Raw genomic sequence first — 115,343 nt, forward strand, 5'->3', positions numbered from 1 at the left:
TAACTTTCTTATTTTTAACGACAGTTTTACAGCATCTGCTGTCCATCCGCCGGTTCCATATGCATATGACGATAAGCCTGCACCGTGACGCATCGTCCGCGTGGGGTGCGGCTGAGAAAACCGATCTGCATCAGATACGGCTCATAAACATCTTCCAGGGTAATCGCTTCTTCGCCGATCGTTGCAGCCAGCGTATCCAGCCCAACCGGGCCTCCCCCGTAATTGAGCATGATGCTTTTGAGCATCCGCCGATCCACATTATCCAGCCCAAGCTCGTCAATCTCAAGCGCGCGCAGCGCCATATCCGCACTTGCCTTATCTATTGTGCCCGTGCCACGCACCTGCGCAAAATCGCGCACACGGCGCAGCAGACGGTTGGCGATACGCGGTGTACCGCGGCTGCGGCGCGCAATCTCAAAGGCGCCCTCATGCCCGCACGGCACATTTAGGATGCCTGCCGAACGCTCTACAATCTGACAAAGCTCCTCCGACGAATACAGCTCCAAACGAAGCATAACACCGAAACGGTCACGTAAAGGACTGGTCATCTGTCCCGCTCGTGTGGTCGCACCGATAAGCGTAAACCGCGGCAGGTCGATGCGAATCGAGCGGGCCGACGGCCCCTTGCCAATGATAATATCAAGCGCGTAATCCTCCATCGCGGGATAGAGAATTTCTTCCACCGCTCGGTCGAGGCGATGAATCTCATCGATAAACAAAATATCATTTTCCGAGAGATTTGTCAATAAAGCCGCCAAATCTCCCGCTTTTTCGATTGCCGGACCACTGGTAACGCGAATATTGACGCCCATCTCGCTGGCAATAATGCCTGCCAGCGTCGTCTTGCCGAGACCCGGCGGACCATATAGCAGTGTATGGTCGAGCGATTCCCCACGCATCTTCGCCGCTTCAATATATACGCTTAAGTTTTCCTTCGCCTTGGTCTGGCCGACATAGTCCGCCATGGTTTTCGGGCGCAGCGAATTTTCGGTCTCATCCTCGGATAGCTGCCGCGTGGAAATAATTCGCTCGTCGTCCACCATCCCGCCGGAAAATTCTATACTCAAAGGAACACTCCCTTACTGTTTGACCAGCTTTTTCAGGCACTGACGGATGATTTCCTCCGCCGGCATCTGCGCGGTATCCAGCCCTTCCATCGCGCGAAGTGCCTCCGCCTGGCTGTATCCAAGCACCATCAGCGCCGCTACCGCCTCCTGCGTATGATTAACCCCGCCGGAAGTGGCTGCCGCAGCCGCCGGAGAAGCCGCCGATGCGGTTTCCAGCTGCTCTTTACTCATTTTATCCCGCAGCTCAAGCACAATACGCTGCGCAATCTTCTTACCGATACCAGGAGCCTGCATCAGCATCTTTTCGTCTCCGGTGATGATGGATAGCGCAAGCCTGTCCGGCGGCGCGACCGACAAAATGGACAGTGCTGCTTTCGGGCCGACACCGGATACACCGATCATCATTTTAAAGCACGATTGCTCCTCTTCATCGATAAAGCCATATAATTCAAAAATATCCTCACGTACATTCAAATAGGTGAGCAGACGCGCATGCGCGCCGATCTTCAGCTTGCCAATCGTGTTCTGCGACGCATGGCAGGCATAGCCCACACCCCCGCAGTCAATCACAGCAAGTCCCTGTTCGAGCACAGTAACCGTGCCATCTACATAATAAAACATTTACAGCAAACCCTCATATCGCATTGCCTGTCTGGAATGACCGTGACAAATGGCCAGCGCAAGCGCATCGGCCGCGTCGTCCGGCCGCGGCAGCTTGGTCAGATGCAGGATGCTTTTGGTCATCTCCATCATCTGCTTTTTTTCCGCATTACCATAACCGACCACTGCCATTTTCACCTGATTCGGCGTATAAGAAACCGGATGAAGGCCTTTTTGCGCCAGTGCAAGCAGGATCACTCCGCGCGCCTGCGCAACCTGAATACCGGTCGTGATGTTTTTGGAAAAGAACAGTTCCTCTATGGCGACTTCATCCGGATGAAAGGTGTCTACCAGCGTCCCGATATCATCGTATATCTCACACAGACGCAGATGCATCGGCATGCCGGGTTTAGTTGTCGCCGCGCCATACTGCACGGGCGTAAATTTCATATTGTTAAACCGAACCACGCCGTAACCGATGGTGCCGTACCCCGGATCAATGCCAAGAATCGTCATAAACCCAAACCTCTGCTTTGTAACTAGAGTATTTTACCATGAAACTGTGCAATATGCAACCCGATTTACCAAGCGCAGCATTCTCTCTGCAGAGCATGGTTTATCTTTCATCCAAGCCACCCCACGCCAGCAGATCCTCAATCGAATCTCGAGCACTTTCGATTGTCTGGAACATCTCTGATGAAATCATGTTTCCCGCTTCACCGGACAATGCACGCAGCGCGCGGTCAAAGCAGTCCGGTGTGTCCTGATATTTGCGCAGATACAAATCACAGCGCATGGCCGCGTGCACCAGCTGCGCACCAATCGGTACGGCAACCGGCTCCTGCGTCATAGGATAGCCTGACCCGTCATAATTCTTATGATGCCAGCGAATAACATCCGCACAGGTTTTCACAAACGGATGCGGCTTTTCACTTTCCAGCAAGGCACAGCCCATTTCCGTATGCCGCATATATGCCGTACGCCCTGGCTCCGGTTGCTCTGCCCCCAGAGCAATGACATCATCCGGAACTCCAATAAGGCCAATATCGCAGATCCGTGCAGCTTGCTTGACATATGCTGCCTGCAATTCCGTCAGACTGCCACTTGGATGCTGCAAACGCCATGCAGCCGCCAATCGCTCTGTCAAGCTCGGAACCGCTGGGCTGGGTGTCGCCCGAATACCGGTGCGGTATGCACATAGTGCAGAAATTTTTTTGCACCAACCATCAACCAACTGCGCTGCTTGTTCGGCAGATAACCGCTCCGGCAAACCATCCAGCAAGGAGATGTCCGCTTGGGCCGGAAGCTGCTCTTTTTCAGACACCTCTGTCGCAACCGTATCACGCTGATCCAAAATCGTCCCATTCTCCGGCCAGGACGAACGCACGATACTGCATACCCGCTCCTGCACAGAATGTGGGTCGACCGGTTTCACCAGAAAATCCACCGCACCATGTTCCACGCCGTTCATCACATTGTCTCGACTTGCATCTGATGTAATCAGAATAATGGGCAGCTGTGTTGTCAACGCATTGGTTTGCAGACGATGCAGCAGCGTAAATCCCGCACCCCGACGCCCCAGACAAATATCCACCAGAGCCGCGCAAATCCGCTCGGCATTCTTTTGAATAAAGGAAAGCGCCTGATTGGCCTCCTGACAGCATTCCACGCGAAAAATGCCCTTGAATATTTCGTTTAAAATGGCCAAATCCAGCTCTGAGTCATCTACAATCAACAATGTATCTCGTATCATATGCTTTCCTCCCAACGGTCATCCCATCAATCCGCCAAGACGGCATCCATCTGCCGCAACAGTTCGGACAGTTTTTCGCTTTCCACCTCGGCCTCCCGAAGCAGCCCTTCCAGCTTGCGCATGTGCTTGAAGCCGGAGGTACGGTACTCTACCAAAATCGCCTGTACGCACTCTGCCAGATTCTCTGCGGACAGGTTTGCCGCAGTCCCTTTCAGCGTATGTACCAGCATATAAAAGGTCTCGTCATCCTCCTGCTGCAGCGCCGTGCGGATTTCTCCAAAACGAAGCGCGTCCGGCAGACGACGAACAAACTTCAAAAACAAAGCCGTATTGCCCATAAAGCGACCTATAGCCTTTTGGGTATCAATGCCGGCCTCATCCAATTTTTTCAGAAAAACAGTTTGATCCATGATATTGCTTCTCCCTCGCAGTGAATTTATCCATGAAGCAGGAATCGGTTTTATTATACCGCAGAAAGGCAAAACGGGCAAGCCGCACAGGAAAATGCGGTAAAATTCTTCAGCCAGCCATTCTGATTTTCCTATTGAAGAATTGACAAATGCATGTCGGTGTCCCATACTGGCAATGGAGCATAAACCGGAAGGAGAAAATAGATGAGGCACCACAAAACAAAGCATCGTACCACGCTGCACAATTTATGGCTAAATGTCGTTTTTTTACTGTTTTTCGCCATTTTAACCATCTTCAGTCTGTATATGATGCGCGAAAAGCTGCTGCAAAACGCCCAGCAGTTCGGCACTTCCTTAACCCAAAACTACGCCGCCGAAGAGCAAAATCACATTGACACCTATAGCGCCATGATGAAGCTCGGAACACAGTATCTCGACCAGATGACCGAAAACAACGCCAGCGAACAGCAAATCCAAACATGGATTGAAAACTTTTTCCGCAAAATGCCGCAGGTGCTTGCAGACAACTCTGTGGACTTATATGCGGTTGTCGAAGGACACATCGTTGCCGCCAACCCATGGGAGGGCGATGCGTCTTATGATTTTCGTCAGACAGACTGGTACCGTATGGCAATGGAGGCAAACGGCGAAGTAGTCTTTACCCCCGCCTATCTGGATGTCATCACAGGAAAACAGGTCATCACCATTGCACAGAAAGCGCACAATTCCGATAATATGCTGCTGTTTGATGTATTCCCGGAAAATTTCCACACAACCGATGATATGCAGTCCCTGCCGGAGGGCAGTTCCTACTATTTGTGCGACCAGACAGGTACGCTTTTGTATGCGCACGAAACCGCTGCACATGAGGATACGCAGCTGCAGCCGTATGTGGACAGTCTGGTTCAGCGCATTAAAGAAGGCTCGCTCGATCCATATGACGCCAGCATCATAGGGCCGGACGGTAATCCATGCGGCGTCTATTACTATCAGATGAGCAACGGCTGGATCACCGTTTTGACCATCCCGTTCCGCACGGTACTGCGTGAGTTAACCGGGATTTACCGTCTTTTCCTGCTGCTCTCTTCCCTGTTTTTGATTGCCGCCTCGTTGCTTTCTATCCGTGATTATCGCTTGAACCGCAAGATACGTCGCACGGATGATACCGTCCGCGCACTCGGTAATCTGTATTATGCAATCTACCGCGTCAATTATAAAACAGGAATGTACGAGGCCATAAAATGCGCAAGCGATACCCGCCGGCAAATCAGCACAACGGGCCGCTATGCTGATTTATTGCAAACGATACAGAATGTCGTTGCACGCAGCACCTACGAAGAATTTGTCGACAGCTTTTCTCTGGAGAATATCCAACAGTTGGTACATGACCAAGTGACGGAATTTGGCGGAGATTATCTGCGCCGCTTTGAAAATGGGGAGCGCTGGGTCAATGTCAGCATTCTGTTTGACAAAGCATTTGCACAAGACGAAGTCGTACTTGCATTTCGTGAAGTCAACCGTGAAAAGACACAGCAGCTCGAACAGCTGGAGCTGCTGCAAAACGCACTGGAATCCTCCCACCGGAGCGAGGCAGATAAAAACGCATTTTTCAGCAACATGTCGCACGATATGCGCACACCGCTCAACGCCATTATCGGCCTATCCGAACTGGCGCAGCGAGATCTCAATGACCAAGACAAGCTGAAAACGCTGCTGGACAAAATTCTGTTTTCCGGTCAGCAATTACTACACCTTGTCAACGATGTTCTGGAAATCTCCCGCATGGAGCAAGGCCATATCTCCCTTGACTATCATCCAATCGACCTGCGGCAGTGTGTTGAAGACTGCGTGGAAATCTTCCGTCACCAAGCCAAAAAGGAGGAAAAGAACCTCTCGCTTGCATGTGATTTGCGCCACAGCATGGTATTAGGCGACGCTTCGCGCATCAGCCAAATTTTAAATAATCTGCTGTCCAACGCCTTCAAGTACAGTGAACCCGGGGCATCCATCACCGTCCGGCTGAACGAAAACAATTCCGACAAGCACAGCAGCTATGAGCTTTCGGTACAGGATACCGGCATCGGAATGTCCGAAGAGTTCCTCCAGCATGTTTTCGAGCCTTATGCGCGGGAAACCCGTTTCAGCGCGCGCTCTGTAGTCGGCACCGGATTGGGCATGGCGATTGTCCACAGCTTAGTTAAGCGTATGGACGGCGAAATCCGTGTTTCCAGCGAATTAGGGCATGGCAGCACCTTCACAGTCACACTGCCGTTGCAGACTGTCACGGAGTCGGAGACCTCCGCCAGCATGAAGCCGGCTGAATCACCCACGCAAAACGAATCATCCGCATTCGATCTGCGCGGAAAAAAGCTGCTGATTGCCGAAGACAACGAGATCAACATGGAAATCGCAACCGAAATCCTGTCAATGCACGAAGTACAGGTTGTGCAGGCGTGGGACGGTCAACAGGCCGTGGAGATTTTTTCCGCATCGCAGCTGCACGAATTTGACGCCATTTTGATGGATATGCAAATGCCGAATATGGACGGCTGTCAGGCAGCGCACACAATCCGCACGTTGGACCGTGCAGATGCAGCGACCATTCCCATCATCGCTGTCACCGCCAATGCCTTTCCGGAAGATATTGCGAAAACGCAGGCTGCCGGTATGAATGCCCATATTGTCAAGCCCATTGACTTTACGGTTTTGTGTCAACTACTGCAAGCCCTGACCTGAAACCTTGCGTTCTGCAATCAAAAAGGGACGGTAAAACCCGTCCCTTTTTCATGTCAGTTTTTCTGATTGCGAATGCGTTCCGCTGCAAGCAAAATCCCTACTTTTCCTGAAGAGTAGGTCAAGCCACCCTGCATGTAACACACATACGGTTCGCGCATGGGCGCATCCGCAGACAGTTCGATTGACGCACCCTGCACAAACGCACCTGCCGCCATAATAACCGGATCGTCATATCCCGGCATTGCCCACGGTTCCGGCGTAACAAACGAATCGACCGGTGCGCCGGCTTGAATGCCTTCACAAAAGCGGCACAGCGGCTCGGGACTTCCAAACGCAATCGTCTGAATAATATCATACCGCGGCTCCTCCGCCTTGGGACTGACATCATAACCCAGCAGCTCCATTACCTTGGCGCAGAAAATTGCAGTCTTGAGCGCCTGTGCCGTCGTATGCGGTGCCATGAACAGACCCTGATACAGCAGGCGGTTCTGGCCCATGGTACAGCCGCATTCACCGCCGATGCCCGGTGCGGTCAGTTTATAAGAAGCATTTTCCACCAGATCCGCACGTCCTGCAATATAGCCGCCTGTCGGCGCCAAACCACCGCCCGGATTTTTGATGAGCGAACCCGCGATTAGGTCTGCCCCGACCTGCGTCGGCTCAATATCCTCCACGAACTCGCCATAACAGTTATCCACCATAATTGCAGCATCCGGATTGACCTGACGCACGGTTTTACAGATTTCTCCGATTTCTGCACAGGACAGCGTTTTTCGCACAGCATAACCACGGCTGCGCTGGATAAATACCAGTTTCACACTCTGGTCCTGTGCCGCCTGCGTGATGGCTGGCAAGTCAGGCATACCGTTTACCAAGTCCACCTGCTTATAGCCAATCCCATAATTTTTCATGCTGCCGCAGTAATCTCCCGTGATGGTATTCTGCAGCGTATCATACGCCGGACCGGTCACAGAAAGCACTGTATCCCCCGCCTTCACCGCGGAGAACATTGCACAGGACAGCGCATGTGTGCCGTTGACAAAACCAATGCGCACCAACGCCGCTTCCGTGCCGAAAATATCTGCGTAGATACGGTCAAGCGTATCCCGACCATGGTCGTCATAGCCATAACCGGTTGTGCCCGCGAACAGGTTGTCGGACACACGGTTTTTCGCAAACGCTGCAAGCACTTTTTCCGTATTTCGGTCGCACACCTCTTCAATCCGCGCAAAATACGGCATGATTTCGCGCTCGGCCTGTTGACCGAGCGCGCGAATTTCTTCCGATATTTGTAACTTATTCATCATCCTGTGTATTTTCTCCCAATAGCTTTTGACCGTTCGGCAACACAAACAGCGTTTCCTCCGGCTGTTCGGTTTTCAGATTACTCACCACGACCTGGCGCACCAGAGTTTCACTCTGATAAAAAGCAGCCTTTTTCAGCAAGCCGGAGGCTGCGGAAACATAGTATACGCAGCGGTATCCTTCCTGCTCAAACTGGACCATAATGCACGGCTCATTATCGATATCCTGCCGGCCTGCGCTGGATAGAACCACGCCTTCATCCAGCACATCTTCATAAGTGGGCAGCATCGCCGCAGAGTCATCCGAAAACTCGCCCCATGTCCCCTTGTAAAAGGTGGTGCTGCCGTTCTCCCACGTATATGCAGTATCTCCTGCACGCAGCAACGTGCTTTGCACCGCTCCCGCTTCGGTCAACCAATCGGTACGAACCAGATTATCCCGCATGTACTGATGACAGCGAAGCGTAGACGAGCCGCCGGTATAATACAGCGTATTCTCGATAACACAGCTGTACGCCTCCGGCCGTGTCAAGGAAGCGATGACCTTTTGCGCGTTATCCGGTCCAATGGTAACGTCTGCCACGCTTTGCGCCGTCAGCAACTGACTGCCGGAACTGACGGTCGGCGTATTCTCCGCGCCGCTTTGCAGCACAATACCGGTGTCCTTTCGATGCAGCACACCGGATGAGAGCACATAGCTTAAGAACAGCAGTCCTACCAACACCGCCGCACCGATTGCCGCAACCATTGGCGTCGACAGGTTTTTATACGGCTTCATGGTGCAAACGGAGCCGGCCCATCCGACCGCAAGCCGAAATAATGTTCAATTGCCTGCAAAATACGTGCAGAAGTCTTACCGTCGCCATACGGATTGACTGCATGCGCCATCGCTGCATATGCATCCGGATCGTCAAACAACTCGCGCGCCAAACGGACAATATTCGCCTGCTCTACACCTGCCAACTTAACCGTTCCCGCCTCAATAGCCTCCGGACGTTCGGTTTCACGGCGCAGCACAAGCACCGGTTTACCCAAGCTGGGCGCCTCTTCCTGCAAGCCGCCCGAATCGGTCATAATCAGATAGCAGCGCGCCATCAGATTGTGCATCTCATCCACCGCCAGCGGATGAATCAGATGCACGCGCTCGTTTCCGCCTAAAAACTTTTCCGCCGTCTCACGCACATACGGGCTGAGGTGCACCGGATATACAAAGTGTACATCCGGATACGCTGCCGACAGTTCCGCAATCGCACGGCAAATGTTTTCCATCGGCTCGCCATAGTTCTCACGACGATGCGCGGTAACGAGAACCACACGGTTATTTTTAAAATCCAGCGTTTTAAGCTGTTCATCACGGAACACAAAATCAGGCTGAACGGTGATATGAATCGCATCAACCACCGTATTACCGACCACGCTCACGCCCTCCGTAATGGCTTCACGTGCAAGATTGTCTCGGTTGCGCGGCGTCGGCGCAAAGTGCAGCGTTGCAATCTGGCCGGTCAGCTTGCGATTCATCTCTTCCGGAAACGGAGAATATTTGTCATATGTGCGCAAGCCAGCCTCCACATGGCCCACCGGGATTTTGTGATAAAACGCAGCAAGCGCACCGGCAAACGTCGTGGACGTATCGCCATGTACGAGCACGATATCCGGCTTGGCCTGCTCCAGCACCTCATCCAAGCCATGCAGACTCTTTTCCGTAATCAGCGCCAGCGTCTGACGCGGCTGCATGATATTCAGGTCATAATCCGGCTTGATATGAAAAATGTCCAGCACCTGATCGAGCATCTCACGATGCTGCGCCGTTACACATACGATAGACTCGGTATTCTCATTCTGCTCCAGCGCATGCACCAGCGGTGCCATTTTAATGGCCTCCGGCCGTGTGCCGAATACCGTCATCACCTTAATCTTGCTCATATTCCTTATCCTCCGGTACCGTATTTTCTACCTCTGTCGACTGCGCAGTCTGGTTTAAGTCTTGTTCTTCGTGCGGTATCTCCTCATGCTCGGTCGGGTGCTTTGCCCAATGCTCCGCCCCATAAATGATGCAGGCACCAACCAGAATTGCCGCCAGCACCGCCAGCAGCAGAACAATCGCCTTCACCTCGCCCGACGAGGTTAACACCACCGCTGTCAAACCAAGGGTTGCGCTGATGGCGTACAAAATCGCAACCGCTTGTTTCTGGTTAAACCCCATATCGATCAGTTTATGATGCACGTGTCCGCGATCCGGGCTCATCGGACTGCGCCCTGCCGCCACACGACGGATAATCGCGTTAGCTGTATCGAAAATCGGCAGACCAAGAATCAAAAACGGCACCGCGAATGAAATGACCGCATAAAATTTGAACAACCCCATAATGGATACCGTGGCCAGCATGTATCCTAAAAATGTCGATCCGGTATCCCCCATAAAAATCTTGGCGGGGTTGAGATTATACGGCATAAAACCGATACACGCGCCTGCCAATGCTGCCATTGTCACCGCAATAGTCATATTGCCGGTCAAAAGCGCAACTGCCAGCATGGTAATCGCTGCGATCGAGGATACACCAACCGCAAGGCCGTCCAGTCCGTCGATCAGATTCACCGCGTTGGTAATACCGACAATCCAGATGATGGTGATCGGAATCGCCAGAATTCCCAAATGAAAATACGGCGTATCCGAAAAAGGATTTAAATTGGTAAACAGCTTGATCTGCAAATCACCAACACAAACCGGGATAGCAGCGGCCACAATCTGCACCACAAACTTCAGTTTCGCACCCAGTGCCAGCACATCGTCAAAAATGCCCAGCGCGACAATTATAGATGCGCCCAGCAGCACACAGAGCATGGTCTGGTCCAATTCTCCAAAAATCAGGATGGAAGCCAGAAACCCGCCGAATATTGCCAGACCGCCCAAACGAGGAATCGGCTCCTTGTGCATACGGCGGTTGTCCTTCGGCACATCAATCGCCCCCACCTTATGGGCGAACTGCTTGACAGGTGGCGTGAAAAAATACGACAATACACCTGCAACAACAAATGCAGCCAAAATCACACCACTTACAATATATTCAGGCATTATTTTTTCCCCTTAAAGACGGTATTCAACGTCCTACAAAGCCAACCTTCCGGTAAACCTTGCTCAGCGTCTTGCGCGCCAAATAAGACGCTTTCTGCGCGCCCTCAGTATAGACCTGCTCCAAATAATCCTTGTTGCGCAGCAGATCCTCTGTCTTTTCACGGATGGGACGCAGCAGCTCTACCACCGCTTCGCCAACTGCTGGCTTGAATTCGCCATAACCCTTGCCTGCAAATTCCGCTTCCACTTCTGCAATGGACTTGCCGGTCGCTACGGCATAAATCTGAATCAGATTGGACACGCCCGGCTTTCCGACCGGATCCATCACGATGCGGGAATCCGAATCGGTAACCGCGCGCTTGAACTTGCGCATGATGTCCTCCGGCTTATCCATCAGCAGAATAAATCCGTTGGAATTTTCATCCGACTTACTCATTTTTTTCTCCGGATCGGACAGGCTCATGATCTTCGCGCCCTCTCCCGCCTTGGGATAGCGGCCTTCTGGAATCGTGAAGGTGTCCGGGAACAAACCGTTAAAACGATTTGCGATGTTTCGGCAAATCTCAATATGCTGGCTCTGATCCACGCCAACCGGAACCAGATTGGTCTGGTACAGCAGAATATCTGCCGCCATCAGCACCGGATAAGTGAACAGTCCAACATTCACATTATCCGCATGCTTTGCGGATTTATCCTTAAACTGCGTCATGCGGGATGCTTCCCCGAACATGGTAAAGCAGTTGAGCACCCAAGCCAGCTCTGCATGAGCCGGGACATGGCTCTGGATAAACAAAATGCTCTTTTCCGGGTCCAAACCACAGGCAATGTACTGCGCCAGAACTTCCAGCGTTGCGCGGCGCAAAGCTGCCGGATCCTGTCGGACCGTAATCGCGTGCATATCAACCACACAATAAATGCAGTTATAATCCTCCTGCAAAAGCGGAAAATTGCGAATTGCGCCAAGATAATTGCCCAATGTCAGCTTACCGGAGGGCTGCACACCGGAAAAAATTGTTTGCTTCTGGTTTTCGCTCATAGCTATGACTTCCCTTACTCAATGGATTGTGATTCTTTGGTACGAAGCAAACCACCCCATACTTATCAGTAATCATACCATATTTCCCGTTTTCTTGCAACGAATTTTATTGTTTTCCCCTTCGGTTTGTCTTTTACTCCCGACTCCTTTGAGGGACTGGCATTGGGCTTTTTCTGTATATTTTTCTGTTTAGCATGGTAAAATTTCCAGATAGCGATTGTGTTTTTTGCAAAAACGTGGTACAGTAACTTCACTACAACAAGGAGGACATCTTTTATGCAATTCACTTTTGCCCATAATAACTATAATGTACGCGATCTCGATCGTTCACTCGCTTTTTATAAGGAAGCGCTTGGCTTGAACGAAGTCCGCCGCATCAACGCGGACGATGGCAGCTATGTCATTGTTTATCTCAGCGACGGTGTTTCCAAGCACCAGCTTGAACTGACTTGGCTGCGGGATTGGGAACGTCCCTACAATTTGGGCGACAACGAATTCCATCTGGCTTTTGTTGTGGATGATTATCCCGCCGCGTACCGCAAACATCAGGAGATGGGCTGCATCTGTTTTGAAAACCCGGCAATGGGAATTTATTTTATTTCCGATCCGGACGGCTATTGGCTGGAAATCGTTCCCGGCAAATGATATGCTCCTGCGGCGTGAACATAAGGAAAACAAGGAGGTCGCCGTCATGCTGGCGGCCTCTTATTTTGCCATAAGCGCCCGGCGCTATACTTTTTGAATCCCTCTTAATATGCGCGAAAGGAATGAATGTACCTTTGAACCCATATCTGGATTTATTTTTGACCTTTGCCCGCATCGGCGTCTGCACCTTTGGCGGCGGCTATGCCATGCTGCCGATTTTACAGCTTGAAGTGGTGGAAAAACGCGCATGGACAACCGAAGATGAGCTGATGGATTATTATGCAATCGGCCAGTGCACCCCCGGCGTCATTGCCGTCAATACCGCCACTTTCATCGGCTATAAGCGGCGCGGCATTTTGGGTGCCATCTGCGCTACTGCCGGAGTGGTATTCCCCTCTCTGGTCATTATCATCATCATTGCCGCGTTCATTCAGCAATTCGCCCACTTGCAGATTGTGCAAAACGCTTTTTCCGGTGTGCGCATTGCAGTATGTGCGCTGGTCGTACAATCCGTTTGGAAATTGGCAAAGAAAAGCGTTGTGGACATGCCGACAGCGCTGATTCTTCTGATTACCTTTGCTGCGGTTGCCTTTTTCGGCGTTTCTCCCGTGATTATGGTCGTCTTTTCCGGTGCTGCGGGCATTCTACTCGGACTTCTTCGGAGGCGGCGCGCATGATTTTTTTACAGCTTTTTTGGGAGTTTTTCAAAACCGGTCTTTTTTCCATCGGCGGCGGCTTGGCTACCCTTCCGTTTCTTCAGGATATTGCACAGAATTACCCTTGGTTCACCTCCAGCGACCTGCTGGATATGATTGCGGTTTCCGAGTCCACCCCCGGCCCTATGGGCGTCAACTCCGCCACCTACGCCGGTTTTCGGGCTGCTGGTATCCTCGGCTCGTTGACTGCAACCTTCTCACTGGTTCTGCCATCGGTCATTGTCATTGTCCTCATAGCCCGTGCACTGACCCGATTCCGTGATTCTTCTTTGGTGCAGGATGGCTTTTACGGTTTACGCCCCGCCTCTGCCGGCCTGATTTTCGGCGCCATGCTCGAAGTCTTTGCCTCTTCCCTGTTTCACACAGAACTGTGGAACGGACTATCCAGCATTGTGTCCGTGCTCAATGTCCCGGCTATCACTTTTTTTATCGTCTTATCGTTTGCGATTTGGAAATTCTCTAAAATCCATCCCATCGTTTTCATTGGTGTGGGCGCGCTTTTTGGTATATTGTTTGATTTTTAAAAAATATGCGGCAGGAACCGATAGGCTCCTGCCGCGTTTTCTTTTCTCTCTTTTCTACCGTGCCAAATAGTCTTCCACTACATCCCGAAAATGTACAGCCGCAACGCCATTTTCTTGCAGAAAGGCCGCCAGCACAGTTGTTTCTTCTAAAGAAGATGCAATATCCTCAAGACTGTCAATTTGTTCCTTCTCCCCTATGACAGCGATTCCATATTGCTCTCTGTCATCTGACTTACCCTTTGTTACCACATAGCGAACCACTTTTATCACCCCCTGTTTTACTTTCCGCATAGTTTTCGATCCGCTTGCCCATCTTTCCTATATCTTCATTTCCACCATGATGCTTTTTTATCTGCAAGCACCATGCCCCCTTTGGATCGTCTTTCTCATTCATTTTACGCGCAAACGCTTCATGTATTTGTCGAATCCGGCCGAACAAAAGATAAAATAATTACCGCAGACGACTTGACATCTGCGGTAATTGATTATTCTGCCAAAGTTTGTTCGATCAAATTGCATGCATCCTCAATACAGCCGTCACAGGAACGGCGTACTCTGCCGTCCGTGACGCCCTTAAGCTCCCGGCACAGATAGGTTTCGTTCTTCTCCTTAAAAGCCATTGCCAGCGCCTTTGTCGTCTTATAAGTTTGGCCCTTGGTCGCGCCCGGATACTCTGTCCCCTTGCTGCCTCGCAAACCAGCCAGCATAAATGCTGCCGACAAGGCGCCGCAAACTTCCATCAATCCCATACCTAAACCGAATCCTTCCGCAACTCGATATGCGGTTTCCTCATCCAAACCAAACTGGTCGCAATACGCACAAGCCACAGCCTGCGCACAGTTATAACCTTGCTCATGCAGGCGCTGTGCCCGCTCCGCCCGTTCTGTCATAAAACAAATTTCCTTTCGTTCTTTTAGTATTCTACTTGTGTGAAATAGTACATAATCGCATTATACTGTGCACGCGCCTCCGCCTGCCAGTCTTCCTCGCTGTCAATGAATTTCTGATCTTCCTCATTGTCAATGAAACAGAATTCACTTGTCACCGCCGGAATAAACAGGGACGCTGCAATGCGATTGGTATAATAATAGTCTCCGTTACTGCCTTCCTTGAACACAACCTGTCGAATGGGAATTCCTAAGGTATCGTATTCCTCCAGCAACGCTTCACCCAGAATTTTGCTTGGGCCTCCGGTTTTATCCGCAATCTGTGCAAGTACCTCCGCACCGCGTGCCGTCGTATTGGCTGCGTTATGATGGATACTGAAGAACAGATCTGCAGACACCGCATTTTGCTCCATCACAGTGCCGCGCAACGATAGTGAGCTGCCGTCTTCCATCGTATCACGTACCATAATCACGTTGACGCCGGCATCCTCCAAATAGGATTGCAGATATTGCGCCACATACAGATTCACGTGTTTTTCATCCAGCGACATATCTGCATTATGCGCACCGATATCACTTCCACCATGTCCTGCATCCAGAATAACCGTCATTTTCCCATCCAAATGCGAGGTGCGAGGCGGTTCTACCGGGTCCTCCGGTTCGCCCTGACTGGCGTCGTAATCCCCGATTCGCGTCAAATAATCCGCACTGCAATATCTCCCGGTGCCTGCACTGGTATCCATCAGATGTGCCCAGCCCTTTTCCATGCTGTCCACTACGATTTCATCACCGTTTTGCAAACGTCCCACGATACTGTAGCTCGTACCCGGGCCGGAACGGACTGACAAGGACGAATCCACCTTCACTCGATAAACGCCTGTCACAAACGGTTCTTCCGGCTCCTCCGGCTCTTCCGGTTCCGCGTCGTCTCCGTAATCCTTTATCCGGGTCAAATAGTCCGCACTGCAATACCCGCTGGTATTTTTGATATGCGCCCAACCGTTTTTCATTTCATCTACAATGATCTGTGCTCCGTTGGACAACTGGCCGACAACCCCATAGCTTGTCCCCGGACCGGAGCGAATCGACAGCGTCGAATCCACTTTCACCTGATAAATCCCCGTTACAAACGGCTCATCCGGTTTTTCCGGTTCCGGCTCCGGCTCCGGTTCTGGCTGAGGCGCCGACGGCGTTTTAATCTGAACGGTCTGTGTTGTACTTTCATAGGCGGCAGTAAAGCCAATAGCGGAGGATACATCTGCAATTTTATAATAGTTATTGCCGTTGATGTTGTATCCCTTGATGGAAACCCCACTGCCATCCAACAGCACTTTTGACGTGGACTCCTGCACCCGCAGGGAGGTCGTTGATGCCACTGTCATTTCCCCGCCGACAACCGTATAGGCCTGCCCAGAAATCAGGTTGACCGCATTCTTGGCACTGTCCCACGTAACATTAAACGATATAGTTGTGCCGTTAAGCAAATAAGCCAAATCCCGCAGCTTAAAATAATTATATCCGTCAATATTATACGCCTGCGGATTGACTGCTTCGCCATTCACCTGCACATGATGCGTGGAAGGCACAATTTTTAACGTGCTTGCCCGTGCTACCGGCAAATCCGTCTCTGTCGATGCCTGCTCCTCTGGCTGCACCTCCGACGAAAGCATTATCTCAGTTTCATCTGCAAGCGCCGTCTGCGGCAGTTCCGCCGCTCCTGCACCTGAAATCGATATGTAAATGGCCGCGCACAGTAACGCGATAATTCGCTTGAAACGCATGTGAAACCTCCGTGCCGTCCCGTGTGAATATGTGCTTATATAGAATGTATTTTATCACGAAACCGCCCGAAATTCAATGCTATCTGTCGGAAAGCGGGGCATTTGTAATATTACAAATGCCCCGCTTATGTTACAGTATTGCATCATTTACAGCATTGCCGCGCCAATTAATCCGGCATCATTGCCAAGAGAAGCACACACAATCTCCGTATTGCACTTATCGCTGCGGAAGGTCTGCGGCGTTGTCAAACGGCGCAGCGGCTCAAGCAGTTTTTCACCGTAACCGGCCAAACCGCCGCCCAAAACCAGACATTCCGGCTGGAAGATATTGATATAGCTTGCCAGTCCGCTCGAAAGGTTTTCACAATAATCATCAAACAATTCACGAGCCAACAAATCTCCCGCGTCCACAGCATCGCAAATCATCTTGGCGTCCAGATGCCCCGCGCTTTTGCTCAGCAGACTTTCGCGCCCCTCAGCCAATGCCCGTTCTGCAAACTTGACAAAGGCCGATGCCGACGCATATGCTTCCAGACAGCCCTTTCGTCCGCAGTTACACGGCTCACCGTCACGCTGAATGACAATATGCCCCATCTCACCCGCAATACCGTTGCAGCCGGTATAGAGCTTGCCGTCAATGATAATGCCGCCGCCAACACCAGTGCCCAGCGTCACCATCAGCATGTTGCGCGCATTCTTCGCTGCGCCTGCCGTCGCTTCACCCAAAGCCGCACAGTTTGCATCGTTATCCAGCTGTACCGCACAGCTAAATTCCGGCTGAAAAGCGTCGGCAAAGCAAACGTTGTTCATGCCAAGATTCGTACCAAATTTCAGCGTGCAGGTCTCCTTGTCAAACGAACCGGGCACACCGATTCCGATACTTGTCACCTGACTTGCCGCAATGCCACGCTCTCCACACAAAGCCAACGCAAGCAGCTTCATATCCGCACACAAGCCTGCGGCATCTCCCGTTCTCGTGGGCGTACTCTGCTTTGCCAGCAGCGTGCCATCCTCTTCGCACAATGCAGCTTTGACCGATGTTCCACCCAGATCAATACCAATCCGCATATAACTTTCGTCCCTTCTTCCGTTTATTCAAATAAATGCAGCCCGCGGCCGCGGAAATACGAATCCAACCGCTCCCGACTGCTATTGACCACCAACTCCTCCGGAAACCCGATATCTTCCAGCATAGCCAGTGCATTATCCACGCAGCCGACACGATACTCGATATGCGAATCGCTGTCCACAACGATTGGCACCTCGTATTTTTTGCACAACCGAGCAATTTCCGTACAGTTTTCCCGGCTTCCCTTGCGAATAGCGAACGAATTGCTGTTAATCTCCACCAGCTTATCGTACTGATTACAGCGAGAGATAATGTATTCCTTATCAAAATCATACTTGGCATTGCCCGGATGCCCCAGCGCATTGACCCGCTTGTCCTGCAGAACCGCTTCCAGTGCTTCGGTATGCGCCGCTTTGGTTGACGGTTCAAAACAACATTCATGGAATGACGCCAACGCAAACTCAATCGGTTTCAGACTTCCCGCCTGCATATGATCCAGCTCTCCGCCCGGACAGATATTGAATTCGATACCGCGAATCACGGTCACGCCCTCGATTTGACGCGGCAGAATATCCAGATTGGAAAAATGCCACTCATGCGGCGCATCTCCCATGTCCGGTCCGTGATCAGTAATGCCGATAGCAATCAACCCGCGGCTTTTTGCACCGCGCGCCATTTCATAAACCGTGGAGTAAGCATGTGTACTTGCGATTGTGTGAGTGTGCAGGTCTGCTACGATTTGCATAAACTTGTATGCTCCTTTATGATATGCTTGTTTCTACAACAGATATGTATTCGGAAGCCGCGCATGCGCTTACACCAAAAGCCCAGCGTCGCTGGGCTTTGATAAAATCACTGTTCACCAATCGGGCCGGAATACGTGTCTGATATCTGAATTTTAATTGCCGTACTGCTTGAGCATACGCTCCTGCAATTCTTTAGCTGCATTAAAGCCCATCTTCTTCTGGCGGTCGTTCATGGCAGCCACCTCAATAATAACAGCCAGATTTCGACCAGGCTTGACCGGAATGGTCATGCTGGGCACGGCAATATCCAAAATAGAAGTAGTTTGTCCATCCAGACCGAGACGGTCGTACTGCTTGCCTTCTTCCCAAGGCTCCAGATTGATGACAAGCTCGACCTTTTCAGTCATCTTAATGGCGCCAACACCGAAAATGCGGCGCACGTCCACAATGCCGATACCGCGCAGTTCAATAAAATGGCGAATCACTTCTGGCGCGGTACCGACCAGCGTCTTATCCGACACACGCTTGATTTCCACCGCGTCATCGGCTATCAGGCGGTGTCCACGCTTGACCAACTCAATTGCCGTTTCTGACTTACCGACGCCGGAATCACCCAACAGCAACACGCCTTCGCCGTAAATCTCAATCAAAACGCCGTGCAGCGTTACACGCGGCGCAAGGTTGACCTTGAGTGACGCAATGATGGCGCTCATAATGGTCGAAGTAAACTCATTGGTGCGCAAAATCGGTACGCCGCATTTCTGCGCCGCTTCCATGCATTCCGGAAACACATCAATATTACGCGAAATAATCAGCACCGGAATTCCGGTGGAAAACAAACGCTCAAAGCAAGCGCGCCGGGCATCCGGCTCCATCCGCTCCACATAGCTTGACTCCACCTTACCCATAATCTGGATGCGGTTGGGATCAAAATAATCGAAAAAGCCCGCCAGCTGCAAGCCGGGACGGTTGACGTCGTCCTTTGTGATTTCGGTCTTTTCAAAGCCTTCCGGACCGTAAACCACCTCAAAATTAAATTCCTGAATGAGATCCCCCAGACTGACGCCAAACTCTTTTAACTGCATAAACCATACTCCCTTCCACAATGGCAGGTGATAAGATGATTGTATTATACCCCCTTTTCCCCCACTTTTCAACGGTTTCCGTCGGGACTGCGCCAAAACTTGAAAAAGCATTTTTTTTGTAAAAAATAACTTGCATTTTACTATTTGTTGTGGTATTATAATATCCGTTATGCAATGCACAAGAGAAGGAGGTGCAGGAAAATGGCAAAGTGCGATATTTGCGGCAAGGGCGTGACCTTTGGCATTCAGGTTTCCCACTCTCATCGTCGCTCCAACCGTACCTGGAAGCCGAACGTTCGTCGTGTAAAGGCTCTGGTGGACGGTACTCCCCGCCATATCAACGTGTGTACTCGGTGCCTCCGCTCCGGCAAGGTAACCCGCGCGATCTGATTTGCAGACGCGATACCGTTGAAACTGTCAAAGCGCTCTGCTTGCAGAGCGCTTTTCTATTGCCCATTTGCTTTGAGAAGGTGATTTTCCCATGAAAAAGGCTTTCCGCCCCGCCTTTGCGGTGACAATTCCCGTGCTTTGCGGCTATCTGTTTATCGGCTTTGCCTTCGGCGTCATGCTGCGCGACATCGGCTATACCTCCCCTTGGGCTTTTCTGACCAGTCTGATGGTCTATGCCGGGTCGGGCCAGTATTTACTGGTTTCCCTGCTTGCCGCGAATGCATCGCTGGTCACAGTCGCGTTCATGACGCTGCTGCTCAACTGCCGGCATATCTTTTACGGCCTGTCCTTTCTCGAAACCTTCCATCAAATGGGACATGCCAAATGGTACATGATTTTTTCTTTGACCGACGAAACCTATTCCCTGCTGTGCTCACTTAAGACACCGGAAAATGTTGATCCCAATGCAATGCGTCTATGGATTGCCATGCTTGACCACAGCTACTGGATTTTCGGCTCAGTTATCGGCGCGATTATCGGCGGCGTACTGCCGTTCGACTCCACTGGCATCGATTTTGCCATGACCTCGCTGTTCACCGTGATCTTCATCGAGCAATGGATGAGCACCAAGCAGCACATCCCCGCCTTCCTCGGACTGGGTGCCGCTGCCATTTCTCTCGCGCTGCTTGGGCCGGATAACTTCATTCTGCCCGCGATGCTGGCTATCTGTGTCATGCTGGTTGCACTGCGCGGCCGCCTTGCAAAGGAGGTGGCACAATGACGCCCACAAGAGCACTCACCATGATTCTGGTTGCAGCTGCGTGCACCTTTGCCACCCGCGTTGCTCCGTTTTTGCTGTTCAACGGCAAAAAGCCCATTCTGCCGATTGTACGCTATCTGGGCGAGGCGCTGCCGCCCGCAGTCATCGCGTTGCTCGTAGTCTACTGCGTCAAAAATGTAAACTGGCTTGCCGCACCGTACGGTGCTCCCGAGCTGCTGTGCATCGCTGTGACTGCTGCGCTGCATGTGTGGAAACGCAACAACCTGCTCTCCATCGGCGTGGGAACAGTATTGTACATGTATCTTATCCAAAACGTATTCATCTGATTGCTTTTCCGCGCTGTGAAAAACAGCGCGGTTTTTTTATTTTCTCATCCCGCTATCTGTGGTACAATAAAATCCAGTCAGGAAAAGGAGCATCACCATGGAAACCATTACGCAAATTCTGGCCCGCGAACTCGGGCAAAAGGAAGAATATGTCGAAAATATTGTCAAGCTGCTCGACGACGGCAACACCGTTCCGTTCATTGCGCGTTACCGCAAAGAAATGCACGGCACAATGGATGACCAGACCATCCGACAGTTGGCCGACCGATTGGCCTATCTGCGGGGATTGGACGCACGCCGTGACGAAGTGCGCGAAGCGATCGAAGCACAGGGCAAGCTGACAGACGAGCTTTCCACTGCCATCGCTGCCGCGCAGACGCTTGCCGCACTGGACGACCTGTACCGTCCCTATCGCCCCAAACGGCGTACCCGCGCGTCTATGGCCCGTGAAAAAGGGCTTGCGCCTCTGGCAGAAGCGCTTCTCGCCGCGCGCGGCCCGTCTGCCACGGCGGAAGAACTCGCGCAGCCGTATATCGACGCAGAAAAGGGCGTGGAAAATGCTGAAGCTGCCCTTGCAGGCGCAGGTGATATTATTGCAGAAGATTTATCTGATGATGCATCGCTTCGCGGCCGTCTGCGCGCATTGCTGCACCGCACCGGTATCATCCGAACCACAGGCTGCGACGAGAACGACACAGTCTACACCATGTACCACGACTTTTCCGAGCCGGTGCGTAAGCTGCAAAGCCATCGTGTACTCGCCATCAACCGTGGCGAGAAAGAAGGCAAGCTCAAGGTCACGCTCGAAGCAGACGAAACCGAAGCGCTTGCCGCAATCATCCGCGCAGCGGTGCATCCGAAAAATCCATATGCCACGCTGTTGCGTGAAGTCTGCGCCGACAGCTGGAAGCGACTGCTGTTTCCCTCGCTGGAGCGCGAGCTGCGCAGTGAGTTGACGGACGCGGCCGACGAGCAGGCTATTCACACCTTTGCACTCAATCTGCGGCCGCTGCTCATGCAGCCGCCCGTGCGCGGCCGAGTGACACTGGGCTTCGACCCGGGCTACCGCAACGGCTGTAAGCTGGCCGTTGTGAACGAGACCGGTAAGGTGCTTGACACAGCGGTCATTTACCCCACCCCGCCGCTCAAAAAGACCGAGGACAGCAAGCGTACGCTGCGCCGTCTGTGTGACCGGTACAAAATCACCTGCATCGCCATCGGCAATGGCACCGCCTCCAAAGAGAGTGAAATTTTTATTTCCGATTTCATCCGCGAATACGGCGGCGGCATCGATTATATGGTCGTTTCCGAAGCCGGCGCGTCGGTTTACTCGGCCTCCCCGCTCGGCGCAGAAGAGTTTCCGGATTTTGACGTCAACCTGCGCTCTGCCGTATCCATCGCGCGCCGCTTGCAGGACCCGCTTGCCGAGCTGGTAAAAATCGACCCGAAATCCATTGGTGTGGGACAATATCAGCATGATATGCCGCAGGGACGACTGAGCGACGCGCTCGACGGCGTGGTCGAGGACTGCGTCAACGCTGTCGGTGTGGACCTGAACACCGCGTCTCCCGCCCTGCTGCGCCGTGTTGCAGGCATCAGCCCGACCGTTTCCAAAAACATCACGGCTTTCCGCGAACAGAACGGCAGTTTCCAGAACCGCAAGCAGTTGCTCAAAGTCAAAGGGCTTGGTCCCAAGGCGTTTGAGCAATGCGCGGGATTTCTGCGTGTACCGGATGGCGCCGACCTGCTCGACCGCACCGGTGTGCACCCGGAAGCCTATGAAGCCGCCCGCACATTACTGACCCTGTGCGGCTACACGACGGAGGATGCCGCACAAGGCAGGATTGGCGAGTTAAATGACCGCGTCAAACAGCTCGGCATAACCGATGCTGCTGCTCGATGTGGTGTAGGCGTGCCGACGCTGACCGACATTATCGGAGAGCTGCAAAAGCCCGGCCGCGACCCGCGTGACGAGCTGCCACCTCCGCTGTTACGCTCGGATGTGCTGGACATCGCAGACCTCAAACCCGGCATGAAGCTCAAGGGCACGGTGCGCAATGTTGCGGATTTCGGCGCGTTTGTGGATATCGGTGTACATCAGGACGGATTGGTGCATATCTCACAGCTTTGCAACCGGTTTGTCAAGCACCCGTCCGAGGTGGTCACTGTCGGGGACGTGGTCGATGTAGCCGTTCTTTCGGCTGACCCCAAAACGCATCGCATCGCACTAACCATGAAGATATAGCACCACAGCAAAAGGGAGCGCCCTATTGGGCACTCCCTTTTATTATTCTACCACTCACTATCCTACCAATGCATTCCAAGCGTCATGACATCCATTACAGTTGCCATCACAATTACCATAAACCAGCATGCAAACGGGTAAACCCATTGAGCGCCTCTCTCTTTCTGCGGTTTCAGCCGCGGACAGGCTCGCAACAGCAGTTTTGCCAGCACAAAGCCAATTGCCGCACCTGCGGTATTCAAGATGAGGTCGTCAACCGAGGTTACGCCACCTGCCACAAGCTGAATCAGCTCAATGCTGAGCGATAATCCAGCTGCAAACAGGATGGTGTGCCTTGCTCTGTCAAAATATTGCCAGAACAGTGGCAGCACAAGGCCCAGCGGTACAAACAAAATGATATTACCAAAGATATTCAATGTGATATCTGCACCATGATGATGCGTTATGGCATGCTCAATCACACCGATGATATCTGAGAATGGAATAAGTTCCAATTTAGGTTCCGGCAATCTCCCCATCAGCAGTTGATAAAGCGACGGACCTGTCACCAGTCCCACGCCCAGCAGGTAAACCATCAGCAGCAGAACACCGCATAAGTCTCGCCGTCTCATCCGGCTGCCTCCGTTACCATACCGCTGGAGGTAACATCATCCTTTGCCGCTTCCAGGGCGTCCGCTCGATACTTTTCCACTATGTCCTCCGGCCAATCTCCTTCGGCATAGGTCAACCAGTACCAATTCTCTGCGTCTCCATGTTTTACGCAAGCTACAATATGCACGCTATCCATATGCTCATCCAACAGGAAACCGTTGACAGCGACTTCATTGGTGTCGTACAGATTCATCGCATCGCGATTGACCGCATTTTGTAACAGTGCCGCGATATCGGTCGGGTCCGTGACTTTCACGCTTTTCCATACCATATCTCCGTTTGCATTCTGCATGCTATATTGCAGCTCAATTTGCTTGACGTTATCCGTCGACAACGGCATTGGCTTGATGCCCGCGAGCTTTTCAATCAGCGCAAGCGTCTCTTTATCCTCCGCCGTCACATAGGCATCACCCTCCAGCATCTTAGCACCATCTGCATCCAGTTGGAAAATCTCCAATCGAAGCACAGGCAAACCGTTCTCCGTTCGCATGAGTGACTCTTTCTGCAGCGTAGTCAGAACCTGACGAATGCCGGCCCAGTCGTTCAGCGTAGAAGCAACTCCATAGCCGCTCTCACTTGTGTAAATATCCAGACTGTATTGGTTCTCCGCATTCTGCTGTTCCAAATCCACTTGGAACAGCGGCCATGTAGCGCGTCTGTATTCCTCAGAGCTATAAATCTGATTACATAGCGCATTGACCTCCTCGTCATCCGGCAGAAGGAAAAAGCGCATCGCTGTTCGACCGCTGAGCCAGAACCGCAGCGTCAAACCACGATAATTGCCTTCTTCATGGAGTGCGTCGCGGTTGACCTTCGTTCCCATTTCAGCCAGCTGATAAACTGCATCAATGTTGTCCGGACTAGTCAGTTTCTCTTCCGCACTGCCGTTGATGCTCACAGCTTGAATACTGTCACGGTCCGGCAGCCAGCTGTCATAACCGGTGACATCGAATTTCATGCACAGCATAGCCGCAAACAAAACCACCAGTATGGCCACAAGGTGTACCGGCTTTGCGAAAATGGCATGGAAGTCAAAGGCGTAAATCATTTCCACAATCCAGTGGAACAGCACCGTGCCAAGCACAAGCCCGACCCAGAACCAGAAGTCTCCTGCAATCATGCCGAAGGCCAGACCGAATGCCGCACCCATGATGAGACACATATACACCTTGATTGGCAGCTTGGCTGGGGTAAACGCCAGCGCCACACCTGTTCTCTCGCTTTTGCGGATGCGGAACAGATACCAGCCGAGCACCGTAACGGCAACCGCTGCGACCAAATACACCAATAACAATCCGAGAGCTGAAGTGCGCTCTATATAATTCACATTCACGCTGCTCATACGCCCATAATACAGGCCGTCGAGCAAAAAGAACTGCACCAGCGGCGACAGCTGAAGCGTCGCCTGCACATTAGCCGACTCCATTGTGAAGCTTTCATAAAATTTGTTGCACAAACCGCTGTACAGCATGCGCACCAGTAAGGGAGACAACATTACCCACGCAAGTAACAGCAGCGTGATCACCGTATTACCGCATACTACTGTTGTCAGCACGGTCAGCGAATACAGCAGCAGAAATACAATCAAATGGCACAGCACCGCGCCGCCGATGACACCCCAATCAACCGCTGCCCCAAAGCCCATGGCATAGGTGCAGGCCAGCGTGATGACCAGCATCACCACATAGGTCGAAACGGCAAAAATCAGGCCGGTCAAATAGTTATTGACAAACAGCCGCGTGCGGGAAATCGGCAGGCTGTGATAAAAGTCCACCTTCTGCCGCGTATGCAGATAAGCAAACATTGCAATGCCGCACACAATCGCCATGACGACAAAGGCTGTTTTCACAAAAGGATTGCCTCCGCCCAGCAAAGAGGTCACCGTTGAAAGCGCACGCTGCCAACCTTGGTCAACCAATTCCGGAAACTGCTTGAGTTGATGCGCACGGGTTTCCAACGCGCGCTGCATGGTCATCAGGACCGGCAGCAGCAGCGAGAAAAAGAATCCTACGCCGCCCAGCACAAAGCCCCACAAATTCCGGCGCAGGCTGTCGCCCAGCAGCCCCTTAGAAGAGAAGCTTTTTGATGTCATAGCCGGCCACCTCCGTTTCGTTGATAAAGATTTCCTCCAGCGTCAGCGGCAGCAGCTCGCAGAAGGTAGGATTCATTGCATTCACCTTTGCCAGCAGCTCTTCCCGACTGCCACGCGCGGTCAGCGTGTACAGTGAACCGCGCTGTTCCAAACGCAGTACGTCAATGCCCTGCCATGCATCCGCAGGCAATGCTTCTGTGAAAATACACTGCATCTTAAACATATCCAGCTTCATCTCGTCCAAATCGCGCGAAAACAGGATGCCGCCGCGGTGCAGCAAGCCAACATGATCGCAAATATCCTCCAACTCGCGCAGATTATGCGACGCGATGACCGGCGTTAGGCCACGGCTTTCTACGTCCTCTGCAAACAGGCTTTTAACTGTCTGACGCACCACCGGGTCCAGCCCATCAAACGTCTCGTCACAAAACAGGTAATCCGTACCCGCACAAATGCCGCAAATCACCGATACCTGTTTTTTCATTCCCTTGGAAAAGGTACGGATTTTGCGTTTTTCATCCAGACCAAACCCCTGCATCAGCTTGCGGTAGCGTTCCTCATTAAAATGCCGGTAAAAGCGTTTATAGTAATCCTTCATCTCAGCCGGCGTGCAGTTAGAGAAAAAGAACTGCTCATCTGAAATAAAGAAAAACCGTTCTTTCAGCGCTGTATTTTCAAATATATCCGTACCATCGATGCGTACCGCACCTTCGTCCGGCTTCAGAATGCCTGCCAGCATACGTAAAAACGTCGACTTTCCTGCTCCGTTTGAGCCGATCAACCCGTAAACCGAACCGTCCCGCACATCTGCACACACATGATCGACCGCAGTGATGTTATCAAATCGTTTGGTTGCATTTTCCGCTGTAATCATGCTGTTCCATCTCCTTTCTGCTCAACCCATTCGCGTATCTGCTCCTCCTTTGCGCCAAGTGCACGCGCCTGATCCGCCAGCGCATGTACCTGCGCTCCGATTTCCTCCAGACGCCGTTGGCATAACGCTGCCGTGTCATCCGAAATAAAATTTCCGCGCCCCTTGGCCGCATAGATGACCCCGCGCCGCTCCAGTTCGGCATATGCGCGCTGAATGGTGTTTGGATTGATGGAAAGCTCCATGGCCAATTGCCTGACACTGGGCAGCTGGCTGCCGGCCGGCAGTGCGCCCCGCAGTGCAAGCGTCTCCACGCCATCGACAATTTGTTCATAGATTGGCCGCGCATCCCGATAATCAATCTTAATCACACCCGCGCCTCCTTTCCTCCATGTGTTCTAACTGTATTATGTGTGTTAGTACAGTTACAGTATAATCAACTGCACGTTTTCTGTCAATGGCTTTTTTTTCTTCCCTGTGTTATAATGGATGCAAATTGGTTTAGGAGGCCGTTATGGTACATTTAGGAAATGACTGGGACAAAATACTGGCGGATGAATTTCAGCAGGATTATTACAAGCGTATCCGCTACTGGCTGAAAAAAGAATATGCGGAGCAGACCATTTATCCTCCTATGAATGATATTTTTAACGCACTGCGCTACACTGCGTATGCGGATGTAAAGGCGGTTCTGCTCGGACAGGACCCATATCACGGACCCGGACAGGCGCACGGTTTATGCTTCTCCGTTCAGCCCGGCGTAACGCCACCCCCCAGCCTGCAAAACATATTCAAAGAACTCAAAAGTGATCTCGGGATTGACCCACCCCAAAACGGCACGCTGACACCATGGGCAAAGCACGGTGTACTGCTGCTCAACACAACGCTGACAGTACGACGCGGACAAGCTAACAGCCACAAAAATATCGGCTGGACTACGTTTACCGATCACATCATCCAAAAGCTGAATGATCGCGAAAAGCCGATCGTATTCCTTCTTTGGGGCGGCAACGCGCGATCGAAGAAGAAACTCATTACTGCACCGCAGCACCTTGTGCTGGAATGCGCACATCCCTCTCCCCTTTCCGCATACAACGGCTTTTTTGGCTGCCATCATTTTTCCAAATGCAATGCGTTTCTGGAGCAGAACGGCATTCCGCCAATTGACTGGGATTTGCGACATACGGCACCCGAAGAATAATATGCGTCATTCAGAGCCATGCAACATAAAAACCCGACTGCACAACCGGCAGTCGGGTTTTTTATCAACTATAAACTATATCAATGTGTTTTTTCACTAAGTAAACTGTATACCGCCGCTAATTCCATCGGCCGATAGTAATAATACCCTTGAATCATATCGCAGCCTGTATCACGAATGATGGTATTTTGATCCGTTCTCTCTACACCTTCCATACATACCTTTTTCCCAAATTGATGGCATGCATAGACAATACTGCTGATAAAATGCATTTTCTGATCAGACTCGGTGATCTCCTCCAACAGAGAGCGATCCAACTTGATAATGCTGGACGGATATTGAAGCAACATCCGCAGCGAGGAATAACCGCTTCCGAAATCATCCAGTGCAATCCGCATCCCCATCTTGCCACAGGCCTCCACAAAATGTTCCAGCATTTCCGGCTGCTCATCCAGGCAGCTTTCAGTCAATTCCGTGACCAGATGTGAACCATCCAACTGATACTTCTCCAATGTTTTCTGCATAAAGCTCACCAGTTCCGTATCGGAAAGCTGGTGTAAGCTGACGTTAAAGGTGAGATAGAATTCCGGATTATACGCAATCATCTGTATACAGTTTCGTGCTGCCTGCTCAAAAACCCAACGGCCGGCAATATGAATCATATTATCCTTTTCCAAAATTGGGATAAAGACGGCTGGCGAAACATCCTTCCCCTTAAATGTCCACCGCAGCAAGGTCTCACCGCCAATGACGCTGCCATCCTTTGCCGATACCACCGGCTGCACCACAACCCGAAAGTTTTTCATATTATTCAGAACATCCTGTTCAAGCGCCAGCGCCATATTAGACATTTGCTGAATGCGCTTGATGCTTTCGATGGAATATTCCATAAACGGTTGATCGGTCTCCTGCTTGGCAATTCGAATCAACGCAACCAGATTTTCTACCATATCTTCCGGCGTTAAATCTTCACAAGGATACTCCATCAGCGCAAAAGAACACACATTCCGGATTGCGATTCCCATGGACTCATAGCAATCCTCTATGATATCACGAATCTGCTCCACCACCGCTTGGTTTCCTTCTACACACAGCGGATTGACCACCGCCATGCAGCGCATGCCTTCTAAACGATGGAACGTCATTTTCCACGACAGTGTTTCCGTCAGTCGGTTGGCAATATTCTTTATCAGTCTGTCGGCATATGCGCGTCCCTTTGTGCTGTTGATCTCCGTGATACTGTTCAAACTGAAGCCAACGATCTGCGTTTTTTGTCCTGTTTTACGCAATTCATTCAGATGACCAAACGCAGCAGTTTCGCGTGGAAAGTTTGTAATAGGATCAATTACAAAATCATCATCCTGGTGCGAGACACGCCCGGAAAAGAACAAGGGTGTACGCTTATCTTCACTCCATTTCATGATGCCATAGCACTGAATCCATTTGATGTTGCCATGCACATCACGCACCTGATATCTCAGGTCATGCGAAGTGCGCTTTTCCCGCAGCATAGCGGAAATATCCTGCCAGAAAATATCCTGAAACTCCGGTGTGCTAATCCGCTGTGACCATGCCCGGAACAAACCGGAAACAACATTGTTTTCAAAGCCGAAATCATCCCGCATGTTGTCAGAGATATAAAACAAATCCTGCTGCATATCGCCAAAATAAAAATAACTTGACGAATTCTGCTTCGCAATGGATTCAAATACCATCTCCATATCATAATAGGTGTTTTCCAGAAATCTTTGAAACTGACTTTTTGGCTGCTCCATCTTTTCCATATCTTTGGATAGGCCATGGCTTTGCTCCGCATCATGCGCTACGATCTGCCATGCGTAATAATTTCTTTTGTTCTCATACATCATGCGGTCTGCCTTAGCAATCAACTCATCAAATTGCAGCGGCTGCTGGTCCGACCACGTATAACCAATCGCAATATGGTATTCATCCTTACGAATCAGCCGTCTTAATTGCCGCACCTTATCATCGAATTCGTCTTGGCTGCACTGTGGGCACAACACAACAAATTCGTCGCCGCCGGTGCGATAAATTAAGTCGGTGTCCAACGATTCATGAATCAACTCATAACAATGCTGAATCATTTGGTCACCTTTCGCGTGCCCAAACATATCATTTATCTTTTTCAGTCCGGTAATATCGCAATAGATGACACCAGCCGGAGGCACTGAGGACTGCTGATTGAACTCAATGAGCGCATTTCGATTAAAAGCACCGGTTAATGGGTCATGAAGCCCTAGCTCGCGCAAATGCGCAATCAGTTCCCGCCCCTTCAACAAAGAAAGTACAAAGTAGCCGATCACTTCCAACATTGGTTTAAGCACCGACATCATACGTACATCCGGCTCGTCCACGCCGACAAAACCAATGATCTTGCCATCCCGGTTAATTGGCCCCGCAGCAAACGACGAGATACCCAACGACTTAAAGAACGCATATGCGGCAGGACATTGCTTTCCAAGCTGCTCCACATCATCAATAACAATGACTTTTTTCTCTTCCAGTATCGGAAACAAGCATTGGATACTGTCCACGGATTCATTCTGCAAAATATTCTTTTGCGGCACTACCCCTTCTGCACACCATTCATAAGTATTGCACATTCTGTCGGAATGATTCCATTCGAAAATATAGACCCGGTCACACAACATTTTCTCGCCCATATAAGCTAAAATATTGTTTAACGCTACATCAGGGCTGGTCGTTGCAAACACCCGCTGCAAACACCCGTTGAGGATTTCAACGGCGCGTGCGGGCAAGGAACCAATCTGTTCCGTTTTATCCAAACCCATATCAAATGCAATTTGTATCCGATATTTCTTCCCATCTTGACAAACTACGCTGTCCTTTATCAGGAAATTCCGGTTCATTATGGGATTTTTATGGGTCCTTGTGTGAAATTTTCCCGGCTCAAGTTTCCCTTTGTTGCAAAAAGAGCACTGTGAATCATTCCCCTGAAGAACATCATAGCATTTCTTCCCCACATATTCTTCATGCGACTGAAATCCCAATGCATTGCGCAAGCTTGCATTCATATACACCAATGTATCGGTTTCGAGATCAGAAACATACACCATTTCGCCCAGTTCTTCAAAGAACTCCCACGGAAAAGCCATGTGCAACCTTCTCTCTCTTTTTCACAGATTATTTTTATAACCTTAATAGCACCATTATCATATCACAAATTTATAAATTTGTCGCCATCTTATCTCATATTTGCGAAATTATTCTATGTTCGGCTGTGTTAATTCATAATATTCCGCATAGATTTGCTCAAACGCCTCTGCCGTATGCAAACCTTCCTCCAGCACCGCATGATAGATGGAATCACAATGCTCCTCCAGCATTTGCATTACTCTGGGACAAATTTTCCCCGCACGACACATTTGCCTGAGAATATTCATCACTTCATGCAGCGGAAAAGCCTGCTTATAGCTTCTTTCCTCCGACAATGCGCTGACGATATCGCCTACCGCCACAATGCGCTGCGGCAATGTCAACTCCACCCCGCTGATGCCGCGCGGATAGCCTGAACCATCCAGCGTTTCATGATGCCGAATGGCAATCTGCAAAATTTCATCACTGACGTATCCTTTCAGAATATCCTCAGTAATCATGACATGGGATTTCATAATCTCCCACATACGTCCATCCAACTTACCAGGAGATTCCAGAATCTCAATTGGAATAGCAATTTTGCCCAAATCATGCAGCATCGCACCAATATGAATTTCGTTTTTTACCTTTTGCTCTAATCCAAAGCAATCCGCCAGCATATCACTTGCCCGAACCATCATAGAACAATGTAATGCTGTATAGTGGCTCCGGAAGTCCATCGAACAAACCAGTGTGCGCAGCAATGCTTCCTTTTCCTCACCGGAAAGCACCTGACGCTTGATTCGCTCCAGCAAACGGCTGTGTATTGCATCCATATCACGCATCATGGAAAACTCTGCGCTCTCCAGCATTAATCCCGTTGGAAATAACCTGCGCGACAGATTCTGGAAATAGGAACTAACCTTATCCATATCTTTCCGCCCGTTATTGACGAAAAACAAATCGGTCGCATCCACAATACGCAGGCACTTAACCACCCATTTTAATTTCTGATCGATGTGGGCATTCTCAATTTCCGCATCAGTGGAATGATGGTAACGAACGACCGACGCATATTGCGAAAACGGGAAAAAGGTTTTAAGAAACAAAAATCCATAGATTGCATGCGAATAATCCTGATCGTTTTCCAGCTGTACCAAATTCCAAGTATCCGTTTTACGGAAATTTCCGATATCATGAAACAGCACTGTCCAAACAATCTGACCGATTTCTTCCTCTGAAAAGCGTCCATCCTGTTCCAAAAGCCGCATAACACCGTAAGCGACTCTTTCGCCATGTCCCACCAGCAAGTCATTGACACGATTCAAGGAGCGAATGATTATTTCATATAAATCTTCATTGGGTAACTCTATCATGAGGTCATTTCCTTTGCGTTTCCAGGTATTCATCAAACAAATTTGAAATACGGCGGCAAGGCTGTTTTGACTTCCTTGCCGCCGTTGTCACTGGAATCATCTTACAATGTTTCCCGCTCTTACTTCTGTTCTGTGGGCTGTTCCTCCACAACCTCCGGCTTAGCCGCCGGGGATGGATTCAACATCTGCTCCCAAATTCGGTTAACTTCTTCCATGCAGTTGAAATAAATGGTCGAAAGCTGAGCAGACGGAATGCCAAGCACTTCCGCATCTTCGGTGATTTTCTTCCAATCAGCCTTTTCATAGCTGATGACCAGATCCAGCAGCAGGCCGCCCTGTCCTTCATGATGGAGCAAAGCATTTCTCAATTCATCCACCATCGGGATATCTGCAATAATCTCTTCCATCGGCGCATCAATCAAATACTCCAATGTCGAGAACATACCCAGCAGATATGCCTCAGAGCGCGTCAGCACAGGTTTCTTAACATATTTTTGCAGTTCGCTTGCAAAACTTGCTCGCATAAAGGATATCTTGATAAACTCCTCGGAATCGCTCAAGTGCGCTTCGTCCTGATCCCCGGCGCTCAACAGATAAACCCAACGCTTGATCTGACTTAAGCCAAGCGTCACAATAGCCTGCTGAATGGAAGTGGTCTGTGTTCTGCGCGCAAAATACGCAGAGTTAGCAATTTTCAACAAGCTGTACGACAAGGTAACATCGGTCGATACAATCTGCTCAATCTCATGAATATCTGGCTCTTCTCTTGTGACCGCAACCACCAGACGAAAGAAATTGCTGCGCAAATAGCTACTCTGATGTACTTTATTGGCCATCTGGTCGGCAACATATGTACCCTGCATGCCATAAACACCCAGACTGATCGCCATATCACGCAGTTCCTGCGTGTCAATACCGGTAGCAATCACTTTTTTGTGCATGCTGTGCGCTACCCGCATGATATTTTCTGCCGATGCCTGACTCATCTGGCTCAAATCAATTTTAATATAAGCCAGATACTCCATTAAAGCAAGATATCTTGGCATAAACTGAAAATCATTTGCCGCGATTTCATAGCCTTCTTTGACATACTGCTGCACCAAATGCATGGCAAACGGATGAATGATCACGCTATCGTCAATCTGAATCACAAGGTCCTTGCTTTTAAACAGATGTGGCGTTCGTTTTGCCAGCAAAGAACTGGTAAACGTCATAAAGCTGCAGGAATCACGAAGTGCCTTTTCTGAATTCTGCATCAGGAAATTATAAATCGTTTCTGCCGCTGAAATATCGTTTCCATTTTCTCCGCCATATGCCTCGCTGCCAGAATATTTGATTTCATATCCAAGGATACGATTATCCGCATCCTTAATGGCCTGTCTTACGATGAATCTGCTTCTTTCCATGGTTGCCGCCCCCGTTTTCTCAATTCGTGTTACTGCCTCGACGCTCCAGCAGCCCATCCATAACATCTACCAAATGACCGATTTCCGGTTTGGACAACTGCTCATCTGCACCAAGCTGCTTTCCTTTAATTCGCATTTCCTCAGTGACAAGCGAAGAGAAGATAATAACCGGCACCTGTTTCAGCACATTATCCGACTTAATCAGCTTAGTAAGGCGGTGTCCATCCATGCTCGGCATTTCGATATCCGTAATTACCATCGCTGCTTTCTGCAGCAGAGTTTTTGGATCCTCCGCCAACGGCTTAATATAGTCCCACAGCTCCTGTCCATTGGAAAACATTATTAAATTCGTATATCCTGCCTTATTGAGCGCTTGCTGAATCATACGGGAGAGCAAAATTGAATCCTCCGCGATCAAGATAGGACAATCCCGGCTCGCACGGTTGCCCATTTTCTCGATCTCACGCATCTGAATGGTCGTTTCTGGTGCAATCTCCGCCACAATTTTCTCAAAATCCAACACAGTGACCAACTGATCATCGCACTGCGCGATGCCGGTCGCCACGCCTTCTTCTCCACCGGAAATGGTCTTATCCGGCTTTTGAATTGCAGTCCACGAAATACGGCTGATACCCACCACCGTATGCACGCGAAATGCAATGTACATTTTATTGAAATTGGTTACGATAAACAGATGCTTCGGATCCGGCTCAGACCGCTTTCCTGTCAGATAATACGGCAGATCTACTACGGTCAGAACAATATCACGAGGCTTGAAGATACCTTCTACCGCAGGATGGGCATGTGGCATCGGCTTGACGGGCGCACTCATCATGATCTCCCTTACCTTCGCCACATTGATGCCATACAAGTTATCATCAATCGTGAATTGCATGATCTCGATCTCATTCGTACCGGATTCGAGCAATATTTTACCGCGTTCATTTGCCTGCATTTCTCTCACTCCTTCTCAATCGCTATCAAAGAATACGCTCCGCCTTGCCATATATTTTAATACAGCCCTCTCCTGTTGCAACGTCAAACAAAAGGGTGCGCGCGGTCGATCCGCCAACATCCTCCCGCAAGAGCCGGATACGCTCCTGCTGCAGCACATGATGCACACTGTCGATGTTGCGCTGCCCGATATTACCCAGGCTGCCATTGCCGGCAACATCAAACATTTTTGCGCCGCCCGCAATCTTTGCCACAATACGGGCGCGCCGTGCTCCCATCTGCTCCATTTTGCTTAACGTCAGGCGGATGCCTGTGTCTGCATACTTCAGCGGAGAAGTCCGATTTGTCTCCATATTAATCGGCAGCATGATATGTACGAGTGCACCCAAACGAATGAAGGGATCGTAAAGACAGATGCCGATGCACGACCCCAGCGCATAGGTGATTAACACCCCTTCGTTTCTGGCCATCTTCATATCTGCAATGCCAATAGTCAGCTTATTCATTCACATATCCCCAATTTATTCAACAGATAGTTCAGGGACCGCACATCGGGTGCGAGCAGCAACCTGCACGGCACCTCTTTTCCTTCCACCAAAAAGCTTCCTCCAATCAGCATAATATAATCCGACTGGTTTCCATATGCCGCCATTGGCACTGTAATAATTGCCCCCTGCATGTCAATTGACAACTGCGGGACAGAAGGTGTAATACGGACGCCTGACAGTCCGGACAACGCATTGATAAATGAAGAAATCAAGATATTTCCAATCTCAATGACAGCGGAATTTTCGATTTCCGTCAATTCGCTGTAATCTTTGATTTGTTTGCCCAAGGTTCGCCCAAGCAGCAGATTGATTGCATCCAGCTGAAACAAAGCCAGCATCAGACCGTTGATCTCACCGCGTAAATCAGAAATGATTCCTGCGGCAATGGTTTCAAATCCGCCCAGCTTTTCCACCGCAGCGTTAAATTCCAGAATTTGAACCTCCGGCAGCGGAATGCGCACTTCAATTCCCAACATGCTCGACAGCGCCGTAGCAGCGTTTCCTGTACCAATGCTGCCGATTTCACGCAGCGCATCGATTTGTAGGGAATTCATCTCCTCATATTTTTTTAACACTAACTACCACACTTCCTTTAACCGTTTCGCAAGCCATTGATTGTAGACTCGATTTCATCCTGTGTCTGAACCATCTTCAGCGCATAAGAGAATGAACGCTGAGCCTCAATCACTTTTGCAAATTCCGTGCCGACATCCGAATTAGACGCTTCCAGCATACCGTGGATCGCCATGCCCGTTCCCGGCATCACCGGCCCGTTCTTCGCTACCGGCGCAAAACGGTTGCTGCCCAGATGCTGCATATTATCCGTGTTGGCAAAATCAAATACGCCAACCGGATAATCGCCTTCCGCATCCTGCCCCAAAGCAATGGGCTGTTGGTTTTGGTCCAGCACATAATAACCATCAGGATCGCAAAGATAAAAGGTTTCCTGCCCACCTTGTACGACACTGCCCCAATGGAAATTACCCGCGCGGGTATAACTGATTTCCCCCGTTTGCGGATTACGCAGCGCAAAAAAACCGCTGCCGTTAATGGCATAATTCTGACCGCCCTGCCGGGCCATCAATGCACCCTCCGCAAAATCGGTCGTCGTTTGGATCATCCGGCTGCCCGAACCGCGAGGAAGCTGCGCGTTATCCGGCCCAGTCCAATTGCGATACAACAAATCGGAAAAATTGGCTTGTTCCGATTTAAAACCAACCGTATTAACGTTGGCCAGATTGTTCGCCGTAACATTCAGCCTTTGCTGCTGCTGTGATGCTGAAACAGCCGCAGCGTAGAAAGATTGGTTCATCTGGATTGACTCCTTTCCCCCATTATACGCGGCCCAACTCGGTCGCTGTTTTGGACATGATCTGATCATACATCTTGCTCAGCTGCGACGCACTTTGCAGCGCACGCTGACAAGTGATCATTTCCGTCATTTGCTGCACCAGATCCGTATTGGCGCGCTCAATCATCTTATGATGCACCACCGTATCAGTCGCCAGCTGCGGCTGCCCGGTTGCGGTAAACATGCCCTCGCCTGTCTTCTGCAGATCCTGCGCCGGATCAGCAAAGGTAAAAATGCCAAGCTGGCCCAAAACCTGACCGGCCTCTGTGGAAATGGTTCCGTCGGCCGAAGCATTGATTTTATCCGTTCCCAGATAAATCTGCTGCCCGTTGCGTCCGAGAACTCGACCTTGTCCGGCCAAAGCCAGATACCCCTGATCGTCCAACATAAACGACCCGTTACGGGTATATACCCGTCCTGCATCTGTCTGAATGGCAAAATAGCCATTCCCTTCCAGGCCGAAATCCAAGGGTAGTCCCGTGGATTGCAAAGCCCCCTGAGAATGGTCGGTGTATACCTCATCCAATGCGGTGATGTAGCTGGTTGTCGTGCCAAGCTCCTGCGGATTCTTTTGCTTGTTGCCAATCTGACTGCGCATCACTTCATCAAAAGTCGTGTCTGCATACCGGTCAGCCTTATAGCCCACCGTCGCCGTATTACTCATATTATTGCCCACAACATCCAGATTTCTGGTCTGTGTCAGCATAGCGGAACTTAAATCATAGAACCCTTTAAACATATCCTCAATCTCCTCTGCTTTATGTACCGTATATATATTTTTGCATTGAGATTCGCAATTTGCGGATCGCATTGGAATGTATCTGTGATACACGCGGTTCGCTTACGCCGAGCACCTGCGCAATTTCCTTCATCTGAAAGGATTTCTGATAATACAGGGACAAGACCAGTTGTTCCTTTTCACGCAACTCACTGATACTGCGCTTCAGTTCTGCATACAGCTCTTTTTTCTGATAATTCTCCTCAGGCTGTGCATCAACATCGGACTGCGGCAAATGCTTGGCCGGCACATCCGAGTCCCGTTCGTCCAGAAGCATATCAAGCGACAACACGTTACACAGTGCGGTCTTAGCCAGTTCCTCCTGATAGCGTGTCTCGCTCAGGCCCATGTGCTCTGCAATCTCCTTATCGGTCGGCACACGTCCAAGTTGAGTGAATAATTCGCTGTTCGCTGTATCAATCTCACGCATACGCTTCCGAACCGAACGAGGCAGCCAATCCTGACGACGGGCTAAGTCGATAATCATGCCGCGCAGCCGTTTGGAAACATAGGTTTCAAACTTGACATTTTGGCTTAAGTCAAATTTATCCAGCGCACCCATCAGCAGGATAATTCCCTCGTTAATCATATCATCGACCTGCGCGAAGCTTAAATAAACCCCTCGCAGCTTTAATGCTACATTTTTTACAAGATAGGAATACCGCATCACGAGGATTTTTTTTAGTTCTTGATCTCCGCTCTGCTTATATTCTGTGAGAAGCGCCTCATTCGTCATACTCTCCCATCTCTCTTGTGATTCCAAGGCGTTTCCCTCCTCACTTCAAATCATATCGTTACGAAAGTGTGATGTTGCCCAGTGCCTGTATCTGTACGCTCGTAATTACCTCATTAAAGGACAGTACGGTAAGGTCCGGATAGAATTGCTCGAGCAGTCGGCTTAAATAGATGCGGATGATATGGCTGGTGAGCAAAATCGGCTTTTGCGACAGCTCCGAGAATTTTTTAATATGCTCGTTAAGCTGCGACAGCAGTTTCTGCATCAAATCCGGTCCCAGTGCAAGATATACGCCCTGATCGTTTTTGGTCAGGCTGGCAACAATCTTTTTTTCCACCTCCGCATCCAGCGTAATGACGCTGAGTCGGCCGTCCTCGCAGAAGCGATGCGTAATGGTTCGCTTGAGCTGCGCACGCACACTCTCTGTAATCAGGTCGACATCATGGGTGATCGCCAATGCGTCGACCGTGGTCTCTACAATCGTACCCATATCCTTAATCGGAATGCCTTCCTTCAGCAGATTGCAGAGGATTTTCTCAAGCATAGCGTAGGATACCACATTGGGGAAGGCTTCTTCCACCAACTGCGGCGCCGAGCGCTTGAGGTTTTCCACCAGCTGAATGGTCTCTGCACGATTGAGCAATTCATAGGTATGCTTTTTCACCGTTTCAGACAGGTGCGTCAGCATAACAGACAACGGATCGATGACTGTATAACCATAAATCTCGGCCATTTCCTTGTTTTCCGGCAAAATCCACCGGGAAGGAATGCCATACGCAGGTTCAATAGTCTCAATGCCATCAATCTCACCCGCCGGATTGGCAGGTTCCAGAGCAAGGTAATAATCCAGCAGGATTTCACCACGTGCCACTTCTTCGCCCTTAATCTTGATGACATATTGGTTGGTGCCCAGCATCGAGGCGTCGCGCAGTCGGATGGACGGCACGACAAAGCCCATGTCCTGCGCATACTGCCGGCGGAAAATGACGATTCGGCTGATGAGCTTACCGCCGCGTGACTCATCCACCAACGGAATCAGGCTGTAGCCAAATTCCATCTCTATCGGCTCGACGTTAATCAGCGAATAAATATTGTTAACGTCCTTGTAGTAGTCCATTTCGCTTTGCTGCGCTTCCGCCTGTTTTCGGGCGGCCTCCTGCGCAGCAGGCAGTGCTTCCTTCTCTTTCTGCAGCGCCTCCATTTGATGCGACACACGACGGCTGATAAGAATCAGCGCCGCAGCAATCAGAATCAGCTGAATATGGGGCGTGCCGGGAAAAATCGCAAATACGGCCAGAATCAAACCGGCGATCATCAGGGACTGCGGCTGCGCAAGGAACTGCTTGATAACGTCGTTATTCAAGCTGCCCTCGGAAACCGCACGGGTGACAATCATACCGGTCGCCGTCGAAATCATCAGTGCCGGCAGCTGGGAAACCAGACCGTCACCGATTGTTGCAATCGAATAAACGCTCAGTACCTCGCTCAGCTCCATACCGGACTGAACGATACCGATGATGGAACCTGCGATAAAGTTTATCGACGTGATGATGATAGACATGATCGCGTCGCCCTTGACGATCTTGGTAGCACCGTCCATTGCGCCGTAAAAGTCCGCTTCACGCTGTACCTTATATCGTCTAACCTTGGCTTCCTGCTCATTGATCAGGCCGGACGACAAATCCGCGTCAATGGCCATCTGCTTGCCGGGCATGGAATCGAGTGTAAAGCGGGCTGCTACCTCAGCAACGCGCTCCGCGCCCTTTGTGATAACGATGAACTGCATCAAAACGATAATCAAGAAGATGATGACACCGATGACCACATTGCCTTGAATAACAAATTCACCGAATACCTTGATAACCTGTCCTGCCTCGCCGCCATTGGAAAGAATGAGACGAGTCGAAGATACGTTCAGTCCCAATCGGAACAACGTGGTAATCAACAGCAGCGATGGGAAAATCGAAAACTCCAGCGGCTCGTGAATATTCATGGTAATCAACAGAATAATCAGCGCCAGAGAGATATTGATGATAAAAAATACGTCCAACAGAAACGGCGGAAGAGGGATCAACAGGAACAGCACGATGACCACGACAAACACCGATATCACGTTGTCAAAAAGTCGTTTCATAACTCCACCATTTCTATACCAGTTTCAAAATTATTGCGGAAAGCTCCGCTTATTAAGCTTGTAAACATAAACTAAAATTTCAGCAACCGGACCATATTGTTCGGCCGGAATTAACTGTCCAATCTCTACAGCTGCATACAATGCACGCGCCAGCGGCCTGTTTTCCACCACAGACACGCCATTTTCCTCTGCCACTGCGACAATACGCAGCGCCAACTCGTCCTGACCCTTGGCCACCACGACCGGCGCGGCATCCTGCCCCGGCTTATATCTGAGCGCGACCGCAAAGTGGGTCGGGTTACGGATGACGACATCCGCGCCCGGAACAGCCTGCATCATGCGGGACTGCGCCATTTTGCGCTGCGCTTCCTTGATTTTGCCCTTGATTTTCGGATCACCTTCGGTCTGTTTATACTCTTCCTTGATTTCCTGCTTGGACATTTTGAGCTGACGCTCAAATTCCCACCATTGATATAAATAATCGAAGAAAGAAAGAACCAGAAATGCGACGCCAACCTCTAAAATCAGCTTAAAGCCTAAGTCGCGCATCGAGGTCAACGCAACGCCGATATCGCTGCTCATATAGCGCGAAAAAATCAGAAGCGATCCGCTGACAAACTTATAGATCAAAATCAGAAGGATCGTGATCTTCAGTACACCCTTGAGCGATTCAATAATGCTTTTTAATGAAAATAGCCGTTTAATGCCCTGCAACGGATTCAGACGGCTGAATTTCGGCTTCATGGATTCAAAAGAAACCAGCAGCCTGGTTTGCGCAAAGGTCGCAACCACAGCCGCCAGAACCGTGGCCAGCAACGGAATAGCAACCGACTGCGCCAACGCCATAATCGATTTGGTGCTCAGTTCAGTCCCAATGGCGCTCGCGCCGCCGGTCGGTACGCTGCCAACCAAACCAATGCAATAACGGACGATTCCAGTCATTGCATCCACCATCAATGAGAGTCCAAACCGCAGCGCAGCATAGCTTGCAAACAGCGTTGCCACCGCCACGACATCCTGACTCATCATGACGTTACCTTTTTTTCGCTCGTCACGTCGCCTTTTTGGTGTGGCTTTTTCTGTTTTTTCGTCCGCTCCGCCCGGCATGCTTGGTTCCCCCCTTTTGGCCTACCTAACCTCCCGCAACCACTTTCACAGCCTGCTCAATAGCGACCAGCATCTGTTTTTCCAGTCCAAGGACAAATTCGCCCATGAGCGGCAAAAGCAGGATCACCATAGCTAATCCCAAAATAATTTTCAGCTCAAAATTGATTGCGAAAACATTGATTTGAGGAATCACTTTCATCAAAATACCCATTCCCAACTGGCCAATCAGTTCAGCCGCAAGAATCGGTAAACACAACTTCATTGCCAGAACGGCACAGGATGCAAACATCTCCAGCACATAGGTGGATGCTGACGTGCCAAACGAGACGGCCCCATAAGGAATTACCTGTCCGGAGTTAAGCAGAATACGCAACAAGGTAATATGACCACCCGCAACGAAGAACAGCAGCGCCATCATGATATTGAGCAGCGTACCCGTCATGGAGACATTGGTCCCCATCGAAGGGTCATAAGTTTCTGACATATTCATGCCCATCTGCGCATCAATCATCTGGCCGGCCTGTAGAACCACATAAAAAAAGAAGTGGACCAATACAGCAACCAAATAACCTAAAGCAAGTTCGAGCAGCGAGCGGACGGCAAACTCAACCACCGTTGTCGGCACAGTCGGTAACGGCAGATCCGTTAAGGAATATACCGCCACGGCAAGCATCAGGCTTGCCCCTGCTTTCACCAAACCCGGGACACCAGATCGGCCTCCCAGCAGCGGATTAAATACCATAAACCCGGTCATGCGCATGAGGATAAAAAGGAACAGCGTCAGTTGTGCATCATCAATCATCGCGTTCGCTGTCCCCTTCCTTCTAAGCAATCATTTGGGTGAATATCATCCTGGTAAAATCCTGCACTGTATCGAGCATCCATGGGCCCGCAAGGAGGAGAAATGCAATGATTAACAAAAGCTTTGGAATAAAAGACAGCGTTTGTTCGTGAATCTGTGTTGCCGCCTGAAAAATTGCCACCAGAACACCAACCGCCATACTGGCAATCAGCATCGGTCCGCCAATTTTGAGCGCAACCCATATCCCCTCCCGTAGAATATCGATAATTTGGTTCTGATCCAACGCTCAACCTCCTCCCACATGCTATCGGAAGCCCTGCGCCAGCGTAGAGAACAAAAGCTGCCAGCCATCCACTGTAATAAACAGCAAAAGTTTAAACGGCATAGATATCATTGCCGGTGGCAACATAATCATACCCATACTCATCAGGGTCGAAGAAACCACAATATCAATCAGCATAAACGGAATATACAGGAAAAAGCCGATCTGAAATGCCGCTTTCAATTCGCTGGTCATATAAGACGGAATAATGACGCGCATGGAAAGCTCCATGGCCGCCTCATCCGTTGCTGGCTCGTCCACACCGGCCAAGTCACAGAACAAGGTCAGCGACGAACTCTCTGTATTCCGCAGCATGAACTCCTTCAAAGGAACCGATGCTCGATCAATTGCTTCCTCCTGCGTGATTTCCTGCCTTGTGTACGGCTCATATGCCGTCTGCTGGATCTGCGTCAGCACTGGATTCATGATGAACAGTGTCAGAAACAATGCAATACCGATTAGTACCATATTGGGCGGATTCTGCTGCGTTCCCATTGCCGTACGCAAAAAGGAAAGCGAAATGATGATTCGCGTAAACGAGGTCATCATGATTAGCATGGACGGCAGCAACGCAATGACAGTAGTCAGGAAAAGTATTTCCAGTGTTTGTACACTGTCGCCGTTTACATTGATCAGGCTATCCGGCATGAAACACTCTCCTTCCTACTTCCTGTCATTTTTTTTGCGCAGCACATCCGAAATAATATCAGAAAACTTCGGCGCAGCAGCTTCGCTGCTCACCTGTTTTGTCTGTCTCCAGATACGCGATTCTTCCTCTGACAACTCGGTGAGCAACGTAATTTGATCATCTGAAACACCAAGCACAAGCCAACGCAGCCCGACACGTGCCACGACCACCGCTTTGTTTTGTCCCAACGGAAGTCGATCGTAGAGGCGCATGTGACCGCCCGATGTCATGGTCCCGCCAAGATTGCCCATGGAGATGCGGCGTGTAAACCAATACGCCAGATATAAAATCACCGCAACGCACAGGCACATGCCAATTAAGGAAAGCCAGTTCATCCTTTTACGGCTGTCCTACGATAGAGCTCACCGTCTTGATGATGCGGTCCGGCTTAAACGGCTTTACAATAAAGTCCTTTGCACCAGATTTGATGGCTTCGATAACCATTGCCTCCTGACCCATTGCGGAGCACATGACGACCGACGCATTGGGATCCGCCTTGCGAATCGCCTTCAATGCCTCAAGACCGTCCATATTGGGCATCGTGATATCCATAATAACCAGATCCGGCTGAATTTCCGCATATTTGTTCACTGCTTCCGCGCCATCGCTGGCTTCGTATGTATCCGTATAGCCATTCTCGTTAAGCGTGTTTTTTACCATCATTCGCATGAATGCTGCATCATCTACTAACAAAATCTTTGCCATGGTTCATCCCATCCTTTTCGTTTTTCAAAATAATATATGAAGTATTATTGCTTATTAAAGGTCTTCCAACGCAAGAGGCTCAATTATTTCGGCAATGCGCAATCCAAAGTTATCATCCACCACGACGATATCGCCCTTGGCAATGCACTTACCATTGACATACAGATCCGCTCTGTCACCTGCCAATCGGTCCAGCACCACCAAAGAACCCTTGGTATAGTTCAAAATATCCTTCACACGCCGACGCGTCCGCCCGATCTCAACCGCAACATCAACCGGAACAGACATCAGCAGGTCCAGATTGCCCTCCTGCTCTTCATTCAAGTTGGTTGCATGTTCTTCGAATTTCGGCATAGCCGGCTTGGTTGTTTTAATGGTTTTCGGCTCCGGAGCCGCCTGTTGCTGCGGCGGCATATAGTACATAGGCGGATACGGCATCTGCATTCCATACGGCGGATATGGCATTGCAGCATATTGCTGCTGCATCTCCGGGGACATCTGCTGCATCGCTGCCTGCTGGGCTTGTGCTACAGGCTGCTGTACCGGTGTCTGCTGCGCAGGAGCTACTGTCGGCTGCTGCGCGGGAGCTGCAGCTACAGGCTGCTGTGGTGCCGGGGTTGCAGCAACCTGCGGCTGCGCAGGTTGTTCTGCCGGTGCGGCAGGCTGTGGTGCTGCATTTTGCTGCGCCTGCTCTTCCGCAAAGCTCTGCGCCATCAGCTTTTCAATCTCTTCCTGACTCAGAGGCGCGCCGCTACTGCTGGACGTCTCCGGTTCGGCTGCAGCGGCAGGCTGTGCAGCCGGCTGTTCTGCGGCCGCTTCGCCTTCCATGCCGACATCCTCCCCTTCAATACCAAAGCCTTTCAACAACTCTCGTACCAAGTCCATACTGAGCGCACTCATAAATTCGCTTTCCACCGCATCCTCAATGCTGAATTTAAAGCGAACTACGACCAGAATTCCGTTTGACGGGAAATACTTATTCACAAATTCCTCTAAGCTGCCAATTTCAAACGCCTGCGGCGTTGAAATATTGACCATTCTGTTAAGGAAATCGGACATTGCGGTAGACGCAGCACCCATCATCTGATTCATGACTTCGCAAATTGCGCTCATGTTCAGCTCATTGATTTCAAAATCCTCATCTTTTGTTGTGCTACCCATGAGGATATCAACAATTGCCCGCACATCGCTCCGCTTGAGCAGCATGATATTGCTGCCGCTGAGTCCTGCTACATAATCAATTTTTACACCAATAGCCGGCTGCAAATCGCCCAGCGTAAAATCCTTTGCAGATACTACGCTCACCGTTGGCGTTGTGATATCAACGCGACGTGCGAGCATATTGGAAACCGCAGTCGCGGAGGAGCCTAGACTGATATTAAAGATTTCCCCAATCGCATCAATCGCCATTGGGCTAAATACATTCGATCCCATTCTTACTGCCTCTCTCCTTCATCCTGCATATTTTCCATGTCGGATAGCACGTAAGTTTTATCTATCCGCACCGCTTTATTCTTTTGAAATACACCCATCTTGCCGTCGAACCATCGCTTTCCACCAATATTCAAAAAGATTTTTGAATCTTTTGGCTGATCCAGAAAGATTACATCACCAACATGCAGATGGTATATATCCTCCATCCGTAAGGTGGTATGCTGGAACTCCGCTGTAATCTCCAAATCTGAACCACGCAAGTAATCCATAATCTCTTCGCTATCATGTTGATTGGGTTGCCGGACGCTCGCCGTTTCCCGGTTCATCAAGCCGAACACATCACTGAGCATGGTACCCGGTAAGACAATGCTGAAGCGTCCTCTGCTCACCGGAGTACGAATCGTGATACCAACAATGACGACAGCCTCTTCCAATCCGATTAACTGCACCAAGGTAGGATTAACCTCAACCCTCTGGAATTTAAAATTGATATCAATATAATTCTTCCACGCACTGGACAGACTGTCAATCAAATTATTCATGAGATCCGTATACAGACGCAATTCAATGTCCGTATACTGATAGTCCGAACTCACTTCCCCCTCGGTTTCGCCGTCGCCACCAAGCAAACGGTCAAGCATACTCAACATGATGCCTGTCGTAATATGAAAGAGAATCGGTTCCTTTTCCGCCGTATCATCAAACGAATCCTCTGCAAGCGTTAATACATCCCGCTCTGATAAGGCGTTTGAAAATTCAAAATACCGCTGTTCTTCTACCGAATCAACCTCTAACTCGCACGACATGTGCAGCAACGCATTCAGCCGAGAGGATAGAATCCGCACATAGCTTTCAAAAATACTGCTGATCATCTTCAAGCGATCCCGCGTGAATTTTTTCGGGCTATAGAAATCGTATTTCGGATACTTCTTTTCCTCGGAATTATCCTTTTCGGTCGTTGTCACGTCCATGTCACCGTTTCGAGCGGCAGCAAGCAAGGCGTCGATCTGACTTTGTGATAAAACTTCAGACATTTATAACAAATCCTTTTACTCTTAACTCTACTCGGCTCCGCCTTCGCGTATCGTAAAATACTTATCCACGCTGGTTTCCGCGCTGTCCGGATTCATGCCGGTAATCATAATCTCCACACGGCGATTCTTGGCTCGCTCTGCGTCGCTATCAAAGCCAGCGATCGGGCGCCACTGACCATATCCGACGCTTACCAACTTATCCGGATCGATCACATTTTTTTCCTGCAAATATACCGTTACCGTTGCCGCACGGTTGGAGGAAAGAAAGCGGTCCACTGTAGGATTATTGGGTTTTGACGGATCGCCCTGCGACGTATGACCCATCACGCGCATCTCATCAATCAGGTCGCTCTGCGGTGCAATCGCATTTGCCACCTCATCGAGCATACGCTTTCCCGAATCCAACAGCACGTAGCTGTCACCTTCAAAAAATACTGCATCGCGGAACGTAATAAATACATAATCCGCACCTTGTGTAATTGACATCTGCTGCTGCAGATTGTTTTTTTCGCTGTATTCATTGAGCGCCATTGCAATTTGATTGAGCGCCGCAGTCACGTCCTGCTGCGAAATCTGGTCAGAATCCTTTTCATCATTCTCCTGACCGGTTCCCTCGCCGGGAGTACCCATCGTTTCCGATGCAGTTTCACGCTTAAAACTTTGCACAATCATTGCCCATTTGGTTTCATTGATGGTGGACATACTATACAGCAGAACGAAAAAGCAGAGAAGCAGCGTGACCATATCGCCATATGTATCCTGCCAGTTAGCTCCGCCCCCACCCTTTCTCCGTCTTTTCACATCTGCGACTTCCTTTCTCTTGCTACCGAAGCTGAGTTCTTATTCCGACTCTTTTCCTCGGCCCCCGCGTCCTTTTTTCTTCTCAGAGCCGCCACCTGTCGCATTCTGCTCCAGATAACCCTCCAGCTTTTCCCGAATAAACTTCGGATTTTCACCGGACTGAATTGCCATAACGCCTTCAACAATCAGCTGTCTGCAAAGGCATTCTTCCTCATCTCGGGTACGCAAATTGTTGGCAATCGGGTTAAATATAAGATTTGCCAAAATAACGCCATAGAAAGTGGTAATCAACGCGGTACCCATATCTTTACCAATGCTGGACGAACCACTTTCCGGGTCCATATTGACCAGCATGTTGATCAGACCGATCAGGGTACCAACCATACCGAATGCCGGTGCGGCAGCCGATGCCTTTTCATACATCGAAGCAACGTCATCATGGCGCGTACTCAGCTGCTCAATATCGCTTGTCAGCATATCGCGTACCTTATCCGAATCGTTACCATCTACGATCAACATGATACTCTTTTGGAAAAATGGATCTTCCAGTTGATTTGCGCGTTCTTCCAACGCCAACAAGCCGTTTTTACGGGCAATCTGCGCAAATTCAACGACCTCGTCGATCACTTCTGTTGGATTAAATTTCTTTTGGTTAAAAATAATTCCAATATGCTTTGGGAATTTTGCCAACATTTTTCCAGGATGACCTGCAATAATGGTTGCCAAGGTGCCGCCCAAAACAATAAAGACACTGGCAGCATCACCAAAGTTGGCCAACTGCGTAAAATCAAACGGTCCCGGATCGCCGCCAATCGACATACCTAAGATCAGCAGAACAAAGCCGCCGACAATGCCCAGAATAAAAGTTAAATTCATTTTCTAACACGTCCCCCAATCTGAATCCGTCTAAAAGACGAGTTGTCAGAATGCAGTTCTATCTATATTCAGTCTCCGCGTTTATCGGAGATCGTGATTTCACGGTAAATATCCCGCACTCTTGCGGTGTAGTTTTCAATCTGGCGAACCACCGCCTCCGGCGTTTCCCTTACAATGTAATAATCATGATTCATCATTATGATTTTGGTTTCAGGAATCATCTCAATTGTCTCGATCTGCATATGGTTTAGCAAAAATGGTTCCCTGTTCAATTTAGTCAGCCGGATCATGTCATTCACCTTTCCCCACTTCAAAAGATTTTAGGACTGGGGGGACGTAACACACGCCCCCCCGGCCGCCTGTCTTTACGTAATATAACTCTTTAAAGAGAACAATTACCGCTTCATGCTGACCAAATCGGACAACATTTCATCTGTAACAGTGATAATTTTGGTATTGGCCTGAAAACCGCGCTGTGTCGTGATCAAATCGGCAAATTCCGTTGCGATATCCGTCTTGGAGGATTCCAAGCCGCCGGACAAAATCTGCGTATCGCCTGCACCTGTCAAGGTGATTCGATCCGGGTTTGTAGCATTTGTATTATTATTCAAATCACCCGTTACAGCCCCACCACAGGTACCGACAACAACATCGCCTGCGTTATTGCCCGCCTGATAGTAGCCGTCACTAAGTTTTGTAAGACCATTGGGGTTAACAACGCTGCCAATCGGAATGATACCGACTGTAACCGCGACATTATCCTGTGTTACTGCAGTGATAACACCATTCTGATCGACACTCAAGTTAACGCTTTGCACATTAACACGCTTGTTTTGATCAACAGCAGTGCCGCCAATATCTGCCGGATATCCCTGCGCATTGGTATCAGCCGCTATCTCGGGATACAATGCACCGCCTTCTTTGATACCCGTAGTGGTATCGCTTGCCGGCGCCGTAACTGGCAACCGAATCGGACGCAGGCAAGTATCCCACTTCACACTGCCATCGGCATTTTCAGCCATGGTTCCATCCGCATTACCCTGCGGCATAAAACCGTAAACACAATAGCCGTTACTATCAACCAGATAGCCGTCTTTATCCAAACCGAAATTGCCAACTCGTTTGAGAGTCAGATTGTTCGGATCCGGCTCATAACCAATCGCCGGATCCGGCTTCGGGCCAACCATAAAGAAGCCGTTACCATCCAGATAAAGGTGAGAATTGATGCCGGTCGGTGCATAGGTGCCGCCGGTCATATTCAGATCAATCGAAGCAACCTGAGAGCCATAACCAATCTGCGATGCGTTGGTACCGCCATATTGGTTGCCGCCCGCCGTGCTGTTGCTGATCGAAGTATACATGGACTCGCTGAACGAAGTAACGCCCGGCTTAAAACCATATGTATTGGCATTAGCGATATTGTTGCCAATTACATTCATTTTCTGCATGTGGGTCTGCAGACCCGCAATTGCAGCGTACATAGAACCTGTCATAAGTTTAATTTGCTCCTTCCAATTCATACGGCGCAGTCGGAAACCGGTCATACGGACAGGCTTCCAAAGCACCCTAAAAAGGACCTGCTTTCTTACTTGAGAAGAACAGCACCGTCTATATTGGTAAATACATTGTCACGCATCTCATCTTGTGAAATAGCTGTAATCACTCTGTTTTGCGGCACATTCACGATAAATGCACGTCCTGCATCCAGCACCAAAATATTTTTGGCACCTTTTTCCTGTGCCTTACCGACAGAATACGCAAGCTGGCTCATCAGATCGTCGGTCATTTCAATGCCCCGCTCCTCTGCGCGCTGCTGTGCATGCTTGGAGAACTCCACGGTTGGCATTGTCTGCTGCGCCGTGCCAAGCTGCTCCATGCGCTGCCGGAGCAGATCACCAAACGTACCTGTTGAAACTTGCGACGTCTGCTGCACCTGCTGACCAAGTGAACTGCTGCCACTAATTCGGTCAATCATATTTTCTCGCCGTCCTCGCCGGAACCCGACGTATCAGATCCACCGGTTCCGTCTGTCCCATCGGTTCCATCAGTCCCTTCCGATGGTGTTTCCTCTGTCGGCGGCAACTCACCAACTGCCATAATGGAGCTAAGTGCGTATTTCTTGCCATTCACAAAAATAACCTGCTCGCCGTTATACGTTCCTGTACCTGTCACTTCGCCAACAATTTCCTTCAAGCCGCTGGCGCTGGTATATTCGCCGATCGTAACCGTTTTGCCAACCAACGAAGCCGCATAGGACATCGTAGCCGCATCCGTCATGGTAGCCATAGCCTGAATCGTCGACATCGAAATCAACTGATTCATCATATCGCTCGTGGAAGCCGGATTATCAATATCCTGATTCTGGAACTGCACAATCATCAGCTGAAGAAAATCCTCCATTGTCAGCGTCAGATTATCCGCGCTGCTATCCTTCAAATAACCGACGTTATTGTCTGTATCTGAACTGGAGGTCTTAGTTGTCTGCGTATTGGAATTGCTAGCATATGTACTCTGGTTGGAAGTTCTAGCTATCGTAGGGGTAAATAAATCGCTCATTGTATCTTCTCACTTCCTTTCCATCAAATCGTATCCAGTTGATAAAGCCCTAAGCGCAGCTGACCCAAAAAGCTGTCCTGCTCCGCCTTACTCTGCTGCGGATGGGATTGCTGCTCCTGCTGTTGCCGGTTCTGCTGGTTGTGACCATCGTACTGCGGCTGCTCCTGCTCCTGCTGCTGCACCTGAATTTGAACCGTCTGACCAGTACGGTCTTCCAGTAATGCACCCAGATTGCCCGCATGCTGCGCCAGCAAGGAAGTAGTCTTCGCATTATCCGCATAAATCACAAGGCCCATCTTGCTGCCATGCTGAACTAACTCAATCGTAATGTGACCGAGATTTTCCGGCTGCAGCTGAATTTGAACCTTATCGCCTACAGTATTCAGATTCGCCTTAATCGTATCTGCAAGCTGCTTTTCCATATCAGGCGCACTGGTATCAACTGTCGGCGCAGCTTCACCAACCTTGACCGGCACCGTCTCCACATCATGGAACAAAGGCTGCTCCTGCTGCGTCATAACAACAGGCTGATCATCCTGCTGGTTTGCTTGCACCAGCTTCTGTCCAGCTGCGGTGTCTGTAGTCGGCTGCTGCTCGGTATGCGACGCTGCATCCTGCAAGCCTTGCTGCTGTACACCCTCCTGCGGCACGACGACCTCGGGAGCGGTCTGCACCTGCTCAGTCGCTGTCTGCTGCGGTACCTGTACTGCCGGCTGCGCAGTCTCCTGCTGTACTGCCGGAGCCATCGTTTCTGCTGCAACCGCTGTCTGCACGGTCTGCGTAACAGCCACATCCACCGTAGGCATAGCGGATACCATCATATTATCCACATTCTCCTGCGCTGGCTGCTGCACCGCAACATCCTGCACTACATACGGCTGGAGCAACATGGCCGCCAATGCCTGCCGCACATCATCCGATACTTCCGGGACATTCTCCTGCGGAGCTTGCTCGGTCTGCTGTACCTTGTCATTCTGTGTCGGCTTGGACTGTGTCTGCTGGTTATTCGAGTTGGGTTTATTGGACGATACCGCTTCTTGCTTTTGCGACATCATATCCTGAAAAGAATCTCCATTCGAATCCTTGCCTATATCCGAGCCGGACACCTGACCTTGCTGCATCATGAGCTGCATCATCATGTTGATCTGCTCCATATTCATTCCTCTCTCACCTCCTTTCACCTGAGAATAAAGACAGGCGCGGCTTTCACAGCAACAACGCCCGCAGCATCCACTTAATGGACAGCCGCGCCTGCCATCACGCGAGCGTTGGATACAAACTCATCAATAAACTGTTCTTCGCTCTTCTGCACGGATTTCTGATAAAGCTTCCATTTTTTCTCTTTGAGCTTTTCAATGGTCGCCTTATCTGTTTTGGCATGAATCACTTCATTCCGCTTGCTTTCCTCTTCTTTTTTACGCAAAGCCAGCGTTTCCCGTGCTTTTTCAATTTCTTTCTCCTGCACGCGCAGCATCAGGTCAAATCCGACTGCGTCTGCAATCGTCATCCCCTGCCGCTTTCTGTCTCGATATTCTTCGTTTACCTCATCAAACCGCTGCTGCAGAGCTGCGACAACTGCTTCCTGTTCACGCACACGCGCAATTGCAGCTGCATGCTCAATGCGGAGCGTATCCAGAAGCTGCTCTCGGTAATGCAACACCGTCTCCATTGAAAAACGAAACTTCTTCATTGGAATCATCCCCTTTTCTTTCGTATTCCATTACGAATCACTGTAAAATCGACTCCAACTGATGCAGGCTTTCATCATAACTGAAAGATTCATTAATGCCTTGCATCAAAAATGCGTTGATCTGATCAATTTTGGAAATCGCATAGTCCAGCCGCGGGTTTGTTCCTGCCTTGTAGGCACCAATGGATAACAAATCCTCGTTTTTTTCATAGACACTCAGGATATCGCGCAATTTACTGGCCAGTTCCCTGTGTTTGGGCGAAACAATCTCAACCATCAAACGGGAAATACTTGCCGAAACATCAATCGCCGGGAAATGGTTTGCGTTAGCCAGTTTGCGAGACAAAACGATATGACCATCCAGAATACCGCGGACGGTATCGGCAATTGGTTCGTTGGTATCGTCGCCCTCTACCAGCACGGTGTAAACACCAGTGATGGATCCGCGTTCAAAGTTACCGCTTCGCTCCAGCAATTTGGGAAGCTCTGCATAAATGGACGGCGTATAGCCGCGTGCCACCGGCGGTTCACCAACTGCAAGACCGATTTCACGCTGCGCCATGGCAAAACGTGTCAACGAGTCCATCATCAGTAGAACGTCTTTGCCCTGATCTCGGAAATACTCCGCAATGGCCGTCGCAACTGACGGACATTTCATTCGCAGCATAGCAGGCTGGTCGGACGTCGCAACCACCAACACCGAACGGCGCATGCCTTCCTCCCCCAAATCCTTTTGGACGAATTCGAGCACCTCTCGTCCGCGCTCGCCAACCAGTGCAATCACGTTGATGTCGGTTTTCACATTCTTTGCAATCATACCCATCAGCGTGGATTTACCGACACCTGAACCAGCAAAAATACCGATACGCTGTCCCTTGCCAATCGTCAGCGTGGAATCAATGGCACGCACACCAAAATCCACACGCTCCCGAATCGGCGGGCGCGTCAACGGGTTAATATATGGGCTGTCCACATAGTAGCTGTCTCCTTCCGGGAAAGGTTCCAGTCCGTCAATGGGTTTGCCCATGGCATTGATGATTCTCCCGCGCAGGAAATCTCCTACCTGTAAACGCAGCCGACGTCCGGTATTGCGGACAAAGCTGCCGGGTGCAAGTCCATTCATATTCTGATATGGCATCAGCAGCATACGGTCGCTCTTGAAACCGACCACCTCAGCCAACACCTGACTGTTTGACTCCGCAGAGTAGATACGGCAAATATCGCCGATCGCCCCGCGGCCACCCGACGCTTCGATTGACATACCAACGATGTTCTCGATTTTGCCGGTGCGGCTCAACATATCGCCATCTTTAATTTGTTGAATGACTTGCTCAAACATAGGTTTTTCTCCCCGAACAGGCTATGAGAAGTTCTCATGGATGACCGAACGGATATTTTCAAGCTGCGTTGACGCGCTTGCATCAATGATCTCATCCGGCATTTCCACAATGCAGGTTCCTGTTTCGGCATCCCGCATGGGTACGATTTTGATGTGATCGGATAAGCTAGACAATGCCGCCGTCAGAGACGGATCGCTTTGTGCGACCCCCTTCACATCGCAATCTGCAACATATATCTGCACCCATTCGCGACGCTTCATTTTTTCTGTCGCTGCAATAATCATGCGTTTGATGATCTCCTCGCTGCTTTTCAAGCTGACATGGATCACCTTTTCCGCAACAGCTACAGCGACATCCAAAAGTTCGCCGCTGAGTTTATCAATTTTTTCATCGCGCATATTATTTGCCTGTGTCAGAAAGCGCTGCACTGCCTCCACAGATTCCTGTGCTGCTTTGCGCGTTGCGGCGGAGGCTTCTTCCTCGCCCTTACGCTGACCTTCCACATAGCCCTGATTATAGCCTTCCTCGGATGCCTGCTGGTGGATTTGTGCCACCTCTGCTTCAGCAGCCTGTTTAGCCTGTTCTATAATATGCTCTGCCTGTGCCCGTGCATTACGGATTAATTCATCTGCCTGTGCCTGTGCCAGCGACAGCGCCTGTTCAAAGCTGCCGCCTGCCGGCTCCTGTATTTCTTGTTCCTGCTCTTCCGCCTTGGCGGCATGAGCCTCCTTAGCTTGCTCTGCAGGTTTTTCATCCGCCGCATCGTCACTGGGAACGTTTTCTTTGAGGCGGATCATTTCCTCCAGCTGACTTACCAACTGTTCCTCATCCGGCAGCTCGTATTCTTCAGCCTTCGGTTTCATGAAATACTTCAGAATACTAGGCAATGATCTCATCCTTTCCGCCCTTCAGAATAATGATTTCATTGCGCTCTTCCAGATCACGAATGATACCAACAATACGCTGCTGTGCCTCTTCCACATCACGAATACGAACATTGGTAGTAATTTCGAGGTCTTCCTCGATATTCTGACGCATACGCGTGGACATATTGGTGAACAGCTTGTTTGCAACATCCTTGTTGGCGCCCTTGAGCGCCAGAACAATATCGCGCATATCGCAATCGCGGACAAAACGCTGCACAGAACGATCGTCCATATGTACGATATCCTCGAACACGAACATACGCTTGCGGATCTCTTCGGCCAGCGTGCCGTCGTTCTCCTCCAAGCCGTCGAAAATAGCCTTTTCGCTCGAACGCTCCAAATTGTTCATAATTGCAGCGATATGATCCAGACCGCCAATCTGTACATTCTCCGTAACAATCAGGCTGGAGAACTTCTTCTGCAGCTCGTCCTCGATCATCTTCACTGCCGTCGGCGATGCGCTCTCCATACGTGCAATACTCTTTACTACGCGCAGCTTCTTTTTAGGCGGCAGTTCTTCCAAAACCGCGGCTGCCTTGTCCGGATCGACATAGGACAAAACCAGCGCAATGGTCTGCGCACGCTCATGCTGCAATGTCGAAAGCAATGTCTTGGCGTCCGTCTTGTTGAGGAACGAGAACGAACGATTGCTCAGTGCCTTGGTGACCTTGCTCAGCAGCTGCTCCGCTGCCTGATCGCCAAAGGCCTTTTGCAATACCGAACGGGCATATTCCATGCCGCCCTCGGTAATGGCCTTGTTGGTCAGGCACATTTGATAAAAGTCTTGCAATACCTGCTCGGTTTGCTCCGGATCAATATAGCCGAGTTTTGCAACCTCAATGGTCAGTTGCTCCAGCTCATCCGAATTCATGTACTGATAAATCCGGGATGCCTTTTCTGTGCCAATGGCAACAATCACGGTTGCCGCTTTTTGTGCGGGCGTCAACTCTTGCTCAGCCATTTGCACCCTCCCCTCTCAGCCATGTACGAATCATCTGGGCCGCAATTTCCGGATTCTCCTCCGTAAACTTGCGAATCTCCTGCTTCAATTCCATACTCTTCTCGTTCTTAATCTCCAGAACATTGTCAATCTGCTCCTGTGCCTGCTCAGCAGCTGCGGCCTCTTGTGCTGCAAGTTCCTCAGCCTGCTGCGCCAGCAACAATTCTTGCGCCTTCTTGCGACGCTTCGAACGAATTACCAGCAAGACAATCAGCAACAACAGCAGTCCAAATACGCCTGCACCAACATACAGCGCCCATTTGGGAATCTGCAGACCCGAAAGGAGCGGCGCGGTTGTATTGTTTGCATCCGGATTGTAGAACGGTGCCACCAACACATTGATTTTATCCGCTTGCTGATCCGTCGAAATACCAGCCGCACGCGCAATATGACTGATGAGCTGTGCGGTACCCACATTACCGGCAGTATCCTGATTGATGGTAACCGCGATCATCACATCAGTTACAACACCAAAATTCTGCTCACTCTGCTGGGTAGTGGTATTGACATTCATGTCCTCCGTACCACTGTTTTTCAGATACTGCTCATTGCCATTTACGACATTCTGCGACTCCATATAAGTCGGAATATCGGCATTGGTCGGTGTGCCAACCGTACCGCCGTTTGCCGCGTCCTCACCGCGTACCAGCTCCTGATCGTACTCACGGTGTCCGATGATACCCTCGCCATCCGGTGCCCCTTCCGGCGTGGTGTACTCGGTTGTCTCCTGTACGCGGTGGCTGACGTCTACCGTACTGGTTACGCTGACACGCACATTGTCCGTGCCGTAAATCGGACTAAGTGCTTGCAATACTTCATTGCGAACACGGTTATTGACCTGATTCTCCAGGCGCAACTTCAGGTCCGATGCGGATGCTGTCGAAGTATCCGTACTCCCCGGCGTATAGCTGTTGCCGATGGAGTCCGTAATCGTTACGCTTTCAAAATCCAAGCCTTGCACACTATGCGCAACAAAGTTACCGATTGCATCGACATAACTGTCCGGCAAAGCCCCGCCATCCTGCATCTCAACAAAAACAGCAGCAGTTGCAGGCGTTGCATTATCACTGTCCAGCACATAGCGCTGATCTGAACCAGGAGAAATATCCACGACTGCATTCTTAACACCCGAAAAGTTCCGGATAACCGCAGCCATGCGATCCTGCAGTTCATAATTCTTCAGGGTTTCCCGATCGGATTCGCTCGACATCATGCCGACGTTATCCAGATAAGTACCGTACAGGAAGCCGCTCTTGGGATACCCGTCCACCAGCAGTTTGGCCTGCAGATTAGCAACCTCTGCCTCCGGCACCTTAATCGTGTCGCCCTCTATTTTATAGTCCGTTGCACCATATTCATCCAGCTTGCCCACAATCGCCGAAGCCTCGTCGGTCGTGAGCCCGGTGACCAGTGTTTCATATGGTCGATTGTTCAAAACCAATGCGAGCGCAACGGAAACAGCAATAACCACGATCAATACGACCGCGGTAATTTTTATATACTTGGACTTGTGTTCCCCTACATATAAGTCTTTAACCTTTTTTAGGCCGCTCTGAAATTTCTCTTTCACTATCTTCTCCGCCTCATCCCAGAGTTTCCCTCATCCTGGAGGGTTCGCAGTTGCATTATATGCTCATGCGCGAAATTTCACTATAGGCATCCAATGCTTTGTTCCTCAATTCCGCAAGCAGCTGAACAGAAAGCTGTGCTTTTGTACCGGCAATGGTCGCAACCGCCGGGTTATCCAACTGACCGGTCGCCAGTAAATACTGTGCCTGATTGTACTCTGCATCGGTTTGCTTTACGTTATTAATCGCGTTCTGGAACACATCCGCAAACACCGGAAAACCGCTTTGCGAAGAGGCCGTATTATCCTTTGAAGCCGTTTTATCCAGAGAAATCGAATCCCACAAGGGCTGAATCGAACCAATCACCGCCATTGTATCTGCCTCCTTATTTATTTACCAATATCAAGTGCGCGTGTGGCAACCGTTTTTAAGGTATTAAATGCTGTGACATTGGCAGAATATGCCTGTGTTGCCGCCATAGCATCCGTAATCTCCTTAACCAGATCCACATTTGGCATTTCAACATATCCATCTGCATTCGCATCCGGATGGCTCGGATCATATTGCAACTTAAAAGGGCTGGTATCCTCCACGATTTGCGTGACACGGACACCGCCCGTTTGTGACAAATTATATGTTTGCGCGGGAACATTGCCCGCTGCTTGGGCGAGCACTTGACGGAATGTATCTCTGCCTCCGTCTGCCTCCATCACCACCATTTTACGTTGATAGGGACCTTCTCCCCCTTCTACGCGTGTGGTATTGATATTTGCAACATTTTCCGAGACGACATCCAACCGAAGCTGCTGCGCTGTCAATGCAGAACCGGTAATGTTCATCGAGCTTAGAAATGCCATAACAAATTTCCCCTTCCCTTATTGTCCGCGAATAGCGGTACGAATCAGTGACAGATCCGTAGAGATCGCATTCATCACATGCTGCTGCTGCAGAGCGTTTCTAGCCAACTCAATACTCTGCTCTGTCGCATCCACACCATTACCATCCATACGGGCGGTTTCGTTGTCTGCAACGTGTATCGTAGCCTGTGTGCCTTCCAGCGCATCTCTCATATCTGATGCGTTGCCATTCGCCGCAGCCTGTAACCGCGACCGGAATGTTTCCTCAAAGGTAACATATTTGGTTTTATAATTTGGTGTCTCCACATTGGCGAGGTTATCCAAAATCGCCGTCTGCTTTGTCCACAAGAAGTCCATAGAACGCTCCATCATTAAAAGAGCATTATTGGTTATCGTATTCATTTTACCGGACCTCCAGTACCAGCGTAATTGAAGCAATCTAAAGATTTATATATATTGTACTATAGATTGTTGACTTTTTCAACCACTTTCGACATTGATTTGCAGTATTACTTGGCAAATTACACAATAAAAGACATTTTAAACTATTTCCTACTTTTTTCCGCATTAAATATGGAATATTCCGAGCGATTTGCTTATATTTTTAATTTCTAATGGGCATGAACAAAATATCATTTGTTAATTTTGTTAGATGTATGAAGAATAATATTTTTTTCAATGTACTTACAATATATAAGATATGGTTCTATTCCATTCCTTTTCCAATTCCAAATGAATAACGGACCCGGCTTTACTGCCGGATCCGTCATTCCATTATACATAGGAAGAGGCAAGCTGAATATAGCGATACGCCCAATACGTATAAGGAACATCCTTATAAGAGACGCTCCCTCCACCCGACGTGCGATTCAATACCCGGGTCATCATCGCCGCAACTTCGCTGCGCGCAATATAAGCGTAGGGCCGGAAGGTGCCATCCGGATAGCCATTGATCCAACCAGCAGATGTCGCATAACGAATGGCATTACTATTCGATGTTCCGCTGACGTCACTAAATCGCGTTGCACTGCTGCCCACACTCGGCGATCCGGACAAACGATAGAGCATCTCCGTCAGTTCGCTACGTGTGATATACTGATCGGGATAGAAGTACGTTGTTTGATCGATAATACCTGCTCGCGCAAAAACATTCACTTCTTGCGCACACCACATCCCCAGCGGCACATCATTATACACACTTGTTGAATAGTTGTTTGCGACATTAACCGTACACATCCGATAAAGCATTACCACAGCTTCCGCGCGCGTCATATAATTTTCCGGTCGGAATGTTCCATCAGAATAACCGTTCATAAATGCGCTGCGGCTGGACGTATTCAAGCGAACCGTGTTGGTTGGCGTTACCGGATCTTTGGAATAATACGCCTGTCCCGAAACCGTCACATTTTGGTCAATATCGGTCAAATAGACCGATACAACACCGTTGGCGTTGCGGCTCATCTGATATGTAGTGCTTCCGACACGAATTGATGTTTTTTCCGCCCCTACGGTACGGCTGTTATCACCTATTTTAACGGTGATTTCATCGATTTGATAGTTTGTGTCCGGCGTGAAGTAGAAGGTTACGTCGTCCCCTGCATCAATTCTGCTTGAAGAAACACTCTTGGTAATCTTCATATGGCTGGAAGAATTGATCGTCAGAGACGGTCTGGAAACCGAACTCGATCCAGAGGACGTAGCGGACAGCTTTACCGGTTCCGTCACATTATCGACGTATACCACATATTCTCCGTCGCCCATGTCCTCAATCTCATAATTCTTGCGGCCCACGCGTATTTCGCCATCCGACGGCTTGGCAGAACCCGTGCTGTCACCAACAGTCAGCGTAATTTTCTGCACCGAATAACGATCCGAGGTTGTGCTGACGTAAAACTCAACGTCGTCGCCAGGCGCTACTGTTTCGCCGCAATTGGTATCGATATTGATGCGGGTGCCTTCCTCTGTCTCGATCGGAATATTATTCTCATCGTAAGTCGCCGAAAAGGTTACAGTGGTATCCACATACATTTCCGGCAGGAAAAACCAGACCTCACCGGAATTTTCATGCACCTGTACACGATCGTTGCCCATCGTCAGAAAAGTCTGCCCAGTTGCCCAGCTTGCATAGCTTTTTCCGTAAGCCACGGTGCAATCACTGATGATGTAGCCAGGACGTGCGCTCACCCGCACTTCGCAGGTTTCGCCTTGCCCAACACTGGTTACACGGCTGCTCGGCCGCTTCAGTTCAAGGCCATCATCCACATCAACTGTCAGCTTATACACGATCGGAATTTCTCCTACAACAGCTTCTACATCCAGATTATCATACAATTCTCCCGAAACTGTACTTTCCCCTTCTGCATTCCACGTTATATTCAAGCCATTCCAATTCGCATTACCAGCCGTCAACGTTTCGGTTATTGTACCATATTTAATAATCAGGCTGTTTAACTGATATCCATCCTCCGGCACAACACTGAGCGAAATCTTTTTTCCGCGCGAAACCTTGCTGCTTTCATTGCCGTTCACCCGCGCATTCCCAGTTTCCTCATGAATGCGCATATCATATTCCTGAAGCGTGCTTTGACAACTAATTTGGGCATCGAACTGTTCCGAAATCGCTTTGTCAGCAGAAACCGTCAGGATAAAGCTACGCGAACGCTCCGGCCATGCGTCCATTTTGATAGAAACCCCTTTGACCGTGCCCTCCAGATGCGTGCTGTCTAGCTTAACTTCCTCCTGTTCAGCTGGCAACGCACCCTTCACAGTAAATGTAACGTTATCCAGTCTGCGCCCCTCATTCAGCGTAATCTTGAAATCCTGTTTCCCGTCAGGCGCAATAAAAGTAGACTCTTCCGCAGGTTCTACGGTAAATGAATTTTTTACCGGAAATGAAACTGTCACGCCACTCTTTTCTTCCTGTTCCTCTGCCGCACCAGCAGTCAGCGCCACAGACGGGAGCATAATAAGCGCCGACAAGGTCAGCGCCAACAACCTTTTCCAGCCCCGTTTCATCTCAGAACGCCATCTCCTTCCTATCCCAAAAAAACATATATAGATATATCGTCCAAAGCATGATAAAAATAAGGACATAAACGATAACCCCCGCCTATCATTGACGGGGGTTTCGAAACACTTATGTAATTAGTCCTGCCGCACTTTAAAACCACTAATCAGAGATTTGAGCATTTCAGACTGACCAGACAGTTCTTCACTTGCTGCTGCAGACTCTTCCGCAGTTGCAGAGTTAGTCTGAACAACGCTGGAGATCTGGTCAATACCCTGCGTAATCTGGACAATCGAATCCGTCTCGCGCTGAACTGCATCCGCAACCTCATCCATACCGGATACTGCAACACTTGCCGATTCCATCACACTGCCAACCGCTTCGCTAACCTTCTGCATCATGTTAACGCCTTCGTTAACCGCACCGATGGACTTCTCAATCAGATCCTTTGTTGCCTTAGCAGCCTGATCCGACTTGTGCGCCAAGTTACGAACCTCATCCGCAACAACCGCAAATCCCTTGCCTGCAGCGCCTGCACGCGCAGCTTCAACTGCTGCATTGAGCGCCAGAATATTGGTCTGGAACGCAATATTTTCAATAGTAGAAATGATCTTGCTGATTTCCTGCGAGGATTCGGAAATATTGCTCATAGCATTGCCAAGCGTTGCGATATATTCGCTGCTTGCCTGCAATTCTGCACCTGCATTATCCGCTGCATTTTTCGCCTGCAGCGCCAACTTCGCAGTGCGCTGGCTGTCGGTAGAAATATCGTTAATCGTTGCCGAAAGTTCCTGAACCGCGCTCGCCTGTTCGGTTGCGCCCTGTGCCAGTGACTGTGCACCAGAGGAAACCTGTTCAGCGCCCGCAGATACCTGAGCAGATGCGGTATTGATTTGCGCCATCGTTTTGCTTAACTCAATATTGATACCACGCATATGCTGCAGCAGCTTCTCATAATCGCCAATGTAATAATTGTAATCACGAGAGCGAACATTAAAGTTGCCGCCTGCCATTTCGCCAAGCACATAACCTATATCACCAATCAGATTCTGCAGGTTCTGCACAATACTTGCTGTCTGTTCTGCCAACTTTCCTGTTTCATCCTTGCTATGAATTACAGGAACCGGCGAAGAAAGGTCACCCTCGCTCAGCTTGTGAATGCGAGCCGCGCAAAGCTGAATCGGCTTGCCAATCGACGTTGCCAACCGAATCGCAATGAATATGCCAATCAGAACAATCACAACAATCAGAATACCAATGATAATTGCCGCAGTGTAAACCGCACCCATGAAGTCGGTTTCCGGAGCGGCAACACCCAAACTCCAACCATCTGTATTATCGATTGGCGCATAGGCGAGCAACTTTGTCGTACCATTAAGCTTATACTCACCTACGCCGCTGTTGCCTGCTCGCATATCGGCAGCATAAACAGCCAACTGCTCCAACGAGGGATCCGTCTTGGCTTCTTCTTCAATATTCTGATTTCCAACGGTATCCATTGTAATGTCAGCAATGGTAATGCCAGTCTTATCCAGCATAAACGCTTCACTGTTTGCGCTAACGTGGATAGAAGTCATAATATCATTGAGGAAGGTTTCCTGCGGAACAAAATAGACAACACCGATAATCGGCTTGCTGCTGTCGCCGTCCTGATAGACCGGCGCTGCAACCAGAATGGAAAGTTCTCCAGTCACCTTGCTCACCGTCGGCGTAGAGACAAAGCTTTCGCCATTCTTTGCACGCTGGAAATACTCGCGATCCGAGTAGTTATTACCATCAAAATAGCTGTTGCCCTGCAAATCCAGCAGATTGCCGCGCGTCATGTTGTAATTCTTCGCCATCTGGTTGACGTACGCTTCTTTATCTGCCACAGAAACATCCTCACTGCTTAAAGTATCGCTCTGGCCCGCGGTACTTGCAATCTCAATATAAGAGCGTAGCTCATATTCCACGCGGCTCGCAGCGATCTCCGCTGTACCCTGCATTGCAGTCTGCAGCATGGAATTCGAGCTTTGCAGGCTCATCACAATGCTGACAATGCCGATAACCAACATGCCTATTACAATTGTGGCAACCATGCCAAGTAATATTTTTCCTTTCACACTCTTCATTCAAAACCACCCTTTTTAGCGTCATAGGATATATCTTATATCGTCAGAATTTGGATTTAATTAACGACAGGTTTCGATTATTTATTATTTTTTATTTATCTCCTTCTTTTTCCCGATATGATGTTTTTTTACATGTTTTCCCTTGCGTTTCCATGCAAAAACATGTACTATTATTACTGTAAAAAATATTTCAAAGGAGAATCAATGAGAGCGAATGAAAAAGCAAGGATTATTGTTTTCCCTAATCCTGTGTACGCTGCTTTCTGCCTGTGGCGGCAAGGGAGAGTCTGCCGATGATCTTCTCGCTTACTATACGTTTGAAGGCGATACCATTCCTTCTATCGAGCAGTTCATAAACGATGAAACCGGCGGGCGCTTGGTTGCAACGCTCAGTCCGGATGCATCGGGAGATACCGGCGAACAAAACGCTTCTGATGAAGCCGATACACAGGATACCTCGGATGGCACCGGCGATGGGGAAACCACAGACACTGGTGATACTGCCGCCACAGCCGAAGAACATAATTATCTTTCCTATGACTATCAGCAGTTTGTGGAAGGACAGCCGACTTCCATTGCCAAATCGTACGTTACCCTTTTGGAGGGCGATGATATTGCACTCCACACCGAAAGTGAGGACGAACCATCCTTCGACAGCGATACCGGTTCTGTTACTCTTATTCGTCAAGCAGTGGCAACTGACAGCAGCGGTGCACCGCAGAAAAAGGAAACGGCCTCCACTTCGGAGAACACAGATGCGGAAGCAGAGACAGACGGAGAGGAATCCGGAGATACCGAAGCGTCTGAAGATACCGCGCCGCTCCCCTACTCCGAATATGAGCAGGATACACAGATGCGTTTCCGGGTCCGTATCGACTGGACCCCTACCAGTGTCCTCATTACACTGGATAAAACCGATGGACAAGATTTCGTCACTTCCCTACAGGAAGCCGGTACATTCCTTTCCTTCTCGGGCGCAAAGGCACTGATGAGTACGGTCACACCGGCTGAAATTGGACTGCCCGGCGAGTCTATGTCCGAATACAGCCTCAAGCCCGGCCCTGGCTTCGTTATGGTAGATGGTCAGGCGTGTCTGACAGTCTATGTATACGGAAAGAATTCTGTCGGAACCAATTCTCTAATGGGAACCTATTTCATTTCCTCTGACTGTACTACCCTGTATCGTCAGGTCGGCGAGACGTCCGATGAAGTGGAAGAAATCCAATTTCCAACTGATATTCCCGACGATTTGCCGACAGAAGGCGAGACTGCAGTCAAAACAGAGCCCACGCCCTGATAAATTGCATAAAAAAAGAACGGCACCGCATGTGCCGTTCTTTTTTTATGCATATGTGTCAATGACCTGCCCCATACCGGAAGTATCCGGAAGCATCTCCAGCAGTTCCTGTGCTGCCAACTCTGTGGAATCCATTGCTTTCTTGGCCACTGAGATTGAAACACTCTGCTGAAGCTGAGCCGCATGCATATTCACAGACATTGCGGCAATGCTGTCCATCATTCAAGCCACCTCCCTTTGCATTTGCGACCCTTCCTCGAATCGCTATTGTTAGTATCGACCACGCAACAGCGCAGTTAATACTATACATCAATCTTTTAAAATGTATACCTTGGCAGGACGAATACCAAAATCATTTGCCTCATCACCGGTCATGAAGAACAGGTCAATCTTTGTGCCTTTAATCAATCCACCGGTATCCTCCGCCAGCCCCGGCCCATAGGACCAGGATTGATCCCCGCCGTCCGATACTACATACAACCTGCTGCCAAGAGGGATCACACTCGGATCGACCGCAATGGTTCCGTATTTCGTCACTGTACCGGATGCGGTGATTTCACCGCCATCCTCTATCCGATGATAGGCAGTTGCCGTTACGTCAAGCACCGCCGTATATTCATAGCTTGAACCGTCACCCGCTGTAATGATTTTATTCTCTGTATCATCTTGAATTCCTGCAGGAACAGACCAAACCTGCGAACGGCCTGCGGTAGACAGTTCACCGGTACTCTCCGTTTGCGGCTGGCTTGACGGCAAGGTTTGATTGCTTGCTGTCGTCTGCGACTCTGCAGAAGCCGCCTGCTCCTCCTGTTCGTTTTGCGCAATGCGGATTCCCTGCTTGACAATGCAATTGACCGGCGCCTTTACCTCTTCCTCTTTGATAACCTCGCGGGAAACCTCTTCTCCGTCGTGTTCCTCAACCCGGTACTCAATGCTTTTTTCTCCATTTTCGCCATATTGAGCAATTTCCTGCTGACCTTTAAGCAACTGGGTATCATACTGCACTTCTACGGAGAATGGGATATTCTCTGTTTCTGTTTCTGTTGTGAAGGTGACACGTGTGACCGTAATCTGAGTACTGTCTGACAACCAATCATCCATATCCGGCGTTACAAGATCATCGCTGCCAACGCTGATACCGTTTGCCTCCAGAAGCTCCCCCACCGTGCAGGGTGCCGTGCGTACAGTCAATGTCTCGTCACTGGTCTGGATTGACACATCAAAGGTCTCTTTGAGTGTCAAATAAACAATACCGTCATCATCTTTTCGATTGACAACCTCGACATTGCGGAATCCCGCTTTGCTGCACGCCTCTTCCACTGTTCCGGGATAGAGCCGCACGGTTTCATATCGCTCGCCGTCTGTCATCACATAGGTGCAGGCCGCACTGCGGATGATGATAATCCGGAATAATCCAAAAAGCAGCAAACAGGTCATGGCAGCCAGTATCGCAAACAGCTTTAGATCGATTTTTCTTTTTTGAGGCTTTTTTCTACTACGCGATGCTTCCAATCTGTTAATGCCTCCCCCGAGTCTGCAAATATTTCTATTCCTCTGTATCGTTCTCTCCTGCGTTTGCCTACACCAATACAATTTCTATGCGAAATTGCATACAAACCAAGCATTATTATAAACGTTAACCAAGAAAATTGCAATCATTTGTAAAACACTTTGTATACTACCTGCTGTTATCTGTCACTTCCACCATGCCGCAATATAATGGCAAAACGTATCATCATTTGACGGTTCACCCAAGAATCTTGTAAGGCTGTTCAAAATCATATGCGTTATCTACGCTTATCGCTTCTCGTACCAGCGGTGACTGCCTACAACCTCGACTGAAAAAAGCACCTATCATCCCATCAGAAAAATTGCGAAAATCCTCGTCAACCGCATCTAAAAGTTCTTCCCACCTATTGATACAACAATCAAATGCACAAATCCCACTTTGTATTTCAGCTAACTTATTGATATCACGTAAATCATTTCCATCTTTCTCATATTCAAAAGTTCCGTCTGCCTTACAGTACAAACAAGTCGTACAATGATCCAATAAAACAGCCTCTAAAAACATATAGTTTTGCGTCGTGAAGAAGTTCGAATGGTATTGATGCACATCTCCAAACAAACTGAATGCAAAAGAACTTTGGTTATATGCCATACTAGACCATTCCATTGTGGCAAAATATATTCCATCCGTTTGAATATCTTGTCTCAGCAGCTTAGCCAAGTAGTGCTGAATCGTCCCTCTAGAACAAAAATCATATACCAGCACCCTCCTCGCACTAGTTAGTCCAATCTTTTTCATGTATGCAAGATAATTGATGCGCTCTTGCTTTGCATTTTGCAAAATAGATTCTTGATATTTCTTAATGTAATGCTCAACCTCTTTGGCATTTTGTGTTGAAACCGCACTATCCAGCGATTGCAAATCTGTTGCAATCGGGTCTACTCCTAATCTAGCCGACAACAACTGCCCCTTCAAAGTGTTATATGGCTTCATCAATATCTCTGCAATATCAGCCTCATTTTCTATCGCCGCCACCGTTACCGCTCTGCGAGATGTCTTAAAGTACACGCCTTTCGGCAGATGCTCTTTATTTTGTATCCATCGCTTGCGATATAGCTTCTCAATTACATAGCCGTCTCTGGCCGAAAAGAGAATCATATCATAGTTTTTATCCCATACTTCCTTGCACATCCACCGAACAAAGCATGAAATAACCGGCCCAATAAAAACAAAACCAAGCAGAAAAAGATCGTCTGCACATACCACTCCCTTGGTAGACCCAAGCACAAACGGATCATCGAACAATTTCCTTGTAGCAATCCCCAATGTAAGCATGCTATCAGGTGCCTTGGCTTTTGCTACAAGTTTTCCTATAGAGGAGTGAAGAAGCATATCATATGCGCTGAAAATAGGATAAGTATCGAAGCCATGCATACGAGCCATCACGTCGTCGACTGCGGCATTGTCGCCAATATGCAGTATAGTACCGGAATAATCCTTACGGACTACATCAAAAAGCGCCCCAGACTCTTTGGTTGCCTGATGCTCACAGGAGATATAAAGTCGATGATAACCCATATATCCGGCCTTTTCCAGCAGAATTCGCATCTTATCCGCATTCAGGTACATATCGCTTACTAAAATAACCGTTTTTTTCAGTTCAAATGCGTAGTTATAGATATCTTGCATATGTTTTCGCGCATGACAAGCTTTCTGTTCTAGTGCAAATTCCAAAGCGCAAGCCCTGCCAACGGTTTCCTTTGTCCATGCATAATGCACGCCCAATTGCGCATATATCTGATTAAGGTCTGGAACACAAACTTGATTTAGCTGTGCCTCAGCAGCTTGTCTTTGCACAGCAAACGCCTTACAGGGAATACCCTCTTTTTGCAGCTTGCGCTCCAAGAAGAAAAACAAATCCACGGGCCTGAGAACATCTCTGGCAAGCAAAGTATCAAAAATATCAAAGGATACCACATCCGCCAGCACAATCTTCTGCTTTAGAGCTTCGCTGTTGCAATTCCAATACGGCAGGTCACTGGAAAAAGGCCTCTGTTCTTCCTCGATCAAACGTTCTCCTTCGATATTATAAATGGGGATATGATGCGTGGATTCCAAATCCCGAATACGTTCAAAGATGATGGGAACAACCGTCGGTCTCGCAACAATCACGATCAAGGCCGCTTGCCGGGAAGCCTCCTCAACAGAAAGAACTGGTTTTCCCAGAACAACGCTTCCCTCACTCAGAGGGTCCATGAGGCCAATGATATTGGAATCCTGTATTTCTGTCAAAATAGCTTTTGTATTGATTCCAATCCCATAGAGCACAATATTCTTTTTCCCAAAAAAATGCTTTTTATATGACTCAATCACATAAAAAGCGTCCTGAGACAGTCCCATGCATATCCCTCATCTTTCTTGCTGCTCTGCAACAGGAACGTAATCCTGATTTACTGAAAAACATCCTTTACAGCGTTTGCAATAAGAAATATCTCCCGTTTCCGTATAGCCCAAGTCAAATTCCGCCAATTCTACCTTACGTTTTTCCTCAGGGTGAGATAAATCAAAATAGTCGTAGACGCTTGGTGTAAACAACCCGGCAGCTTCTGCGCTGGCTTCAAGATGACAATAGTATAATTTTTTCTGGTACAAACCGCGGAATGGCGCATAGCATTCATCAAAAAAGGAAATCGGATCACCCTTCCAGTCGGAAGGCCTTTGATAATCTGGGAATCCAAAGCTAATCCACTGCTCGTCCACACCATGCCGAAACCGAATGCCATATGCACGCAGCACATCTTGAAAGCAATCCACTTTTTCAGCTAAATGTGGCAACCCTTTTCGGTAATCGCTCACTTGCACCTCGATATCATATTCACGCATTAACTCCAACAATTCGTCCGAAGGAATCAATGTGCCATTTGAGAAGAAAACGACTTGATGAATGCGGCTCCCGTAGTTTTCACACAGATATTGCGTCAACTCCAAAATATTGGGATAGAGAAACGGCTCTCCACCTAAAAGAGTGAATACCTGCACCTGATCCACCCAGTTGAAATACGCATCAATGTCCTCTTTCAGTAAATCCAAATTTCGATGCTTCGGATGTTTAAAATAAGGCATGAGCATATTGCAGTTTTTGCAACGCAAATTGCAATATTCCGTCACTGAGAGATCAGTTCTGGCCAAATACAGCTTATTTTCCGAAGTAACAGCATGAGCAGAAAGGAAATACCTGCTATCGCAGAAATCTTCCAGTTCTTTGAGACCTTGCTCACGCAGTACCATCCGAATTTCCGGATAGGCCAACGATGCCACAATAATTTTGTGATTTGGAAACGCTTTTTTACATTCCTCCCATGAAAACACCGGTTTTTCATAAAACTCCATTCCCCATTTTTGAGGATCGCTGTCTATGAAACCATCAATGAAAAGGCGTTCATTGAAGCAATCGAAAAAGTACTTTGCCGTATTCGATGCACCCCAGATCAAATAGTGTGCTTGAAATGGCCATCGCTGCGTAAAATATTCTAATTCATGAGACTTATGCTCTGTTTTCATTCGCTCACTCCCCTGCTGTCCGGCATAGCACTCCATCCTGCGAGATACTGTGAAATATCTCTACGCATATTTTCGGTTAAATTTTCCCCCGCACGCCATGCCTTGACCCACGCAACAGTTTTTTCTACTGCGGTGTCCACATGCCAACGCGGGCTCCATGCTAAGACCTCTTTTATTTTTATATGATCCAATCGCAGACAATTGGCCTCATGCGGCGCATGGCGTTCACAATGATGCGTCCAAGAAACGTCTTCTCCCCATGCTTTACAGAAAAGATCCGCCAACGCTCCTGTTGTGATGCAATCACATACATCCGGCCCTACATTATAGCTTCCGGCGATGCGCACATCTTCCATCTGCCGTTCCGCCACCAGCAGATAGGCCATCAACGGCTCCAGCACATGCTGATACGGACGCACGGAATACGGATTTCGCAGGACAATCTCTTCTCCTGCCATAGCGCTACGAATACAATCCGGTAGGATACGATCCGCAGCAAAATCACCGCCGCCAATTACATTTCCGGCCCGCATAGTAGAAAGCGGAATATTAGCATCCGCAAAAAAACTGCGCACATAACAACCACTGACTATCTCAGAACAGGATTTGGAATTGGAATATGGATCAAATCCATCCAAGCGATCCGATTCTCGATATCCCCAAACCCACTCGTTATTTTGATATACTTTATCCGTAGTCACGTTGACTACACTCCTGACCGTGTCTGACTGTCGCACACATTCCAGTATGTGAACGGTGCCCATCACATTGGTTCCATACGTTCCCACTGGATCGCGATAACTTTCTCGAACAATCGGCTGGGCAGCCAGATGAAAAACAATCTCCGGTCGTGCTTGTTGAAAAACGTGTTGGAGATGTGAAAAGTCCCGAACATCACCAATAATAGAGTGCATGGATTCTTCCAAATCACATAAACGATATAGGCTTGGCTCTGTATTGGGCAAAAGCGCATAGCCAGTCACTTCCGCACCAGCGTCCACAAGAATACGGCACAGCCATGCTCCCTTAAATCCAGTATGTCCTGTTACGAAAACCCGTTTTCCACGATAAAATGACAGCAAATCTTTCACTGTGCTACCCCTTTCGGCAATAATTCAACGTCCAACCGCTTGATGTATCTGCGCTGCAATCTCACTCAGCATTGCGTCACACATACCGGGATAGACACCCACCCAAAAGCTGTTCATCATGATCTGATCTGTTACAGTGAGCGAAGCAGCCATTCGATAATCCTTTCCTTGTTCCAACGCTAGGAAACACGGATGCCGCAGCAAATTTCCAGCAAACAAAGGGCGAGTCTGTATGCCTACTGCTTCCAATGCAGAAACAATCTCGTCGCGCGAAACCGGGCATTCCGGCCTTACTGTAATCAAAAATCCAAACCAACTTGCCTGTGCATTCTCCGACTCTTCGGGCAGTAACAGAATATCAGCCACATCGTCTAACGCCTCACGAAGGGCGTGCCAATTCTTCCGACGCTGTGCAGTAAACGACGGCAGCTTTTCCAACTGGACCACTCCGATTGCCGCCTGCATATCCGTTACCTTCAGATTGAACCCCAAGTGCGAATATACATACTTGTGGTCATATCCGGCAGGCAGTGTGCCAAATTGTCCCGTGAAACGGTGTCCGCAGGTGTTATCTTGTCCCCCCGGACAAACGCACTCTCGTCCCCAGTCCCTCAGGGATCGAATAATCTTGTGCAGTAAAGGATCTTTAGTATATACTGCCCCCCCTTCGCCCATCGTAATATGGTGCGCAGGATAGAAACTGGAAGTTCCGATATCTCCCACCGTACCAGTCATCTGCCAGCCGCTCCCCATTTGGTACATTGACCCCAGTGCATCACAATTATCTTCGATGAGCCATAGACCATACTGCTTACAGAACGCCGTTACTGCGGATAAATCAAACGGATTTCCCAGTGTATGCGCAAGCATCACCGCTTTGGTTTTCGTTGAATAGGCGCGCTCCAGCTGTAACACGTCCACATTATATGAGGGCAGCGATACATCGACAAATACGGGAACCGCCCCATACTGTACCATAGGCGCTACAGTCGTAGGAAAACCAGCAGCAACCGTAATCACCTCATCACCTCGCCGGATCCGCCGTTCGCCCAAGAGTGGAGAAGTAAGAGCAGAAAAGGCTAATAAGTTTGCTGATGAACCCGAATTGACCAGTGAGCAGTACGGAACCTTTAGGTACTGTGCCAATTCTTGTTCAAACTGTTCGGTATACCGTCCTGCGGTCAGCCAGAAATCCAAGGAAGCGTCTACCAGTGCACATAGTTCCTTGCTGCCATAAACTCGTCCAGCATATGGGATGCGATCCCCGGCTTGGTATGCTTTTTTTGTATGATAATTATCAGCATATTCCCGTACTAACGCCAGAATTTGCTCTCGCGCTAAATCTTCCCCACTATTTGACATAACGACGTTCCCTTTCTTAGTAGTAAATTCCCAATCGAATCGTATTCTCTAAATTCCTTTATTGCAGCTATCTTATTGTGCAAGCAATTATAATTTAACTTTCCATATTTTCTTCAATAGCACGTACTGTTCGAACAAATCCTTGTTCCACAGTTACTTCAGGCATCCATCCCAATGCCTGTAGTTTCGAAATATCAATTTTGCACCGAGGTTGTTTGTTTGCCTCCAAATATGGGTCGTTCTGTGAGCGAACACGATTCAAAACATGTAACTGTCGCTCTGGGAACAGGCGACACAGCATATGTGCTAATTCCAAAATAGATAAATATTCTTTTCCCGCCATTAAATAACACAGCTCCGGATTCGGTGCCAACAGTACACGCAAAATGCCGTCTACAGCATCTGATAGATAGCAAAAAGGGCGGATTGCACTACCATCACTTTTAAGGGAAATATCTTCTCGTTTCACAATGCATGACACGAACTCTGCAAACACTCTGGAATCATGCTTGATATCCATCGTCGGCCCATAGGTATGACTAATACGAATGACCGATGCCGGAATACCATACTGTCTGTTCCAAATCGCACATAGAGTTTCACCTGCACGCTTTCCTTCACCATAGCAGCTTCGTACCGCCATCGGGTCAAGTATACCAAACGTGTGCTCATCTATGAGATATTGCGAATTCAAAAGTTGACCATGTGATTCCCCACTACTCAAAAACACAAAACGCTTTGCATTGCTTTTTTTCGCGAGTTCCAACAAAGACCATGTACCAATCACATTGGGAAGAAAAGTCCCTGCTGGATTAACACCGAAAGTCTTTGGATCAGCAGGGCTTGCCCCATGAATAATGAAGTCAAACGTTTCATTCGTAGTCCAAGAGCATACATCTCCGACACAGATATGAAACCAATCACAATCCAAATAGGGCGAAAACAAACCTTTTGCCTTCTCTTTGCTTCTCACCAAAATGGACAATTCAAAATTACAGTTTATATGCGTTTTACGATAGTATAGCAACGCCATCGTCAGGTAAGACGAGATCATGCCCGTCGCCCCAGTAATCAAAATCCGACAATCACACAAACTTTCCCAAGCGAGCGAGCGAGAACAGATCTTTTCCAAGTCTTCTAATACAATCGTCATCATCAAAACCAACTTACTATGGTGCACATAATCAGAGAACGCAAAACACATTTGTTTTTTGTGTTACGTATTGTCACACTCAAATTACATACATTTCAATTTTTCCTAAGGCACTAACATTTCTCAAACAACAGGCCTTGCAGATTTAGCTACTTATGCATATTTATTGGAGACATTTCAAATCCCCATCAAAACCCTTTTTGCTGATAAGCAAACCAATCGCTTCCTAATGGATTGCTCCCTACAAAACAGTCCATAAACTGAACATTTTGACTATTTTGCTTGAAAAACAAGCTGCCACCAGAGGACAAAGCCGACTTCAAGAGAGCAATCAATTCTTTTGAAGAAGTCGCCGACAAAAATTCATCTTCCCAAACAATGTACTGGTATTTTCTTTGTCCCAAGTATTTTTTTAACTGTTTTAGACCGCAAACCATATTAGTCTGATCACTTACGCCATTTAAATCAGAGACAAACTGTGCACGATCTGTAATATTATACAATGTGACATCCAAATTATGACAATACTCTTTCAATTGTTCTTTGATTTTAAGAGAATTGGCTCCCATTCCACAGTTAATCCCTAAAATATCTACATGAGCAGTTTCATTTCCCACGACTCGTCTCATAAAAGGCACAGCAAAGCAACAACCAGTTCCCCATGGATCCACTCCATAGGCACGATAGAATTCTTTTCGACCGTTGAGGTAATAATCTAGTTCACCATGCTTTTGAACTTCGCTTTTTAAAGTTACTGAACCAAAATGATGACAGTATGCATCCTTAGCTAGCATCATTTTATAACCTTTTCGTCGGAGAAGCAAAGAAGTTCGATCATCTGGAAAAGAATTCGCTCCGAAGGAATGAAACCGTCCGTTCATACATAAACCCGACGAAGAATAAAACACAGAATTTCGACGTATATCAATTGGATTACATAACCTGACACGTTGCTCCCAACGAAACGAATCTGAGCGATTGTTCTGTGCGGCAAACTCATGGAATTCATGCATCGTATTATAATTAGTTGGGATCGACTGTAAATTACTGATATTGGGTGTCGTAGAAACAACCCACGCAATTGTCGGATCGGAACTAATGCATGCATAAAGATTTTCAATTGCATGTGGACCTACAATAACATCATTACTGATCATCAGGGTAAATTCTCCCTCAACAATACGACAAAACGCACCTACTCCACCGCCATTGACTGATATATCTAACTGTTTGTCCGGAGATTTACCAGAAAAATATTCTTTCGTTCCATCAGACGAACCATGATTTACAAAAATTAATTCATAGCGCAAAGATTTGGGTAAATTATTGAGAAGACTTTCTACACATTGGCGCGTATATTCCAATTTATTATAAGCCAAAACAACAATTGAAATATCATATTTATAGCATTTCTGCTGTATTGCCTCATCAATATAAAAATTCCCACACAATATCGACCGTTTGGTTTTTTCATATTCCTCAAACTCAGTCTCGTGTTTTGCTAGGTATTGATAAATATAAAATTGTAAATACACCTCTTGGAGTAGAGGAAGAAGTTCAAATTCAATTTTCTTTATGCAATATTCTCTTCTTTTACCATAACAAGAATATATTTCAACTAAAGAAGCTAAAGAAGATTTGCACCCATTTGATAGCTTTTTAACTCCGTCCGATTTATCCTGGATTGAATTTGCTATCCGTATTAGCGCCGAAAGTCCTTCTCTCATATCCTGATAATTTTGCGCAAAATCTTTAAAATTATTTTTTTCAGCGCTATCACAAAAATGAAAACACATTTCTTCCATTGTTTGGATGAGATGCAGAATTTCGATTACCATTGTTGAATCCATTACAAAACCCTATTCTAAATTCGCTTTATAGTACTTATTTTTGGATTGAGCATATAACTGCAATTTTTCATAAGTTAAAAAATTCAAATCGCAAATAATATATTTTTGAGGATTTTTTGATATAGAATTAAAAAAATCTATTGCCACTTTCTTTGCGGTGTTTGAGGTAACTATCGTAAAAATTTCTTTGTCACGTAAAAATATTTCTTTTGAGGGGCATATTGTTGCCATTTGAGCATAAGTAACATAATTAATTTTATACATATCATATATTGCTCTTAGTTTTACCATCGGATATTTTTTTTTGATATATGCATAAATTTTTTTTGCATTATCTGAATCACCCCACAAAATGTATTCTGATTGTGGCTCAACACTCCAAATCCTGTCAATTTTATTTAAAGCATCTGTATAGTACAACAAATTAGGTTCATCACTTCGGAATGGATTTTCTTGAATCATACTCATCGAATATAATTCATTATATTTTTCACATGTATCTATAATCCTTTTCTTGGCAATTTTGAGCATTTGATGCTTCACAGGTTCAAAATCTACCGCATCACATTCCCAATCAATATCACAAAAAATATCCGGAGTATAGACTCTTAAATATTTTGAAATCCAACTCCACTTAAAAAAATTATTTTCTAAAACAACAATAGTAGGAATTCCCAGTGCCAATCCCAATACAGCAGCATGAAACCTTGATGTGACAATTAACTTTGCATTATTGCGATATTCTTCTATTCGCTCTCTTGCTTCGATTTTTAGCTCTTCAAATTGAGAAAAGGAAGTATATTCATATTTTTCATGATCAACAAACTTAATTTTTGAATATATATTTGATGGAATATATGTCACGATACTAGACGGGACATCTATAAAATAAACTACATTTCTTTGCTCAATTGGAACCTCTGATTTAGGCAACGTAGCGACGATACATCCATATAAATAAGCATTAACTCCCTTTCCACGAAGGAAATTCATGGTCCGCTCATCACGACAACCTATAGGCTCATGACGCTTTAAGTAATTAACTTGCTCATCAGAAATCATCGCTGGATACATAATTGAGAGTCCTAAATAAACAGGAATGATATGATCTGATAAATTCAATAATCGATCATACATTGTATTAGTAGCATATAAATAATTAATGGGTAAAATGGTATATGGAAGTACCTTTTCCCATTCTTTTTCGGTATTACTTAAATCAATATTAATAATATTAGAAATCCCCAATGAATGATACAGTTCATCAATTGCAATCAATTGTGCAAAATCGCCGATATTAGTGATTCTAGACTCTAATTCTCCGGAACTATCAGGCAATCCCACTATTTTCAAATTTCCAAAACGTAGCATAACATTCCCTTTCATTATCATAAACCCAGCATAAAATTATATCGCATATAGAACCGTATCTGTATCATCATTTCCATGATGACGCAAATATAATCTATAATCTGGCCTAATCGAAAGAAGATACTGCGGAATCTTAACTAGATCATCCCTTTTATGATATACGCTGATAGCAAGCTTGGGCTTAAACTGCTTAATATGATTTTCTGCGCCGTGAAGCGCCTGCAATTCAGCCCCCTCAATATCCATTTTGATAAAGGTAACTGGCTCATTTATTTCCACATCTACACTACTTGCATCTATCAGAGCACCTGCGGATTCTAAATCCTCACAAACATACGACGTGCTGTCGCCACCATTATCAAAAAATCCCAATTTGCATTTTTTATTCCATGCTATTTTCGGAATAATTATAATCCGATCTGGATAATGATTAGAAATGCTTCGTAAAGTTGTCAAGCATGCTTTATCTGGTTCAAAACAATATACTTTTTTAAACTTTGGACAACGCGATATAAAATCACGTAATGTATCTCCATTATTAGAGCCAAGTTCAACTAAAATCTCTTTCGAATCTAACTTGATAATTTCCGGAGGATAATAGAAATCACCGCTCTTCACACTCGCAAATAATTGCTTGTCCGCAGTAACCCGCCCTATTAAAACATTGCAAAACACTTTTTTAGACAAATAATCTTCAAAGTTTTCATACAACACTGACAAAAAGAAGATATTTTTTTGAAAAAACTTCATTGTTTCAAACGCTTCGTTTTCGTCACCTATCACATATCTGGTGATGGCAAAAGTAAATACCTGCTCGTGTGGAAATACAGATAATACTTGCTTTCGTATTTGATCCTCTGACCCAGGCGCAGTAATTACGATAACGCAATCTTCTATGTTATAATTTGATACAATTGTCTCAAATCGTAAAACCGGATGCCCATCTAATGAAGTTTTATAGTTATCAATGATTCCTTCCAATGGAATATTCTTTCTTTGAAATATTTTGAGATAGCTTCGACCGCATAGCCCCGCTCCAAACAAGAAAATTTTTTTGTTAGATTCTCTAATATTCTCAACAAACTCATCAAACAAATTCCTTGCATTCATAATATTTTTTTCCAACTGAAGGAATGTCATATGATGCACCTCTATATCTATAATTTATTTAAATCCCATATTTCACTTTTAATTTATCTACAGATAAATCTAAAGCGTCCTCTGGATATACACGATATTGCATGGACACGCATTGGTTACAAAACGTGATATTCTGCACTCCATCCAGCATCAATTTTTGAAATGCAATTGCTTCTTTTTTCCAGATTTCTCCTATTGAGATATCATTTATATCTCCTATCTGCTTCACTCCTGGTGTACAGCACGGATAAACGCTACCATCACAACTGATTTGCAATGTATAGTATGGCATCGTGCATATTTTTGTCTCCAGCAAATCTGTATTAGACTGTGTCTGTGCAAAAGAAATATTGTCTCCAGCTATTTTATGATAATCAATACGACTATCTCCTTCAATCAGGTTCTCAACACTAATCATATCACAAATCGGACTAAATATATTCAAGAACCGTTGGTATTGTTCATCTGTTTGCACCATATAATTGATTATTTTAACATATATCTTAGTATTTTTTCGAACCGAATACAAATGCCGGATATTCGAAACATACTCATCAAAATCCAGTGATATTCCACAATGCTTTTTATAATCTGCAACAGAAAGTCCATTAACAGAAATTCTTAGTAAAGATAGATTCGACTGGCAAAGAGCCTCACTCATGTCATGTGTCAACATAGAACCATTTGTTGTGATTTCAACACTCTCCGAAACCTTTTCGCGTACAATCATCTGAACCATATCAATAATACGCGAATGCAATAAAGATTCACCCATACCGACAAGCATAATATTTTTTACACAACCAAAAGATTTCTTAATGTCCATAATGACGTTTTGAAAAAGATCAAAACTCATGAAACCATGATTGTTGTGTTCTCGAAAGCACTTTAATGAAACAGGACAAAATTCACATCGAAAATTGCAAACTTGTGTTGGTTCAATACGAATGCACAGTGGCTTATCCAGAGGAACATGATCTGCTAAAATCATCCGATTACCACTGGGAGCTCTTAACCTCGCCTGAGACACTTTATCACCTCATATAAGCGTACATATATTATATCTTTGGCCACATATCTTCCAATGCGCCGGACTTCATGCTTCCATCCGGCTGCGGAAAAGCCTTGACGCGGGGAGAAACCGTTTCTTCCGGATCTACCCATACCGCGCACAGACTTGGACCTTCTTCCTCCAAAATTGCAGGCAACTGATCCACGAGTTCATGATTATGGTGTACTGTATAAGTCGAAAAGCCATAGGCCCTAGCAACAGCACACACATCCGGCACCGTATAGCCGCTATCCGGGCCGCTGGCCACACACATGCCGAAGTTGTTATTCTGCATATTACGAATACTGCCATATCCGTCATTGCACCAGATAAACATTTTAACTGGAAGGTTTAGGCGGTGCAATGTTTCCAGCTCCTGAATATTGAGCTGAAACGCCCCGTCACCATTGATTAAAATCGTGCGGTGGCCATGATTCGCAATACACGAGCCAATAGCATACGGCAAGCCAAATCCCATAGAACCAAGACCTGCAGCATTTTTCATTTTCTGTCCATGTTTTAGCTGAAATGCCTGATAGGTAATTTCCCCGGCTCCACCTGAGCTTTCAGGCACGATAACATCCCGCGCATCCAATTTTTGGCACAGCAATTCAGTGAAATAATACGGACTGACATACTGGGCTTTCTTCCGATGCTCTTCTGTAACAACAGGATATTTTGCTCGCAACTGCTTGGCATGTGACAACCAAGCAGACCAGCTTGCTGTGATCTCAGAGGTGGCTGCCGTTTTTGCCCAAGCATCACATAGCGCCTTTAAAAATGCACCAGCATCTATGGCCAATGCGATCTCTTTTTCCATATGCATCCGGTTCAACTCATTGGAGTCGATATCTACAATAATGCGCTTGGCATATTTGGCGAAATGCGGCTCATCAAATGCAGTTAAACTGGTATCCAACCGACTGCCAACCGACAGAAGCAGGTCAGCTTCCTGCAAAATTAAATTCGCACCTCGGTCTCCCATAATGCCTGGGTGCCCAACATATAGAGGATGATCTTCTCCCATCAGGTCAATGGACTTCCAAGTCGTTTGCACTGGAATGGGCAACTGCTGCAACAACGCAAATAACGCATCTTCTGCACCGGAGAGTTTAATGCCGTTGCCCGCCAACAGCAATGGCTTGCGGCTTTCTTTCAACAACTGAACACAACGCTCAGCCGTATCCGCAAGGTCTACATATGCGAGAACAGGCACAGAAAAGCCGCACAGATCATTTTCTTCTATCTGTGCGCCTTGAACATCCAGCGGTATGGACAGCCATACCGGCCCCGGACGATTGGAAGTCGCTTCATGCCAGGCTCGCTCCAAATGATAGCGAATCTCTTTGGGCTCCATGACTTCTACTGCATATTTCGTAATAGAGCGTACCATATCAATGGTCTGCACTTCCTGAGAACCGATCTGACGCACACCGGTATCGCCGATCAGATCGGAACGTTTTGCCTGTCCAGAAATCACAAACATGGGGGTGGAGTCTATCCAACCAGCTGTCACACCGGTGATGGCATTGGTTGCCCCCGGACCGGATGTAACCAGCAACAGTGCTGGCCGGTTTTGATGCTGCCCATAAGCTTCCGCTGCGATCGCCGCACCTTGTTCATGCTGAAAGCACACATATGGGAGCTCATTTCGCCCCACAGAGTCCACCAAATGCATGGCACCGCCACCCGGGAGTAGAAAACATTGATCCACTCCTTTGTCTTTTAAAAACTGTATAACATAATCAGATAGTTTCATGTGATGATTACTCCTGCGGAAATAATGTTGCTTCTACGTATTCAGCTAATAAATGTCCAAAAAAGATGTGAGATTCTTGAATACGTGGTGTTATTTTAGACGGTGCATGAATAATCAGCTGCGCAGCTTCCTGCAACTCACGCGGCTCCTCTGCACCAGCAAAGGCCACAGACAGCATCCCATTTTCCCTAGCATACCGCAATGCCTGCAGAACATTGGCTGAGCGTCCGCTGGTAGTCAAACCGATCACCACATCGTTTTCATGTGCCTTAGCCTCTAACTGTCGAACAAAAACCTGCTCAAATCCGTAATCATTTCCAATGGCAGTCAGCGTAGATGTGTTGACAGACAATGCTTCCGCATTCAAAGCGGCCCTTTCCTGATAAAACCGTCCAATAAATTCCGTAGCAATATGCTGCGCATCCGCAGCACTTCCACCGTTGCCACATAAAAAAATCTGCCCACCCTGCTGGATGCAGGAAACAGTCTGCTGTGCTAATTGCAACATACGATCCATCAACATACGGTCAGATGCCATTTTGTGAAAGAGTAGACGGTGCTCCTCCAATCGATTTAGGAAAAAACGCTGTCCGGAATCCGGCGTATTATAATTCTGCAGGATCTCGAACATTTCCCACGCACAGCCTTCTCCACCTTTTCGGGACAATACGATGTCAGCAGCTAACTGAGCCTCTTTCACTGCATCCGCAGGACAAAAAGATAATCCAGCATAAGGAAGTACTTCAATATCATACTTACCATCCCCGATATAGGCAACGGATTCACGGCTCAGATTCAAGCTGCATATCAATTGTTTTAACATTTCTGCCTTATTTTTGCAACCGCAGAAAAAATAATCCCACGGAAAACGCTTCTTAAAATAAGAAACAATGGGAGAATTTTCACCTGTGATCGCTGCCAGCAAAAAACCATGCCGTTTTAGCTCATAGACCGCATCAATATCTTTCAGATTGATACGCTTCTGCTCATTTCCCCGACTATCCACTTGGATTGAGCCATCAGTCAACACGCCGTCAATATCAAAGACTACCAGCTTGATCATGATTTAACCCCTCAGCTTTTTTCTAACTGCCAGTTCCGCCTCTGACAACGTTTTATTTCCGGATCCCAAAATAGCTTCCGTCAAACGAATTTTCTGAACCAAATCCTTTAATTCATCAGGCTCAATGGATGCCTTCTGATCAGAACCATACATAGAACGGTCCAGTGTGATATGCCGTTCGATCGATGTTGCACCGGCAGCAACAGCCAACAAACTGACCAGAATCCCAGTTTCATGCCCACTATAACCAATATCACAATGATATTTTTCTTTCAGCACGGAAATCATCCGAAGATTGGCATCTGTTTCTGCCATAGGATAGGTGCTATTGCAATGCATCAGAGAAAACGGACATGCATGCTTGCGAAAAATATCCACGGCATGGTCAATTTCAGCCATAGTAGACATACCGGTGGAAATATAGGTATATCGCTTTTCAGTAGCAATCGTCTCCAGCAATTCATCATTTGTCAGCATCGCAGACGCAACTTTGTTGAAACGCAAATCATACTGCTGCAAAAAAAGCTGAGAGTCCACATCCCACGCAGAAGCAGACCAATCCAGTCCTTTTTCACGGCAATATGCGTCAATAACATCATACGCTTCTTTTCCGAACTCCAAGCCCTCTTTTTGAGCACGCTGCGTGTGACCCCAAGGGCTTTCTCTAGGGGAATCCAGCATTTCTTTTGAGTACACCTTATCAATGGTGCGTTTTTGAAATTTAACTGCGTCACATCCCGCATCCGCAGCAATATCAATCAGTTTTTTTGCAATACTTAAATCACCATTGTGATTGATACCAATCTCTCCTATGACATAAACGCTCATTCGCCTCATCCTTTCCGTATCAGCAAGTCTTATTGTTTCGATTAGTCTGTCCAAATTTTCCATGGAGCAGCTTTCGTATACCACAAAGACTCCAGATGTCCTTTATCGCGTTGCGTGTCCATACACTGCCAAAACTGATTATGTTTATAGATGCCCAACCTGCCTTCTTTCGCAAGCGTTTCCAACGGCATTCGCTCCAGAATACAGGATTCATCCGTGCTCAAATAACGAAACAACTCTGGCTGTGCGACCATAAAACCGCCATTGATCCAGCCGCCGTCCTCCTTGGCCTTTTCTCGAAAACCAATTACCGTATTGCTACCCTCATCTAAATCCAACACACCAAAACGGCCACCGGGTTGAATGCCGGTAAGCGTAACAACTTTTCCGCTTTGCCGATGCTGAGCCAACAGCGCATTCAAATCCACGTTGCTTACCCCATCGCCATAGGTCAACATAAATGGTTCATCCCCAATATACTTTTGAACTCGTTTGATACGCGCCCCTGTTTGGGTATTTAGCCCTGTGTCAACAATTGTAACACGCCACGGTTCTGCTACGTTGCTGTGAACAGTCATTCGATTTTCCGCTGCGAAGTCAAATGTCACATCCGAGCGATGCAGATAGTAATCTGCAAAATATTCTTTGATCACATAGCCCTTATATCCGCAGCAGATAATAAAATCGTTGAATCCGAATTCGGAATAGTACTTCATGATATGCCACAGGATAGGCTGATCGCCGATGGCAATCATAGGCTTGGGTTTTAAGTGGCTTTCCTCGCTGATGCGAGTGCCTAGTCCGCCAGCCAAAATAACAACTCTCATGTGAACGACTCCTTTTTAGATGATCCACATCGTATCCGGATCCTCAATGAGATAAGCTACTTTTTTGTAAGCATCACTTTGCTTTATCGCCTGTACCACAGGATCATCAGCCGGATATTGTTGCAGAATGCTTCGAATTTTATCAGCCAATTCTAACAATTCTGGCGATGCAGCAGCAAACTCAGTCGGAAAACTATTATTCTCGACCATAGGAAGCAATGTCTCCACCATGTTTTTCATTATGGGTGCCTGCACCAAGCTTTGCCGCAGCGCATGAACGCAAGTCGTCGCATCCCCCTGCGTCGCTGCCGTCTTTGCTAAAAGAAAATACCAAGTAAAGCGATGCAGCGCCGGCAGAAACCGAATGCTCTGTTCGTCTTGCAAGCGATCAGGATGGTACATATTTTGCAGATAATTTTCTCCAATTCGTCCAAACCAGATACATAATGCGCGAAACTGACCCTCCTCAGCCGATCCCTTCTGCAAAGCTGCAATGACAAGCTGGAAATCGAAAGACAGAATTGAAAAATCAGCAATATCACGAGTTTGATGCAGCTGGATAAGCGTATGAGCCGCAAAGTTCGCATCATATTCGGCAAGGCGTACCGTTGTGTCATGCAATTCTTCTGAACTCTGCTCATAGAAATGTGACGGTAAAGACGCACCAATCTGCCAGACATGCGCCAATACGGTAGGCGGAATCTCGCCCCAATTCTGGATCTGCTCCAGAATACTCTGTGCCTGTGTAGCCTTGTCCGTAGCAAACAATCGCGCACCGCGGCCCTGATCACTATCCAAATCTGTATAGATCCGCCAACCGGCATCCTGACGACTGGGCAAAAAAGCTGCAGCTATGCGGGAGTACAGTGTTTGGCGGCTTGTCCGGGTGGAATCCTGCGTATCAAGCATCAAACCAGCAAGTTGTTTGGCTGTAATCGTCGAAGCATCCGGCAGATCCGCGGCACATTCCATTGCATCCAGCCAAGCTTCCAACAAGTCAGGGAGGGCATGGTTTAAATTCACCTCTTGCAACAGACAAAGTGCCTCATCATCCCTACCCAAAGCCAGATATGCCCGTGCTTTAAATGCCTTCGCAAAAGAGATATAACGCGAACTAGTGTAATATAGTGACGACATCATGAATTCTTCCGGCCCATATTTCCCGTCATGATATTCTTGCCAAGCAGCACAGAAACGGTCAGCAGCAGATGGAACCTGCTCATATTTTTTCTTATGATGCAACCAGCACAACCGATAATACGCCACGTCTACCCGGATAAAAGGAGAATCGGACAGGTTTTTCTCGCCCCATGTCATCCAGTCATCCCATTCCGGCATTTGATATCGCGCAGCGAAGTTGACGGCTTTTCGGCAAATCGGACCAGCGACGACATCCCAATACGGAATACGCGGTTCCCGTTGGATAAGTTCCATGCCACGATGTGAATATTCCACTGCTTCTTGCACAAGAGGACCGCTCGATTCCATACACTGAAGAATCAGCATACTATCTTCCGGATCCTCTTTTAATTCGTCCTTCAACAACGTAAGGTTCCGTCGTGCTTTGTTGATGTGCTCTTGCTCTGTCCTATAAAAATATCCGTCATGATTAAAAATCGTATGTGCTAAATGGTGCCATTTCATACCAGTGGTGATATTCCACCGTTCGTGGATTTTACCCTCATAACGCAAGCCGAGAGCCGTGCGAAGCAGCCTGACAGCAGAAAAGAGACTGGCATCCCCATCTGGATCGCTCTGTGTATAGCTACGAATCACCACCGTGGCTATATCGGTCTTTTTAGCGTGAGGACCAGTCAAAAACTGAACGAGTTCCGTTGCATCATCCAGATATTCATCGGCATCCACAGTTAAATACCAGTCTCCACAGGCAATATCCATCACAGCATTGCGGGCGGCAGAGAAGTCATTGGTCCATTCAACATCCAAAACAGTATCAGCATACCGCTCTGCAATCGCGTGAGTATTGTCGGTTGAGCCGGTATCCGCGATGAGCAATTCACAGGGAATCGCATCGCGCAACGGCTGCAAAGCGCACAAACACCGTTCCAGCTTTTTTTCCTCATTTTTTACGATCATGCCAATGGAAAGCACGGGTGCTTTTTTTGCCATGGAGCAAAACTCCTTTCGCTGATTTTCCGAGCCCATGGGAAAGGGCTTCTAAAATTAAGCCTTTTCCGATAGGCTTGAAAAAGAAAAAAACGGGGCGGGTAATTGCCCGCCCCGTCGTATGCTAGGAAAATGGGTATTCCAGATTACTGCAACAGCTGCAGAACGCCCTGCGGAACCTGATTTGCCTGCGCCAGCATTGCCTGAGCAGACTGAACGAGGATGTTGTTCTTGGTGTAAGCCATCATCTCGTCGGCAACATCGGTGTCGCGGATGGTGGACTCAGCATCCTGAATGTTCTCCGTCATGACGGACAGGTTGTTGATGGTGTGATCCAGACGATTCTGCGTAGCACCCAGAGTACCACGAACATCAGATACGATGTTGATCGCATTCTTGATTACGTCAACTGCAGCCTGTGCGCCGTCCTGCGTGCTGATGTCAATGGCATCAATGCCAAGAGAAGATGCATGCATATCCTGAATCTTCACGCTCAGCTGGTTGAACGAATCCGAGGTATCGCCGATCTGCAGGGTCAGCTCATTACCATTCAGGTTCAACTTATCCTTGGTAAAGACGATATCGGTATCTGCAATGTTAGCCGTGGCAATCGTCTTGTTGGCCATGGTCTCCATGCCAGTTACGCGGGTGATCTCAGCTGCAATCTTCTCAGCCTGAGTAGCACCAACAGTACCTTGACCAATATCAATAATGGTAACATCGTCGCCAAGGCCCTTGATCTGGTCGTTGGTCAAACCGTTTGCAACCAGGAACTTGTTGCCATCAAGCTCGAAAATCTTCTTCTCCAAGTCTTCCAGCTTGTCAGCCGACGCACCAACCTGAAGATTAGCAGCGTTGAACTTCTGCAGGGAATCATATGCCTCCTGAGTGCGAGTAACATCGCCCGCCATGGTGCCAGCAAAACCAGTGGTCATGCTGGTCGTCTCACTGACACCAATACCAACGATCTGCGCACCTGCCGTACCTTCCAGCTTGGAAGTAAACTTGATAGCCTGATTATCAGTAGCAATATCGAAGTTCTCGGAGAACACCTTATCAGCCTTCAAGCTGGAAACAATTGCGTTCTGTACCTGCGTCTGAGCCAAAGTGCCGCCAGTCTGCAGATAATACTTGTTACCGTTCACATCGGTGAAGTAGTTCTTGGTAACAGCCGTGTTATCAATGCCAGTGCCATCGCCCTGATAGGTCAACTTAACGGTCGTGGTCTGCTCGGTGCCGTTAGCATCCTTCCAGGTGACCGTGTAGTCCAGCGTCTTGCCGATATCATCGGTAGACAAATTAGTCAAGGCGCTTGTTGCAGCGGTATTTGCCGTAGTGTAAATACCCTTTACTGCGGTGCTGGCGTCCATTGCTACATTGTCAACTTCCGACTTGCCAGCCAGAGAACCGTCCAGCAACTTGATGCCGTTGAAGTTCGAGGAGTCAGCAATACGATCGATTTCTTCCTGCAACTGGGAAACTTCCTTCTGCAGCTGCAAACGGTCGGTTTCGTTGTCGTAGGTGCCGTTAGCGGACTGGTTAGCCAGCTCGACCATACGGTTGAGCATGTCATGTACTTCGGTCAGCGCACCTTCAGCGGTCTGCACAAGGGAGATGCCGTCCTTAGCATTCTTCTGCGCGGTCTCCAAGCCGGTGATCTGCGCACGCATCTTCTCGGAAATTGCCAGGCCAGCCGCGTCGTCGCCAGCGCGGTTGATCTTGTAACCGGAAGACAGCTTCTCGAGGTTCTTAGACAGAGCCGAAGTGTTGTTCGAGTAATTGCGGTAGGCATTCATTGCCATAATGTTATGTTGGATTCTCATGATTCACTACTCCTTTACAGAATCCGTCCGAAGCAAATCCTTTTGCTTACGGTCCATTTGGTGAATAGTTGTTCTATTTCAGACGAGACAGTTACACCCCGTTTGAAAGCTGGAAATGCATTTCCCCTGCACAATGCCGGGGTTTTAACTTACATTCATATCATCGGTTATACGCAAAAATAAATAAGCCAAAATTTTATTTTTTATGAAATTTGGCATTATGCGCATTTTATTAATATATTTTTTGTTAGTTTTGTGCGCTCTGCTTTGATACAGAGCGCACAAATCAACATATAGACCAATTCTGTCTCTTATTTACACATCACGGAACACGTTCGACATCGATTCCAGAATCTGGCTGCGCTCAAACGGCTTATAAACAAAGCCCTTCACGCCCACATCGTTTGCTTCGTTGATAGTGTCATCGTATGCAAGCGAGGAAACCATCAAAATTCGGGCATTCGGATATGCTTTCAGCAGCTGACGCGCGGTTTCCAATCCATCGATGCCCGGCATCAAAATATCCATTGTCACTAAATCCGGCTGGACTTCGCTATATTTCTCCAGAGCTTCTTCACCGCTTTGACAAAATGCAACGATTTGGTAATCTGTATCTGCCAAAATCTTTTTTAGTTGCAACTGAACGATACGAGAATCGTCTACTACCATGACTCTCTTTGACATATTGTACAGCTCCTTTTCAAGATTCATCTGCAAATATATACACCTATGCAGAAATCAGTTGATGAATTAGTTGTGCTCCTTCGTTGTGATCGCTCGCATAATTGATGACGCCCTGCGTCCCTCCATCCTCTATAGGAATATAGCGTCCCATATAAAACACAGGAATGCGAAAGCGGGAAGGACAATGCGAAATGCGATACAATCCAGCAACGATCTGTCCGCAGATTATATTGAAATATTCTTTAACAAGGTCCTCAAAATCATTTGGATCCACTGTATCTTCCTGCATGACATAGCGCGCCAGACGAACCAAAAATGTGGTGTCTGCACATAATATCAAAGTGCCGTGGTAGCTTCCTTCAAAGGTGGTATATACCGTACACATATCGTTGGAAAGTATGGCATCCCGCTTCCGAAGGCAAATTCCACCAATACGCTTAGTCATATCCTGCATTACCTGATCCAAGACATTCTGAATCTCTTCTTGCGTGAGCGCACTCAACGTACTACCTCCCATTTAAACTTAAGATACCTGTCTCCAACAGTATCATACGCAAATCACGCCTCCCACTCATGCGCTATTGACGCGATATGGAGACGTGAATCAGACAAGGTCGGAATACGTTGGAGAGCCACAGTATACAGCCTGAGCGCGAACCAGCGCTGCACCAGCGCTGTTCAACCCACAATCTCAGGCTGTACACCGTCAACCTCCTACACATTCATATTAACATTTCTCTTACCAAGCTAAATTTGGCAAAAAACGGCTCATCACTCAGTTCCGTTCTTCAAAAAAGCTGCCAAGCGTTTATCTTCATGACGAATATGATTGATCAAGACGCTTGCCTGCGTATTAATTCCGCCCAAGCTCTTTACACTCGGACCATCCGCACGAATGCTATTGGCCAACTCCCGAATCTTCTGCTTATAATTTACATGGAAATTATGATGCGGCTGATAGTGGGGATAATGATTCTTACGCTGCAAATCTTCCTCATCTGCAAAATGCTTATCAACATAATCCGCCAGGAAGTCTGCCGTTTCACCAATCTTATTGCGGCCTTGGCCGGAGCTGCATGCATCCATCAAATCATTGATTGCATCAAACAGCATACGATGCTCGGAATCAATCAAATCGTTGCCCGTTTCCAAATCAGGGGTAACTTCGTATCTCTTAGTACTTACCCGGATCGTCGAAGCTTGCGAACGAGGTGCTATGCCCGACTGGAAACCTATCCCCCGATACGGGGGAAGTACCTCCTGCATGAAAGCTGCCGCTGTTTACAGAAGTGGGGACATTGCTGTCATATGCCGAAGTGGCGGGCGCCTGATAGTCATATGACGGTGCCGGTGCTGCTGCCGGAACTTCATCGCTTGCGCCAACACGGAAAGAAGAGAATATCTGACGCAGCATATTAGCCTGAGAGGACAACTCTTCACTTGCCGCCGCAGATTCCTCGCTGGTTGCAGAATTCGTCTGCACCACTGTTGCGATCTGATCAATGCCCTGCGTGATCTGCTCGATAGACTCGGATTCACGCTCTGCTGCATCAGCGATCTGAGTAATCTTCTCAACCGCCTTGCTGGTCAGCTCCGTGCTGGAAGTAATGGATTCTGCCGCTGCATGCGCAATGCTGGAACCATTCTCAACCGCCTTAATGGAATTTTCGATCAGAGCAGTGGTATTCTTAGCTGCCTCCGCAGATTTGGATGCCAGATTCCGAACCTCATCCGCAACGACCGCAAAGCCCTTGCCTGCGGAGCCAGCGCGCGCTGCTTCTACAGCCGCATTGAGCGCCAGAATGTTGGTCTGGAATGCAATATCTTCGATAGTCTTGATAATTTTGCTGATTTCCTGCGATGTAGAAGTAATTTCGTTCATCGCCTGAATCATCAGAGTCATCTGCTGCTGGCTCTCCGAGTTCTGAGAACCCGCAGCGTCAGCATTCTCCTTTGCCGACTGTGCAGCCGCTGCATTCTTGCGCGCCGCAGTTGCAATATCATTGATAGTAGCAGACAACTGCTCGACCGCACTTGCCTGCTCGGTAGCACCCTGCGCCAAGGACTGTGCACCGGTCGATACCTGTTCCGCGCCTGCAGATACTTGCTCAATCGAAGATTTCACATTGGAAATCATCCGCTGCATCTGCGAGGTTAACTGTGTAAGCGCTACCGAAATGCCATGGAAAGATCCCGGCAAATCCACTTCACTTGTCACACTGAAATCACTATTTACCATTGCAGAAGTGATTCGTGTGATTTCATGGCATGCCGACTCAAGCACCTGTTGGCTGGAACGCAGTGCATCTGCCATTTCACCGATTTCATCCTTCGACTCATATGTAAGTCTGTGGCTCAAATTACCCTTGCTGATCTCAACCAATGCTTCGCGCGTCTCATCCAGCGGTCTGGTAATCGAATGAATCAGATTAACCGCAAAAACTACCACCAGAATCAAAAAAACAATCAGCAAAACGGCCATAATGATAAACATACGAGTAACTGATTGCTGCTGTTCAGAAACCGTTTGCGAAATCTTTGTTGAAATCGAATTGGAAAGATCCTCCGCCGCTTGTTGCTGCGCATTCAGTGCCGGCGTACACTCATTTACCAGAATGGACTTTGCTTGCTCAAAATCATCCTTCTGCAGCGCGCTGGTGATCTCAGGAACAATATTCTCCCATGCGGTAACGGCTGATATGTACGTAGCGTCTTTTCCGTCTCCCAACGTGTAATGATCCGAAACATACTCATGCGCACTGTCAAGTCCCGCTAATGCCTCATTCAGATTAGACTCATTTTCGTTATAATTCGTCTTTTCCGTATCCAGAACCATATCACGAGCATAGCGAGCAGCTGTATTGATCTCAATTCGGCTGGTCAAGACTTGCTCCTGCAACGCAACCTCATTATTAATCAAGCTCTCATACTGGTTGCGAAGCGAAAACGTATTCACTACAGAAATAATCAAAAGCACAAGCGATAGAAAAATTGGGATAGCAAACCCCAAAATTAGCTTGTGGTTAATTTTCATGTCTCTTAGTCGCATACCAAAAAATTCCTCCCAACAACTCATTATATATTTATTTTTATTCAAATCGGTTCGTTGCTCTTAACTCGCCGTATTTGCCCTTTTCAACGTCACCGGCAACTTTTCCGGCAACCAATGTAACCACCCTGCGGCACATGATATTCACAAAATCCTTCGCATGCGTTGCCATAATGACCGTGGTCCCACAGCGGTTGATCTCATTGAGGATATTCATAATATCCCATCCTGTATCATAATCGAGATTCGCAGTGATCTCATCCACAATCAGAATTGGCGGATTACAGATAATCGCACGTGCCAGCTCCACCATTTTGACCTGTCCGCCGGACAACTCAAATGGATACCGGTCCTCCATGGAGCGCATGCCGACAATCGACAAAGCCTTTCGGGTATTCTCCGGAATTACCTTTGACTTGACACCAAGCGCCCGCTGAACCAGCTCTAAATTTTGTCGCACAGTTTTTTTCCGAATCAGGCTCGCATCCTGCCAAACCTGACCGATATTTCTCCGATATACCGGCCGTCTCCAGCCGCGTATTCGTGTCAGCTCAACATCATCCAGCCAAATTTTCCCCTCATCCGCCACAATCTGATTGGCAAGCAACCGAAGCAATGTAGTTTTTCCTGCGCCGCTGCTGCCAATGAGGAAAACGAACTCTCCGCGGTCGATAGAAAGAGAAACATCATCTATCGCCGCAAAGCGTCTTTGCTCATTAGAAAAATATTTGGTTACATGCTGCATTTCTATCTGGGGCACAGTAAACCTCCTACTTGAGCGGTCAGGTGCCGCTAATCTGTCTGTTTGGATAAAAACCAGAGCGGTGCACCTGCCGTTTTGCTGGAACTCAATTCATTTAAAATAATTGATGCATCCCACTCCTGCAAACTGCGCGCCCTGCTGTTCGGATCAGCAACCAAAATATTGCCATCCAGTGTCACGCCACGCAACAAGATAAAATGTCCCCCACTGGTAAAATGTCCGGCGCTCATCAAAGCAACCGCAATACGGCCACCAGAAAGCTGTGTGCGCAGATCCTCCGGTGTCATAGAACTCGGAGAAGAGCACTCCAGCCCAAAGGCATTGGCCACGCCACGCACAATGCTGTGATATGACCCGCTTCCGGCAGCCCAATATCCATTTTGACTACACCAGCTGGCCATTTGCTTTGGATCCATATCCGCGCCGGTCAAGCTTTTTACCGCCATCGCCATCGCGGTCGGGCCGCAGCCATACGGGCCGACGCGATCGGAGCCATAGGGCTGATCCTTCCATGCCGGATCACTCTGCGCAAAATACGCAATCGAAACCGATCCGCCCGTCAGCACCTCCTGGCCATCCCGAATCACCAGCTCGGTGATTGCAGGATCTTCGATCGTCACGCCGCCGTCCGGTATTGCCGGCTCGCCTGCCCGCTGGGATTCAATCTGCTCCTGCCGCAGCGCGCTGCGTTCTGCGATGCGTTCTTTCACACCGTCAACAGCTACCCGCACCTGATCGCTTCCAAAGCGCCACAAATCACCCGATTTCTCCACGACCGGATCTACGATCTTATGGAAAATCGGCGGGTCAAGCCAATAGCAGGCTGCCAACTCGGCTCCACCGATAAAGACAACCGCCATAAAGCATAATCCTATTCGTTTTGTCCAGCTTTTTTTTCTCACGCTATGACTTTCTTTCACTGAGCACCTGATTGATTCTACTGTCAATCGGTACCAAACGTTCAATCACGCGCTTGTTCTGCTGCATTTGATTTACTACCATCTGCTCATCCGCGTTCTGTGGAGCATCCCCACGAACCAAAGCACGCCAACGTGCTTCAATATCCGGCGCATCAATTTCCACAATGCGCCGGATATTGCCGTCGAGTTCCTGCATACGGAGCACAGGCTCCTGACGCATGGCCAACAGCATGCCGAAAGAGGTGCGGTCATTTCTGTCCAGCGCCTCTCCCATCTGCATGGTTAAATCAAGTGTCTCTGTCAGGGCCGTATAACGCTTTCTGAGTTGTACCAGCAGCTTCATCCACTGCTCATTCATACGCCGCCCGCCTTCTGTGCCTGTCGGAATGTGTCCCGCAGGTCGGTCAATCGGGGCTTTACTTCGGCCAGAACCTTCTCGTTCCGTCCCACCTGTACGCGGCTTAGCTCGTAAGAGAAGAAATCGTACAGACGGTGCAGATCATGACTAATCGGATACTGCATATCAAGCGTGTCATCCAGATACCTTAGGATTTCCCGACAGCGGATAATTGATTCATCAAAAACCTCATAATTTTGGTTCTTCAGCGCGATTTCCGCACGGGTCAAACGCTTAATCAATTCATCATACAGCAGCATCAGCAGCTCGCCGGGAGTCATTGTATTGATCGACTGTGCTTTGTATTGTTGGTAGCCATGCATATCCATAGCCGAATTACCCCGTCCTTTCTATTTTACACCCCGTGTCAATAGCTACTGCCACCCATACTCATCAAATAGGAACTTTGCGAGTTCATCTGGGCGATCAAAGCTTCCAATTTACTGAATTTCGAGGTATAAAAATCAATTTTATCATTCAGCTGATCGGTCAGGGTATCAATCACATCATCATAGCTGTCGATCTTATCCTGCAGCGTATTCTGCAGCAACGCCATCGGAGAATACTGCGAACCAGCCTTTTCGATCAGAATACCCTTGGTGGCACCGGTTGTCGCCGCATATTTATCGAGCTGCACCTTCAGCCGAGACATTGCACCACCCGAAGAAGTGTCATCAACCCACGAAGTGGTACCATCCGAATTGGTAACCTGCTTCTGTTCCAGCGGCGCTGTAAACGCCTCTGCAACCGCATCCGGATCGCTGGCCAGCGCAGAGCGGAGCTTCGTCTCATCCAGTGTGATCTTGCCCTTATCCGAATAGCTGGTGGATACACTTACACCGATCGCATCCAAATCCAGATTGGAGAAAACAAAGCGCAGGCCATTAGATAAGCCTCCCAGATCGTTGTCACCAAACAGCAAACCTTCCTTCGCCTTGGTCTCATACTCCTCGATCTGCTTCTCGGTCATATCCGCCTTCTGATCATCGGTCAGAGGCTTATATTCATTTTTATGATCCGGCTGAGTCGAATACTGTTCGTTGATTTCCGCAAGAACCTTGTTATAATCCTCAACAAAACTCTTGACCGCATCGACAATCTTATCCGCATCAACCTTTTTATCGAACGTGACGCGCTCGCTCTCGTTGGTCGCCTCAAATGTGCCATTCGCGGTGACCTTGAATCCATCGATATCGAAAGTGTTTGTGCCACTGGTCAGGGTGGTCTTTACGCCGTTAATATACGCTTCCATCTGGGCATCCTGACCCTTGATGATATTCACTGAAGACACATTTTTATCAGAAGCAGGAGTTCCATTTACCTCCGTCACTTCTCCGTCTGCATTAAACTTAGCCGTTTCACCGTCTCGAACAACAGTAAAACCAGTCAACTTACCGTCTTGACTTTTATCGTACGTTACTGATCCAAACAAACTTGCTGCCAGATTTGTTCCACCTGCTCCGTTTGTTAAATCATTTCCAATCTCAATCTTTCCGCCTTCACCACCATGCTTTGAGGTAAAAACGAACTGATTAGCTGTTGATGAATAACTGACCTTAACGCCTGCTTTTTCATTGCTGTTAATGTCACTGAGAATAGTTTCCAGCGTAGTATCTGCCGTATACTCTTCACCAATTCGTACACCGTTGATTTCCAAAGCGTATGTGGCATTCCCATTGTCATCTGTGCCCACAGGTTCAAAATATTGGCGTGCGATCTTAGTAATTTTGGAACCATCTGCTTGCACTTCGTCAACCGTACCAAACAAATCACCAAGTGTTTTGCCAGTATTGACGCGGTTGGACGCACCACGGTCGATGCCAAAGATACCGCCCTTACCAACGACATTCAGCGTACCAGAATTAATGGAAAGAGTATCACTGCTGGAGTTGAGTACAAATTCCGGCTTAAAGTCATTCCCAGACCCACCCTTAACTGTGATACGATTATATCCAAATGCTTGATCAAACTGGGTTTGCAGATATTTCTGCATCTGCTCGCCTGCGTCTGTCACACCCTCACCAAAAATGGCTTTATACTCGTCTGTGCCCTCCGCCGGCATCTTAATGGCTACTGTTGTGCCGTTATAGGTCACGTTCATGGTTGCGCCAGCCAGTACTTCGCCTGCAGATTTCGTCGTTGTCAAGTCTTTGGCATCATCTACTGCCTGACTGGAAGCCAGCACCTCATCTCCTGTTATCTTGCTGCCTCCACTCAAATTCAATGCTTCCAATACAGACTTGGAAGAATAACCCTTGAGTTCCAGCGTGTTAGTCTCCTTGGTGCCATCGACAAAGCTGAGCTCCAGTTTGTTGTCAGCGGAAACCGACGCTTTAATTTTGGAATTCATCTTAATGCTTGATCCATCGGACAGGGTGATAGATGCATTACCAAGCTGCTTATTGATTTCATCCGCCACATCATCAAGCGAGTTGTACTCACGGTCGCTGTCAAATGTAATGGTAAATGTTTTGTTACCATACTCAAACGACATCTGCTGACCAGCAAAGTTGCTGACCTGTACATCACCCTTGAGGTCGACGGTTTTTGTTCCATTAATGCTGTCTGCATTTGTAACACCATTGAGTCCGGAGAAGCTGACGGTTTCTGTTTTCGCCAAGTTTTCTACTTTGCTGATTTGAATATCACTGTTCGTACTGCCGGAGGCAGAAATCATGTCCGCATTTTTACCCAGAGACGTAATGATGCTGGGCTGAAAAAACGCCGAACTCATCAGGTTGGTCGACGAAGTATACGAAGTATACTTGTTGGAAATCTGCACGAGCTGATCGCTGATGCTTCGATAAGCCTCCTGCTGCCACAGGAGGATCTGCTGATTCTGCTTCTGTGTGTCGATTTTGTTCTTGATGCCCATGACCATATTTTCGATCATGGATTCGGTATCCATGCCGCTTGCAAGACCACTGATTACATTGCGGTTTCCATAGATGCTGGAAGAACTGCTGCTGCTACTCACATTACTGACTGCCATATCAATCGCTCCTTCCAAATAACTGTTATTCGCCAACAGGAATTGACGAAAAGAAAATATGCGATAAAAAAATTTTATTCTATGTTTTTATTTCGACATGTAGTATACTAAACATAAGAGAATATTCAGATTTTTTTCAGATAAGGAAGTGTTTTCTATGGCGGAAATCATTGCCATTACCAACCAGAAAGGCGGCGTGGGAAAAACGACCACAGCAGCCGCGCTCATCACATCGCTTTCCGAACGCGGATATAAAGTGCTTGGCGTTGACCTCGACCCGCAGGGCAATCTTGGTTTCAGCCTAGGAGTGGACATCGAAAACGTACACACCATGTATGAAGTGTTCAAGAAACAAATTCCCATCGATCAGGCCATTTGCACCGTAACCTACGGAGACCTCCTTGCCTCCAACATTTTACTATCCGGTGTTGAGTTGGAATGCAACAAACCCGGACGCGAGTACATGCTCAAAACCGAGCTGTCGCTGGTTTCCGACCGCTATGACTATATCATTATTGATACTCCCCCTGCTCTCAATCTTTTGACCGTCAACGCTTATGTTACTGCGGACAAGCTCATTATTCCAATGGCGCCCGAAATTCTCAGCCTGCTAGGCGTAACGCAAATTAAGGAAACCATCGAAACCGTCCGGCAATATTACAACCCTAGCCTTAAGGTCATCGGCATCCTGCTGAATAAATTCAACGCTCGCCTGAACCTAAACCGTGACGTGCTCGAACTTTCCCAGCAAATCGCCCAGCAGCTTGACACGAAGGTTTTTACGGCCAAAATTCGTCAAAGCGTGATGGTAGCAGAGGCGCCCGCACACGGAGAAAGCATCGTTTCCTATTCCCCCAATTGTAAGCCCGCTATGGATTTCGTTGCCCTTGTAGACGAAATCCTTGCTGATAAATCCTAAACCACGGAAGGAAAGTTAAAAAATGGCATCAAAACGTAGTAACAAAACTGCACGCGTGCTCAACCTGATTGCAACCCCCAACGACGCAACGCCAGTCGAACCCGAACAGTCGACCGCCCCGGCTGCATCTGCGGAAACGCAAGCAGAGCCAACGGAAGCGCCCAAGGAAAAAGCTCGCTCCAGCGCACAAAAAACCAAGAAGGCATCCAAAGCTGCGACAGCCGCATCGACATCTGCCGCACCTGTCCCGGAAGAATCTTCTGCGGCTTCGGAAACGCCTACAGCAGAACAGCCGCAACCGCAAGCCTCTTCCGCACCTATGCCACAGCCTGTGGTTCCCATCTTGCAAACCGTACGGGAAAAGGAACAACAGCTCTCAGATGACATTAAATCAGGTCTGCTGCAGGCTTTAAGCGAAGCAGAAGCTCCCACGCAACCAACCTCATCCCCTGCAGACGAGCCGCAAGAGCTGTCAGCGGAGGAGAATAACAACAATCTGGGAACTGTTGCGACGACGGCTTCTGAACCCGAAGCCACGATAGAAGCAACCACAGAACCGGAAACCGAACAGGCATCTCCGGAAATACCGCAGCCAGAAGAGGTAACACCTTCTGTCAAGTCCTCCGAACCGGATCGGACCACCATAAAAGTACCACAGCCCCAAGCGCCATCCGAGGAGATTTACACCCCTGCCGGAGAACAGAATGTCGAATATACCAACGTCCTGCAGGAGCTTGTCGAAGAAACCTCGCTGTATTATATCGATAACATGCTGCAATGCCACTGCCAACGCTGCATCGTTGATATGAAAGCGCTTGCACTGACCAATCTTCCTTCAAAATATGTGGTACTCGAAAAATCCAAGCGTGCTGCTTATATGAGCGTATATGCGGCACGATATGAGAAAGAATTATCTGTTCAGATGATGCGTGCCTGCGTTATTGTCAATGAGCATCCGCATCATTAAAACAAAAATCCTGCGTCAAAATGACGCAGGATTTTTTCACTGCACCGGAAAACCGGCATTATTTTTCCTTCTCCTTGCGGAGCATTTGCAGCAGCTGCATCGGGGATTCCTTCTCCTGAGCGGCCGATCGGTTCTCCTGCTGCGCTTCCACCAATTCTGTCCGAAGCACCGCAATATCACGCGGGGCATCCACTGACAAGCGCACACGCCCCTGGCCGATTTCCTGAACCGTAACCACAATCCGATCCCCAATCGTAAGCGACTGGCCTTCTTTTCGTTGCAGGATCAGCATGCTCCGTCAGCCTTCTTTCCCAGCGATGAAAGTGGACACCGCATCTCATACTCGTCCAGAATCACCTGCCGCGCCTGACGTGTCTGGTCGTTCAACACCACCGGGCAACGCAGGTTGACCGTGCTCTTGGAGACCGGATTTTCCACTCTGCACAGCACATAATAGCACAAATCCTCACTTTTATCGACGCCCAACCGCCGCAAGTCCTCCTGCGGTAGTGTAGGACGATATTCCGGCATCACCATGAAGGGATTGAGCAGCGTAAATGCCAAAAAAGGCGTTTTTACGCTTTGTAAGCAGAGCAGGAAGTCCTCCTCTTCCGAAAAAGAGAGGAGGACAAATTCCTTTTCCTGTTCAAATCCAAACAAGCCATCCGAAAACCGAAGCGTTGTACTGTCGTCAATATTCAACTCACCAAAATATTTGGTTTGTATTTTCATACTTTGCTCCTTATCAAGCCTGTTCATCTAACGGCACATAGTCCGGATCCGCAGACGGTGGAACATAGACCGGTCCGCCAATATATTTGATGATGACATCCGGTTGTTGAGTAACAGTAAACTCGATATTGCCCGGAATGAATTCCACATTGCCCTTATCCATTCGCCAATCAAAATTGAGTTTATCCATCTCATACCGAATATTAAGCTCCCCGCCATCCCAGGTAATATCCGGTCCGGTGGTAGGCAGCCACTTCATCGCAAAATCGGTATTGACCTGTTGCGATTCCATCGCAAACTGGGAAATCAGCTGTTCCCCTATCTTTGCTTCCAACAGTAAATCACCCCGACGAGCATATGTTGCAGTGGTATCATAAACCTTTTGCTGACCACGCTGCGCAGCCTGCTCGATGCTCCGCATCGCAGTCGGCGACACCGAATTGCGCGCCTCAAACGTATCAATATTCACTTTGATCGGCTTGCTTCGAATCTGCAAGCCTCCCTGATTTCTTGAAATCTCCAAATCAACCGTTGAACGCTTATAATCAAGCCGCGCATGGTTAACCTTCATCTCCAGTTCTATCGGAACCGTTTTAATCTCTATCAGTCGTTCCATCCATCCATCACTCTTTCCCTTTTATTTCCGCTGAATTCTGTTAACTCATGTAGTCAATAAAGGATTGCGACAAGATATCATTTCCCACACGAAGTGCCGCATTATAGCTATACTGAGCATATGCGAATGTAGTCAGTGCATCGGCCAGATCCACGCGATCCAAGCCCTCATACTGCGTTTGCAGCGTATCACCGGTCGAAGTCAGGCGCGTGTCATTAGACTTTAGGAACTGCGCCTGTGTATCCATCTTAGTCCAGTTGGCGCGGAAGTCGGAGTTTGACTCCTGCAAATTATCGAACAACGCTTCAGCCCGCTCTTCATCTGCCGGATCTAAATAACCAGTCTCCGAATCTGCCCGGGAGTAAATCTCGCCCAATTCTGCAATGGTGCTGATCATATTTTTGGGGACACCATTTGCCGTACCATCTGTCGTACCATATCCCAGCAAACCAATACCGGAAATCGCAGAATTGAACGCCGTCGACGGTACCACTTGCTCGTTTTCATCCAACTGCATGCCCAGGCCAATGTCCACATATGCGACCTCATCAGCCATTTCCTTGAAAGCTGCTTCATTCGCCGGATCGTTTACATCCAAGCCACGGAATAACAGCTTGCCGTCCTTCAGTTCAAACGGAGCATTATCACCGTCTGCACCTGCGAAGATAAACTTTTCACCATACTGCGCATTAAGCGTTTGTACCATGCCCTCTGCAATGCCCTTAAGCGTTTCACCTAATTGCACACGCGCGCCTGCCTTGCTGTCATCCTGTCCCTGCTCAGCTGCATCCAACGCATCCAAATACTGCTCCTGTAATTTTTGCAAACTGCTGCCTGCGGCCTCAAATTTACTGATCATTTCCTCGCTCATGCTCTGCTGCGCAGTATTGCGGGCATAAGCCGAATGCAAACGGAAAGACTGCGTTGCCAAAGACGGCGACTCCGCATAAGACGTAAAACGTCGTTGAGTCAGCACCGTATTCATCGACTGAAACTGATTGAGTGTTGCTCGCGCCAAGTGACCGCGATAGGTACGCAGCGTACCGTTTGTGGTAACACGCATCATAATTTTCCACTACTCCTTTCTGTCAGCGTCCGACAACGCCCATACCATTGATGACCTTATCCATCGCTTCATCCAGCGCGGTCATCAAGCGGCAGGCTGCTGCGAACGATTTTTGATACTGCAGGAGGTTGATACCCTCATCATTCAGATCCACGCCCGATACACTGTCGCGGCTGGTGTTGATTTCATCAGCTGCTGTTGCATAGGTTTCATAGATCGTGGAAGTCGTATTAATATGCGAACCCAGCACACCTTCCATGTTCGAGTAGCAGCTCTCCAGATTGCCCTGATAGATATTCGAGGATGCAACCGAACCGCCAATCTTGCCGGCTCCCATCTTGAAGGCATCCGTCGCCGCATTCTGATCATCCGTAATTTGAATGTCGGTGACTAGGCTGCACAACACGCCATCATCAATTTTACCGTCATTGGCCTTCAATGTAATGGTTCCATCTTTAACCTCAATATCAGCAAACTGCGACAACTCCTGATTACCTGCAATTGCTGCTTGCAAATTTGACAGCGTTGCATCCGCATCCGCGCCGGATTGAAAATCAACCGTCACGGTATGCTTCTGATTCATACTGTCAATATAGGTGATCTGTGCCTTCAGATTCTGTCCCTGTGCGCCCGTTTGCTCGAGCTTGCCGCTGGTAAACGGTGTTTCATCTTGCCGAACAATATCGGTTGCCTGATAATTATACGCTTCATTCAAAATATTGTAGAATCGGTTAATATTATCATTTTCTGAGCTGACCGCATCCGGCTTAGTAGAAGGCACAACCGTCGTCTCACCGGTCTGCCACTTCTTGGATATCGAGATATTGGATGCAGTAATCAGCTGCGTCGGATTATCCGGATCGTCACCGTCCGCCACGAACAGGTTCCCCGCTCCCTTGATACCCAAGTCGGCAAGCGACTCTCCGTCTGCGTTCGTGGTATTGATCCGGTTCATCTCGGTAGCAATTTTATTGGCCAGCATGTCCAACGACCGCATGTAATACGGAATACCACGGATATTGTTATAAGCAGCATCCGTGCTGAATTCACCGGAGCCAACCAGCATCTGACGGGTCGATTCAAGCGCGCCGTATCCCATGCCATCCGTGACTGCACCTTCATTACTCAGCACCGCTGGCGTCGACTTCTGACTGCTGAACGAAACCTTCGCGCCAGCAGCCATTTCCATGCTTGTAATATTGAGTGCATCCTTGCCTTGCTGCTGGGACACCAGACTGACACCGCTATTGGTTGTTGTTACCGTGAAGTTATCCTTCAGCGTCGGATCATTCGCCAAAGCATCGCGCAGACTTTGAACCGTTGCTTCCCGGGCCGCTTTTACCGCATCCGGATCGTTCGGATCGGTCGGCGCGGTCACATTAAATGTAACATTAGCAGAATTTTTATTTCCCGCTGCATCCGTATAATTGACCGTGATTGTTTGCTGATAGTCTGCGGCCAATGTTTTATCGAAGTTCAATCCGCTGAGCGTAAAGCGGGAAGAAGTGTTAGAGGTCTGAATGCCATCCGGATCATGTAACTCACTGATATTCAAGAACATATCCGCATCGCCATCGACCAAGCTTATATCCGCGCGGTCGATGCCATCAATCAGTGTCTGTCCCGGCTTTCCGGTCTGTGCATTCACCATTTTGATGGTCAGCTTTTCCACTTCAACGCCCGCGCCGACATCTTCCATGCTATAGGTGACATCTATCTTCATAGACTCAGAAAGCGTGTCGATCAGCGTATTGCGCTGGTCCCGCAGTTCGAGTGCGGCATCCCCATTGATGTCCGCAATGCGAATCTGCTGATTCAGTTCCTGAATTTTTTTCAGCACATTATTCGTGTCCTGAATATCCTCGTTATACTGCTGCAGGATATTGTCATAAACCTGCTGCAACTTGGACGCACTAGCATTAAGCAGTGTGCACAAATCCTGCGCCGATTCACGCATCAGCGTTTCAAATTCCTGCTCACCCACATGGCTGCCCAGCTCGCTGATATTGGTCAGCAGGTCCTGCAACTGGGTAACAATACCCTCTTTATCGACATTGTTGATGACACTTTGCAGCTGATCGAGCACATTGAGCGTGGCATCGGTCGAACCAACGCTCGACATTTCCTTACGGAAACGGATGTCCAGATACGGGTCGCGTAACTGCGATACGCCCGCAAGCATTACGCCCGAACCAACCGAAGCCGAACTGCTGGAGTGATACAATCCTCCACTATTCGTAATAAAGCTGTACTGGTCGAGCTGCTGACGGGTGTATCCCGGTGTGTTAATATTAGAAATGTTCTGTCCGGTTACATTGAGCGCCATCTGACTGGCGATCATACCGAGACGCGCTACTGTAAACTCACCAAAAGTCGCCATATCGGCGGTACCTCCTCTTTAAAGTCATGCATGGAAATCCGTGTGTGCACCGCTGACAGAAGCCATATGCTCCTTTGTCTGCACCGGATCAAATCCCAGATTGGTCATCATACCTTCCACTTCATGCAGGCTGCATTCCAACGCGGAACGTGCCACTTCGGCAGCACCTTGCAGTACACGGTACTGCGTGCTTAGCATCTCCCCCGCAGCCTTAATCTCCTGACGCAGTGCCTCATCCGGCACATGCTCCGGCAACTGCGTCAGACGAATATTTTCCAATCCAAGGTCTGCCTGAAGCTTGATTCTGCGCTGATCCGCATTTCGCAGCGCCAGAGACAGCGCCTGCTCCTGCTTCATGCATTCGCCCAGCTTTTCCAGATCATCCGTGCGCACAGCAGCTGCAACCGCCTTCTGCGTACTCGTCAAATCCTCGAGTGTGCGCGTGAGGTCACGAATCAGCTTTAACATATCCTGAAAGCTGCCCGCCATCAGCACACACCTCCCAGCAACATGATCTGTGCCGCCAGGCTGTCAATGTTGATTTTATAATCACCATTTAAAACCTGCTGCCGAACCTGCGGCACCTCCTCGGATTGCTGCGTCCGCACCTCCTGCGAGAGACGGCTGGACAGCTCCAAGGAAAAACGCTGATCCTGAGAATAGTGTGTAGCTTTCAATTCCACACTGTCATATTGTCCGGAAGAGCGGTACTGCCCCTCCACACTTTCCATTTGCATGTGTGGCCTCTGGAGAGGGGTCATTCCTCCTGTTTTCGAAACCATCATCATCGGTCAACTCCTCTGTTCCTCAATACTACCACATAGCTTTTGTTGCTACAGATATTTATTTTATCGGATAGAAATAAAAAAAAATAAGCGTTAAACTACATTTTTTGTTTAACGCCCATTTTTTTATTTTATGAGATTGTCTCAGAGATGCGAACCACTCAAATGTCTTACCAGTACACCGGCAATATTTTCGCACGATGCCTGCTGCATCACCGCACCGATATTGTTTGCAACCATCGGCATGCCGTAAACCACACAGGAATCCTTATCCTGTCCTATCGTATAAGCACCCTTCTTACGCATTTCCAGCAGGCCCTTGGCGCCGTCACTTCCCATTCCGGTCATGATGATGCCCACCATGTGGCACCGAACATTCTGCGCCATCGACAGGAACAGAGCGTCTACCGACGGACAATGTCCGCTGACTTTTTCTCCCGGCATACAGGAAACCGTATATCTGGTGCCGTTGCGCACCACGCGCATCTGCTTATCGCCCGGAGCAATCAGTACCCGCCCCCGCACGATTTCGTCTCCGTTCTCCGCTTCTTTCACCTTCATCTGGCAAATGCGGTCCAATCGCTCCGCATACATCTGCGTAAATCCGGGCGGCATATGCTGCACAATCACCATGCCCGGAATATTGGCAGGCAGGCGGCGCAGCACCTCCAGCGTTGCCTCTGTTCCGCCGGTCGACGCTCCCAGGCCGATGATCACATCGGTAGGCGCTGCGCCCATTTTGAGCGGCAGAGACGCAATCCGGTTGGTAGACGCAGTCGGTTTCAGCGGCGGACGGCGCACCCGTGCGCATGAAGCGACAACAATTTTATTGGCCAGTGCTTCGATAAACCGATCATTTCCTTCAGTTCCATCCGGCTTACGCACAAAATCTACCGCGCCAACTGCCATTGCGTCAAAAACGCGCAGATTTAAAGACGAAACCAGAATAATTGGAATTGGATGGATCGGCAAGATCTCCTTGACAAAATCAATGCCGTTTGTCCCCGGCATTTCCACATCCAGCGTCATGACATCCGGATGGAGGATGGGGAGCTTTTTGCGGGCGTCCATTGCGTTGAACGCTTCCCCCACCACCTCAATATTGGGATATCGAGACAGTCCATTCTGGATGATACGTCGCGCAAGCATTGAATCATCTACAATCATCACACGAATCTTCTTCGTGTCAAATCCCATTGTTCCCATCCTTTCAAGCCTTTTGGAACGTCGCCGGACGCAGAATGCGATACGGGCTGTCCTTGCTGATATTCTCCGAATGGCCAATCAGCAGGTATCCGCCCGGATTGGTCGCATCATAAAACCGCTGTATCAGAGCATCCTTTGTCGGCTGGTCAAAATAGATCATAACATTCCGGCAGAAAATCACATCGAACTTAAGTTTAAACCGGATAGGATCCATCAAATTAAAGGTCCGAAAAATTACATTCTTACGAATCTCCGGCGTCACCGTGTAAAGCCCGCTGCCATCCTGCCGCCTGATAAAGTACTTCCTGCGCCATTCGGGCGGAATATCCGCCGGGAGTTCATAAGAAGGATCCCGCGCTTCCGCCAAGGCCCTCTGTGAAATATCCGTGGCCAATACACGGGTATCCCATGCCGAAGCCTTCGTGCCGAAGTACTCCTTGAGACACATGGATATATTATACGGCTCTTCGCCGGTCGAACAACCGGCGCTCCAAATCGAAAGCACTTTTTTTTGCTCGTTACGCTTAGTAATGTCCGGCAGGATCACTTTCATAAAGAAATCATAGTGATCCTTTTCACGCATGAAGTAAGTATAATTTGTTGTCAGCTTATTAAGCACAAACTCAATCTGCTCCTTATCCTTTTTGTTGAGCAGATCGTCTACAAACTCCTTGAAACTGGTATAGCCCTGCGCTTGCAAGGAAGCGGACAGCCGGCTGTTGATGAGCAATCGTTTCTGTTTCAGGTTGATCCCGTAATTGTCCTGCATAAAGCGAACCATTCGGCGGAAATCCGAATCAGATAACTGCATCATATCTCAACACCCCTTTTGCATGTATTTTGCAAAACTGTTTTCAGCTTTGCAGCAGCAGCGGACAATCCAGAACCAGCATAGTGCCCGACCCATCCGGCATTGCACACATGCCCGACACATACTTCTGCGCATTGTGCGCCGGCATCGGCAGAATGGTTTCTACCGGTATATCGATAATTTGATTGACCGTGTCCACCAGAATACCGATCTGCATCTCGTTGACATTCAAAACAATAATGCAATCCGTATCCATCTGCATAAGGCTCAGGCGCAGGCGCATATCAATCAACGGGATCGTCTGTCCGCGTAAGTTGATGATTCCGCGCACATAATCCGGCACCATAGGGATTTTTGTAATAGGATAATTGGTGATGATCTCAATGACACTTTCCGCTTCGATACCGAACATCAGGTTATCGGTCTGAAAGGTCAGATATTTTTTGGTTGCAATTTCGGTTAACTCTTTCTTATCCAGCTCAGCCGCCTGCTCCTCTTCTGTGGCAAACAGCATATTTTCATCAGACATGTTTGATTCACTCCTTCTCCGGCGCGCGTTTGACGATCAATAACCCGCAAAACCGGTATTTGATGTAAGCAGGCTGGCAACATCCAAAATCAGGCTGATATTGCCGTCTCCCAAAATGGTGCAGCCGACAATACCCGCTTCTTTAATTCCAAAGCTGTTCAGATACGTCGGCAGCGGCTTGATGACCACCTGCTGCTCGCCAAGCAGTTCATCGACAAACAGGCAGTAGGAGTTTTCGCTGGTTTCCACCCACACGAAAATTCCGTCGTCCGTTTTGCTTGCTTTCGGCTGCAGCCCATACAGCTCATGCAGACGCACGACCGGATAGAAATTATCCATCTTGCTGATCATTTCGCCCTGCATTGCGTCGTGAATGATTTCCGCCTCGGACGCATTAAAGGACTGGCGAATGTTCTGCAGCGGGATGGTAAAGATAGAATCGCCAACCGAAACCTCCATACCGTCCATAATCGCCGTAGTCAGCGGGATTTTAAGCGTCGTACAGGTGCCCTTACCAAACTCGCTGCTCATCAGCACAATACCGCCGACCGACTCAATGTTCTTTTTCACCACGTCCATACCAACACCGCGGCCGGAAAATTCCGTAACCTCCGTATTGGTGGAAAAGCCGGGCATCATCAGGAAGTTCAGGATCTCGCGCTGGCTGTAATCCGTATCCGGATTTGCAATCCCCTGCTTAATGGCTTTACGCAAAACCGCATCGCTGTCCACACCTGCGCCGTCATCCTCAATGCGAATGATCACCTCACTGCCCGTGTTCTGCGCGGACAGGATGATTTCGCCCTCCGGATTTTTGCCCGCTGCAATGCGCGTCTGCTCATCCGGCTCAATGCCGTGATCCATGGAGTTACGGACGATGTGCATGATAGGATCGCTGATTGCATCCACAATCGTCTTGTCAATTTCCGTATCCTCACCAATGATGGTCAGTTTTGCGCGGCGGCCCAGCTTCTGACCCATATCACGGACAATACGGCGCATTTTCTGGAACGTACCGGAAACCGGCACCATGCGCAGCGACATCGAGATATCCTGCAATTCGTCGGTCAGCTTGCGCAGCTGCCGGGCGGATTTATTAAAATTATCCAGCTTGGCAGCGTCGATCCCCTTGAGATCGGGCGATGCGGTTACCATAGCCTCCGTGATAACAATTTCCCCCACCACTGCCATCAGTTGGTCGAGCTTGGACAGGTTGACGCTGATAAGGCTCTGCTTAATCTGATGATGGGCCTGATTCTGTGCGTTGCTTGTTTCCGTCTTGGTGCTCTCTGCCGCCGGCTCCGCTTTCTTTTTCGGCGCCGGAGCAGCTTCATGCTTCGCAGGCTCCGCAGCCTTGGCTGGCTCACTTGCCGGTTCTGCCGGCGCCGCAGGCTGCGCCACGGGTTCCTCATCGATTTCCTGAAAGTTCTTGACAAAGCCCAAGCCGCTCACAACCTGAATCGCCTGTTTGCGATCATTGTCCGAGCTGAAATGCATCACAAAGCCATTCTCAGCGATAGATTCCGACAGAGAAGGATCGTTTTCCAGGTTTTCCGGTTCATAGGTAAACTCCTGCATGCACTGGTCTTTTACATCGCTGACCGCCATAAAAGCGCGCAGGTTTTCCATCCCGCAGCCTTCATCCAGGAACACACGCAGCGAATACCGATGGTCGGCGTCCGCATGACTGTTTTCCGCCGCAGGTGCGGCCTGCGCAGGCTGCGCCTGCTCCTGTGTCTGTGCCTGCGCCTCAGCTGCCTCTCCGTTAATTTTGTCGATGAACATATTAATTGTATTCAGGAAATTGTCGATATTGTTAGAAAGAGGTTCTCCGTTCTCGATCTTGCTTACTTCACTGCGGAAGTAATCAATCGACTTGAACAGCAGATCAAACAGCTGCGGCCGGTCCTGTTCCGGAACAATCTCCATCGTTTTTTCACGAATCAGATAGAACAGATCCTCAATCCGATGCGCAATTGTCATCAGAGGTTCAAATTCCATCATTGCCGCAGAACCCTTCAGGGTATGCATGATACGGAAGATTTCATTTACATCATCTTCCGAAAGCGTGTCCGCCTGTTCGGCTGACAACATAATATTATCAAGCTGTTCCAGCAGTGTATTTGTTTCATACAAGTACATTTCCAGAACGCTATCGCTGTTATTTTCCATAAAATGAACGCCGCCTTTCTGAATTTTGAATAACCGTGTTTATTATAAATTCGACCAAATGCGGCAGGAATTAAGGCAGCACGCAAAACATTACAGAAATTTCTATGGAAATGGAGCCTTACTATGCCAAACATTACAAGCGTGACCAATCCCGTTCCGGGGCAGGAAGGCAATACATACCGGTCCCCCATCACGCCAAACGACACACAAATTCAGAACATTCCGGACCCGACGCGCGTCGGGCGCGCGGATGCCCGGTCAGACCGTCAGGATACGGCCAACATGGATGTCGGGCGCCGCTACGACTCCTATTTTCAAACGTTTCTGCAGGCGCTGCGCTCCTCCGGATCGATTACCGAAACCGCTGCGCGTTTCCTTATCGCCCACTCGGGTACGCTGGTGCTCTCCGGACTTTCCCAAGGCATCGCACAGGAGCTTTCTCAGTTTATGCAGATGCTCAGCGTCGGACCGGAAGAGCTGCTCACTCTGCTGCAAAACCAGATGTCCTCCGGCGCACGCTTCAGCGGCAAGTTGTTCGATGCGCTGCGGGATGTTTTGCAGCACAACCCGTCTGCCGGCTTGAAGACCGATATTTTGCAGTTTCTCAAGCGATTTAACGACTTTTCTTCCACCTCCCATATCGAACGCAATTTACAGCGCACCATTCGGCAAATGACATGGTTTATGCCCAGCCGGTTCAGCAGCACGCTGGAGGGACACGCCACTCAGCTCGAGCAGCTGCTCGCGAAGGGCGACCGGGGCGGTGTACTGCAACTCATGCAGGGCACCATTCTCCCCTTCCTTTCAGACTATGTTTCTCAGATGCATGACCGTGGTATTGCCCGCAGCCTGCTGAGCATGCTGATTCTCGACATTGCCCGCTATGAGAACGGCAATCCGCAGTCCATGCTACAATCCTTCTATCAGCTGCTCGGCTACTCCTCCATGAAGGAGCATTTCGGACAGATGGACAGCAAACAGCTGATTCGTCTGCTGCAGGAAAGCGCGGCCTCTATCAACAATACCAACAACCCAATTGCAGACCATCTTTCGCAGATGTCCGCCGCTGCCCTGCGCAGTGAAGGCAATGCAGAGCTTCGGCAAACCTTTCAAGCGCTCGTCGATTCTATTCTGGTCAATCAGAGCGTATATATGCCGCTGGCGCACGCCATGCTGCCGGTGGAGATGGACGGCAGAATGATGTTTTCCGAATTGTGGGTTGATCCAAACGCGGAAAACGAAAGCGGCTCGTTCTCACAGGAGAAATCCATGCGCATGCTGCTCAAGTTCGATATACAGGAGCTTGGCATGTTCGATCTGGTGCTGACCTATCATGACGGCACCGTGGACGCCTCTCTGCACTGCCCGCCGCATTTGGAGAAGTTCACCGAGCAGTTTGAGCAGAAAATGGCAGCGCTGGCCGAACAGGATGGATTGAAGGCGGCCACCATGCGCGCTTCTCCCATGGCGCGGCCGCTTGCCATTTCCGAGGTATTCCCCAAAATATTTGAAAGGAAGGACAGCATCAATGTCGCAATATGATGGCAGTCGCAAGGCAGTAGCCCTGCAATATGAAAACGGCTCGCCGGCCCCCGTTGTGGTCGCCTCCGGCATGGGCTATCTCGCAGAGAAAATCGTTGAGGTTGCCGCAGAGAACGGTGTCCCGGTTTACGAAGACACCTCGCTGGCCACGATGCTTTCCCAGTTGCAGCTCGGTCAGGAAATCCCGGAATCATTATATCGGTTCATCGTGGATGTTTATGTATATTTCCTGCATTTCGACCCTAACAACCCGCAAAAGCCGCGTGTTCCGGTTTCCAAGGATACCGCGGCAGCTAACAAGGAGGCGACTGAAACATGAACCGAAAAGGAGCCGAAAGCGAAAAATTTGTTTTTCTGGACGATAACCACCAAACGCTTGCCAGCGCCGTTCTGCTCGGGCAGCAAGGCCAAATCAAGTCATTCCGCCTGATTTATGCCCCGAACTGTGATTTGCAGGCGCTCTCGTCCTTTAATGTGCTGAGTGTCAATTCCACCGAATTCATGGCTTGGCGTGGCAGAATTAAGCAAATTCGCGGCGATGTTCTGGATTTTATTGCGGAAGAGCGAATTGACTCCCGTCTGCGCAGACATTTACGCATCCCCATGGCATTTCGCACCTACTTATATCCGCTGCACGGCCATGGCACCCGTCTTCCGATCATCAGCAAGGATATCAGCTGCGGCGGCATCGCTCTGTATTGCGTCACCCCGCTCAAGACCGGTGCGAAGTTTGAAATTGCCCTGCCCTGCACCGAGCCTCCCATCATTGTCCGGCTCGAGATTCTTCGCGTCCTTTCTAAGGAAAAGAACCTGTACTCCTGCCAGTTCATCGATATGCTGCCTCAGGAGGAAGCAATGGTTCAAGAAAGTATTTTTGAATATGACCTGCACCATCACACTGCGTAGGCCTACCGCGAATCCAAAAGAAAAGGTGTTGTAAAGATATGATGCGCTTTAAGAAAGCATTTTTCCCTATTCGGAAACGCATATGTGCGTTTCTCCTCTGCCTATGTATGCTGCTGGGCTTTTTACCCGTTTTTACCCCGACTGCACAGGCAGCAGAATCCAACTATTATCTGGACCGGCTGGTGTCGTGGAACATCATGCGCGGCGATCAGTACGGTAATCTGGAGCCGAACCGTTCCATCACGCGCGCGGAATTTGTCACCATGCTCAACCGAACCTTCGGCTATACCAAAACCGGTGCTCAGCCGTTCCGCGACGTGGTAACCCGTGACTGGTATTATGACGATATCAGCGCAGCGTATACCGCCGGATATTTTCAGGGCACCTCCAAGTCGACCGCTTCTCCCAACGCGACACTGACACGCGAAGAAGCGGCTACGATGCTGTGCCGCAATCTGATGCTGCAGCCCGTTTCTGGCGAAAATCTGTCGTTTACCGACAGCCGTCTGGCCAGCAGCTGGAGCCGTGGCTACATCAAAGCTGCCGCGGATGAGGGTATTCTGCGCGGTGATCCGGACGGAAAATTCCGTCCTCTCGACAATATCACCCGCGGCGAGGTCGCCATCATGCTGGTTCGCGTGATCGGCACGCCCATTCAGGAGCCGGGCACCTACTCAACCAGCGTTGCGGGCAACCTGATGGTCTCCTGCTCGGGCGTCACGCTTGAAAACATGACCGTTACCGGCGACCTGTATATCACAGGCGGCGTCGGGCTGGGATATGTCACGCTCAACAACGTGACTGTATACGGCAAAATCATTGCCAGCGGCGCCGGCGAAAGCAACAAGGGCGATTGCAGTATTATTCTGAAAAACTGCACTGCCCCGGAGATGATCGTCGACAGCCCATCCAACCAGTATGTCACCATCCGCACGGTCGGCAATACCGATATTGATAAAGTATATGTCCGCACCGACACCTATCTGGAAGGCAAATCCACCGGACAGCACGGTTTCCAGTATATCGAAGTTGACGGCGAATCCGGCACGCGACTCGATTTGGCCGGCAATATCCATGAAGTTGTCACTGTGGCACCGGAATCTGAAATCAACGTCGGCAGCGGCACGGTGGAAAAAATGACTGTCGATGAAAAAGCAGTCGACTCTACTGTAACGATTGCGCAGGGCGCCGTAGTCGAAGAGTTGAATCTGGATACCGGAACAACCGTAACCGGCAAGGGCGACATCGGCACCCTGAATGTCAATGCACCGGGCTGCAAGGTGGAAATGCTGCCGGATGATATCAACATCCGTCCCGGTATCACCGCCGACATCAACGGCATGACAATGGACAGCACGCTGGCCGATCAGATGTCTGATTTCCCCCGCATTTTGAGCGGCTATCCGCGTATGGACGACATTGCACCGACACAGGCTGAGACCTCTTTCATGACCAATAAACCCGGCACCCTCTACTGGGCGGTTCGTCTGAGCGGCGACGGTCCGATGGCTGCCAGTGACCTGATCAAACCGCCTAGCTATGGTGCTAACATTGTCAAAAACGGCAATCTTGCTGTGAAGGACGCAAACGAAGCACTTTCTCAGGTAATTAATGGGCTAAAGATCGACACTTCCTATGTTCTGTCCGCGGTGCTGGTAGACAGCCGCGGCGATCAGAGCCTCGTCAAGAGCGTTTACTTTACCACCCCGGATAACAGCAAACCTGATTTTGCTTCCGGCTACCCGAAAGCAACCACCATCGAAGATACTTACGTTGACTTTGATGTGGCAACCACCAAGACCTGTACTCTTTACTGGGCGATCTACAAAAAGGGTATGCCTGCCCCCACCGCAAACGACTTCAAGGATGGCTCACTGAGCGGCGCGATTGATTCCGGCAGCCGCAAGATGATTCGTAGCGAAGAGGACAGCATCCGCATGGGTGATGTGATTGAAACCGCCAAAAATGCGCTTGCCGAACTGACGGATTACGATGCCTACTTCTTCCTGACCGACAGCATCAACGACTCGGCAGTGAAAAAGGTTTCGATCACCACTGCCGACCGCACCCCGCCGGAATTCCTTAACAACTACCCGCGCATCAGCAAAATCGACAAGACCGCACTGACCGGCGAAGCCGCCATCAACGAGGATGGCAAGGTCTACTGGGCAATTGTCAAGCACGGCACGGACTATCCGGTAGAAAACGCTGCGCTGGATGATGATGCTGCCAGAGAACTTGACCAGAAACTCCAAATCAAGGGCGGCATGTACGCACTCAAGAGTGGTTCCTTCAACGCCAAGGAAAATACTGCCGCTTCGTTCAATATGTCTGGTTTGGAGGCAGAAACCGCTTACGACATTTATTTTGTCGCCGAGGATAACTCTGGCAACCTGTCCGCCATCAAGGTTTTGGAAAACGCCAAGACACTGGACACCACCGCGCCGAAGCTGGTAGAATTGCGTTTCTCTGAAGCTAACGATGAAGGAATTCCGCTCGCGGATACTGATATCACACTCGTGTTCAGTGAAGATATCTACAGCACGCAAACCAAGCTGTCGCTGGTAGAGATGTACGAATCCGACAAGGATACGTTTGATGTTGCCGGCAGCAAGGATGGCGAAACCGTTACGTGGTCATCGCTCATCGACGGTATGTTCACCCTCAACAATCTGGACATCACAGACCCGGATAAAAAGGTATCACTGAGTCTTGGCTCTCCCACCGGCAAAGAGAATATGACCGTTTCCCTTAACGAAGAGGGCCAGACCGAGGTTACGTTCCATAATGCTGCGCTCAATCTGCTCAGCGGCACGCGATATCAGTTTGTTCTCAACTTTATCACTGACTCTTCCAACAACAATATGGGTCGGGATACCAAGTCTGACGAATTCCGCATCATGGATGCACAGGTAGACTTCAACGAACTGGAGACTGTCACCATTACACAGGATGACGGCTCCGCAGATGGCGTCTCTGTTCCAGTGGATACCACACTCTCCATGATCCCATACGCAAACAGTACTGCTAATGCGTCGGAGAATACCCGCTATGATGTAATCATTGCATCGGATACCACGATTTCTTTCAATCTGTATCAGCGAGATCACACGACGGATAATACCGTCAAATGGAAAAAGGTCAATACCACTCCTATTTCCATTGTCAAGCCGCCTGCAGAAAAATGGTCCGGCAGAAGCTACAATAAGGATATCGCCGGATGGACCGAGCCTGAAGATTATCCCTTCCTGCAAAGCCTGACAACCGGCTATGACTATGCGATTGAGTTGACCTCCATCAATGAAATCACCGAAAAAGATAAATGGGATGCAACGGTCAACCTATATCTGTTCTGCGTTGCCGGTTCTCCGAGCAATCTGCGTAATCTGGTGCAGGGTGATGTGACAGAATCCATCTGGCAGCAGCGCGTAATCACCGATAAAACCGTATCCTCCATCGGCAATCCTTCCAATTTCAGCATTGAAATCGTCCGTTCCAACCAGAGCGCGCCGAATTTCAACCAGGCATATCCGCGCATTTCGCCGGGCGACTCCCTCACGACGATAAGCTATCAGCTTGACCGCGCAGGCGACGTCTATTATGTTGTGGCACCGGAAACCAATCTGCCGCCGAAGGATGGCAACACAATTATCGATCAAGAATACGGATATGACTGGGTCATTGAACCCCCCAAAAGCTCCGGCATCTTGAATCTGGGTAAGCTCAACGACACAGATGCGCCAAATGTCCTCCCATCCGGCCCACGTAACATGAACATTACCAGCCCGAATGCCAGCCAGATTATGAACCCATCTCAGTTCACCAACGACGCTGGTTATCGCACCGGTAAAGCAACGTATTCCGGTGCCGGCACGGCGACCATTCAGATAGAAAATCTGAAGGCGAACTCCAAGTATTATATCTATTTTGTCCTGAAGGGTTCCTACGCACTGCCATCCAACGTAATGTGCTATAAATTCTCCACGACGGATGTAGTATCGCCAAACCTCAAAGCAAACGCGCAAAACACCAACGATGTTCAGTATCAGGTTTCGTCGGCAACATCCGGTACCATTCTGATAGATACGTACTGGGCACTCTATAACGCGAACACCAACGGTCATCCCTCTATTTTCGAAAATACAATCATGGCAAACGGCAAGCCGGTTAAGATTCTCGATGCCATGAAGGATGATACATTTGACCTCAATGCCGACAGTGAAACCAAGCAGCAGGTATGGGAGACCTTGACCGGTGGTGGTTCCGGTTATCTGAACTCACAATCCGGTCAAAACCTGAATATCTCTGCGGGTACTGAATGGGTTCCCTTCCAAAACTTCTTGGATTCCGAAAAGCTAGAGTACAACAATACCTATGTTTTCATTGTTGCAGCTCAAAACAAGCAAGGCGGCGCTCCTGTATTCCGGTCTGTGCAGAACATTATGCGTGTAGATGCGCTTGGGCCTCGCATTGAGAACATCCTTACACCTTCATCCACTGGTTCGGATCCTCACCTGTACAGCGGTACCATCACCGTTACCTTCGATAAGGCACTCTATGTCCGCAAGAGTGATGGCAGCAAAGCAGCCTATCCTCCCGGAAATACAACGGATGCCTATCCCTTGGGCGAAGGCTGGTGCTATATCAGCAAGGCAAATTCACAATCGCTTTCTATTGCATGTGATAAAATTCCCGCTGGCAGCATGATTGAAATTTCACCCCACGGACAGACCGACGAAGATAAGAAAATCTCTTATCCTTTCCTAGGCGAAAACGATTATTTCAGCAAACTGGATCCTATTCGTCTACTCCTGAAGGAAACCGTCAATGATGACGGAACTTCTACCTTCCAATTTGTTATCAGCGCACCTACACAGGATT

At 48.6% G+C, this 115,343-nt stretch carries 109 protein-coding genes (1 of these 109 cut by a window edge); 16 read left to right on the forward strand and 93 right to left on the reverse strand.

Annotated features, from left to right (window positions below):
- Positions 1-26 precede the first annotated feature (26 nt).
- The 5 genes from ruvB to ACESSO_RS00570 form a co-directional block, all read right to left on the reverse strand.
- Positions 27-1,067 carry a Holliday junction branch migration DNA helicase RuvB gene (gene ruvB, locus ACESSO_RS00550; protein WP_373163062.1) on the reverse strand — a complete coding sequence of 347 codons (1,041 nt, stop codon included), beginning with the start codon at positions 1,065-1,067 and terminating at the stop codon, positions 27-29.
- Between the two features lie 12 nt (positions 1,068-1,079).
- Positions 1,080-1,688: a Holliday junction branch migration protein RuvA gene (ruvA, locus tag ACESSO_RS00555; RefSeq protein ID WP_373163064.1), complete on the reverse strand. Its 609-nt coding sequence runs from the start codon at positions 1,686-1,688 to the stop codon at positions 1,080-1,082.
- Positions 1,689-2,183, reverse strand: a complete 495-nt coding sequence (gene ruvC, locus ACESSO_RS00560) for a crossover junction endodeoxyribonuclease RuvC (protein ID WP_373163066.1) — start codon at positions 2,181-2,183, stop codon at positions 1,689-1,691. It abuts the gene before it with no gap.
- A 100-nt stretch (positions 2,184-2,283) separates the two neighbouring features.
- Entirely contained in the window at positions 2,284-3,420 is a 1,137-nt protein-coding gene (locus tag ACESSO_RS00565; RefSeq protein WP_373163068.1) for a response regulator, read from the reverse strand.
- A gap of 26 nt (positions 3,421-3,446) precedes the next feature.
- Positions 3,447-3,830 carry an Hpt domain-containing protein gene (locus ACESSO_RS00570; protein ID WP_373163070.1) on the reverse strand — a complete coding sequence of 128 codons (384 nt, stop codon included), beginning with the start codon at positions 3,828-3,830 and terminating at the stop codon, positions 3,447-3,449.
- Between the two features lie 204 nt (positions 3,831-4,034).
- On the opposite strand from ACESSO_RS00570, the gene ACESSO_RS00575 reads away from it, so the two are divergent.
- Positions 4,035-6,566: an ATP-binding protein gene (locus ACESSO_RS00575; RefSeq protein WP_373163072.1), complete on the forward strand. Its 2,532-nt coding sequence runs from the start codon at positions 4,035-4,037 to the stop codon at positions 6,564-6,566.
- Positions 6,567-6,619: 53 nt separating this feature from the next.
- Here the strand turns inward: ACESSO_RS00575 and ACESSO_RS00580 are convergent, their stop codons facing one another.
- Genes ACESSO_RS00580 through trpS form a run of 5 tightly spaced genes read right to left on the reverse strand, consistent with a single transcriptional unit; the run spans position 6,620 to position 11,979 of the window.
- The gene (locus ACESSO_RS00580; RefSeq protein ID WP_373163074.1) at positions 6,620-7,873 is read right to left on the reverse strand and encodes an aminotransferase class I/II-fold pyridoxal phosphate-dependent enzyme; all 1,254 of its coding nucleotides are present in this window, start codon (positions 7,871-7,873) and stop codon (positions 6,620-6,622) included.
- Complete coding sequence (locus ACESSO_RS00585) at positions 7,863-8,648, reverse strand: hypothetical protein (RefSeq protein WP_373163076.1); 786 nt, start codon at positions 8,646-8,648, stop codon at positions 7,863-7,865. The genes ACESSO_RS00580 and ACESSO_RS00585 overlap by 11 nt, the downstream gene beginning before the upstream one ends.
- Entirely contained in the window at positions 8,645-9,793 is a 1,149-nt protein-coding gene (gene wecB, locus ACESSO_RS00590) for a non-hydrolyzing UDP-N-acetylglucosamine 2-epimerase (protein ID WP_373163077.1), read from the reverse strand. The genes ACESSO_RS00585 and wecB overlap by 4 nt, the downstream gene beginning before the upstream one ends.
- Complete coding sequence (locus ACESSO_RS00595; protein WP_373163079.1) at positions 9,780-10,943, reverse strand: MraY family glycosyltransferase; 1,164 nt, start codon at positions 10,941-10,943, stop codon at positions 9,780-9,782. The genes wecB and ACESSO_RS00595 overlap by 14 nt, the downstream gene beginning before the upstream one ends.
- A gap of 25 nt (positions 10,944-10,968) precedes the next feature.
- Complete coding sequence (trpS, locus tag ACESSO_RS00600) at positions 10,969-11,979, reverse strand: tryptophan--tRNA ligase (protein WP_373163081.1); 1,011 nt, start codon at positions 11,977-11,979, stop codon at positions 10,969-10,971.
- Between the two features lie 276 nt (positions 11,980-12,255).
- Between trpS and ACESSO_RS00605 the strand changes: the two genes are divergently transcribed.
- The 3 genes from ACESSO_RS00605 (at position 12,256) to ACESSO_RS00615 (ending at position 13,864) form a co-directional block, all read left to right on the forward strand.
- Positions 12,256-12,624 carry a VOC family protein gene (locus ACESSO_RS00605; protein ID WP_373163083.1) on the forward strand — a complete coding sequence of 123 codons (369 nt, stop codon included), beginning with the start codon at positions 12,256-12,258 and terminating at the stop codon, positions 12,622-12,624.
- Between the two features lie 122 nt (positions 12,625-12,746).
- Positions 12,747-13,301 carry a chromate transporter gene (locus tag ACESSO_RS00610; RefSeq protein WP_373163085.1) on the forward strand — a complete coding sequence of 185 codons (555 nt, stop codon included), beginning with the start codon at positions 12,747-12,749 and terminating at the stop codon, positions 13,299-13,301.
- Complete coding sequence (locus ACESSO_RS00615; RefSeq protein WP_373163087.1) at positions 13,298-13,864, forward strand: chromate transporter; 567 nt, start codon at positions 13,298-13,300, stop codon at positions 13,862-13,864. Before ACESSO_RS00610 ends, ACESSO_RS00615 begins: the two co-directional genes overlap by 4 nt.
- Before the next feature lie 54 nt (positions 13,865-13,918).
- Here ACESSO_RS00615 and ACESSO_RS00620 read toward each other — a convergent pair whose 3' ends face one another.
- The 7 genes from ACESSO_RS00620 to hprK form a co-directional block, all read right to left on the reverse strand.
- Entirely contained in the window at positions 13,919-14,125 is a 207-nt protein-coding gene (locus tag ACESSO_RS00620; RefSeq protein WP_373163089.1) for a DUF6514 family protein, read from the reverse strand.
- Entirely contained in the window at positions 14,097-14,258 is a 162-nt protein-coding gene (locus tag ACESSO_RS00625) for a hypothetical protein (protein WP_373163091.1), read from the reverse strand. Before ACESSO_RS00625 ends, ACESSO_RS00620 begins: the two co-directional genes overlap by 29 nt.
- Before the next feature lie 91 nt (positions 14,259-14,349).
- A complete protein-coding gene (locus ACESSO_RS00630) occupies positions 14,350-14,754 on the reverse strand; it encodes a C-GCAxxG-C-C family protein (RefSeq protein WP_373163093.1) in 405 nt (134 codons plus the stop codon).
- Between the two features lie 23 nt (positions 14,755-14,777).
- Positions 14,778-16,532, reverse strand: a complete 1,755-nt coding sequence (locus tag ACESSO_RS00635; protein ID WP_373163095.1) for an N-acetylmuramoyl-L-alanine amidase — start codon at positions 16,530-16,532, stop codon at positions 14,778-14,780.
- A gap of 147 nt (positions 16,533-16,679) precedes the next feature.
- Positions 16,680-17,600, reverse strand: coding sequence for an ROK family protein (locus ACESSO_RS00640; protein ID WP_373163096.1), 921 nt, complete (start codon positions 17,598-17,600; stop codon positions 16,680-16,682).
- Positions 17,601-17,623: 23 nt separating this feature from the next.
- The gene (locus ACESSO_RS00645; RefSeq protein WP_373163098.1) at positions 17,624-18,346 is read right to left on the reverse strand and encodes a phosphatase; all 723 of its coding nucleotides are present in this window, start codon (positions 18,344-18,346) and stop codon (positions 17,624-17,626) included.
- 153 nt (positions 18,347-18,499) lie between these two features.
- Positions 18,500-19,432 (reverse strand): HPr(Ser) kinase/phosphatase, encoded by a 933-nt coding sequence (gene hprK, locus ACESSO_RS00650; RefSeq protein ID WP_125114582.1) that lies wholly within the window; start codon positions 19,430-19,432, stop codon positions 18,500-18,502.
- Positions 19,433-19,633: 201 nt separating this feature from the next.
- Between hprK and rpmB the strand changes: the two genes are divergently transcribed.
- The 4 genes from rpmB to ACESSO_RS00670 all read left to right on the forward strand — a co-directional run bounded on the left by rpmB (position 19,634) and on the right by ACESSO_RS00670 (position 23,174).
- Entirely contained in the window at positions 19,634-19,822 is a 189-nt protein-coding gene (gene rpmB, locus ACESSO_RS00655; RefSeq protein ID WP_078096872.1) for a 50S ribosomal protein L28, read from the forward strand.
- A 91-nt stretch (positions 19,823-19,913) separates the two neighbouring features.
- Positions 19,914-20,603: an AzlC family ABC transporter permease gene (locus ACESSO_RS00660; protein WP_373163100.1), complete on the forward strand. Its 690-nt coding sequence runs from the start codon at positions 19,914-19,916 to the stop codon at positions 20,601-20,603.
- Entirely contained in the window at positions 20,600-20,929 is a 330-nt protein-coding gene (locus ACESSO_RS00665) for a branched-chain amino acid transporter permease (RefSeq protein WP_373163102.1), read from the forward strand. The genes ACESSO_RS00660 and ACESSO_RS00665 overlap by 4 nt, the downstream gene beginning before the upstream one ends.
- Positions 20,930-21,026: 97 nt before the next feature.
- Entirely contained in the window at positions 21,027-23,174 is a 2,148-nt protein-coding gene (locus ACESSO_RS00670) for a Tex family protein (RefSeq protein ID WP_373163104.1), read from the forward strand.
- A gap of 62 nt (positions 23,175-23,236) precedes the next feature.
- Here the strand turns inward: ACESSO_RS00670 and ACESSO_RS00675 are convergent, their stop codons facing one another.
- Genes ACESSO_RS00675 through ACESSO_RS00690 form a run of 4 tightly spaced genes read right to left on the reverse strand, consistent with a single transcriptional unit; the run spans position 23,237 to position 27,159 of the window.
- Entirely contained in the window at positions 23,237-23,785 is a 549-nt protein-coding gene (locus ACESSO_RS00675) for a VanZ family protein (protein ID WP_373163106.1), read from the reverse strand.
- Positions 23,782-25,917, reverse strand: coding sequence for a hypothetical protein (locus ACESSO_RS00680; protein ID WP_373163108.1), 2,136 nt, complete (start codon positions 25,915-25,917; stop codon positions 23,782-23,784). The genes ACESSO_RS00675 and ACESSO_RS00680 overlap by 4 nt, the downstream gene beginning before the upstream one ends.
- Positions 25,892-26,791, reverse strand: coding sequence for an ABC transporter ATP-binding protein (locus ACESSO_RS00685; protein WP_373163110.1), 900 nt, complete (start codon positions 26,789-26,791; stop codon positions 25,892-25,894). The genes ACESSO_RS00680 and ACESSO_RS00685 overlap by 26 nt, the downstream gene beginning before the upstream one ends.
- A complete protein-coding gene (locus ACESSO_RS00690) occupies positions 26,788-27,159 on the reverse strand; it encodes a GntR family transcriptional regulator (RefSeq protein ID WP_373163112.1) in 372 nt (123 codons plus the stop codon). The genes ACESSO_RS00685 and ACESSO_RS00690 overlap by 4 nt, the downstream gene beginning before the upstream one ends.
- A 143-nt stretch (positions 27,160-27,302) precedes the next feature.
- On the opposite strand from ACESSO_RS00690, the gene ung reads away from it, so the two are divergent.
- Entirely contained in the window at positions 27,303-27,989 is a 687-nt protein-coding gene (gene ung / locus ACESSO_RS00695; RefSeq protein WP_373163114.1) for a uracil-DNA glycosylase, read from the forward strand.
- An 80-nt stretch (positions 27,990-28,069) separates the two neighbouring features.
- Here the strand turns inward: ung and ACESSO_RS00700 are convergent, their stop codons facing one another.
- The 35 genes from ACESSO_RS00700 to ACESSO_RS00870 all read right to left on the reverse strand — a co-directional run bounded on the left by ACESSO_RS00700 (position 28,070) and on the right by ACESSO_RS00870 (position 63,213).
- The gene (locus ACESSO_RS00700; protein ID WP_373163116.1) at positions 28,070-30,802 is read right to left on the reverse strand and encodes an EAL domain-containing protein; all 2,733 of its coding nucleotides are present in this window, start codon (positions 30,800-30,802) and stop codon (positions 28,070-28,072) included.
- A gap of 432 nt (positions 30,803-31,234) precedes the next feature.
- Entirely contained in the window at positions 31,235-32,482 is a 1,248-nt protein-coding gene (locus ACESSO_RS00705) for an HD domain-containing phosphohydrolase (RefSeq protein ID WP_373163118.1), read from the reverse strand.
- A 119-nt stretch (positions 32,483-32,601) separates the two neighbouring features.
- Positions 32,602-33,888, reverse strand: coding sequence for an EAL and HDOD domain-containing protein (locus ACESSO_RS00710; RefSeq protein ID WP_373163119.1), 1,287 nt, complete (start codon positions 33,886-33,888; stop codon positions 32,602-32,604).
- A gap of 19 nt (positions 33,889-33,907) precedes the next feature.
- Complete coding sequence (locus tag ACESSO_RS00715; RefSeq protein WP_373163120.1) at positions 33,908-34,843, reverse strand: chemotaxis protein; 936 nt, start codon at positions 34,841-34,843, stop codon at positions 33,908-33,910.
- 25 nt (positions 34,844-34,868) lie between these two features.
- On the reverse strand, positions 34,869-35,348 hold the full coding sequence (locus tag ACESSO_RS00720) for a chemotaxis protein CheD (protein WP_373163121.1): 480 nt from the start codon (positions 35,346-35,348) through the stop codon (positions 34,869-34,871).
- Entirely contained in the window at positions 35,345-35,944 is a 600-nt protein-coding gene (locus ACESSO_RS00725; protein WP_373163122.1) for a chemotaxis protein CheC, read from the reverse strand. Before ACESSO_RS00725 ends, ACESSO_RS00720 begins: the two co-directional genes overlap by 4 nt.
- A gap of 38 nt (positions 35,945-35,982) precedes the next feature.
- The gene (locus ACESSO_RS00730; RefSeq protein ID WP_373163123.1) at positions 35,983-36,702 is read right to left on the reverse strand and encodes a flagellar hook-basal body protein; all 720 of its coding nucleotides are present in this window, start codon (positions 36,700-36,702) and stop codon (positions 35,983-35,985) included.
- Between the two features lie 22 nt (positions 36,703-36,724).
- Positions 36,725-37,480 (reverse strand): flagellar hook-basal body protein, encoded by a 756-nt coding sequence (locus ACESSO_RS00735; RefSeq protein ID WP_373163125.1) that lies wholly within the window; start codon positions 37,478-37,480, stop codon positions 36,725-36,727.
- A 19-nt stretch (positions 37,481-37,499) separates the two neighbouring features.
- Entirely contained in the window at positions 37,500-38,282 is a 783-nt protein-coding gene (locus ACESSO_RS00740; RefSeq protein ID WP_373163127.1) for a sigma-70 family RNA polymerase sigma factor, read from the reverse strand.
- A gap of 31 nt (positions 38,283-38,313) precedes the next feature.
- Entirely contained in the window at positions 38,314-40,389 is a 2,076-nt protein-coding gene (flhA, locus tag ACESSO_RS00745; protein WP_373163128.1) for a flagellar biosynthesis protein FlhA, read from the reverse strand.
- A 30-nt stretch (positions 40,390-40,419) separates the two neighbouring features.
- The gene (flhB, locus tag ACESSO_RS00750; protein ID WP_373163129.1) at positions 40,420-41,496 is read right to left on the reverse strand and encodes a flagellar biosynthesis protein FlhB; all 1,077 of its coding nucleotides are present in this window, start codon (positions 41,494-41,496) and stop codon (positions 40,420-40,422) included.
- A gap of 25 nt (positions 41,497-41,521) precedes the next feature.
- Positions 41,522-42,298, reverse strand: coding sequence for a flagellar biosynthetic protein FliR (locus ACESSO_RS00755; RefSeq protein ID WP_373163131.1), 777 nt, complete (start codon positions 42,296-42,298; stop codon positions 41,522-41,524).
- Positions 42,299-42,320: 22 nt separating this feature from the next.
- Positions 42,321-42,581, reverse strand: a complete 261-nt coding sequence (gene fliQ, locus ACESSO_RS00760; RefSeq protein WP_373163132.1) for a flagellar biosynthesis protein FliQ — start codon at positions 42,579-42,581, stop codon at positions 42,321-42,323.
- A gap of 21 nt (positions 42,582-42,602) precedes the next feature.
- Positions 42,603-43,268, reverse strand: a complete 666-nt coding sequence (gene fliP, locus ACESSO_RS00765) for a flagellar type III secretion system pore protein FliP (protein WP_373163133.1) — start codon at positions 43,266-43,268, stop codon at positions 42,603-42,605.
- A 15-nt stretch (positions 43,269-43,283) separates the two neighbouring features.
- Positions 43,284-43,643, reverse strand: coding sequence for a flagellar biosynthetic protein FliO (gene fliO, locus ACESSO_RS00770; RefSeq protein ID WP_373163134.1), 360 nt, complete (start codon positions 43,641-43,643; stop codon positions 43,284-43,286).
- 4 nt (positions 43,644-43,647) lie between these two features.
- A complete protein-coding gene (locus ACESSO_RS00775) occupies positions 43,648-44,013 on the reverse strand; it encodes a response regulator (protein WP_297275120.1) in 366 nt (121 codons plus the stop codon).
- 54 nt (positions 44,014-44,067) lie between these two features.
- Complete coding sequence (fliY, locus tag ACESSO_RS00780) at positions 44,068-45,447, reverse strand: flagellar motor switch phosphatase FliY (RefSeq protein WP_373163135.1); 1,380 nt, start codon at positions 45,445-45,447, stop codon at positions 44,068-44,070.
- Between the two features lie 2 nt (positions 45,448-45,449).
- Positions 45,450-46,481 (reverse strand): flagellar motor switch protein FliM, encoded by a 1,032-nt coding sequence (locus ACESSO_RS00785; protein WP_373163136.1) that lies wholly within the window; start codon positions 46,479-46,481, stop codon positions 45,450-45,452.
- Positions 46,482-46,508: 27 nt separating this feature from the next.
- Positions 46,509-47,282, reverse strand: a complete 774-nt coding sequence (locus ACESSO_RS00790) for a flagellar motor protein MotB (protein WP_373163137.1) — start codon at positions 47,280-47,282, stop codon at positions 46,509-46,511.
- A 39-nt stretch (positions 47,283-47,321) separates the two neighbouring features.
- On the reverse strand, positions 47,322-48,158 hold the full coding sequence (locus tag ACESSO_RS00795) for a motility protein A (protein ID WP_373163138.1): 837 nt from the start codon (positions 48,156-48,158) through the stop codon (positions 47,322-47,324).
- Positions 48,159-48,226: 68 nt separating this feature from the next.
- On the reverse strand, positions 48,227-48,400 hold the full coding sequence (locus ACESSO_RS00800) for a flagellar FlbD family protein (protein ID WP_373163139.1): 174 nt from the start codon (positions 48,398-48,400) through the stop codon (positions 48,227-48,229).
- Positions 48,401-48,553: 153 nt separating this feature from the next.
- On the reverse strand, positions 48,554-49,651 hold the full coding sequence (locus tag ACESSO_RS00805) for a flagellar hook-basal body complex protein (protein ID WP_373163140.1): 1,098 nt from the start codon (positions 49,649-49,651) through the stop codon (positions 48,554-48,556).
- 92 nt (positions 49,652-49,743) lie between these two features.
- On the reverse strand, positions 49,744-50,133 hold the full coding sequence (locus tag ACESSO_RS00810; protein ID WP_373163141.1) for a TIGR02530 family flagellar biosynthesis protein: 390 nt from the start codon (positions 50,131-50,133) through the stop codon (positions 49,744-49,746).
- The gene (locus tag ACESSO_RS00815; protein WP_373163142.1) at positions 50,130-50,714 is read right to left on the reverse strand and encodes a flagellar hook capping FlgD N-terminal domain-containing protein; all 585 of its coding nucleotides are present in this window, start codon (positions 50,712-50,714) and stop codon (positions 50,130-50,132) included. Before ACESSO_RS00815 ends, ACESSO_RS00810 begins: the two co-directional genes overlap by 4 nt.
- Before the next feature lie 23 nt (positions 50,715-50,737).
- Complete coding sequence (locus ACESSO_RS00820) at positions 50,738-51,874, reverse strand: flagellar hook-length control protein FliK (RefSeq protein ID WP_373163143.1); 1,137 nt, start codon at positions 51,872-51,874, stop codon at positions 50,738-50,740.
- A 74-nt stretch (positions 51,875-51,948) separates the two neighbouring features.
- Positions 51,949-52,404, reverse strand: a complete 456-nt coding sequence (gene fliJ / locus ACESSO_RS00825; RefSeq protein WP_373163144.1) for a flagellar export protein FliJ — start codon at positions 52,402-52,404, stop codon at positions 51,949-51,951.
- Positions 52,405-52,441: 37 nt separating this feature from the next.
- Positions 52,442-53,743: a flagellar protein export ATPase FliI gene (gene fliI / locus ACESSO_RS00830; RefSeq protein ID WP_373163145.1), complete on the reverse strand. Its 1,302-nt coding sequence runs from the start codon at positions 53,741-53,743 to the stop codon at positions 52,442-52,444.
- A 21-nt stretch (positions 53,744-53,764) separates the two neighbouring features.
- Complete coding sequence (locus ACESSO_RS00835) at positions 53,765-54,607, reverse strand: FliH/SctL family protein (protein WP_373163146.1); 843 nt, start codon at positions 54,605-54,607, stop codon at positions 53,765-53,767.
- Positions 54,608-54,623: 16 nt separating this feature from the next.
- Entirely contained in the window at positions 54,624-55,631 is a 1,008-nt protein-coding gene (gene fliG, locus ACESSO_RS00840; protein WP_373163147.1) for a flagellar motor switch protein FliG, read from the reverse strand.
- Positions 55,624-57,240 (reverse strand): flagellar basal-body MS-ring/collar protein FliF, encoded by a 1,617-nt coding sequence (gene fliF, locus ACESSO_RS00845; protein WP_373163149.1) that lies wholly within the window; start codon positions 57,238-57,240, stop codon positions 55,624-55,626. Before fliF ends, fliG begins: the two co-directional genes overlap by 8 nt.
- Before the next feature lie 55 nt (positions 57,241-57,295).
- Entirely contained in the window at positions 57,296-57,610 is a 315-nt protein-coding gene (locus tag ACESSO_RS00850) for a flagellar hook-basal body complex protein FliE (protein WP_373163150.1), read from the reverse strand.
- A 17-nt stretch (positions 57,611-57,627) separates the two neighbouring features.
- Positions 57,628-58,095, reverse strand: a complete 468-nt coding sequence (gene flgC, locus ACESSO_RS00855; RefSeq protein WP_373163151.1) for a flagellar basal body rod protein FlgC — start codon at positions 58,093-58,095, stop codon at positions 57,628-57,630.
- Positions 58,096-58,113: 18 nt separating this feature from the next.
- Positions 58,114-58,497, reverse strand: a complete 384-nt coding sequence (flgB, locus tag ACESSO_RS00860; RefSeq protein ID WP_373163152.1) for a flagellar basal body rod protein FlgB — start codon at positions 58,495-58,497, stop codon at positions 58,114-58,116.
- A gap of 372 nt (positions 58,498-58,869) precedes the next feature.
- On the reverse strand, positions 58,870-61,110 hold the full coding sequence (locus tag ACESSO_RS00865) for an S-layer homology domain-containing protein (protein WP_373163153.1): 2,241 nt from the start codon (positions 61,108-61,110) through the stop codon (positions 58,870-58,872).
- Positions 61,111-61,239: 129 nt separating this feature from the next.
- A complete protein-coding gene (locus tag ACESSO_RS00870; RefSeq protein WP_373163154.1) occupies positions 61,240-63,213 on the reverse strand; it encodes a methyl-accepting chemotaxis protein in 1,974 nt (657 codons plus the stop codon).
- A gap of 214 nt (positions 63,214-63,427) precedes the next feature.
- On the opposite strand from ACESSO_RS00870, the gene ACESSO_RS00875 reads away from it, so the two are divergent.
- Positions 63,428-64,510 (forward strand): hypothetical protein, encoded by a 1,083-nt coding sequence (locus ACESSO_RS00875; RefSeq protein WP_373163155.1) that lies wholly within the window; start codon positions 63,428-63,430, stop codon positions 64,508-64,510.
- Between the two features lie 45 nt (positions 64,511-64,555).
- Here the strand turns inward: ACESSO_RS00875 and ACESSO_RS00880 are convergent, their stop codons facing one another.
- The 26 genes from ACESSO_RS00880 to fliD form a co-directional block, all read right to left on the reverse strand.
- Positions 64,556-64,732: a YjfB family protein gene (locus ACESSO_RS00880; RefSeq protein ID WP_373163156.1), complete on the reverse strand. Its 177-nt coding sequence runs from the start codon at positions 64,730-64,732 to the stop codon at positions 64,556-64,558.
- An 87-nt stretch (positions 64,733-64,819) separates the two neighbouring features.
- Complete coding sequence (locus ACESSO_RS00885; RefSeq protein WP_373163157.1) at positions 64,820-65,947, reverse strand: G5 domain-containing protein; 1,128 nt, start codon at positions 65,945-65,947, stop codon at positions 64,820-64,822.
- Between the two features lie 310 nt (positions 65,948-66,257).
- Positions 66,258-68,420, reverse strand: a complete 2,163-nt coding sequence (locus ACESSO_RS00890; RefSeq protein WP_373163158.1) for a hypothetical protein — start codon at positions 68,418-68,420, stop codon at positions 66,258-66,260.
- 9 nt (positions 68,421-68,429) lie between these two features.
- A complete protein-coding gene (locus tag ACESSO_RS00895) occupies positions 68,430-69,581 on the reverse strand; it encodes a radical SAM protein (RefSeq protein ID WP_373163159.1) in 1,152 nt (383 codons plus the stop codon).
- The gene (gene rfbG / locus ACESSO_RS00900; protein WP_373163160.1) at positions 69,578-70,672 is read right to left on the reverse strand and encodes a CDP-glucose 4,6-dehydratase; all 1,095 of its coding nucleotides are present in this window, start codon (positions 70,670-70,672) and stop codon (positions 69,578-69,580) included. The genes ACESSO_RS00895 and rfbG overlap by 4 nt, the downstream gene beginning before the upstream one ends.
- A 24-nt stretch (positions 70,673-70,696) precedes the next feature.
- A complete protein-coding gene (gene rfbH, locus ACESSO_RS00905) occupies positions 70,697-72,034 on the reverse strand; it encodes a lipopolysaccharide biosynthesis protein RfbH (RefSeq protein WP_373163161.1) in 1,338 nt (445 codons plus the stop codon).
- 94 nt (positions 72,035-72,128) lie between these two features.
- Complete coding sequence (locus tag ACESSO_RS00910; RefSeq protein ID WP_373163162.1) at positions 72,129-73,238, reverse strand: NAD-dependent epimerase/dehydratase family protein; 1,110 nt, start codon at positions 73,236-73,238, stop codon at positions 72,129-72,131.
- A 137-nt stretch (positions 73,239-73,375) separates the two neighbouring features.
- The gene (locus ACESSO_RS00915; RefSeq protein WP_373163163.1) at positions 73,376-75,037 is read right to left on the reverse strand and encodes a glycosyltransferase family 2 protein; all 1,662 of its coding nucleotides are present in this window, start codon (positions 75,035-75,037) and stop codon (positions 73,376-73,378) included.
- Between the two features lie 9 nt (positions 75,038-75,046).
- The gene (locus tag ACESSO_RS00920; RefSeq protein ID WP_373163165.1) at positions 75,047-76,429 is read right to left on the reverse strand and encodes a polysaccharide pyruvyl transferase family protein; all 1,383 of its coding nucleotides are present in this window, start codon (positions 76,427-76,429) and stop codon (positions 75,047-75,049) included.
- Positions 76,430-76,444: 15 nt separating this feature from the next.
- Entirely contained in the window at positions 76,445-77,548 is a 1,104-nt protein-coding gene (locus ACESSO_RS00925; RefSeq protein ID WP_373163167.1) for an FkbM family methyltransferase, read from the reverse strand.
- A gap of 28 nt (positions 77,549-77,576) precedes the next feature.
- Entirely contained in the window at positions 77,577-78,539 is a 963-nt protein-coding gene (locus ACESSO_RS00930; RefSeq protein WP_373163168.1) for a radical SAM/SPASM domain-containing protein, read from the reverse strand.
- A 67-nt stretch (positions 78,540-78,606) separates the two neighbouring features.
- The gene (locus ACESSO_RS00935; protein ID WP_373163169.1) at positions 78,607-80,358 is read right to left on the reverse strand and encodes a thiamine pyrophosphate-binding protein; all 1,752 of its coding nucleotides are present in this window, start codon (positions 80,356-80,358) and stop codon (positions 78,607-78,609) included.
- Between the two features lie 7 nt (positions 80,359-80,365).
- Entirely contained in the window at positions 80,366-81,421 is a 1,056-nt protein-coding gene (locus tag ACESSO_RS00940; RefSeq protein ID WP_373163170.1) for an SIS domain-containing protein, read from the reverse strand.
- A 3-nt stretch (positions 81,422-81,424) separates the two neighbouring features.
- Positions 81,425-82,249, reverse strand: a complete 825-nt coding sequence (locus ACESSO_RS00945; RefSeq protein ID WP_373163172.1) for an N-acetylneuraminate synthase family protein — start codon at positions 82,247-82,249, stop codon at positions 81,425-81,427.
- Positions 82,250-82,290: 41 nt separating this feature from the next.
- A complete protein-coding gene (rfbF, locus tag ACESSO_RS00950) occupies positions 82,291-83,076 on the reverse strand; it encodes a glucose-1-phosphate cytidylyltransferase (protein ID WP_373163173.1) in 786 nt (261 codons plus the stop codon).
- Positions 83,077-83,091: 15 nt separating this feature from the next.
- The gene (locus ACESSO_RS00955; RefSeq protein ID WP_373163174.1) at positions 83,092-85,206 is read right to left on the reverse strand and encodes a glycosyltransferase; all 2,115 of its coding nucleotides are present in this window, start codon (positions 85,204-85,206) and stop codon (positions 83,092-83,094) included.
- 143 nt (positions 85,207-85,349) lie between these two features.
- Positions 85,350-87,026, reverse strand: a complete 1,677-nt coding sequence (locus ACESSO_RS00960; RefSeq protein ID WP_373163175.1) for a flagellin — start codon at positions 87,024-87,026, stop codon at positions 85,350-85,352.
- A 315-nt stretch (positions 87,027-87,341) separates the two neighbouring features.
- Positions 87,342-87,710: a response regulator gene (locus tag ACESSO_RS00965; protein ID WP_373163176.1), complete on the reverse strand. Its 369-nt coding sequence runs from the start codon at positions 87,708-87,710 to the stop codon at positions 87,342-87,344.
- A 43-nt stretch (positions 87,711-87,753) separates the two neighbouring features.
- On the reverse strand, positions 87,754-88,212 hold the full coding sequence (locus ACESSO_RS00970) for a chemotaxis protein CheX (protein WP_373163178.1): 459 nt from the start codon (positions 88,210-88,212) through the stop codon (positions 87,754-87,756).
- 269 nt (positions 88,213-88,481) lie between these two features.
- Complete coding sequence (locus tag ACESSO_RS00975; protein WP_373163179.1) at positions 88,482-88,862, reverse strand: bacteriohemerythrin; 381 nt, start codon at positions 88,860-88,862, stop codon at positions 88,482-88,484.
- 22 nt (positions 88,863-88,884) lie between these two features.
- Positions 88,885-90,759 (reverse strand): methyl-accepting chemotaxis protein, encoded by a 1,875-nt coding sequence (locus ACESSO_RS00980; RefSeq protein WP_373163180.1) that lies wholly within the window; start codon positions 90,757-90,759, stop codon positions 88,885-88,887.
- A 40-nt stretch (positions 90,760-90,799) separates the two neighbouring features.
- Positions 90,800-91,519: a cell division ATP-binding protein FtsE gene (locus ACESSO_RS00985; RefSeq protein ID WP_373163181.1), complete on the reverse strand. Its 720-nt coding sequence runs from the start codon at positions 91,517-91,519 to the stop codon at positions 90,800-90,802.
- 32 nt (positions 91,520-91,551) lie between these two features.
- Positions 91,552-92,382, reverse strand: coding sequence for a C39 family peptidase (locus tag ACESSO_RS00990; protein WP_373163182.1), 831 nt, complete (start codon positions 92,380-92,382; stop codon positions 91,552-91,554).
- A 43-nt stretch (positions 92,383-92,425) separates the two neighbouring features.
- Entirely contained in the window at positions 92,426-92,800 is a 375-nt protein-coding gene (locus ACESSO_RS00995; RefSeq protein WP_373163183.1) for a hypothetical protein, read from the reverse strand.
- On the reverse strand, positions 92,797-93,168 hold the full coding sequence (gene fliS, locus ACESSO_RS01000) for a flagellar export chaperone FliS (RefSeq protein WP_373163184.1): 372 nt from the start codon (positions 93,166-93,168) through the stop codon (positions 92,797-92,799). Before fliS ends, ACESSO_RS00995 begins: the two co-directional genes overlap by 4 nt.
- A gap of 38 nt (positions 93,169-93,206) precedes the next feature.
- Positions 93,207-95,831, reverse strand: a complete 2,625-nt coding sequence (gene fliD / locus ACESSO_RS01005; RefSeq protein WP_373163185.1) for a flagellar filament capping protein FliD — start codon at positions 95,829-95,831, stop codon at positions 93,207-93,209.
- A gap of 157 nt (positions 95,832-95,988) precedes the next feature.
- Here fliD and ACESSO_RS01010 point away from each other — a divergent pair, with 157 nt between their 5' ends.
- The gene (locus ACESSO_RS01010; protein ID WP_373163186.1) at positions 95,989-96,750 is read left to right on the forward strand and encodes a ParA family protein; all 762 of its coding nucleotides are present in this window, start codon (positions 95,989-95,991) and stop codon (positions 96,748-96,750) included.
- Positions 96,751-96,772: 22 nt separating this feature from the next.
- A complete protein-coding gene (locus ACESSO_RS01015; RefSeq protein WP_373163187.1) occupies positions 96,773-97,717 on the forward strand; it encodes a late competence development ComFB family protein in 945 nt (314 codons plus the stop codon).
- A gap of 58 nt (positions 97,718-97,775) precedes the next feature.
- On the opposite strand, the gene ACESSO_RS01020 is transcribed toward ACESSO_RS01015, so the two are convergent.
- The 11 genes from ACESSO_RS01020 to ACESSO_RS01070 form a co-directional block, all read right to left on the reverse strand.
- Positions 97,776-98,009 (reverse strand): carbon storage regulator, encoded by a 234-nt coding sequence (locus ACESSO_RS01020; RefSeq protein ID WP_373163188.1) that lies wholly within the window; start codon positions 98,007-98,009, stop codon positions 97,776-97,778.
- The gene (fliW, locus tag ACESSO_RS01025; protein ID WP_373163189.1) at positions 98,003-98,449 is read right to left on the reverse strand and encodes a flagellar assembly protein FliW; all 447 of its coding nucleotides are present in this window, start codon (positions 98,447-98,449) and stop codon (positions 98,003-98,005) included. The genes ACESSO_RS01020 and fliW overlap by 7 nt, the downstream gene beginning before the upstream one ends.
- Positions 98,450-98,462: 13 nt before the next feature.
- Positions 98,463-99,065, reverse strand: coding sequence for a DUF6470 family protein (locus ACESSO_RS01030; RefSeq protein ID WP_373163190.1), 603 nt, complete (start codon positions 99,063-99,065; stop codon positions 98,463-98,465).
- A 40-nt stretch (positions 99,066-99,105) separates the two neighbouring features.
- On the reverse strand, positions 99,106-100,128 hold the full coding sequence (locus ACESSO_RS01035) for a hypothetical protein (RefSeq protein ID WP_373163191.1): 1,023 nt from the start codon (positions 100,126-100,128) through the stop codon (positions 99,106-99,108).
- Between the two features lie 25 nt (positions 100,129-100,153).
- On the reverse strand, positions 100,154-102,511 hold the full coding sequence (locus ACESSO_RS01040) for a flagellar basal body protein (RefSeq protein WP_373163192.1): 2,358 nt from the start codon (positions 102,509-102,511) through the stop codon (positions 100,154-100,156).
- Between the two features lie 24 nt (positions 102,512-102,535).
- The gene (locus ACESSO_RS01045) at positions 102,536-103,000 is read right to left on the reverse strand and encodes a hypothetical protein (RefSeq protein WP_373163193.1); all 465 of its coding nucleotides are present in this window, start codon (positions 102,998-103,000) and stop codon (positions 102,536-102,538) included.
- Positions 103,000-103,248 carry a hypothetical protein gene (locus ACESSO_RS01050; protein WP_373163194.1) on the reverse strand — a complete coding sequence of 83 codons (249 nt, stop codon included), beginning with the start codon at positions 103,246-103,248 and terminating at the stop codon, positions 103,000-103,002. The genes ACESSO_RS01045 and ACESSO_RS01050 overlap by 1 nt, the downstream gene beginning before the upstream one ends.
- A gap of 192 nt (positions 103,249-103,440) precedes the next feature.
- On the reverse strand, positions 103,441-104,493 hold the full coding sequence (locus tag ACESSO_RS01055; RefSeq protein ID WP_373163195.1) for a chemotaxis response regulator protein-glutamate methylesterase: 1,053 nt from the start codon (positions 104,491-104,493) through the stop codon (positions 103,441-103,443).
- A 13-nt stretch (positions 104,494-104,506) separates the two neighbouring features.
- Positions 104,507-105,316, reverse strand: a complete 810-nt coding sequence (locus tag ACESSO_RS01060) for a protein-glutamate O-methyltransferase CheR (RefSeq protein ID WP_373163196.1) — start codon at positions 105,314-105,316, stop codon at positions 104,507-104,509.
- Positions 105,317-105,356: 40 nt separating this feature from the next.
- Entirely contained in the window at positions 105,357-105,842 is a 486-nt protein-coding gene (locus ACESSO_RS01065) for a chemotaxis protein CheW (RefSeq protein ID WP_373163197.1), read from the reverse strand.
- Between the two features lie 36 nt (positions 105,843-105,878).
- Positions 105,879-108,014, reverse strand: coding sequence for a chemotaxis protein CheW (locus ACESSO_RS01070; RefSeq protein WP_373163198.1), 2,136 nt, complete (start codon positions 108,012-108,014; stop codon positions 105,879-105,881).
- A gap of 123 nt (positions 108,015-108,137) precedes the next feature.
- On the opposite strand from ACESSO_RS01070, the gene ACESSO_RS01075 reads away from it, so the two are divergent.
- From ACESSO_RS01075 to ACESSO_RS01090, 4 genes are all read left to right on the forward strand, one after another.
- Positions 108,138-109,556, forward strand: coding sequence for a hypothetical protein (locus ACESSO_RS01075; RefSeq protein WP_373163199.1), 1,419 nt, complete (start codon positions 108,138-108,140; stop codon positions 109,554-109,556).
- Positions 109,543-109,875, forward strand: coding sequence for an EscU/YscU/HrcU family type III secretion system export apparatus switch protein (locus tag ACESSO_RS01080; protein ID WP_373163200.1), 333 nt, complete (start codon positions 109,543-109,545; stop codon positions 109,873-109,875). The genes ACESSO_RS01075 and ACESSO_RS01080 overlap by 14 nt, the downstream gene beginning before the upstream one ends.
- A complete protein-coding gene (locus tag ACESSO_RS01085) occupies positions 109,872-110,462 on the forward strand; it encodes a PilZ domain-containing protein (protein ID WP_373163201.1) in 591 nt (196 codons plus the stop codon). The genes ACESSO_RS01080 and ACESSO_RS01085 overlap by 4 nt, the downstream gene beginning before the upstream one ends.
- 107 nt (positions 110,463-110,569) lie before the next feature.
- A protein-coding gene (locus ACESSO_RS01090; protein WP_373163202.1) for an S-layer homology domain-containing protein crosses the window boundary here: on the forward strand, positions 110,570-115,343 show its 5' portion. The gene runs 35 nt beyond the window's last position; the window shows 4,774 of its 4,809 coding nt (coding positions 1-4,774); its start codon is at positions 110,570-110,572; the stop codon falls past the right edge of the window.

Source organism: Agathobaculum sp. Marseille-P7918 (genome assembly GCF_964248325.1).
In the GTDB taxonomy this organism is placed as follows: domain Bacteria; phylum Bacillota; class Clostridia; order Oscillospirales; family Butyricicoccaceae; genus Agathobaculum.

Bases quoted from the DNA above. Each gene is read 5' to 3' on its own strand.
- ruvA (WP_373163064.1), bottom strand. From the start codon at position 1,688: ATGTTTTATTATGTAGATGGCACGGTTACTGTGCTCGAACAGGGACTT.
- ruvC (WP_373163066.1), bottom strand. From the start codon at position 2,183: ATGACGATTCTTGGCATTGATCCGGGGTACGGCACCATCGGTTACGGC.
- ACESSO_RS00565 (WP_373163068.1), bottom strand. From the start codon at position 3,420: ATGATACGAGATACATTGTTGATTGTAGATGACTCAGAGCTGGATTTG.
- ACESSO_RS00570 (WP_373163070.1), bottom strand. From the start codon at position 3,830: ATGGATCAAACTGTTTTTCTGAAAAAATTGGATGAGGCCGGCATTGAT.
- ACESSO_RS00575 (WP_373163072.1), top strand. From the start codon at position 4,035: ATGAGGCACCACAAAACAAAGCATCGTACCACGCTGCACAATTTATGG.
- ACESSO_RS00580 (WP_373163074.1), bottom strand. From the start codon at position 7,873: ATGATGAATAAGTTACAAATATCGGAAGAAATTCGCGCGCTCGGTCAA.
- ACESSO_RS00585 (WP_373163076.1), bottom strand. From the start codon at position 8,648: ATGAAGCCGTATAAAAACCTGTCGACGCCAATGGTTGCGGCAATCGGT.
- wecB (WP_373163077.1), bottom strand. From the start codon at position 9,793: ATGAGCAAGATTAAGGTGATGACGGTATTCGGCACACGGCCGGAGGCC.
- ACESSO_RS00595 (WP_373163079.1), bottom strand. From the start codon at position 10,943: ATGCCTGAATATATTGTAAGTGGTGTGATTTTGGCTGCATTTGTTGTT.
- trpS (WP_373163081.1), bottom strand. From the start codon at position 11,979: ATGAGCGAAAACCAGAAGCAAACAATTTTTTCCGGTGTGCAGCCCTCC.
- ACESSO_RS00605 (WP_373163083.1), top strand. From the start codon at position 12,256: ATGCAATTCACTTTTGCCCATAATAACTATAATGTACGCGATCTCGAT.
- ACESSO_RS00610 (WP_373163085.1), top strand. From the start codon at position 12,747: ATGAATGTACCTTTGAACCCATATCTGGATTTATTTTTGACCTTTGCC.
- ACESSO_RS00615 (WP_373163087.1), top strand. From the start codon at position 13,298: ATGATTTTTTTACAGCTTTTTTGGGAGTTTTTCAAAACCGGTCTTTTT.
- ACESSO_RS00625 (WP_373163091.1), bottom strand. From the start codon at position 14,258: ATGAATGAGAAAGACGATCCAAAGGGGGCATGGTGCTTGCAGATAAAA.
- ACESSO_RS00630 (WP_373163093.1), bottom strand. From the start codon at position 14,754: ATGACAGAACGGGCGGAGCGGGCACAGCGCCTGCATGAGCAAGGTTAT.
- ACESSO_RS00635 (WP_373163095.1), bottom strand. From the start codon at position 16,532: ATGCGTTTCAAGCGAATTATCGCGTTACTGTGCGCGGCCATTTACATA.
- ACESSO_RS00640 (WP_373163096.1), bottom strand. From the start codon at position 17,600: ATGCGGATTGGTATTGATCTGGGTGGAACATCGGTCAAAGCTGCATTG.
- ACESSO_RS00645 (WP_373163098.1), bottom strand. From the start codon at position 18,346: ATGCAAATCGTAGCAGACCTGCACACTCACACAATCGCAAGTACACAT.
- hprK (WP_125114582.1), bottom strand. From the start codon at position 19,432: ATGCAGTTAAAAGAGTTTGGCGTCAGTCTGGGGGATCTCATTCAGGAA.
- rpmB (WP_078096872.1), top strand. From the start codon at position 19,634: ATGGCAAAGTGCGATATTTGCGGCAAGGGCGTGACCTTTGGCATTCAG.
- ACESSO_RS00660 (WP_373163100.1), top strand. From the start codon at position 19,914: ATGAAAAAGGCTTTCCGCCCCGCCTTTGCGGTGACAATTCCCGTGCTT.
- ACESSO_RS00665 (WP_373163102.1), top strand. From the start codon at position 20,600: ATGACGCCCACAAGAGCACTCACCATGATTCTGGTTGCAGCTGCGTGC.
- ACESSO_RS00670 (WP_373163104.1), top strand. From the start codon at position 21,027: ATGGAAACCATTACGCAAATTCTGGCCCGCGAACTCGGGCAAAAGGAA.
- ACESSO_RS00675 (WP_373163106.1), bottom strand. From the start codon at position 23,785: ATGAGACGGCGAGACTTATGCGGTGTTCTGCTGCTGATGGTTTACCTG.
- ACESSO_RS00680 (WP_373163108.1), bottom strand. From the start codon at position 25,917: ATGACATCAAAAAGCTTCTCTTCTAAGGGGCTGCTGGGCGACAGCCTG.
- ACESSO_RS00685 (WP_373163110.1), bottom strand. From the start codon at position 26,791: ATGATTACAGCGGAAAATGCAACCAAACGATTTGATAACATCACTGCG.
- ung (WP_373163114.1), top strand. From the start codon at position 27,303: ATGGTACATTTAGGAAATGACTGGGACAAAATACTGGCGGATGAATTT.
- ACESSO_RS00700 (WP_373163116.1), bottom strand. From the start codon at position 30,802: ATGGGTTTGGATAAAACGGAACAGATTGGTTCCTTGCCCGCACGCGCC.
- ACESSO_RS00705 (WP_373163118.1), bottom strand. From the start codon at position 32,482: ATGATAGAGTTACCCAATGAAGATTTATATGAAATAATCATTCGCTCC.
- ACESSO_RS00710 (WP_373163119.1), bottom strand. From the start codon at position 33,888: ATGGAAAGAAGCAGATTCATCGTAAGACAGGCCATTAAGGATGCGGAT.
- ACESSO_RS00715 (WP_373163120.1), bottom strand. From the start codon at position 34,843: ATGCAGGCAAATGAACGCGGTAAAATATTGCTCGAATCCGGTACGAAT.
- ACESSO_RS00720 (WP_373163121.1), bottom strand. From the start codon at position 35,348: ATGAATAAGCTGACTATTGGCATTGCAGATATGAAGATGGCCAGAAAC.
- ACESSO_RS00725 (WP_373163122.1), bottom strand. From the start codon at position 35,944: ATGAATTCCCTACAAATCGATGCGCTGCGTGAAATCGGCAGCATTGGT.
- ACESSO_RS00730 (WP_373163123.1), bottom strand. From the start codon at position 36,702: ATGAACCAATCTTTCTACGCTGCGGCTGTTTCAGCATCACAGCAGCAG.
- ACESSO_RS00735 (WP_373163125.1), bottom strand. From the start codon at position 37,480: ATGTTTAAAGGGTTCTATGATTTAAGTTCCGCTATGCTGACACAGACC.
- flhA (WP_373163128.1), bottom strand. From the start codon at position 40,389: ATGAAACGACTTTTTGACAACGTGATATCGGTGTTTGTCGTGGTCATC.
- flhB (WP_373163129.1), bottom strand. From the start codon at position 41,496: ATGCCGGGCGGAGCGGACGAAAAAACAGAAAAAGCCACACCAAAAAGG.
- ACESSO_RS00755 (WP_373163131.1), bottom strand. From the start codon at position 42,298: ATGATTGATGATGCACAACTGACGCTGTTCCTTTTTATCCTCATGCGC.
- fliP (WP_373163133.1), bottom strand. From the start codon at position 43,268: ATGCCGGATAGCCTGATCAATGTAAACGGCGACAGTGTACAAACACTG.
- fliO (WP_373163134.1), bottom strand. From the start codon at position 43,643: ATGAACTGGCTTTCCTTAATTGGCATGTGCCTGTGCGTTGCGGTGATT.
- ACESSO_RS00775 (WP_297275120.1), bottom strand. From the start codon at position 44,013: ATGGCAAAGATTTTGTTAGTAGATGATGCAGCATTCATGCGAATGATG.
- fliY (WP_373163135.1), bottom strand. From the start codon at position 45,447: ATGGGATCGAATGTATTTAGCCCAATGGCGATTGATGCGATTGGGGAA.
- ACESSO_RS00785 (WP_373163136.1), bottom strand. From the start codon at position 46,481: ATGTCTGAAGTTTTATCACAAAGTCAGATCGACGCCTTGCTTGCTGCC.
- ACESSO_RS00795 (WP_373163138.1), bottom strand. From the start codon at position 48,158: ATGAATTTAACTTTTATTCTGGGCATTGTCGGCGGCTTTGTTCTGCTG.
- ACESSO_RS00800 (WP_373163139.1), bottom strand. From the start codon at position 48,400: ATGCAGATCGAGACAATTGAGATGATTCCTGAAACCAAAATCATAATG.
- ACESSO_RS00805 (WP_373163140.1), bottom strand. From the start codon at position 49,651: ATGACAGGTTCTATGTACGCTGCAATTGCGGGTCTGCAGACCCACATG.
- ACESSO_RS00810 (WP_373163141.1), bottom strand. From the start codon at position 50,133: ATGATTGACCGAATTAGTGGCAGCAGTTCACTTGGTCAGCAGGTGCAG.
- ACESSO_RS00815 (WP_373163142.1), bottom strand. From the start codon at position 50,714: ATGAGCGATTTATTTACCCCTACGATAGCTAGAACTTCCAACCAGAGT.
- ACESSO_RS00820 (WP_373163143.1), bottom strand. From the start codon at position 51,874: ATGAATATGGAGCAGATCAACATGATGATGCAGCTCATGATGCAGCAA.
- fliJ (WP_373163144.1), bottom strand. From the start codon at position 52,404: ATGAAGAAGTTTCGTTTTTCAATGGAGACGGTGTTGCATTACCGAGAG.
- fliI (WP_373163145.1), bottom strand. From the start codon at position 53,743: ATGTTTGAGCAAGTCATTCAACAAATTAAAGATGGCGATATGTTGAGC.
- ACESSO_RS00835 (WP_373163146.1), bottom strand. From the start codon at position 54,607: ATGAAACCGAAGGCTGAAGAATACGAGCTGCCGGATGAGGAACAGTTG.
- fliG (WP_373163147.1), bottom strand. From the start codon at position 55,631: ATGGCTGAGCAAGAGTTGACGCCCGCACAAAAAGCGGCAACCGTGATT.
- ACESSO_RS00850 (WP_373163150.1), bottom strand. From the start codon at position 57,610: ATGGCGGTGATTGGTTCGATTCAGCCCTTGTGGGATTCGATTTCTCTG.
- flgC (WP_373163151.1), bottom strand. From the start codon at position 58,095: ATGGCATTTCTAAGCTCGATGAACATTACCGGTTCTGCATTGACAGCG.
- flgB (WP_373163152.1), bottom strand. From the start codon at position 58,497: ATGAATACGATAACCAATAATGCTCTTTTAATGATGGAGCGTTCTATG.
- ACESSO_RS00865 (WP_373163153.1), bottom strand. From the start codon at position 61,110: ATGAAACGGGGCTGGAAAAGGTTGTTGGCGCTGACCTTGTCGGCGCTT.
- ACESSO_RS00870 (WP_373163154.1), bottom strand. From the start codon at position 63,213: ATGAAGAGTGTGAAAGGAAAAATATTACTTGGCATGGTTGCCACAATT.
- ACESSO_RS00875 (WP_373163155.1), top strand. From the start codon at position 63,428: ATGAAAAAGCAAGGATTATTGTTTTCCCTAATCCTGTGTACGCTGCTT.
- ACESSO_RS00880 (WP_373163156.1), bottom strand. From the start codon at position 64,732: ATGATGGACAGCATTGCCGCAATGTCTGTGAATATGCATGCGGCTCAG.
- ACESSO_RS00885 (WP_373163157.1), bottom strand. From the start codon at position 65,947: ATGACCTGTTTGCTGCTTTTTGGATTATTCCGGATTATCATCATCCGC.
- ACESSO_RS00890 (WP_373163158.1), bottom strand. From the start codon at position 68,420: ATGGGACTGTCTCAGGACGCTTTTTATGTGATTGAGTCATATAAAAAG.
- ACESSO_RS00895 (WP_373163159.1), bottom strand. From the start codon at position 69,581: ATGAAAACAGAGCATAAGTCTCATGAATTAGAATATTTTACGCAGCGA.
- rfbH (WP_373163161.1), bottom strand. From the start codon at position 72,034: ATGTCAAATAGTGGGGAAGATTTAGCGCGAGAGCAAATTCTGGCGTTA.
- ACESSO_RS00910 (WP_373163162.1), bottom strand. From the start codon at position 73,238: ATGTGTTTTGCGTTCTCTGATTATGTGCACCATAGTAAGTTGGTTTTG.
- ACESSO_RS00915 (WP_373163163.1), bottom strand. From the start codon at position 75,037: ATGGATTCAACAATGGTAATCGAAATTCTGCATCTCATCCAAACAATG.
- ACESSO_RS00920 (WP_373163165.1), bottom strand. From the start codon at position 76,429: ATGATAATGAAAGGGAATGTTATGCTACGTTTTGGAAATTTGAAAATA.
- ACESSO_RS00925 (WP_373163167.1), bottom strand. From the start codon at position 77,548: ATGACATTCCTTCAGTTGGAAAAAAATATTATGAATGCAAGGAATTTG.
- ACESSO_RS00930 (WP_373163168.1), bottom strand. From the start codon at position 78,539: ATGATTTTAGCAGATCATGTTCCTCTGGATAAGCCACTGTGCATTCGT.
- ACESSO_RS00935 (WP_373163169.1), bottom strand. From the start codon at position 80,358: ATGAAACTATCTGATTATGTTATACAGTTTTTAAAAGACAAAGGAGTG.
- ACESSO_RS00940 (WP_373163170.1), bottom strand. From the start codon at position 81,421: ATGATCAAGCTGGTAGTCTTTGATATTGACGGCGTGTTGACTGATGGC.
- ACESSO_RS00945 (WP_373163172.1), bottom strand. From the start codon at position 82,249: ATGAGCGTTTATGTCATAGGAGAGATTGGTATCAATCACAATGGTGAT.
- rfbF (WP_373163173.1), bottom strand. From the start codon at position 83,076: ATGAGAGTTGTTATTTTGGCTGGCGGACTAGGCACTCGCATCAGCGAG.
- ACESSO_RS00955 (WP_373163174.1), bottom strand. From the start codon at position 85,206: ATGGCAAAAAAAGCACCCGTGCTTTCCATTGGCATGATCGTAAAAAAT.
- ACESSO_RS00960 (WP_373163175.1), bottom strand. From the start codon at position 87,026: ATGAGAATCCAACATAACATTATGGCAATGAATGCCTACCGCAATTAC.
- ACESSO_RS00965 (WP_373163176.1), bottom strand. From the start codon at position 87,710: ATGTCAAAGAGAGTCATGGTAGTAGACGATTCTCGTATCGTTCAGTTG.
- ACESSO_RS00980 (WP_373163180.1), bottom strand. From the start codon at position 90,759: ATGCGACTAAGAGACATGAAAATTAACCACAAGCTAATTTTGGGGTTT.
- ACESSO_RS00990 (WP_373163182.1), bottom strand. From the start codon at position 92,382: ATGGCGGTTGTCTTTATCGGTGGAGCCGAGTTGGCAGCCTGCTATTGG.
- ACESSO_RS00995 (WP_373163183.1), bottom strand. From the start codon at position 92,800: ATGAATGAGCAGTGGATGAAGCTGCTGGTACAACTCAGAAAGCGTTAT.
- fliS (WP_373163184.1), bottom strand. From the start codon at position 93,168: ATGGATATGCATGGCTACCAACAATACAAAGCACAGTCGATCAATACA.
- fliD (WP_373163185.1), bottom strand. From the start codon at position 95,831: ATGGCAGTCAGTAATGTGAGTAGCAGCAGCAGTTCTTCCAGCATCTAT.
- ACESSO_RS01010 (WP_373163186.1), top strand. From the start codon at position 95,989: ATGGCGGAAATCATTGCCATTACCAACCAGAAAGGCGGCGTGGGAAAA.
- ACESSO_RS01015 (WP_373163187.1), top strand. From the start codon at position 96,773: ATGGCATCAAAACGTAGTAACAAAACTGCACGCGTGCTCAACCTGATT.
- ACESSO_RS01020 (WP_373163188.1), bottom strand. From the start codon at position 98,009: ATGCTGATCCTGCAACGAAAAGAAGGCCAGTCGCTTACGATTGGGGAT.
- fliW (WP_373163189.1), bottom strand. From the start codon at position 98,449: ATGAAAATACAAACCAAATATTTTGGTGAGTTGAATATTGACGACAGT.
- ACESSO_RS01030 (WP_373163190.1), bottom strand. From the start codon at position 99,065: ATGGAACGACTGATAGAGATTAAAACGGTTCCGATAGAACTGGAGATG.
- ACESSO_RS01035 (WP_373163191.1), bottom strand. From the start codon at position 100,128: ATGCGTGTTACCACAAACGGTACGCTGCGTACCTATCGCGGTCACTTG.
- ACESSO_RS01040 (WP_373163192.1), bottom strand. From the start codon at position 102,511: ATGGCGACTTTTGGTGAGTTTACAGTAGCGCGTCTCGGTATGATCGCC.
- ACESSO_RS01045 (WP_373163193.1), bottom strand. From the start codon at position 103,000: ATGGCGGGCAGCTTTCAGGATATGTTAAAGCTGATTCGTGACCTCACG.
- ACESSO_RS01050 (WP_373163194.1), bottom strand. From the start codon at position 103,248: ATGCAAATGGAAAGTGTGGAGGGGCAGTACCGCTCTTCCGGACAATAT.
- ACESSO_RS01055 (WP_373163195.1), bottom strand. From the start codon at position 104,493: ATGGGATTTGACACGAAGAAGATTCGTGTGATGATTGTAGATGATTCA.
- ACESSO_RS01060 (WP_373163196.1), bottom strand. From the start codon at position 105,316: ATGATGCAGTTATCTGATTCGGATTTCCGCCGAATGGTTCGCTTTATG.
- ACESSO_RS01065 (WP_373163197.1), bottom strand. From the start codon at position 105,842: ATGTCTGATGAAAATATGCTGTTTGCCACAGAAGAGGAGCAGGCGGCT.
- ACESSO_RS01070 (WP_373163198.1), bottom strand. From the start codon at position 108,014: ATGGAAAATAACAGCGATAGCGTTCTGGAAATGTACTTGTATGAAACA.
- ACESSO_RS01075 (WP_373163199.1), top strand. From the start codon at position 108,138: ATGCCAAACATTACAAGCGTGACCAATCCCGTTCCGGGGCAGGAAGGC.
- ACESSO_RS01080 (WP_373163200.1), top strand. From the start codon at position 109,543: ATGTCGCAATATGATGGCAGTCGCAAGGCAGTAGCCCTGCAATATGAA.
- ACESSO_RS01085 (WP_373163201.1), top strand. From the start codon at position 109,872: ATGAACCGAAAAGGAGCCGAAAGCGAAAAATTTGTTTTTCTGGACGAT.